This is a genomic window from Sphingomonas sp. CCH10-B3, assembly GCF_001556185.1.
Lineage (GTDB): Bacteria > Pseudomonadota > Alphaproteobacteria > Sphingomonadales > Sphingomonadaceae > Sphingomonas > Sphingomonas aquatica.
This window is the reverse complement of sequence record NZ_LSIJ01000003.1, coordinates 1-113,738: the sequence shown is the minus strand read 5'-3', so window position 1 is coordinate 113,738 and position 113,738 is coordinate 1. Positions and strand designations below refer to the sequence as shown.

At 65.5% G+C, this 113,738-nt stretch carries 107 protein-coding genes, 1 tRNA gene, 1 pseudogene and 1 riboswitch (1 of these 110 running past the window's edge); of the genes and pseudogenes, 65 read left to right on the top strand and 44 right to left on the bottom strand.

What is annotated here, in order from left to right; translation table 11 throughout:
• The 15 genes from AX672_RS18800 to AX672_RS01480 all read left to right on the top strand — a co-directional run.
• Positions 1–19 carry the 3' portion of a hypothetical protein gene (locus AX672_RS18800; protein WP_202189205.1) on the top strand. The gene continues 164 nt to the left of window position 1, outside the view, so the window shows 19 of its 183 coding nt (coding positions 165–183); its start codon lies beyond the left edge, outside the window; the stop codon is at positions 17–19.
• A 78-nt stretch (positions 20–97) separates the two neighbouring features.
• Complete coding sequence (gene rfbA / locus AX672_RS01545) at positions 98–979, top strand: glucose-1-phosphate thymidylyltransferase RfbA (RefSeq protein ID WP_066647173.1); 882 nt, start codon at positions 98–100, stop codon at positions 977–979.
• Positions 976–1,545, top strand: a complete 570-nt coding sequence (gene rfbC, locus AX672_RS01540; protein WP_066647171.1) for a dTDP-4-dehydrorhamnose 3,5-epimerase — start codon at positions 976–978, stop codon at positions 1,543–1,545. The genes rfbA and rfbC overlap by 4 nt, the downstream gene beginning before the upstream one ends.
• Positions 1,545–2,603, top strand: a complete 1,059-nt coding sequence (rfbB, locus tag AX672_RS01535; RefSeq protein WP_066647169.1) for a dTDP-glucose 4,6-dehydratase — start codon at positions 1,545–1,547, stop codon at positions 2,601–2,603. The genes rfbC and rfbB overlap by 1 nt, the downstream gene beginning before the upstream one ends.
• A complete protein-coding gene (gene rfbD, locus AX672_RS01530; protein WP_066647167.1) occupies positions 2,603–3,487 on the top strand; it encodes a dTDP-4-dehydrorhamnose reductase in 885 nt (294 codons plus the stop codon). Before rfbB ends, rfbD begins: the two co-directional genes overlap by 1 nt.
• A 336-nt stretch (positions 3,488–3,823) precedes the next feature.
• Positions 3,824–5,164 carry a sugar transferase gene (locus AX672_RS01525; RefSeq protein WP_066647164.1) on the top strand — a complete coding sequence of 447 codons (1,341 nt, stop codon included), beginning with the start codon at positions 3,824–3,826 and terminating at the stop codon, positions 5,162–5,164.
• 79 nt (positions 5,165–5,243) lie between these two features.
• Positions 5,244–5,693, top strand: coding sequence for an acyltransferase (locus AX672_RS19160; protein WP_066647161.1), 450 nt, complete (start codon positions 5,244–5,246; stop codon positions 5,691–5,693).
• On the top strand, positions 5,690–6,109 hold the full coding sequence (locus tag AX672_RS01515) for a sugar 3,4-ketoisomerase (protein ID WP_066647159.1): 420 nt from the start codon (positions 5,690–5,692) through the stop codon (positions 6,107–6,109). Before AX672_RS19160 ends, AX672_RS01515 begins: the two co-directional genes overlap by 4 nt.
• Positions 6,106–7,218 (top strand): DegT/DnrJ/EryC1/StrS family aminotransferase, encoded by a 1,113-nt coding sequence (locus tag AX672_RS01510; protein ID WP_066647156.1) that lies wholly within the window; start codon positions 6,106–6,108, stop codon positions 7,216–7,218. The genes AX672_RS01515 and AX672_RS01510 overlap by 4 nt, the downstream gene beginning before the upstream one ends.
• A 3-nt stretch (positions 7,219–7,221) precedes the next feature.
• Positions 7,222–8,457, top strand: coding sequence for a hypothetical protein (locus AX672_RS01505; protein WP_066647152.1), 1,236 nt, complete (start codon positions 7,222–7,224; stop codon positions 8,455–8,457).
• 9 nt (positions 8,458–8,466) lie between these two features.
• The gene (locus tag AX672_RS01500) at positions 8,467–9,180 is read left to right on the top strand and encodes a WecB/TagA/CpsF family glycosyltransferase (protein WP_066647148.1); all 714 of its coding nucleotides are present in this window, start codon (positions 8,467–8,469) and stop codon (positions 9,178–9,180) included.
• Entirely contained in the window at positions 9,177–10,166 is a 990-nt protein-coding gene (locus AX672_RS01495) for a glycosyltransferase family 2 protein (RefSeq protein WP_066647147.1), read from the top strand. Before AX672_RS01500 ends, AX672_RS01495 begins: the two co-directional genes overlap by 4 nt.
• Positions 10,163–11,149 carry a class I SAM-dependent methyltransferase gene (locus AX672_RS01490; protein ID WP_066647141.1) on the top strand — a complete coding sequence of 329 codons (987 nt, stop codon included), beginning with the start codon at positions 10,163–10,165 and terminating at the stop codon, positions 11,147–11,149. Before AX672_RS01495 ends, AX672_RS01490 begins: the two co-directional genes overlap by 4 nt.
• On the top strand, positions 11,146–11,895 hold the full coding sequence (locus tag AX672_RS01485) for a hypothetical protein (protein ID WP_066647136.1): 750 nt from the start codon (positions 11,146–11,148) through the stop codon (positions 11,893–11,895). Before AX672_RS01490 ends, AX672_RS01485 begins: the two co-directional genes overlap by 4 nt.
• The gene (locus tag AX672_RS01480) at positions 11,892–12,920 is read left to right on the top strand and encodes a hypothetical protein (RefSeq protein WP_066647134.1); all 1,029 of its coding nucleotides are present in this window, start codon (positions 11,892–11,894) and stop codon (positions 12,918–12,920) included. The genes AX672_RS01485 and AX672_RS01480 overlap by 4 nt, the downstream gene beginning before the upstream one ends.
• Here the strand turns inward: AX672_RS01480 and AX672_RS01475 are convergent.
• A complete protein-coding gene (locus AX672_RS01475) occupies positions 12,917–14,368 on the bottom strand; it encodes a hypothetical protein (protein ID WP_066647132.1) in 1,452 nt (483 codons plus the stop codon). The two genes, AX672_RS01480 and AX672_RS01475, sit on opposite strands and share 4 nt — an antisense overlap.
• 106 nt (positions 14,369–14,474) lie before the next feature.
• Here AX672_RS01475 and AX672_RS01470 point away from each other — a divergent pair, with 106 nt between their 5' ends.
• The 5 genes from AX672_RS01470 to AX672_RS01450 all read left to right on the top strand — a co-directional run bounded on the left by AX672_RS01470 (position 14,475) and on the right by AX672_RS01450 (position 22,256).
• A complete protein-coding gene (locus tag AX672_RS01470; RefSeq protein ID WP_082730316.1) occupies positions 14,475–15,860 on the top strand; it encodes an O-antigen ligase family protein in 1,386 nt (461 codons plus the stop codon).
• Positions 15,861–15,962: 102 nt separating this feature from the next.
• Positions 15,963–16,760: a polysaccharide biosynthesis/export family protein gene (locus AX672_RS01465; protein WP_231731113.1), complete on the top strand. Its 798-nt coding sequence runs from the start codon at positions 15,963–15,965 to the stop codon at positions 16,758–16,760.
• Between the two features lie 49 nt (positions 16,761–16,809).
• Positions 16,810–19,005 (top strand): GumC family protein, encoded by a 2,196-nt coding sequence (locus tag AX672_RS01460; protein WP_066647128.1) that lies wholly within the window; start codon positions 16,810–16,812, stop codon positions 19,003–19,005.
• Positions 19,002–20,174: a hypothetical protein gene (locus tag AX672_RS01455; protein ID WP_066647125.1), complete on the top strand. Its 1,173-nt coding sequence runs from the start codon at positions 19,002–19,004 to the stop codon at positions 20,172–20,174. Before AX672_RS01460 ends, AX672_RS01455 begins: the two co-directional genes overlap by 4 nt.
• A 78-nt stretch (positions 20,175–20,252) precedes the next feature.
• Complete coding sequence (locus AX672_RS01450) at positions 20,253–22,256, top strand: acyltransferase family protein (protein ID WP_066647122.1); 2,004 nt, start codon at positions 20,253–20,255, stop codon at positions 22,254–22,256.
• Between the two features lie 273 nt (positions 22,257–22,529).
• On the opposite strand, the gene AX672_RS01445 is transcribed toward AX672_RS01450, so the two are convergent.
• On the bottom strand, positions 22,530–22,787 hold the full coding sequence (locus AX672_RS01445) for a hypothetical protein (RefSeq protein ID WP_202189204.1): 258 nt from the start codon (positions 22,785–22,787) through the stop codon (positions 22,530–22,532).
• 186 nt (positions 22,788–22,973) lie between these two features.
• On the bottom strand, positions 22,974–23,753 hold the full coding sequence (locus AX672_RS01440) for a metallophosphoesterase family protein (protein ID WP_066647120.1): 780 nt from the start codon (positions 23,751–23,753) through the stop codon (positions 22,974–22,976).
• Between the two features lie 91 nt (positions 23,754–23,844).
• On the opposite strand from AX672_RS01440, the gene AX672_RS01435 reads away from it, so the two are divergent.
• Entirely contained in the window at positions 23,845–24,834 is a 990-nt protein-coding gene (locus AX672_RS01435; RefSeq protein ID WP_066647117.1) for a hypothetical protein, read from the top strand.
• On the opposite strand, the gene AX672_RS01430 is transcribed toward AX672_RS01435, so the two are convergent.
• Genes AX672_RS01430 through wecB form a run of 3 tightly spaced genes read right to left on the bottom strand, consistent with a single transcriptional unit; the run spans position 24,819 to position 28,241 of the window.
• Entirely contained in the window at positions 24,819–25,787 is a 969-nt protein-coding gene (locus AX672_RS01430; protein ID WP_066647116.1) for an NAD-dependent epimerase/dehydratase family protein, read from the bottom strand. The genes AX672_RS01435 and AX672_RS01430 overlap by 16 nt on opposite strands.
• Before the next feature lie 35 nt (positions 25,788–25,822).
• Complete coding sequence (wecC, locus tag AX672_RS01425) at positions 25,823–27,121, bottom strand: UDP-N-acetyl-D-mannosamine dehydrogenase (RefSeq protein WP_066647115.1); 1,299 nt, start codon at positions 27,119–27,121, stop codon at positions 25,823–25,825.
• A complete protein-coding gene (gene wecB, locus AX672_RS01420) occupies positions 27,105–28,241 on the bottom strand; it encodes a non-hydrolyzing UDP-N-acetylglucosamine 2-epimerase (protein ID WP_066647113.1) in 1,137 nt (378 codons plus the stop codon). Before wecB ends, wecC begins: the two co-directional genes overlap by 17 nt.
• A 119-nt stretch (positions 28,242–28,360) precedes the next feature.
• Here wecB and galU point away from each other — a divergent pair, with 119 nt between their 5' ends.
• Both galU and AX672_RS01410 read left to right on the top strand, forming a co-directional pair.
• Positions 28,361–29,239 carry a UTP--glucose-1-phosphate uridylyltransferase GalU gene (gene galU, locus AX672_RS01415; RefSeq protein ID WP_066647111.1) on the top strand — a complete coding sequence of 293 codons (879 nt, stop codon included), beginning with the start codon at positions 28,361–28,363 and terminating at the stop codon, positions 29,237–29,239.
• Positions 29,240–29,343: 104 nt separating this feature from the next.
• Positions 29,344–30,288 (top strand): NAD-dependent epimerase/dehydratase family protein, encoded by a 945-nt coding sequence (locus tag AX672_RS01410; RefSeq protein ID WP_168727280.1) that lies wholly within the window; start codon positions 29,344–29,346, stop codon positions 30,286–30,288.
• Here the strand turns inward: AX672_RS01410 and AX672_RS01405 are convergent.
• The 8 genes and pseudogenes from AX672_RS01405 to AX672_RS01370 form a co-directional block, all read right to left on the bottom strand.
• A complete protein-coding gene (locus AX672_RS01405; protein ID WP_082730314.1) occupies positions 30,215–31,441 on the bottom strand; it encodes a nucleotidyltransferase domain-containing protein in 1,227 nt (408 codons plus the stop codon). The genes AX672_RS01410 and AX672_RS01405 overlap by 74 nt on opposite strands.
• Positions 31,442–31,514: 73 nt before the next feature.
• Positions 31,515–31,877 (bottom strand): DsrE family protein, encoded by a 363-nt coding sequence (locus AX672_RS01400; RefSeq protein ID WP_066647102.1) that lies wholly within the window; start codon positions 31,875–31,877, stop codon positions 31,515–31,517.
• Positions 31,874–32,626: a HesA/MoeB/ThiF family protein gene (locus AX672_RS01395; protein ID WP_066647099.1), complete on the bottom strand. Its 753-nt coding sequence runs from the start codon at positions 32,624–32,626 to the stop codon at positions 31,874–31,876. Before AX672_RS01395 ends, AX672_RS01400 begins: the two co-directional genes overlap by 4 nt.
• 2 nt (positions 32,627–32,628) lie before the next feature.
• Positions 32,629–33,102 carry a dUTP diphosphatase gene (gene dut, locus AX672_RS01390; RefSeq protein WP_066647096.1) on the bottom strand — a complete coding sequence of 158 codons (474 nt, stop codon included), beginning with the start codon at positions 33,100–33,102 and terminating at the stop codon, positions 32,629–32,631.
• A 187-nt stretch (positions 33,103–33,289) separates the two neighbouring features.
• Positions 33,290–34,479, bottom strand: a pseudogene (gene coaBC / locus AX672_RS01385) (bifunctional phosphopantothenoylcysteine decarboxylase/phosphopantothenate--cysteine ligase CoaBC).
• Positions 34,476–35,594 carry a DUF2079 domain-containing protein gene (locus AX672_RS01380; protein WP_066647095.1) on the bottom strand — a complete coding sequence of 373 codons (1,119 nt, stop codon included), beginning with the start codon at positions 35,592–35,594 and terminating at the stop codon, positions 34,476–34,478. Before AX672_RS01380 ends, coaBC begins: the two are co-directional and overlap by 4 nt.
• A 3-nt stretch (positions 35,595–35,597) precedes the next feature.
• A complete protein-coding gene (ubiB, locus tag AX672_RS01375) occupies positions 35,598–37,133 on the bottom strand; it encodes a 2-polyprenylphenol 6-hydroxylase (protein WP_066647093.1) in 1,536 nt (511 codons plus the stop codon).
• 16 nt (positions 37,134–37,149) lie between these two features.
• Positions 37,150–37,881 carry a class I SAM-dependent methyltransferase gene (locus AX672_RS01370; RefSeq protein ID WP_066647090.1) on the bottom strand — a complete coding sequence of 244 codons (732 nt, stop codon included), beginning with the start codon at positions 37,879–37,881 and terminating at the stop codon, positions 37,150–37,152.
• A gap of 89 nt (positions 37,882–37,970) precedes the next feature.
• On the opposite strand from AX672_RS01370, the gene mutM reads away from it, so the two are divergent.
• The 3 genes from mutM to dnaA all read left to right on the top strand — a co-directional run bounded on the left by mutM (position 37,971) and on the right by dnaA (position 41,022).
• Complete coding sequence (gene mutM, locus AX672_RS01365; RefSeq protein WP_066647087.1) at positions 37,971–38,786, top strand: bifunctional DNA-formamidopyrimidine glycosylase/DNA-(apurinic or apyrimidinic site) lyase; 816 nt, start codon at positions 37,971–37,973, stop codon at positions 38,784–38,786.
• 117 nt (positions 38,787–38,903) lie between these two features.
• On the top strand, positions 38,904–39,167 hold the full coding sequence (gene rpsT / locus AX672_RS01360; protein WP_066647083.1) for a 30S ribosomal protein S20: 264 nt from the start codon (positions 38,904–38,906) through the stop codon (positions 39,165–39,167).
• Between the two features lie 439 nt (positions 39,168–39,606).
• Complete coding sequence (gene dnaA / locus AX672_RS01355) at positions 39,607–41,022, top strand: chromosomal replication initiator protein DnaA (protein ID WP_066647246.1); 1,416 nt, start codon at positions 39,607–39,609, stop codon at positions 41,020–41,022.
• A 67-nt stretch (positions 41,023–41,089) separates the two neighbouring features.
• On the opposite strand, the gene AX672_RS01350 is transcribed toward dnaA, so the two are convergent.
• The 4 genes from AX672_RS01350 to secB form a co-directional block, all read right to left on the bottom strand.
• On the bottom strand, positions 41,090–41,740 hold the full coding sequence (locus tag AX672_RS01350) for a DUF4136 domain-containing protein (protein WP_066647080.1): 651 nt from the start codon (positions 41,738–41,740) through the stop codon (positions 41,090–41,092).
• Between the two features lie 108 nt (positions 41,741–41,848).
• On the bottom strand, positions 41,849–42,871 hold the full coding sequence (trpS, locus tag AX672_RS01345) for a tryptophan--tRNA ligase (RefSeq protein WP_066647077.1): 1,023 nt from the start codon (positions 42,869–42,871) through the stop codon (positions 41,849–41,851).
• Between the two features lie 24 nt (positions 42,872–42,895).
• A complete protein-coding gene (gene murJ / locus AX672_RS01340) occupies positions 42,896–44,467 on the bottom strand; it encodes a murein biosynthesis integral membrane protein MurJ (RefSeq protein ID WP_066647075.1) in 1,572 nt (523 codons plus the stop codon).
• A 30-nt stretch (positions 44,468–44,497) separates the two neighbouring features.
• Positions 44,498–45,010 carry a protein-export chaperone SecB gene (secB, locus tag AX672_RS01335; RefSeq protein WP_066647240.1) on the bottom strand — a complete coding sequence of 171 codons (513 nt, stop codon included), beginning with the start codon at positions 45,008–45,010 and terminating at the stop codon, positions 44,498–44,500.
• Between the two features lie 207 nt (positions 45,011–45,217).
• Here secB and AX672_RS01330 point away from each other — a divergent pair, with 207 nt between their 5' ends.
• The 4 genes from AX672_RS01330 (at position 45,218) to AX672_RS01315 (ending at position 49,429) form a co-directional block, all read left to right on the top strand.
• Positions 45,218–45,859 (top strand): Tim44/TimA family putative adaptor protein, encoded by a 642-nt coding sequence (locus AX672_RS01330; RefSeq protein WP_168727279.1) that lies wholly within the window; start codon positions 45,218–45,220, stop codon positions 45,857–45,859.
• Positions 45,860–45,863: 4 nt separating this feature from the next.
• Positions 45,864–47,153 (top strand): murein transglycosylase A, encoded by a 1,290-nt coding sequence (mltA, locus tag AX672_RS01325; protein WP_066647073.1) that lies wholly within the window; start codon positions 45,864–45,866, stop codon positions 47,151–47,153.
• A complete protein-coding gene (locus tag AX672_RS01320) occupies positions 47,128–47,685 on the top strand; it encodes a Smr/MutS family protein (RefSeq protein WP_066647072.1) in 558 nt (185 codons plus the stop codon). The genes mltA and AX672_RS01320 overlap by 26 nt, the downstream gene beginning before the upstream one ends.
• A gap of 67 nt (positions 47,686–47,752) precedes the next feature.
• The gene (locus tag AX672_RS01315) at positions 47,753–49,429 is read left to right on the top strand and encodes a putative bifunctional diguanylate cyclase/phosphodiesterase (protein WP_066647065.1); all 1,677 of its coding nucleotides are present in this window, start codon (positions 47,753–47,755) and stop codon (positions 49,427–49,429) included.
• Here the strand turns inward: AX672_RS01315 and dapE are convergent.
• Entirely contained in the window at positions 49,411–50,562 is a 1,152-nt protein-coding gene (gene dapE, locus AX672_RS01310; protein ID WP_066647062.1) for a succinyl-diaminopimelate desuccinylase, read from the bottom strand. The genes AX672_RS01315 and dapE overlap by 19 nt on opposite strands.
• A gap of 11 nt (positions 50,563–50,573) precedes the next feature.
• On the opposite strand from dapE, the gene AX672_RS01305 reads away from it, so the two are divergent.
• Entirely contained in the window at positions 50,574–51,026 is a 453-nt protein-coding gene (locus AX672_RS01305) for a cupin domain-containing protein (protein WP_066647059.1), read from the top strand.
• Between the two features lie 16 nt (positions 51,027–51,042).
• On the opposite strand, the gene AX672_RS01300 is transcribed toward AX672_RS01305, so the two are convergent.
• Positions 51,043–51,714, bottom strand: a complete 672-nt coding sequence (locus AX672_RS01300; RefSeq protein WP_066647236.1) for a glutathione S-transferase family protein — start codon at positions 51,712–51,714, stop codon at positions 51,043–51,045.
• Positions 51,715–51,817: 103 nt separating this feature from the next.
• Between AX672_RS01300 and AX672_RS01295 the strand changes: the two genes are divergently transcribed.
• Complete coding sequence (locus AX672_RS01295; RefSeq protein ID WP_066647054.1) at positions 51,818–52,441, top strand: peptidylprolyl isomerase; 624 nt, start codon at positions 51,818–51,820, stop codon at positions 52,439–52,441.
• Here AX672_RS01295 and yihA read toward each other — a convergent pair.
• The 6 genes from yihA to AX672_RS01265 form a co-directional block, all read right to left on the bottom strand.
• A complete protein-coding gene (gene yihA / locus AX672_RS01290) occupies positions 52,438–53,097 on the bottom strand; it encodes a ribosome biogenesis GTP-binding protein YihA/YsxC (RefSeq protein ID WP_066647043.1) in 660 nt (219 codons plus the stop codon). The genes AX672_RS01295 and yihA overlap by 4 nt on opposite strands.
• The gene (gene yidC, locus AX672_RS01285) at positions 53,094–54,854 is read right to left on the bottom strand and encodes a membrane protein insertase YidC (RefSeq protein ID WP_066647041.1); all 1,761 of its coding nucleotides are present in this window, start codon (positions 54,852–54,854) and stop codon (positions 53,094–53,096) included. The genes yihA and yidC overlap by 4 nt, the downstream gene beginning before the upstream one ends.
• Before the next feature lie 24 nt (positions 54,855–54,878).
• The gene (gene yidD / locus AX672_RS01280; protein WP_231731112.1) at positions 54,879–55,103 is read right to left on the bottom strand and encodes a membrane protein insertion efficiency factor YidD; all 225 of its coding nucleotides are present in this window, start codon (positions 55,101–55,103) and stop codon (positions 54,879–54,881) included.
• Entirely contained in the window at positions 55,103–55,420 is a 318-nt protein-coding gene (rnpA, locus tag AX672_RS01275) for a ribonuclease P protein component (RefSeq protein ID WP_066647231.1), read from the bottom strand. The genes yidD and rnpA overlap by 1 nt, the downstream gene beginning before the upstream one ends.
• Positions 55,421–55,506: 86 nt before the next feature.
• Positions 55,507–55,641: a 50S ribosomal protein L34 gene (gene rpmH / locus AX672_RS01270; protein WP_066647039.1), complete on the bottom strand. Its 135-nt coding sequence runs from the start codon at positions 55,639–55,641 to the stop codon at positions 55,507–55,509.
• 84 nt (positions 55,642–55,725) lie between these two features.
• Positions 55,726–56,052, bottom strand: a complete 327-nt coding sequence (locus tag AX672_RS01265; protein ID WP_202189203.1) for a hypothetical protein — start codon at positions 56,050–56,052, stop codon at positions 55,726–55,728.
• Between the two features lie 109 nt (positions 56,053–56,161).
• Between AX672_RS01265 and AX672_RS01260 the strand changes: the two genes are divergently transcribed.
• The 3 genes from AX672_RS01260 (at position 56,162) to AX672_RS01250 (ending at position 58,232) form a co-directional block, all read left to right on the top strand.
• Positions 56,162–57,670: a YifB family Mg chelatase-like AAA ATPase gene (locus AX672_RS01260; protein WP_066647038.1), complete on the top strand. Its 1,509-nt coding sequence runs from the start codon at positions 56,162–56,164 to the stop codon at positions 57,668–57,670.
• Positions 57,671–57,682: 12 nt separating this feature from the next.
• Positions 57,683–58,102, top strand: coding sequence for a DUF805 domain-containing protein (locus tag AX672_RS01255; protein WP_066647030.1), 420 nt, complete (start codon positions 57,683–57,685; stop codon positions 58,100–58,102).
• A 45-nt stretch (positions 58,103–58,147) separates the two neighbouring features.
• Positions 58,148–58,232, top strand: a tRNA-Leu gene (locus tag AX672_RS01250).
• 52 nt (positions 58,233–58,284) lie between these two features.
• Here AX672_RS01250 and cobU read toward each other — a convergent pair.
• Positions 58,285–58,788 (bottom strand): bifunctional adenosylcobinamide kinase/adenosylcobinamide-phosphate guanylyltransferase, encoded by a 504-nt coding sequence (cobU, locus tag AX672_RS01245; protein WP_066647029.1) that lies wholly within the window; start codon positions 58,786–58,788, stop codon positions 58,285–58,287.
• A 27-nt stretch (positions 58,789–58,815) separates the two neighbouring features.
• Positions 58,816–59,022: riboswitch (cobalamin riboswitch) on the top strand.
• 100 nt (positions 59,023–59,122) lie between these two features.
• On the opposite strand from cobU, the gene AX672_RS01240 reads away from it, so the two are divergent.
• The 15 genes from AX672_RS01240 (at position 59,123) to AX672_RS01170 (ending at position 72,470) form a co-directional block, all read left to right on the top strand.
• Complete coding sequence (locus AX672_RS01240) at positions 59,123–61,051, top strand: TonB-dependent receptor plug domain-containing protein (RefSeq protein ID WP_066647028.1); 1,929 nt, start codon at positions 59,123–59,125, stop codon at positions 61,049–61,051.
• A 41-nt stretch (positions 61,052–61,092) separates the two neighbouring features.
• The gene (locus tag AX672_RS01235; protein ID WP_231731111.1) at positions 61,093–62,001 is read left to right on the top strand and encodes an aminotransferase class I/II-fold pyridoxal phosphate-dependent enzyme; all 909 of its coding nucleotides are present in this window, start codon (positions 61,093–61,095) and stop codon (positions 61,999–62,001) included.
• Positions 61,998–62,609, top strand: a complete 612-nt coding sequence (gene cobO, locus AX672_RS01230) for a cob(I)yrinic acid a,c-diamide adenosyltransferase (RefSeq protein WP_066647022.1) — start codon at positions 61,998–62,000, stop codon at positions 62,607–62,609. The genes AX672_RS01235 and cobO overlap by 4 nt, the downstream gene beginning before the upstream one ends.
• Positions 62,606–63,433 (top strand): ABC transporter substrate-binding protein, encoded by an 828-nt coding sequence (locus AX672_RS01225; RefSeq protein ID WP_066647021.1) that lies wholly within the window; start codon positions 62,606–62,608, stop codon positions 63,431–63,433. The genes cobO and AX672_RS01225 overlap by 4 nt, the downstream gene beginning before the upstream one ends.
• Positions 63,430–64,392, top strand: coding sequence for a FecCD family ABC transporter permease (locus AX672_RS01220; protein WP_066647020.1), 963 nt, complete (start codon positions 63,430–63,432; stop codon positions 64,390–64,392). Before AX672_RS01225 ends, AX672_RS01220 begins: the two co-directional genes overlap by 4 nt.
• Positions 64,389–65,165, top strand: a complete 777-nt coding sequence (locus tag AX672_RS01215) for an ABC transporter ATP-binding protein (RefSeq protein WP_066647223.1) — start codon at positions 64,389–64,391, stop codon at positions 65,163–65,165. Before AX672_RS01220 ends, AX672_RS01215 begins: the two co-directional genes overlap by 4 nt.
• Entirely contained in the window at positions 65,162–66,070 is a 909-nt protein-coding gene (gene cbiB, locus AX672_RS01210) for an adenosylcobinamide-phosphate synthase CbiB (protein ID WP_066647019.1), read from the top strand. The genes AX672_RS01215 and cbiB overlap by 4 nt, the downstream gene beginning before the upstream one ends.
• Entirely contained in the window at positions 66,058–67,515 is a 1,458-nt protein-coding gene (locus AX672_RS01205; RefSeq protein WP_066647010.1) for a cobyric acid synthase, read from the top strand. Before cbiB ends, AX672_RS01205 begins: the two co-directional genes overlap by 13 nt.
• A complete protein-coding gene (gene cobT, locus AX672_RS01200; RefSeq protein WP_066647008.1) occupies positions 67,512–68,525 on the top strand; it encodes a nicotinate-nucleotide--dimethylbenzimidazole phosphoribosyltransferase in 1,014 nt (337 codons plus the stop codon). The genes AX672_RS01205 and cobT overlap by 4 nt, the downstream gene beginning before the upstream one ends.
• Positions 68,515–69,291, top strand: a complete 777-nt coding sequence (cobS, locus tag AX672_RS01195) for an adenosylcobinamide-GDP ribazoletransferase (protein WP_231731110.1) — start codon at positions 68,515–68,517, stop codon at positions 69,289–69,291. The genes cobT and cobS overlap by 11 nt, the downstream gene beginning before the upstream one ends.
• A 14-nt stretch (positions 69,292–69,305) precedes the next feature.
• Positions 69,306–69,827, top strand: coding sequence for a histidine phosphatase family protein (locus AX672_RS01190; protein WP_066646999.1), 522 nt, complete (start codon positions 69,306–69,308; stop codon positions 69,825–69,827).
• A gap of 240 nt (positions 69,828–70,067) precedes the next feature.
• Positions 70,068–70,802, top strand: coding sequence for a cupin domain-containing protein (locus tag AX672_RS01185; protein ID WP_066646996.1), 735 nt, complete (start codon positions 70,068–70,070; stop codon positions 70,800–70,802).
• Positions 70,803–70,920: 118 nt separating this feature from the next.
• Positions 70,921–71,478, top strand: a complete 558-nt coding sequence (locus AX672_RS18980; protein ID WP_066646986.1) for a TetR/AcrR family transcriptional regulator — start codon at positions 70,921–70,923, stop codon at positions 71,476–71,478.
• Positions 71,479–71,512: 34 nt separating this feature from the next.
• A complete protein-coding gene (locus AX672_RS01175) occupies positions 71,513–71,902 on the top strand; it encodes a DUF488 domain-containing protein (protein ID WP_231731109.1) in 390 nt (129 codons plus the stop codon).
• Positions 71,892–72,470: a uracil-DNA glycosylase family protein gene (locus AX672_RS01170; RefSeq protein WP_066646983.1), complete on the top strand. Its 579-nt coding sequence runs from the start codon at positions 71,892–71,894 to the stop codon at positions 72,468–72,470. Before AX672_RS01175 ends, AX672_RS01170 begins: the two co-directional genes overlap by 11 nt.
• On the opposite strand, the gene AX672_RS01165 is transcribed toward AX672_RS01170, so the two are convergent.
• The 5 genes from AX672_RS01165 to AX672_RS01145 all read right to left on the bottom strand — a co-directional run bounded on the left by AX672_RS01165 (position 72,467) and on the right by AX672_RS01145 (position 77,809).
• Positions 72,467–73,858, bottom strand: coding sequence for a HAMP domain-containing sensor histidine kinase (locus tag AX672_RS01165; protein WP_331711153.1), 1,392 nt, complete (start codon positions 73,856–73,858; stop codon positions 72,467–72,469). The genes AX672_RS01170 and AX672_RS01165 overlap by 4 nt on opposite strands.
• Positions 73,833–74,552 carry a response regulator gene (locus tag AX672_RS01160; protein ID WP_066647212.1) on the bottom strand — a complete coding sequence of 240 codons (720 nt, stop codon included), beginning with the start codon at positions 74,550–74,552 and terminating at the stop codon, positions 73,833–73,835. Before AX672_RS01160 ends, AX672_RS01165 begins: the two co-directional genes overlap by 26 nt.
• A 110-nt stretch (positions 74,553–74,662) precedes the next feature.
• Complete coding sequence (locus tag AX672_RS01155; RefSeq protein WP_066646976.1) at positions 74,663–75,388, bottom strand: EF-hand domain-containing protein; 726 nt, start codon at positions 75,386–75,388, stop codon at positions 74,663–74,665.
• Positions 75,389–75,509: 121 nt separating this feature from the next.
• Positions 75,510–76,286 (bottom strand): thioesterase family protein, encoded by a 777-nt coding sequence (locus AX672_RS01150; protein WP_066646973.1) that lies wholly within the window; start codon positions 76,284–76,286, stop codon positions 75,510–75,512.
• Positions 76,283–77,809, bottom strand: coding sequence for a class I adenylate-forming enzyme family protein (locus tag AX672_RS01145; protein ID WP_066646970.1), 1,527 nt, complete (start codon positions 77,807–77,809; stop codon positions 76,283–76,285). The genes AX672_RS01150 and AX672_RS01145 overlap by 4 nt, the downstream gene beginning before the upstream one ends.
• Before the next feature lie 86 nt (positions 77,810–77,895).
• On the opposite strand from AX672_RS01145, the gene AX672_RS01140 reads away from it, so the two are divergent.
• Together AX672_RS01140 and AX672_RS01135 are read left to right on the top strand one after the other, a co-directional pair.
• Positions 77,896–78,510, top strand: a complete 615-nt coding sequence (locus tag AX672_RS01140; protein ID WP_066646968.1) for a glutathione S-transferase family protein — start codon at positions 77,896–77,898, stop codon at positions 78,508–78,510.
• Entirely contained in the window at positions 78,507–79,298 is a 792-nt protein-coding gene (locus AX672_RS01135) for an SDR family NAD(P)-dependent oxidoreductase (RefSeq protein ID WP_066646965.1), read from the top strand. The genes AX672_RS01140 and AX672_RS01135 overlap by 4 nt, the downstream gene beginning before the upstream one ends.
• Positions 79,299–79,448: 150 nt before the next feature.
• Here AX672_RS01135 and AX672_RS01130 read toward each other — a convergent pair whose 3' ends face one another.
• Complete coding sequence (locus AX672_RS01130; RefSeq protein ID WP_066646963.1) at positions 79,449–80,675, bottom strand: MFS transporter; 1,227 nt, start codon at positions 80,673–80,675, stop codon at positions 79,449–79,451.
• A gap of 243 nt (positions 80,676–80,918) precedes the next feature.
• Here AX672_RS01130 and AX672_RS01125 point away from each other — a divergent pair, with 243 nt between their 5' ends.
• The 4 genes from AX672_RS01125 to AX672_RS01110 all read left to right on the top strand — a co-directional run bounded on the left by AX672_RS01125 (position 80,919) and on the right by AX672_RS01110 (position 88,016).
• Positions 80,919–82,136 carry an acyl-CoA dehydrogenase family protein gene (locus AX672_RS01125; protein ID WP_066646960.1) on the top strand — a complete coding sequence of 406 codons (1,218 nt, stop codon included), beginning with the start codon at positions 80,919–80,921 and terminating at the stop codon, positions 82,134–82,136.
• Positions 82,137–82,260: 124 nt separating this feature from the next.
• Complete coding sequence (locus tag AX672_RS01120) at positions 82,261–83,325, top strand: acyl-CoA dehydrogenase family protein (RefSeq protein ID WP_066646959.1); 1,065 nt, start codon at positions 82,261–82,263, stop codon at positions 83,323–83,325.
• Between the two features lie 218 nt (positions 83,326–83,543).
• The gene (locus AX672_RS01115; protein WP_066646956.1) at positions 83,544–86,627 is read left to right on the top strand and encodes a TonB-dependent receptor domain-containing protein; all 3,084 of its coding nucleotides are present in this window, start codon (positions 83,544–83,546) and stop codon (positions 86,625–86,627) included.
• A gap of 84 nt (positions 86,628–86,711) precedes the next feature.
• Positions 86,712–88,016, top strand: a complete 1,305-nt coding sequence (locus AX672_RS01110; RefSeq protein ID WP_066646953.1) for a spinster family MFS transporter — start codon at positions 86,712–86,714, stop codon at positions 88,014–88,016.
• On the opposite strand, the gene AX672_RS01105 is transcribed toward AX672_RS01110, so the two are convergent.
• Positions 88,006–89,250, bottom strand: a complete 1,245-nt coding sequence (locus AX672_RS01105) for a TetR/AcrR family transcriptional regulator (RefSeq protein ID WP_066646951.1) — start codon at positions 89,248–89,250, stop codon at positions 88,006–88,008. The two genes, AX672_RS01110 and AX672_RS01105, sit on opposite strands and share 11 nt — an antisense overlap.
• A gap of 167 nt (positions 89,251–89,417) precedes the next feature.
• On the opposite strand from AX672_RS01105, the gene AX672_RS01100 reads away from it, so the two are divergent.
• The 5 genes from AX672_RS01100 to AX672_RS01080 all read left to right on the top strand — a co-directional run bounded on the left by AX672_RS01100 (position 89,418) and on the right by AX672_RS01080 (position 94,776).
• Complete coding sequence (locus tag AX672_RS01100) at positions 89,418–90,695, top strand: acyl-CoA dehydrogenase family protein (RefSeq protein ID WP_066646950.1); 1,278 nt, start codon at positions 89,418–89,420, stop codon at positions 90,693–90,695.
• 124 nt (positions 90,696–90,819) lie between these two features.
• Positions 90,820–91,905: a Zn-dependent alcohol dehydrogenase gene (locus AX672_RS01095; protein ID WP_066646946.1), complete on the top strand. Its 1,086-nt coding sequence runs from the start codon at positions 90,820–90,822 to the stop codon at positions 91,903–91,905.
• Positions 91,902–92,975: a phosphotransferase family protein gene (locus AX672_RS01090; RefSeq protein ID WP_082730309.1), complete on the top strand. Its 1,074-nt coding sequence runs from the start codon at positions 91,902–91,904 to the stop codon at positions 92,973–92,975. Before AX672_RS01095 ends, AX672_RS01090 begins: the two co-directional genes overlap by 4 nt.
• A 119-nt stretch (positions 92,976–93,094) precedes the next feature.
• Entirely contained in the window at positions 93,095–93,859 is a 765-nt protein-coding gene (locus AX672_RS01085; RefSeq protein WP_066646942.1) for an SDR family oxidoreductase, read from the top strand.
• A 113-nt stretch (positions 93,860–93,972) separates the two neighbouring features.
• Positions 93,973–94,776 (top strand): SDR family NAD(P)-dependent oxidoreductase, encoded by an 804-nt coding sequence (locus tag AX672_RS01080; protein ID WP_066646936.1) that lies wholly within the window; start codon positions 93,973–93,975, stop codon positions 94,774–94,776.
• Positions 94,777–94,788: 12 nt separating this feature from the next.
• On the opposite strand, the gene AX672_RS01075 is transcribed toward AX672_RS01080, so the two are convergent.
• Positions 94,789–95,796 carry a hypothetical protein gene (locus AX672_RS01075; RefSeq protein WP_066646934.1) on the bottom strand — a complete coding sequence of 336 codons (1,008 nt, stop codon included), beginning with the start codon at positions 95,794–95,796 and terminating at the stop codon, positions 94,789–94,791.
• A 218-nt stretch (positions 95,797–96,014) separates the two neighbouring features.
• Between AX672_RS01075 and AX672_RS01070 the strand changes: the two genes are divergently transcribed.
• On the top strand, positions 96,015–97,106 hold the full coding sequence (locus AX672_RS01070) for an energy transducer TonB (RefSeq protein WP_066646931.1): 1,092 nt from the start codon (positions 96,015–96,017) through the stop codon (positions 97,104–97,106).
• A gap of 157 nt (positions 97,107–97,263) precedes the next feature.
• Here the strand turns inward: AX672_RS01070 and AX672_RS01065 are convergent, their stop codons facing one another.
• The 8 genes from AX672_RS01065 to AX672_RS01030 all read right to left on the bottom strand — a co-directional run bounded on the left by AX672_RS01065 (position 97,264) and on the right by AX672_RS01030 (position 107,559).
• Positions 97,264–98,814 carry a hypothetical protein gene (locus AX672_RS01065; protein ID WP_168727278.1) on the bottom strand — a complete coding sequence of 517 codons (1,551 nt, stop codon included), beginning with the start codon at positions 98,812–98,814 and terminating at the stop codon, positions 97,264–97,266.
• Between the two features lie 135 nt (positions 98,815–98,949).
• Positions 98,950–99,828: an acyl-CoA thioesterase gene (locus AX672_RS01060; protein WP_066646922.1), complete on the bottom strand. Its 879-nt coding sequence runs from the start codon at positions 99,826–99,828 to the stop codon at positions 98,950–98,952.
• A 155-nt stretch (positions 99,829–99,983) separates the two neighbouring features.
• The gene (locus AX672_RS01055; protein ID WP_066646918.1) at positions 99,984–101,111 is read right to left on the bottom strand and encodes an acyl-CoA dehydrogenase family protein; all 1,128 of its coding nucleotides are present in this window, start codon (positions 101,109–101,111) and stop codon (positions 99,984–99,986) included.
• A 163-nt stretch (positions 101,112–101,274) separates the two neighbouring features.
• The gene (locus AX672_RS01050; protein ID WP_066646915.1) at positions 101,275–102,456 is read right to left on the bottom strand and encodes an acyl-CoA dehydrogenase family protein; all 1,182 of its coding nucleotides are present in this window, start codon (positions 102,454–102,456) and stop codon (positions 101,275–101,277) included.
• A 5-nt stretch (positions 102,457–102,461) separates the two neighbouring features.
• Positions 102,462–103,775, bottom strand: a complete 1,314-nt coding sequence (locus tag AX672_RS01045; protein ID WP_066646912.1) for an amidase family protein — start codon at positions 103,773–103,775, stop codon at positions 102,462–102,464.
• Entirely contained in the window at positions 103,772–104,209 is a 438-nt protein-coding gene (locus tag AX672_RS01040) for a VOC family protein (RefSeq protein WP_066646909.1), read from the bottom strand. The genes AX672_RS01045 and AX672_RS01040 overlap by 4 nt, the downstream gene beginning before the upstream one ends.
• Positions 104,206–106,236, bottom strand: coding sequence for a 3-hydroxyacyl-CoA dehydrogenase NAD-binding domain-containing protein (locus tag AX672_RS01035; RefSeq protein WP_066646906.1), 2,031 nt, complete (start codon positions 106,234–106,236; stop codon positions 104,206–104,208). Before AX672_RS01035 ends, AX672_RS01040 begins: the two co-directional genes overlap by 4 nt.
• A 105-nt stretch (positions 106,237–106,341) precedes the next feature.
• Positions 106,342–107,559, bottom strand: coding sequence for a serine hydrolase domain-containing protein (locus AX672_RS01030; RefSeq protein WP_082730307.1), 1,218 nt, complete (start codon positions 107,557–107,559; stop codon positions 106,342–106,344).
• Between the two features lie 122 nt (positions 107,560–107,681).
• Between AX672_RS01030 and AX672_RS01025 the strand changes: the two genes are divergently transcribed.
• Positions 107,682–109,448 (top strand): class I adenylate-forming enzyme family protein, encoded by a 1,767-nt coding sequence (locus AX672_RS01025; RefSeq protein WP_082730306.1) that lies wholly within the window; start codon positions 107,682–107,684, stop codon positions 109,446–109,448.
• Between the two features lie 143 nt (positions 109,449–109,591).
• Positions 109,592–110,989 (top strand): M20/M25/M40 family metallo-hydrolase, encoded by a 1,398-nt coding sequence (locus tag AX672_RS01020; protein ID WP_066646904.1) that lies wholly within the window; start codon positions 109,592–109,594, stop codon positions 110,987–110,989.
• Positions 110,990–111,109: 120 nt separating this feature from the next.
• Here AX672_RS01020 and AX672_RS01015 read toward each other — a convergent pair whose 3' ends face one another.
• Entirely contained in the window at positions 111,110–112,597 is a 1,488-nt protein-coding gene (locus tag AX672_RS01015) for an FGGY family carbohydrate kinase (RefSeq protein ID WP_066646902.1), read from the bottom strand.
• A 104-nt stretch (positions 112,598–112,701) separates the two neighbouring features.
• Here AX672_RS01015 and AX672_RS01010 point away from each other — a divergent pair.
• A partial coding sequence (locus AX672_RS01010) for an AI-2E family transporter (protein ID WP_082730317.1) occupies positions 112,702–113,738 on the top strand: 1,037 nt, incomplete at its 3' end.

Below are 113,738 nucleotides of genomic sequence, written 5' to 3'. Positions count from 1 at the left end.
TATCAAACTTATCAGATAGATAATATATATTGCGGTGCACTAGCATTTGATGGGTCGATTTGCTAGAGGACCCGCGAATTATGGGGAGATAGAGTTGATGAGGGGCATCGTCCTCGCCGGGGGCAGCGGCACGCGCCTCTATCCAGCTACCTTTGCGATCTCGAAACAAATTCTGCCGGTTTATGATAAACCGATGATCTATTATCCCTTGTCGGTGCTGATGCTGGCGAATATTCGGGATATCTTGATCATTTCTACGCCACGCGATCTGCCGATCTTCGAATTGCTGCTCGGTGACGGCTCGGCGTTTGGTATCAACCTCAGCTACGCGGTGCAGCCGCAGCCCAACGGGCTTGCCGAGGCGTTCATCATCGGCGAGAAATTCGTCGACGGCGACGCATCGGCGCTCATTCTGGGCGACAACATCTATTTCGGTGACCAGATCGGCGCCAAGTGTCAGGCGGCGGCGCAGGTCGCCGAAAACGGCGGCGCTAATGTCTTCGCCTATCATGTCGACGATCCCGAACGCTATGGCGTGGTGACGTTCGATCCAGCGACCGGGCAGGCGACATCGATTGCCGAAAAGCCCAAGAACCCGCAGTCGAACTGGGCAATCACCGGCCTGTATTTCTACGACAGCGATGTTTGCGAGATCGCCAAGTCGATCAAGCCGTCGGCGCGTGGCGAGCTCGAGATCACCGATGTCAACCAGCGCTATCTCGACCAGGGGCAGTTGCACATCACGCGGCTCGGGCGCGGCTATGCGTGGCTCGACACCGGCACGCACGACAGCCTGCATGACGCCGGCTCGTTCGTGCGCACGCTTGAGCACCGCACCGGCGTGAAGGTCGCATGCCTCGAAGAAGTCGCCTATGAACTCGGCTGGCTCGATGCCGATGCTGTGCTGGCGCGTGCGGCGGCGCTCGGCAAGACGCATTATGCCGATTACCTGCGTCGGCGCGTCGGGCAGTCCTCATGACGACTTTTTCGCGGCTGGCGCTCGCGGAGGTGATCGAAATCACCCCGCCGCGTTATGGCGATGCCCGCGGATCGTTCAGCGAAGTGTTCAAGCGGCCGCTGTTCGAGGCGAACGGCGTCGCCGGTGACTGGCTGCAGGAGAATCAGAGCCATTCGGCGAACGCCGGGACGATTCGCGGCCTGCATTTTCAGGCTCCGCCGGCGGCGCAGGCCAAGCTGGTGCGCGTCCTGCGCGGCGTCGTGTTCGATGTGGTTGTCGATATCCGGTTGGGGTCGCCGACCTATGGCCAATGGGTCGGCTGCGAATTGTCATCGGAAAAGGGCAACCAGCTGTTCATCCCGGCAGGTTTTGCCCATGCGTTCCAGACGCTGGTCGACGATGTCGATGTCGCCTACCGCGTCGATGCGCTCTACGCTCCCCAATGCGAAGGCGCGATCCGCTGGGACGATCCCGATATCGGTATCGCATGGCGACCGATCGCAGGCGATCCGATCCTGTCGGCAAAGGATGCCGTCGCGCCGTATCTGAGCACGTTCCAATCCCCCTTTCGGTATGAAGGCCAGTGATGCAGACAATTTTCGTAACCGGCGGTGCAGGTTTCATCGGCTCGGCCGTGGTGCGGCATCTGGTGCGCCAGGGCCGGCGCGTGATCAATTTCGACAAGCTGACCTACGCCGGCAACCCTGCGTCGCTGAAGACGATCGAGAATCTCGGCAATTACCGCTTCGTGCAAGGCGACATCATCGACGCCGAGCATGTGTTGCGCGTGCTGCGTGAAGAGCGCGTCGATGGCATCATGCACTTGGCCGCCGAGAGCCATGTCGACCGTTCGATCGACGGCCCCGGCGCGTTTGTGGAAACCAATGTCGTCGGCACTTTCCGTATGTTGCAGGCGGCGCTCGACTACTGGCGCGGGCTGGAAGGCGAGGCGAAAGCCGCCTTCCGCTTCCACCATATCTCGACCGACGAAGTGTTCGGCGACCTGCCGTTCGACAGTGGCGTCTTCACCGAAGAAACGCCCTACGATCCGTCGTCGCCCTATTCGGCGTCGAAGGCCGCGTCTGACCATTTCGTGCGCGCGTGGCGGCACACTTATGGCCTGCCGGTGGTGCTGTCGAATTGTTCGAACAATTACGGGCCTTATCATTTCCCCGAAAAGCTGATCCCGCTCGTCATTCTCAACGCGCTCGAGGGCAAACCGCTGCCGGTCTATGGCAAGGGGGAGAATATCCGCGACTGGCTGTACGTCGACGATCATGCCCGCGCACTCGAGCTGGTGCTGACCAAGGGCGTGCCGGGCGAGAGCTATAATGTCGGCGGGCGCGAGGAACGGACCAACCTGCAGGTGGTCGAGGCGATCTGCGATGCGCTCGACGCACGCGTGCCGCTCGCCGATGGCAAGGCGCGGCGCGAGCTGATTACCTTCGTGACCGACCGCCCGGGCCATGATCGCCGCTACGCGATCGACCCCAGCAAGATCGAGCGCGAGCTTGGCTGGAAGGCGCAGCACAGCTTCACCTCGGGCCTCGGCGCGACGATCGACTGGTATCTCGACAACGAATGGTGGTGGGGGCCAATCCGATCGGGCAAGTATCAGGGCGAACGGCTGGGCGCCTCGGTCTGATGCATATATTGGTCACCGGGCGGCAGGGTCAGGTAGCGCAAAGCATCGGCGAACGCATCGCCGGGCATCGCCTGACCTTCGTCGGTCGGCCCGAATTCGATCTCGCTGCCCCGGACTCGATCGAGCGCGTCGTCGCCGAAGTCGCGCCTGACGTCGTGCTAAGCGTGGCAGCCTATACCGCCGTTGATCGTGCCGAGGACGAGCCCGATGCCGCGATGGCGATCAACGGGACTGCGCCGGGCGTGCTGGCCCGCGCCGCGAAACGCGCCGGTGCGGCGATGGTCCATCTGTCGACCGACTATGTGTTCGACGGTGCGCTCGACCGTCCTTATGTCGAAACCGATGCGGTCGGGCCAACCGGCGCCTATGGACGGTCGAAGCTTGCGGGCGAACAGGCGATCGCCGGGTCGGGGGCCGATTGCGCGATTGTTCGCACGGCATGGGTTTACAGCCCGTTCGGCCAGAATTTCGTCAAGACCATGTTGCGGCTCGGCGCCGATCGCGACGAGCTCCGCGTCGTCGCCGATCAGATCGGTTGCCCGACCTCGGCGCTCGACATCGCCGATGCGTTGGGTGCGATGCTTGATTGGCGCGCGGCCCACCCCGACCAATCTTGGGGCGGCCTCTATCACCTCGCCGGCAGCGGCGAGGCGTCGTGGGCTGAGCTGGCGCGCGCGAGCTTTGCGGCAAGCGCCGAACTGGGCGGCCCGACAGCGCGAGTCGTTGACATCGCGACCGAGGATTGGCCCACCAAAGCGAATCGGCCGAAAAACTCGCGGCTCAATTGCTTCAAGTTCGAAGAGAAATTCGGCTACCGCGCGCCAATTTGGCAAGGGTCGGTAAAAGGCGTAGTGTCAAGACTGGTTAATTCCCAAGCGGCCTGAGGCCGTTTCGGGCGCCGTGGGGTGGATCGGTCATAAGGTGCGTCGGACGGGGACAGTGGGCGCGCATTCGCGCTTGCAGATTGTCAGCGTCGATGCAAAAGAGCAGGCGGAATGCTGCACAGCAGCATGGTTGCCTGCGGGGGACGTGGGGAGAAGGTAGCGGCAAGCGGCAGGGCGATGCAGCCAGTCGATCGAAGCAAATGACGGTCGAAACTTACGCCATAAATCACAGTGCTCGGGCGAGGCGGTGCTCGCCGGTTTGAACAAGCTTTCGCGAATTAGGCCAAGTTGTTGGCGCAATCGTCGGTCCGAAACGATCGGATGTGGAGATTAACCATGCTGGTAAAATCAATCGCGACCCCCGAGGATAGCGAGACGCCCGCAAAGGAATCGATCGGGTTCGGGGCGCATTTCGATCGCAACCGCGTGCAGCTGTCGATCGGTATCCTGTTCGCGCTGCTGATTCCGACCGGCGTCCGCTACATCCTGACCGGCCTTGAACCGCTGACGGTTGCGACCGAGCAGAACAGCTTTCTCGGGTCGTTCGCGGCGCTGATCCTCGGTTATCTGGTGCAGCGTCGTCTGGCGGCGTTTCCGGGCATCTCGTCGGTTGGGCACGTCATTCCGTCGTTCGCAGCATCTTTTGCCATGATCGTGCTGTGGTTCTTCTGTCTGCGGCTCGATTACAGCCGCTTGCCGTTCGCGATCAATTTCATCGCGACCGCAGCGACGTTCACCGTCATCACCGCGCTTGCACACAGGTCGCGGCTGTATCGCTTTGCGGTGATCCCCGGGGGCGAGGCCGGCATGATTATGTCGCTGCCGAACGTCGAGTGGATCAAGCTCGAACAGCCGATGACGCCGTCGACAAAATGGGACGGACTGGTCGCCGATCTGCGCAGCGACCTCGATGACGGCTGGAACCGCATGATCGCCGACAGCGCGATGTGCGGCGTGCCGGTCTATGATGTGAAGCAGGCGGTCGAGCAATTGTCCGGCCGCAGCGAAATCGAGCATCTTTCGGAAAACACGCTTGGCTCGCTCAACCCGAACCGGACTTATTTCAAGATCAAGCGCGTGATCGATTGGGTCGGCGCGGTTGCCGCCGTGATCGTGCTGGCGCCGCTGTTTCTGGTGGTTGCCATCGCGATCAAGCTCGACAGCGAGGGGCCGGTCTTCTTCCGTCAGCGCCGGGTCGGTTTCCGTGGCCGTGTGTTCCGCGTGTTCAAGTTCCGCACGATGATCCACCAGCCCGAGCAGAGCCAGTGCCCGGAGGGCAAGGTCGACATGGCCGCCCGCCAGCAGGCGATCACGCAGGTGAAGGATAAGCGCATCACCCGGGTCGGCGGCTTCCTGCGCCGCACGCGCATCGACGAGCTGCCGCAGGTGCTCAACATTCTGGCTGGCGAAATGAGCTGGATCGGCCCGCGCCCCGAAGCCTGGCAGCTGGCGCTGTGGTATGAAGCCGAACTCGCTTTCTATCATTATCGCCACATCGTCCTGCCCGGCATCACTGGTTGGGCGCAGGTGCGGCAGGGGCACGTCGCCGACGTCAACGAAGTCCGCGACAAGCTCTATTACGACTTTTTCTACGTGAAGAATTTCTCCTTCTGGCTCGACGTGCTCATCGTGCTGCTCACGGCCCGGATCGTCGTCACGGGCAAGGGCGCGAAGTGACACTGCTGCCTAGCGGGGCTCCGGCTTTGCCGCTATGCGCTCGTCGCACGTCGTAATCAGGTCCCGGAGAAACGTGTCAGTGGCGTATGTTGATGAGACGGCGATTGTCCGGTCCGAAGCGATTGGATCGGGCACGCGAATCTGGCAGTTTGTCATCGTCCTGCCCGGTGCGAAGATCGGCGCCGACTGTAATATTTGCTCGCACTGTTTCATCGAGAATGACGTTGTGGTCGGGGACCGTGTGACGATCAAATCGGGTGTCCAATTATGGGACGGTCTGGAAGTGGGCGATGATGTGTTCATCGGCCCCAATGCGACGTTCACCAATGATCGGCATCCGCGCTCGGGCAATCGCACCTTTGATCTGCAGCGGACCGTGCTGGAGCCCGGCTGCAGCATCGGCGCGGGCGCCGTTATTCTGGCCGGCGTGCGGATCGGCGCTGGCGCGCTGGTCGGTGCAGGCGCGGTCGTGACGCGAGACGTCGCCCCCGGCGTGACGGTGGTCGGCAACCCCGCGAGGCCGACGTGACGCCGCTGCTCGACCGCTGCAAGATCGTGGATCTGCCCCGGATTACCGATCCGCGCGGCAACCTGACCTTCATCGAAAGCGGCGGCCATGTGCCGTTCGACATCCGTCGTGTCTATTATCTGTACGATGTGCCGGGCGGGGCCGAACGCGGCGGCCATGCGCACAAGGAGCTCAACCAGCTCATCATTGCGATGTCGGGCAGCTTCGACGTGATCCTGAACGACGCCACCGAAACGCGCCAGTTCCATCTCAACCGGTCGTACCAAGGGCTGTTGATCTGCCCAATGATCTGGCGTGAACTCAACAACTTCTCGTCAGGGTCGGTGTGTATGGTGCTGGCGTCGCATCACTATACCGAAGACGATTACTATCGCGACTATGACGATTATGTCGCCGACAGGGGCAAGCAGCAATGAATGTGCCGTTTCTCGATCTTGCCGCAGCGACGGCCGAACTCCACGACGAAATCCACGCTGCGGTCGCGCGGGTCGTGGACTCGGGCTATTATATCGGCGGCCCTGAAGTCGAAGCGTTCGAAGCAGCCTATGCGCAATATTGCGGCGCGCGGCACTGCATTGGTGTTGCCAACGGCCTGGATGCGCTGAAGCTGATCCTGCTCGCGCATGGCATCGGCCCCGGTGACGAAGTGATCGTGCCCTCGAACACCTTTATCGCCACCAATCTCGCCGTCAGCCAGGTCGGTGCAGTGCCGGTGCCGGTCGAGCCGATTGTGTCGAGTTACAATATCGACCCCGCGCTGATCGAAGCACAGATCACCGATCGCACGCGCGCGCTGATGCCGGTCCACCTTTATGGCCGCCCGGCCGATCTCGATCCGATCTACGCCATCGCGGCACGCCACGGACTCGCGGTGATCGAAGACGCCGCACAGGCGCACGGCGCGCGCTATCACGGGCGCCGGATCGGCGCGCAGGGCACGGCGGCGTGGAGCTTCTATCCGGGCAAGAACCTCGGTGCACTTGGCGATGGCGGCGCGGTGACGACCGACGACGATGCGTTGGCGCAGCGGCTGCGGATGCTGCGCAACTATGGGTCGAACCGCAAATATGTTCACGAGATCGTCGGCTATAACAGTCGGCTCGACCCGATTCAGGCGGCCGTTCTCGCTGTGAAGCTTGGCCATCTCGACGCGTGGAATGCGCGGCGCAGCGAATTGGCCGATTTTTACCTCAATGCGCTGGCCGGGTCCGAATTGGTGCTGCCGCATGGCGAAACGGGCATCGAAAGCGCGTGGCACCTGTTCGTCGTGCGTCATCCGCAGCGCGACCGGATGATGCAAGCGCTGGCCGAGCGCGGCGTGCATTGCCTGATCCATTATCCGATCCCGCCGCACGAGCAGGGAGCCTATGCGGGCACGCCAATGGCCGAAATGCCGCTGCCTATCGCCAGCGAGATGGCGCGCGACGTGTTCAGCCTGCCGTTCGGTCCGCATGTCTCGCGCGCGCAGGCCGACTATGTCGTTGCGACCATAAGCGACGTGCTGCGGGTCGCGGAAGCCGCCTGACCAATGGCGTCGATCGGTCATCAGCGCGAGATCGCCCGGATCGATCCGATGCCGGCGGCGATGGCTATCCCGGTCGGCGTGCCGCAGCGGGCGAAACTGCTCGGCCCTACTCTCGTTGCCTTGCTGATCTGCAGCGCATCGATTTCGCGCTTTCCGGGCATCGATGATTATGCGTTCGTCAAGGTTGGCATCACGATTGCCGAGTTCGGCGTGCTGTTCGCGATGTACCAGTTGCGCGACCGCAGCGTCGCGATCGGCCGCTGGTTCGCGTTCGGGGTGGCCTTTGTCATCCTGCGGTTCTTCTACGGATGGCTGATCGCCAATCTGCAATATGGCGTCGGGATCGGCGAATCCTTCCAGGAGGGACGCTTCGGGATCATGATCATGATCGCGCCGATCGGTTACGCCTTTTATCGACGGGCCGACATACGGATGCTCAATCGTATGATCCTGGCCTATCTGGCAGCGGTCATACTCTGCGACATGGTCGTGTACCTGCTATTCGTCACCAGCGGCCAGTTGCTGCTCGCACAGCGCAGCGGCGACCGTTACGTGCTGTCGGTACTGGCACCGTTGACGTTCATCTGGATCAAGATGGTCATCAACAACCGCAACGGCAAAGCGCCTGATTTTTCCGATGCCGGTGCTTTTCTGCTGATTTTGCTACACATCTTCCTGTTTACGACGAGCCGGATCGAAGCGATTTTCTCGAGCGCAGTGCTGTCGCAATGGCTGTACATCCGCTATCCGACGTTGCGGGCGGTCATCATCGGCGGCGCGATCGCCAGCCTTGTCGGGCTTTTGTATTTCCAGAACCTTCGCGGCGGCGAGGTGGCAGGCCGCGATTATTATCTGGCTTTTTATTACATCCGTGCAGCCTTTCCGTTTGGCGCGGGGCTGATTTCACAGTCGATCCAGAATTCGCAGCTATCGACCGATTCGACATTCCTCGTGTCTGACTATGGGCTGCTCGTGCTGGTCTATCACTATGGACTTGTCGGGCTGATCATGGCGCTGGGTTTGCTGAGTTTTTGGGCCAGTTTCTTGGTCAAAACGGTCGCAATTCCAGGGAATTTCTTTTTTGCTGCTGCGGTTCTGTTTTATCTGGGGATCGTGCCTATTCTTGATTACGGCAGCATGAACGGTGGGCTGGTGCTCGGCGCGATGGCTGCTGTCGCAGGTGTGGTGGGCACCGCGCGAGCCGTAGCACCAGTGTCCGCCGCCGTCGTTCGCAACTAGGGGGTCGCGATGCGCCTGAATTTCCTCGGCCTCGACGGCTGCCTCGCGCTGCGCTCGGGGTATCTTGTCACTGTCAATATGCAGCATCTGTACGAATGTCGGCGAGTGCCCGAGCTACGCGACTGCATCTTTGCCTCGCGGCATGCGCATCTGTGTGTTGACGGCCATGGCGCGCACAAGCTGCTCGCGTCGCGTGCCGAGGGTCCGGTCGAGCTGGTGGCGGGCAATCGCATGCTCGATGCCTGGCTCGCGGCGGGGGCAGGCAAGCGGCTGCTCGTGATCGGATCGGATGCCGAGACGATGGCGATCATTCGTCGCAAATTTCCGGCACTGGAAATCGTGCAGGATGATCGCCGCATCCCGCCGCTCGATATTGCCGGGGGCGCCGCGGTTGCTGCGACGCTGGTCGAGGCACATGGCCGTCAGTGGGACGGTATCGCGATCGCGTTGGGCGTGCCGAAACAGGAATTTCTGGCCCGCGGGCTGGCCGAACTGATCAGCGATGCGCCGATCTTCTGCATCGGTGGCAGTTTCGAAATGATCGCCGACCGGCTGCCGCGCTCGCCGCAATGGCTGCAGCGGCTGGGGCTTGAAGGCGTCTGGCGGCTGGCGCTGGAGCCCAACGGCAAGCGCGTCGAGCGGCTGGTGCTGAGCTACGCCAATTTCTTTGACCTGCTGCTGCGCCCGTCGCGGCTGGAAGCGCTGTTGGGGACCGGGCGATGACCGTACCAGTAACCTCGGCCACCCCACTCGTCAGCATCGTCGTCGTGACGTATCGCCACGCCGATTATGTCGACGAGACGCTCGCGAGCTGCGTGCTGCAGGCGCAGGATTATCCTAACCTCGAAATCATCGTCGCCGATGACGGCTCGCCCGATGATACACAAGACCGCATCCGGGGCTGGCAGGCACGATATCCGGCATTGATCAAGCCGGTGCTCGCGCCCGAAAACCGGGGTCTGGCGGCGAATTTCACTGCTGCCAAGAATGCCGCAACCGGCGAGTATATCGCCTGGCTCGGCGGTGACGATGTCATGCTGGCGGGCAAGATTGCCGCGCAAGTGCCGGTACTGAACGCTCATCCCGAAGCGTCGGGATGCTTCCACGATGCCGAAGTGTTCGAATGGCCATCGGGCAAGGTGCTGGGCGCCTTTTCAACCCTTTATGGGGGTAAGGCTTTTTCGGTCGATGCCGTCGATGCCGTGAAGATGCTCGATCCGCGCTATCAGATGCTGCCATCGACGCTCTTGGTGCGGCGCGCGGCGATGCCGGAGGCGTTCGATGCGCGGCTGCGCTTCCACAACGACTATCTGTTCGACTTCGAAACGATCGCGCGCGGTGGTCCCTATGTGCGGATGGCGGGCAGCTATGTTCGCTATCGCAAGCATGAAGGCAGCATCGGGCGGAGTGAAACCACCCAGCGGCTGATGCTCGAGGAAAATCTGATGGTGATGGCGATCCTGCTGGCGCGCTATCCCAGATATGCCAAGGCGATCCGGCGGCGTGAACTTTATTATCTGACGGTCGAGGCCCTGAAGGCACGGCAGCGGGGCGACCGGGCACGGTCGGCCGAACTGCGGCAACTCGTCGCCGCCAAGGGCGCCCGGCTTCGCGCGACCGGCATGGCGATGCTTGCGGCGCCGCTTGCGACGCTTGCCGATCCCAAGAATCGCGCGCTGGCGCTCAAAGTCAGGTCGATGTTCGGATGATGCCGCCCTGTCCGATCTGCGGCGCGCCCGGCGCCGTTCTCGAAGCCCAAGTCGAGGATTATTTCTTCGGCTCGCCCGGCGCCTGGGACTATGCCGCCTGCACCAATCCGACTTGCGGGACAGCCTATCCGGTGCCGCGTCCCGACGACGCGACGCTGAGCGCAGCCTATGGGCATTATTATACCCATGACGATCAGGGCGGGTCGGGCGGTTCCGCTGTGAGGCGGCTCAGTGCGCTCGCGCTTGGCTTGCGAGCGCCGCGGCGAACGGCGGCACCAGGGCTGCCGCTGCTCGGCTGGGTAGCTGAGACGGCGGGATGGGAAGATGGCTTGTTGTCTGCAAAGCCCAATGGAACCGCGGTCGATATCGGTGCAGGCGATGGCGCGCGGCTTGATCTGCTGCGTGAGCGCGGCTGGGGGCAGGCGATCGGTGTCGAGCTCGACCCGGTCGCGGTGGCGCGCGGGCAAGCCGCGGGGCGAAATTTGGTGGAAGGGCCCGCCGAAGTGCTGCCGCTCGCCGACAATTCGGCTGATGCCGCGATCATGCACCATGTTATCGAGCATGTCGGCGATCCGCGCCGTGCGCTTGCGGAGGCTGGGCGCGTGCTTCGCGCAGGCGGCGAGCTGGTGATCCTGACACCGAACATTGCGAGTGCGATGCGTGTCAAATGGGGCAAGCATTGGCGTGGCTTCGAGGCGCCACGCCACCTCCAGATCTTCACCGTCGCTGCCCTAGCCGATCTGGTCCACGCGGCAGGCTTCGACATTGTCGTCGCGCGCAGTTCGGCGCGCAGTGCAGCGTGGATGGACATGGTCAGCGCGGGCGCGGCGGGTCGGCCGCTGCCGCCGCAATCGCTGGTCGCCAAGCTGATGCGGACCGAGGCCGCCTTCCGACGCCAGCAGCGCGAGATTGCACGCGGTAACGAGATTGGCGACGAGATCATCCTGATTGGCCGCAAGCGAGCGGGCGGCGCCGCGCAATGACCGTCACCGTGCAGGGCAACCAGCTGGTACTGGTGACCTATTATCTGAAGAGTTACGCCGAAGTCGACGCGCTGGTGGCGCAATTCGAAGCGGCGATCGGGCTTCGCTACGCGCATGTTCTGATCGTCGACAATGGAGGGGCGATCGCCGATGCGTCGCCCGTCGAAGGGCGGATGCGCTGCGTGCGCGGTTCCAACCGTTTTTATGAGTTTTCAGGCTGGCTCGAAGGTCTGGAAGCGCTCGGCCCGCAGGGGGGCGGCATCGTGACGCTGCTCAACGACAGCTTCGGCCGCAACTGGAACATCACGCGGGCATCGGCGCCGATTCTGGCGGCCATGATCGCCGATGCGAAGGCGGGACGCATCGCGGGCTTTCTCGACAATTTCTTCCCGTTCTCGCGACCTTATTTCTCGCGCCGCCCGAACAGCCGACTGGTGCTGCTCCCACCGGACCAGCTTGGCGTGTTCGCCCAGTCGCTCGCGGCCGCAATCGCGTTGTGTGAGCGGCGCATTGCCGGTGGCGAGCCGCTGTTCGATGCCGAGACGCAAGCCCGGCTCGACCGGTGGAAGAATTCGCAGCCCGGCCGCTGGAGCGAAGCCGCGCTGGTAACCCGCGACAAGCGCATTTTCGTCGAGCACCATCTGTTCGATGCAGTGCCTGCCGAGCTTCTGTCGATGCGTCCGCGGCATGTCATCGGCAGCCTGGCCTATGCGGTTGCGAAGCGGTTCTACAAGGAAGCGCGATGAAGGCGCTATTCTGGCTGATCCTGTCGGGCGGCCTGTGGTTGGTGCTGGTGCAGCTTGCAGGCAGACTGGGGCTGCCGCCGCAGTTCATCTCGCTGGCACGCAGCGGCTATATCGGCACCTTTTCGATCTTCATGCTGCTCGAATTGCGCCGCGGCGAGATTTCGACCGGCGGGCAGTTTCGGCCCAAGGCGCTTTACCTCTATCTGACGCCGCTTTTGTCGCTGGTCGTGCTCGCGCTCTATTCGCCCGATCTGAAGCTGACGCCGTATCTGGTTGCGTTGATGATCGTTTTTTATGCGTGCCAGCTGATGATGTTGGTGGTTCGCAGCGAACGCGGCCAGATTCGCTCGGCGATCTGGGATTTGCTCGGGCCAGTGCTTCTGCTGCTGCTGGCGCTTCATCCGATCGGTCTGGTAGTGGCGGGGATCGGCGTTGCCGGTTTCACGGTGCTGCTGCTGCGCCGCCCTGCCGAGCCGGGTGACGCGCGTGTAGAAATCGACACCGTTGTCCTGCAATTGCCGTCGATCTGTATTGCGCCGGTGGTGCTGATTGCGCTGCGCGACGTCTTCGATGCGCGCGAGTTGGTCGATCGCGCGCACGTGGAAACCTTCGGCCTGATCGTTAACGGCGTGGGCGCGGCGCTGTGGACGGCAACGGTGATGCGGCAGTCGAAAGCATTGCGCCAATGGTCGCTGGTACTGTGGGGCGCGAGCGCGATCGGCGCCGTGCTGGTCGCAATCCTTGGCGTCGGCCTGATCGGCTCGGCGCTGGCGATCATCGTCGCCGAGGGTTTTCGCGGCGCGCTGTGGCTCGGCGTGACGCATCTGTTGTCGCGGATGCAGCGGTGGCAGGGCTTTACCTTCAATCTGATCGCGACCGCCTTGCCGCTGGTTGCGCTGTGGGTTGGGACTGAATTCATGCCGCAGCGCCTGCTGCTGCTGCTTTACGCTGCGTTCGTATTGCCGGTGCCGCTCTATGCCTGGTTCAACCGCAAGGCGACGGTGAACAATCTGGCGCCCGCCTAAGCGCGCGGCGTTCCCCCCAGCGGCAGGCGGCGGACGACACCATTCCGATCCTTCAGGTGCAGCACCGCGCCGCCATCGACGATTTCGATCGCATAGTCGCCCGGCTGCAGCATCTGCGCCGGATCGCCGATGCGGCCGCCGCTCAGGATCGTGCCGCCGTCCAGCCCGAATGCCGCCATCGGTCGACCGCCGCTCGACAGCGTCAGAAAATCCGCCCCGCGCCGCGACTCGATCATCGCATCGGCTGAGCGCGTGCCCGCCAGCCAGCGCGTGCGCACGCTGTGGACGCCGGGGATGCCATTGGCCGCGCCGCCGATGACCGTGAAGGCAGCCGCGCTTTCCGGCGCCATCGTGACGATCGAATCGTCGAGCAGGATCGATCCCGGCCCGGTCCCGTGATTGCTGACCGCGATGTGCAGACGGCCTTTGGGAGGTGGACCCGGCGTCGAATAATCGCGGATCGACCCCGCGCTGTCGTCCATCAGCAGATAATCGGTCTTGTTGTCGGGCCCGATAACGCGCGGGCCGATCACCGAAAGATCGCGGCAGCGGCGAAAATGAAAGGGCCGTCCGCGGCCTTCGCTGCCGCAGCCGATGAATTGCAGCGAATAAACGGCGGGCGTGCCATTCCGGTCGCCTTCGACGAAGAAGTTGGTGATCCCGCTTTCCTGCGCCGCGCAATTGATCAAACTCGAATAGCCGAGCTGGCTCAGATGAAATCCGAACCGCGTTGCACCCTCTGCCCAGCAGTTGCGAAAGCTGGTCGATGTGCCCGAATCGCCGGGCTTTTCGGCGAAGGTTTCGAAGCCGATCCCGCATTTGATCGCGTGGATGTTTTCGAACACCGCCCAAATCGGCAGGCCCGCCGACAAACCCACCGCGCCGCCGATCAGCCGCAGCCGCGTTGCGCGGGCGCCACCGCCATAGGTGCGCAGGCATGATTTGCCCGATCGGGTGGCATCAATCGTCAAATTGGTTGCCCAGCCGCCGCCATAGGTGTTGCGTGTGATGCCGTCGCGATCGAGCATCGCATCGAGCATGAAGTCGCCCGGCTGACCGGGGCCGGCCGCGCGCAGGATGGTGCCGTTGGTGCTTTCGCCTTCGAACACCGTGTCGCGGATGCCAACGCGGTCGATGTAGTAAGTGCCGTTGGGCACGAACACCGTGCCGCCGATCGCCGCACCCGGCATCGCATCGCCGTTGGCAGCAGCCACCGCGCGTTGGAAACAGGCGGTCAGATCGTCGCGCGCCCGCCCGGCGCGGATCGCGCGGTGCAGGTTGGCCGGGATGAAATCGAGCACCGATACGCGGCCGCTGGCGGGGCCCGCGCCGGGATCGCGCGGCGTGATCACGCTGGCGTTGCCTTTGATCGAGGCACTGCCGAGTGCCAGCGGTGCGCCCAGGATCGTGGCAATGGTGCGCCTGCGCCCGATATCGAAAATGCTCATGGCCCTGTGCCGGTCCCTATTCACAATCGTCGCCACCTCGGTAAAGCGAAACGCAATGCCGATGCTGCGGACCGCGGCGCTATAGGAGGTTCTGGACAGCGTGGCGATGGACAGGAGCAGGGGACGCGGTCGCCGCTGGACGGATTGGCTGCCATTCGGTTTGATTGTGATGCTGTTGCTGGCGGCGGCAATCGGGGGTGGTGCTGCCTTTGCGGACGCGCCGCTGGTGGTGATCGTGCGAGTGGCCGCCTTGATCGTGATTGCCGTGGCGCTGGTGCTGATGCCGGGCGCGCTGTGGCGTCGTCCGACGGTGCCGATACTGTTGTTCGCTGCGCTTGCGGCGCTGATCGCGCTGCAACTGATGCCCCTGCCGCCCGCGATCTGGACCGGTCTGCCGGGACGCAGCCTGATTGCTGCAGTGGCGACGCAGGTCGGTTTCGCGCAGCCATGGCGGCCGCTGACACTTACCCCCATGGCGACCTGGAACAGCCTGATCGCCTGTATGGTGCCGCTTGCTGCCGCGATCGCGACAGTTTGGCTGGGCCCGCGTCGGCAATTGCCGCTGCTGGTGGCGCTGATCGCGCTTGGTCTGGGCAGCGCGATGCTCGGCATGTTGCAGTTCGTCGATGCGTCGGGCGGCCGCTTTTATTTGTACCAGCCGGCAGATCCGGGCTCGGCGGTCGGGCTATTTTCGAACCGCAACCACCAGGCCGCCGTACTGGTCTGCCTGCTGCCGCTGTTCGCCGCGCTGGCCGCCGAGCTGGAGGCGTGGCGCGCAGACCTGGGCTGGCTGGCGTCGATTGGCGCGACGATTCTCGGATTGGCGGTGGTGCCGCTGCTGCTGGTAACCGGATCGCGGTCTGGACTGTTGCTGCTGCCCCTCGGCGGGGTGCTTGCCGTGGCCGTCGGCTGGCCGGTGCTGCGGCGACGGCTCCGCGTGCGCGCGGCGCAGATGGTGGTCGCAGCAGGCGCCGTCATCGGCGCGGCGCTGACCGCCTGGTTCGTCCATCTCAACCGGGCGCAGTCGCTTGCGCGGCTGTTCGCGACCGATGTCCAGGCCGAACAGCGTGTCGAGCTGGTCGCGCCGCTTTGGCAGATGGCAATGTCCTATTTCCCGTTCGGCAGCGGCTTTGGCTCTTTCGCGGCCGTCTATCGGATCATTGAGCCCGATTCGCAGCTCAACCGGACGTGGCTCAATCACGCCCATAATGACGCGCTCGAGTTGTTGAGCGACGGCGGCCTTGTCGCGGTGCTGCTGGCGGGCGCGGCGCTGATCTGGTGGGGAATGCGTGCCGTTGCGCTGTGGCGCCAGCCGGCAACGGCCGAAGGCGTGACGCTGGGGCGGGCAGGGACCGCGGTGTCGCTGATCATCCTGCTTGCGAGCCTTAGCGACTATCCATTGCGGACCCCGTTGGTGGCGCTGATTTTCGCGATTGTCACCTGCTGGATCGCTGTGCCATCATCTCGCCAGAGCGTGCCGCGCCAGGAATAAAATTGAGGGTTTGCCTGTTGCGGCGAATCCCCTAAGGACGTGCGTCAGCCCGTTGCTCGACGACGCTTGCAATGAACCAAAGGCGATTGGCGTTCAAAAATTATGGCTTTTGCAAAGACTTACACGCGGCTGCGCGCGACCTTTGGTGACGGGCCCGGACTCGGCGAGATGACTGCAAAGTCGCTTGCCACGCTGGTGTTCGCAGCCGCATTGCTTTTGGCGATGGCGCTGTTGAGCGGCTGCGGCGGCCCGACGACCTTCGGTGCCGACCCGGGCGTGAAGGTCGCACGATCGGCGGTGCTCCCCGAACCGACGGTTCAGGACCTGTCGTCGGCCCAGCGGCCCTATCTGATCGGGCCTTTCGACAAGCTGCAAATTTCGGTGTTCGGCATTCAGGACCTCAATCTGAAGATCCAGACCGATGCCAGCGGCCGCATTTCCTTCCCGCTTGCCGGCGAAATCGAGGCGGCAGGCAAGACGCCGATCGAATTGGCGCGGATTATCGAAGGCAAGCTGCGTGACCGTTATGTGCGCGATCCGCAGGTAACCGTGAACCTGGAAGAAACGATCAGCCAGCAATTCGCCATCGAAGGCGAAGTGCGCGAGCCCGGCCTTTATCCGCTGGTGGGCCGGATGACGCTGTTGCGCGCGGTGGCGACGGCCAAGGGCACGGGAGAATTCGCCAAGCTGAGCGATGTGGTGATCTTTCGCACGGTCGGCGGCCAGCGCTACGCCGGTATCTATGATCTCAATTCGGTCCGTCGGGGCAATTATGCCGATCCCGACATCTTTCCCGGCGACGTGATCGTCGTGGGCGATTCAAAGTCGCGGCGCATCTTCAAGGATGTCCTGCAAGCTGCTCCGGCACTTTTGACGCCGATCATTGTCCTGCTGCGGTAAACAACGGATAGGTTTTTCGATTATGCTGCAACGGGTTCCAGACGGGTCAATGTCGCTGGCGACGATCCCGCCGACGATCGTCGCGCGCCCCGGCGCCGAAGTGGTGACGCTGCCGGTGCTGGTGCGCTGGTGGTTGATCATTCGTCGCCGCAAGTTCGTCATTCTGCCGATCTTGCTGGGGGCGCTGGCGCTCGGCGCGATCGTCACGCTGACGATGGAGCCAAAATATGATGCAACTGCTCGCATCGAAATCTCCAAGTCCAAGCAGAATGTGGCGGAGGTCGATAACCGCCCGCAGCAATCCGATCGACTGACCGACCTTACCTATTACCAGACGCAATATGCGTTGCTGCGTGCCCGCAGCATTGCCGAGCGGGTCGCGCGTTCGCAGAACCTGGCCGAGGATCCGGCCTTTGTGGCGGCATTCAAGATCGGCGGGGCCAACGCGACCAACGCCCCGACCCCGGTCGATCGTGCGGCGCGCTTCGATCAGGTCGTCAGCAGCTTGCTCGGCGGAATCACGATTGCGCCGGTGCGCGATTCAAGCCTGGTCGATGTCCGTTTCCGCTCGCCCAATCCGGCGCTGTCGGCGCGCATCGCCAATGCCTGGGTCGGTCAATATACGCAGGCAGCGCTTGATCGCCAGTTTGCGACGGCCGCCGATTCGCGCACCTTCCTCGAAACCCGGCTCGACCAGTTGCGCCGCAAGCTCGAACAGTCCGAGCGTGACCTCGTCAATTACACGACGCAGGCCAATATCGTGACGCTCAGTTCCACGATCGATGCACAAGGCCGAACCTCTTCGGTGCGCACGCTGATCGCCGAAAGGCTTGAAGCAGCCACCCGCGCCCTGTCTGAGGCAACCGCCTATCGCGTTGAAATGCAGAGCAAGACGATCGGCGGTGGCGCCGATGTCGGCAGCACGCAGAACAGCCCGGTGATCGCGGCGCTCCGCCAGCGCCGCGCCGAGGTCGCCGCCGATTATGCCAAGATGCTCGCGCAGTTCGAACCCGGCTATCCGCCCGCCAAGGCACTGGCGCAGCAGCTCAAGTCGCTCGATGCCGATATTGCGGCCGAACGCGCGCGCGGGTCGCAGGGTACGTCGCGCGACTATGCGCAGGCGGTTGCCCGCGAAGCCGAACTGCGCGGAATCGTCAACAGCTTGCAGGCGGAAGTGAACAACCAGCGCCGCAGCAACATCCAGGCGAACATCTACCAGCGCGAAGTCGATACCAACCGCGAACTCTATGACGCGTTGCTCCAGCGCTACAAGCAGATCGGCGTCGCCGGCGTCGGCACCAACAATGTCGCGGTGATCGACGAAGCTCGCACGCCGCGGGCGCCTTCCAGCCCCAATCTCGCGCTCAACATTCTGGTCGCTGTCTTCCTCGGCGCCATTGTGGCAGGCGTGGTTACCTTTGCGCTTGAACAAGTCGACGAAGGGGTGGCCGAGCCGTCGGATCTGATCAACCTGCTCGATATCCCGATGCTGGGGGCCATCCCGCTCTTGCGCGACGAAGATCCGCTGGGGTCGATGGACGACAACAAGTCGATCATGTCGGAGGCCTATTTCGCGGTTGTTACCAGCCTGCGCTTCTCGACCGATCACGGCGTGCCGCGATCGCTGATGGTCACCTCGACCCGCGCGCGCGAAGGCAAGACGACGTCTTCGCTGGGGCTGGCACGCATGGTCGGGCGGACCGGCAAGCGCGTGGCGCTGGTCGACGTCGATATGCGCTCGCCATCGCTGCACGGTGTGTTCGATTTGCCGAACAAGATCGGGACGAGCAATTTCCTGTCGGGTCAGGCCGGCGTGAAGGATATGATCCGCCCGACCCATTGGGAGAATGTTTCGCTGATTTCGAGCGGCCCGCAGCCGCCGAATGCGGCCGAACTGCTCAGCAACGGCCGCATCAAGACGATGATCGACGAGCTGCTCGAGCTTTATGACCATGTTATCCTCGACATGCCGCCGGTGCTCGGCCTTGCCGACGCGCCACTGCTGTCGAGCTCGGTCGAAGCGGTGGTGTTCGTGGTCAGCGCGGGCGGGCCTTCGGGGCGCAAGATCCGCGCGGCGGTCGATCGCTTGCGGCAGGCGCATGCCAATGTCGTCGGCACCATGTTCACAATGTACCGCAGCGAATCGGCGTCTTACGGCTATGGCTATGACTTCGAATATGGTCAGGGGAAGCTGACCGGGCGCGATCAGCCCGCGATCGATAGCCCCGGGCTGAGCGGACGGTGACGCTGCCGGTCGCGCTGTCGCTGCGCATCGTCGGGCTGATTGCGACGGTGCTGCTGGTGGTGCCGACCATTTTGGTCTCGACGAGCTACGCCGTTACCGCGACCGTCCCGCAGACCGCCGTCGCGATCTGGCCCGCCAATGGCGAAGCATTGTCGCGCGCTGCCCAGGCCAAGCTGCTCGAGGATGAGATCGACGGCGTGCGCGAGATGGCGACGCGTGCGCTGGTCTACGAACCGGTGACGCCGCAGGCGATCCGCACCATTTCGCTGGTCGGTGAAATCGAAGGGTCGCCGCCGGCGCGCATGGCCGCGTTGATCGACTTGTCCGAGCGTTTCTCGCGCCGTGACCTGCTGACCAATTTGCGGCTGATCGAGCGGCGCGTAGCCCAGGGCGATGTGCGCGGCGCGCTCGTCTATTACGATCGCGCGCTGCGGACCGATGGTGCATCCGAAAAGCTGCTGTTCCCGACGCTCGTGAGTGCTGCAAACGAGCCGCCGATCGCTGCCGCATTGTCGGACCTGCTGGTCAAGTATCCGTCATGGCAGACGGGCTTCCTGCAATATGCATTCGCGTCGTCAAAGGCGGACAAGGCACTGGTGCCCATCGCCATCCGCTTGTCGCGCCAGCCGCAGGGGCTGCGCGAGGATCTGAAGCGTTACTATATCCAGCGCCTTGCCGACGTCGGTAAGTGGCCCGAAGCTTTCACGCTTTATCGCGCGTGGTCACCGTCCCCTGCAGCCGTCGGCGCGTCGCTCGCGGCGGTAGGGGCCTATCCGCCGCTCGACTGGAAACTCGCGTCGCGCTTTGAGGCTTCGGCAACGCCGACGGCGCAGGGCGGGTTCACCATCGATGCGCGCTCGGGCCAAGCGCGCGTTGCCGAGCGGATCTTGAACCTTTCGCCGGGCAATTATGCCTTCGCGATCAACAGCCAGTTCGACAATGCCGAACGGGCAATCCCGGTGACGGTTTCGCTTGGTTGCCAGGGGAGCGACGCCGCACCTTTGCTGAAGCGGCCAGTGGGTGCGGGCGAGGCACCGCAATCGCCCTTCACGGTCCCGGCGAACGGCTGCACTGCGCAGAGTCTGGCATTCGATTTGGGCGAGGGTGACGTCGGCACCGATGTGCCGATGCGCTTGACGGTGACGCGCCTCGCCATCACCAAGAACTGATCGCAAGGGGGACGATCGGCAGCCGGTCATCATGATGAGCGGATTGGCCTTTCGTCGCAGGCGGACAACCGGGGGCTTATGAAATATCGCAAGGACATTGATGGCCTGCGCGCGCTTGCCGTGCTGCCCGTGCTGTTCTTTCACGCGCACTTGCCGGGATTTTCCGGCGGCTATGTCGGTGTGGACGTTTTCTTCGTCATTTCGGGCTATCTGATTACATCGATCCTCGTGCGCGAAGTCGATGAGCGCGCCTTTTCGCTGGTCCGCTTCTACGAGCGCCGCATCCGCCGCATTTTCCCCGCGCTGTTCGCGATGATTGCGGTCTGCTTCGTTGCCGCAACGATTCTGATGATGCCGCGCGATCTCAGCGATTTCGCGAAGAGCGCGATCGCGGCAACGCTGTCGGCGTCGAACATGTTGTTCTGGTGGCAATCGGGCTATTTCGACGGTGCTGCGGCAGCCAAACCCTTGCTCCACACCTGGTCGCTGGCGGTCGAAGAGCAATTCTATATCCTGTTCCCGCCGCTGTTGTGGGCAATCGCGCGCTGGCGGCGCGACCGGCTGAACAGCGTGCTGATTGCCCTTGCGCTGCTGTCCTTCGCATCGGCTGTATTCTGTTCCTACTACTTCCCCACCACCGGCTTTTATTGGGCGCCGATGCGCGCATGGGAGTTGATGATCGGCGGGCTGATCGCGACGGGCGCTGTGCCGCCGCTAAGATCCCGGCGCGCTGCCGATATCCTGTCCGTGCTCGGGCCGGTAATGATTGCGATTTCGGTCGTTTTCTACACCGACCAGACGCCATTTCCGGGCATTACTGCGCTGCTGCCGACGCTGGGGGCCGGGCTGTCGATCTACGCCAACATGACCGAGCGCGCGATCGGCGGGCGCGTGCTGGCGGCCGCGCCGCTGGTCGGCGTTGGGCTTATCTCTTATTCGCTTTACCTCTGGCATTGGCCTGCGCTGGTCTTCTTCGAATATTACACGATCGACAAATTGACGCAGGCACAGGCGCTTGCGGCGCTCTTGATCGCTTTTGTGCTGGCCTATCTGTCATGGCGTTTCATCGAGCAGCCGTTCCGCAGCAAGACCCTGCTTGCGCGGCCAGCGACGCTGTTCGGCGGCGCGGGAGTGATCGTTTCGGCAGCCGTTGCCGCCAGCGCCGTCCTGATCGTTTCGCACGGCTTGCCGCAGCGCCTGTCGCCGGTGGTTCAGCGCAGTCTGCTGGCCGAGAATTCGCATGGTTCGGGGATGGTCGATTGCTCCGGGCGGATTGATCGCGAGCTATCGGCTGCGGCGCCTTGCTTCATCGGTGACCGGGCGCGTCCGACGGGGATGTTGTGGGGTGATTCGCACGGCGACGCATTGACGGGCGCCGTCCGGCAGATCGCTGCCGATTCGGGGGCCGGTTTCTATTACGCCGTCGATGCCAGCTGCCCGCCGCTGCTCGGTATCGGCACCGATCGCAAATGCATCGCGATGAACGATCGCAAATTTGCGTTTCTGAAAAGCCATCCCGAAATTACCCGGGTCATCGTCGCGGCGCGCTGGAGCGTTTACACAAAGGGCCGGGCAGTGGATTTCGGTCCGGCGGAGAGCAATGAGCAGCTGCCGTCGCTGATGACGCGCGAGGGGCAATGGCTCCCGCGCTTCAGCCCGGAAGCCGAGCAGGCTCTTGCGGCGGCGATTACCCGGACGATCACGGCGCTGAAGGCGACCGGCAAGCAGATCGTGATCGTCTATCCGATCCCGGAGACGGGCTATAACATCCCGACCACGCTCGCGCGGATCATTGCCAAGGGCGGCGATCCGGCAAGCTTCACCCGGCCTGTCGGCTATTATGACCAACGCCACCGGGCCGTGATAAGTGTGCTCGATGCGCTACCCTATGGCGGGAATCTGCACCGGGTGCTGCCGCGAGAACTGTTCTGCCCCGATGGCAAGTGCATCGTTTATGCCGACGGGGTGCCACTCTATTATGACGACGACCATCTGAGCCTGGAGGGTGCCCGACGGCTAGCGCCGGCGATCGAGCGAGCGTTCGGCGAGAGCTCCGCGACTGTGAAGGTCGGCGATCGGTAGCGGTGGAGGCGCTGTCCCATTGGCAATCGACTGCCTTCGCGCCGTACATTTCGTTACAAATCGAATCGTGTGACCGTGCTCCGATCGGCACTGACGGCCTGATCGTTTCGACACGACAGGGGTTGAGTCGACATGGCGGGGGACGTTCGTGCTCCGGCCAACGCGAGTGATGTGGCGCCTCGCATCGTCACCGCTTGTGCTGCCGAACCCAATCCGCAACGCACAAAAAAAATGGCGGCCGAAGCCGCCATTTTCTCTAGTTCTGAACCGATATCAGCGGCTGGTAGCCGTGTTGCTGCCGGTCGTGCCAGCAACGATACCACCAATCGCACCGCCAACGGCGATCACGACAATCGCGATAACGCCGGTCTGGCCGATCTTGCTCTTCTTGCTGACGGTCGACGCAACGCGAAGCGACTTGGCTGCCGGCGCGAGCGACAGGCTCGACGCAGGATTGCTTGCAGCTGCCAGAGCAGGCGAAACTGCCATCGAGGCAGCAGCCACGGTGAGAAGGATTTTTGCGACGCTCATTGGTAGCTCCCTTTTTAAGCCGCGGACCCTTTGCCACGAGAAAATGATATTTGCAACTGCTTTCAAAACGCGGACGCAGCGCAAAAGTTCATGTGCTGCAAGAGCGAAACAGTCACCTCGCCCTCGCTGACGGCGCCTTAGCCAACGGATTGCAAAAAAGCATTAAAAAAATTCGCCTGCGACAATTTAGCATTGTGACAATTCTGTTGCATCTGCGAGCAGTGGCCACCAGCGATCGCCTTCGAAGCCGAGAGCCGTCAGCTTCCCAGTAACATAGGCGCCCGTATCTATCCCGATCCGGTTGGGCCGCACCTCGACCTCCGAAGTGATCGTGTGACCATGGACGACGATCTTTTCATGACGTGCCGACGAGCCGAGAAACGGCTCGCGGATCCAGCGGAGATCGGCAGGCTTTTGGTCCGCCAGCGTACGGTCCGGCCGGATCCCGGCATGGACGAAGACGTAATCGCCGATCTCGACCATGTCATGGAACTGCATCAGGAACTGCCGATGCGCAGGCGGAACGATATCGAGCACGACCGCCATCAATGCTTCGTAATCCAGCCGGTCATAATCGGCGACAGACAGGCCATAGCTGAGAATCGTCTCGCGCCCGCCGATCCGGCAGAAAAATTTGAGCGCGGCCAGGTCGCCGCCCAGCACTTTCAGAAACACCTCTTCATGGTTCCCCATCAGGAACCGCGTCTGCGGCGCCACTCGCGCTATCGTCATGGCGCGGTCGATGACGCCCGCCGAATCGGGACCACGATCAATCAGGTCACCAAGGAAGATCAAGCGGGGCTCGAGCGGGGGACGCTCGGCATCGTCGGCATCGATTCGCTCGAGCAGGGCATCGAGCAGGTCCAGCCGCCCATGAATGTCGCCGATCACATACAGCCGCATGGCGTCGGGGATCGACGCTGCGCGCGCTTCCGGACGAATCACCTTACGCAGCTTTTTGAACATGCTTCAGACTTGGACCACACAAACGGAAGCGTTCGCCGCTACTAGCTTGAAACGCGAATGACCAGAGCGGGCACCGTCTGTAAAGGGCGGCATGGTCGCCCGAATCGCCATCGCCCTGCTGCTTGTTGTTGAAAGCGTGCCCGTTGCCCGCGCGGCGCTGCCTGAGACCAACGGCTTCATGCTGTTGCGCGGTGCCGACCTTCGCCTAGCCGCGATCGGGGAGCGGCTGGCGATTGCCAATGTGGCGCTCTGTCCCGATCGCCAGCCGCGGCTCGGCATCGTGTTGCACGCGCTGGAGCAATATCGCCCGGCGGTCCGCGCGGCGGCGCGCCAGGCCTTTGGCTTCGGCACGCCGATCGCGATCGAAGCCGTGGTGCCCGGCAGCGCCGCCGATCAGGCAGGCATTGTCGCCGACGATGGCCTGATCGCGATCGGCGACGCTTCGCTGCCACAGGCCTTTGTGCCGGACAGCGCGCCCGCCAGCACGCTCGCGCGCGATGCGATCGATCAACGTCTGGCAAGCCTGCCGCCTGAGCGCGAGGTCCGGCTGCAGCTCTTGCGGGCGGGCGCGCGTCGTGATGTGGCGGTCATGCCGCAACCGGGGTGCCGGGTGCGTTTCGAAGTCCATGATCTCGACGAGGCCGCCGCTGGCGACGCGACGGTGCAGATCGGCGCGCCTTATCTCGATCGGTTTGACGATGCATCGCTGGCTGTGATTGTCGCGCATGAACTGTCGCATGTCATCCTGCGCCACCGCGCGCGGCTGGAGGCGGCGGGCGTGCACTACGGGGCATTTTCCGAGCTCGGCAAAAGCGGTCGCCTGCACCGCCAGGCTGAATCGGAAGCCGATCGGTTGAGCGTCTATCTGCTTTATAACGCGGGCTATGATCCGGCAGGGGCAGGGCGATTCTGGCGCGGACCGGGCAAGGCGATTGATGGTGGCATTTTTCGCAACCGAGCCTATCCCGCACGCCGGGAGCGCGCGGCCGCCCTTGACGCGGAAGCCGCCAATATTCCGGCGGGTGCCAAAGCCCCCTTCATTCCGCCGCTGGTTGCGCTTGCCGATCAACCGATGCGGTAATAGCCGCGGAACCAGTCGGCGAACCGGACCAATCCCTCGCCGATCGACACCTTCGGCGCATAGCCCGTCAGCGCGTGCAGCCGCGTGACATCGGCAAAGGTCGCGGTAACGTCGCCGGGGGGCTTGGGCTTCATGACCATCGTCGCCTTGACGCCGAGCGCGGCCTCCAGCGATTGCACCATCGTCAGCACGGTTTCGGGGCGGCAGTTGCCGATGTTGAGCACGCGGTGGGCATGGCGTGCGGGCGGGTTATCGAGCGCGCCGAGAATGCCGGCAACGATGTCGTCGATGTAGGTGAAATCGCGCGCCAGCTTGCCTTCGCCGAAAATTTCGATCGGCTCGCCCGCGAGCATTTTCTGCGTGAAGAAGAAATAGGCCATGTCGGGGCGACCCCAAGGGCCATAGACAGTGAAGAAGCGCAGTCCGGTCTGCGGAAAGCCGAACATCGTGTAGCTCTGGCTCATCAGCTCGCAGGCGCGCTTCGTGGCTGCATAGAGCGACACCGGCGTCTCGGCCGGATCGTCCTCACGAAAGCCCTGCCCGTCGAGCGGGCGATCGCCATAGACCGAGCTCGACGACGCATAGACGAGGTGTGCGACATCGGCCGCGCGACAGGCTTCGAGCACCGCCAGATGGCCGGCGAGGTTCGACCGTTCATAAGCGAGCGGGTTCTGGAGGCTGTAGCGGACCCCCGCCTGGGCGGCGAGGTGGATGACGCGATCGATACCCCGCGATGCGACGATCCCGGCGACCGCGCCCGCGTCGGCGATATCGATCGCCTCAAACGCGAAGCCGGTGCGGGCAGAGAGCGTCGCGAGGCGATCGCGCTTGAGCCGGACGTCGTAATAATCGTTGAGATTGTCGATCCCGATCACTGTTTCGCCGCGATCGAGCAGCGCATGGCTGACGGCATGGCCGATGAATCCTGCAGCGCCGGTGACGAGAATTGGCATGAAGCTGTCCTGACCGATTCGGCGATTGGCGGCAATCAGCCGGCAAGCCGCAGATCGACAGGCATTGCGGTCGGCGCGGGCTGATCGGGCCAGATGCCGCGCGTATCGTACACGGCCTTTTTCGCCCGTTCGTCGAGCGGCACCGATTTGAAGACTTCGTGATCGACCAGAACGATCATCACCGGGCAGCGCTCGATCGCATCGTCGAGGTCGATCAGCGTCGCACCGGTGCCATCGAACGCGCGCGGCAGTTCGCGTGCATAGGGCTCGACGATGCGGACGCGCTCGCCATAGCGATCGGCAAGTGCCGCCGCGACCTTCAGCGCCGGGCTTTCGCGGAAATCGTCGATATTGGCCTTGAAGGCGAGGCCGAGACAGGCAACCGGCCGGCCCGGGTGCTGATCGATCAGCGCGATCGCGCGGTTGATCGTGTGCGCGACCTTGCCATCGTTGACTTCGCGCGCGGTGCGGATCAGCGGCGTCTGGGCGGGCGCGGCACTGACGAGGAACCACGGGTCGACCGCGATGCAATGCCCGCCGACGCCGGGACCGGGCGACAGGATGTTGACGCGCGGGTGGCGGTTGGCGAGGCGGATAACCTCCCAGACATCGACGCCCATCTGGTCGGCGACCAGGCTCAACTCGTTCGCAAAGGCGATGTTGACGTCGCGGAAGGCGTTCTCGGTCAGCTTGGTCATTTCCGCCGCGCGTGCAGTCGTCGTGACGCAGGCGCCGCGAACAAAACGACGATAGAAGGCGAGCGCCTTGCGCGCGCAGCGCGGGGTAATGCCGCCAATGACGCGGTCATTGTCGATCAGCTCGACGAGAATGCGCCCGGGCAGCACGCGTTCGGGGCAATAGGCGATCGAAACATCGGCTAGTTCAGTGCTCTTGCCCGGCATCCTCAGATCGGGCCGCAGCTGGGCGAGCAGGTCGCGCACCTGTTCGGTGGTGCCGACCGGCGAAGTTGATTCGAGCACGACAATGTCGCCTGCCTTCAGCACCGCGGCGACGGTGGTTGCGGCCTTCAGCACATAGCCGATGTCGGGCTGGTGATCGGCCTTGAACGGGGTCGGCACGGCGATGACGAACACGTCAGCGGGTTCGATCAGGGTCGAGGCGCGCAGATGCCCGCGGGCGACCACGCCCGACACGAGCCCGTCGAGATCGACTTCCTCGATGTGAACCTTGCCCGAATTGACCGTCTCGACGACATGGTCGGACACGTCGATGCCGAGCACTTCGACCCCGGTGCGCGCGATCACCGCAGCAGTCGGCAGGCCGATATAGCCCAAGCCGATGACGGCTACCTTTAGGTCAGAGCCCGAAACCATGCGCAACGATCCCCGCAATCCGTGCCGATGCGTGGCCGTCGCCAAACGGGTTGTGCGCGCGCGCCATCGCTTGATAGGCGGCGTTATCGTCGGCGAGAGTGAAGATTTCGGAAACGATGCGGTCTTCGTCGGTGCCGATCAGGCGGGCAGTACCGGCGACGACGCCTTCGGGGCGTTCGGTGGTCTCGCGCATCACCAGCACCGGCTTGCCGAGCGCGGGTGCTTCCTCCTGCACCCCGCCCGAATCGGTAAGCACGATGTGGCTCATCCCCAGCGCGCGGATGAAGTGCGGATAGTCGAGCGGATCGATCCGCGCGATGTTGGCGCGGTCGCCCAGAATGCGGTCCATCACCGACACGACATTGGGATTGGGATGGACCGGGAAGATGACCGCGAGATCATCGCGGTTGGCGATGCGGGCAATGGCGCGCGCGATGTTTTCCATGCCCCCGCCGAAATTCTCGCGGCGGTGCGTGGTCACAAGGACGATGCGTTTGTCGGCAAACCGCGCGGCGAGCGCGTCGAGCCCCGCGGCAAGTGCCGGATCGGCCTCGATCCGCGCTTGCGTGGCGAGCAGCGCGTCGATCACGGTGTTGCCGGTGATGTGGACGGTGTCGGCGGCAATGTTTTCGCGCAGCAACGCATCGGCGGCGGTCTGGGTCGGCGCAAAATGCTGGTCGGTGATCGGCGCGACGATCCGGCGATTCACTTCTTCCGGGAAGGGTTGATAGATGTCGCCCGATCGCAAGCCCGCTTCGACATGGCTGACGGGCACCTTGCGATAATAGGCGGCAAGCGCACCGACCATTGCGGTCGCGGTATCGCCCTGAACAATGACGCGGTCGGGGCGCTCATTGTCCATCACATCGCCGAGGCTGGTCAGCAGACGCGCGGTCAGCCGGTCGAGCGACTGGCCCGGCTCCATCAGGTCGAGATCGATGTCGGGCACAATCCCGGCGATTCTGAGCACCTGATCGAGCAGCCCGCGATGCTGTGCGGTCACGCAAGTTCGCACCTGAAGGCCGGATTGTCGCGCAAGCGCTTGAACAACAGGAAATAGCTTGATCGCTTCAGGACGGGTCCCGAAGATGACAAGGACTTTGGCAGGGGCGGTCGGCATGCGCCTCTCCTAATGCGCCATCTTTAAAGCCGCGCTAACACTGGCGCTCTCATAATCCCGCCGCAATTGCCGAACATGGGCAGCGATTGATCAAGGATGGTTCCGATGGAGTTCGCTGCATGACGTTCAAGCCGCTGCGCAAGGCCGTATTCCCGGTGGGCGGCCTCGGCACGCGCTTCCTTCCTGCAACCAAGGCACTCCCCAAGGAAATGCTGCCGATCGTCGATCGCCCGCTGATCCAATATGCCGTCGACGAGGCGATCGAGGCGGGGATCGAGCAGATGATCTTCGTCACCGGGCGCGGCAAATCGGCGATCGAGGACCATTTCGACATCGCCTATGAGCTCGAAACGACGTTGCGAGACCGCGGCAAGTCGCTCGACATTCTGCACCAGACCCGCCTTGCGCCCGGCGCCGTCGCCTATGTGCGTCAGCAGGAGCCGATGGGGCTGGGGCATGCAGTATGGTGCGCGCGTGACATCGTCGGCGACGAGCCGTTCGCGATCTTTCTGGCCGACGAATTGATGATCGGTCAGCCCGGCTGCATGACGGCGATGGTCGAGGCCTATAATCGCACCGGCGGCAACATCGTGTGCGGGTATGAAGTGCCGCCGTCGGAAACCGTCAAATATGGAATCATCTCGCCCGGGGTGGAGGACGGTGCGCTGGTCGAAGTGCTCGGGCTCGTCGAAAAGCCGCCGCTCGGAACGGCGCCGTCCAATCTGATGATTCCCGGCCGCTACATTCTGCAGCCTGAAGTCATGCGTATCCTCGAGACGCAAGGGAAGGGCGCAGGCGGCGAAATCCAGCTGACCGACGCGATGGCGCAGTTGATCGGTCGTCAGCCGTTCCACGCCTTCCGCTTCGGCGGACGCCGCTTCGATTGCGGCGACAAGGCTGGCTACATCCAGGCCAATCTCGCGCTCGCGCTCGATCATCCCGAAATCGGCCCGCGGGTGCGTGATTTCGCGGTCGATCTGCTCGGCGGCGGCGCGTAACGCGCGGGTAAGAAAGCTTAAGCAATTCGGCGTAACGCCGCTGCCATGGCAGCAAGGCGGTGGGCGTCAGCGTCGGCAGGCAAGGGCTCGCGGAGCGTCAAGCGGTGACGCGGTCGCCGATGAAGGTCATCTATGAGCCGCCGCTGCGCACCGTGCTGGTGAGTGGCGGCGCAGGTTATGTCGGCGAGACGCTCTGCCGCATGCTTGCGAGTGACGGCGCGCTGCGGGTCATCAGTGTCGATCACTATGGCGACGGCGCCGTCCCGCGCGAAACCGGCAATTTCCGCGCGATCGATCTGAACGCGGTCGACGGCGCATCACTGGCAGCGCTGTTCGCCGAGGAGCAGGTCGATTCGGTCATCGCGCTGACCGCGCCCGACGGCGACGATCTGGCCGAAGTCGCGCATGGCTGCTGGGCACAACTGGCCGATGACGAGCGGGCGCGGTGCCGCTTCGTCAGCGTGACCCCGCGCGATGCAGCCGCACCGCGCCTGATCGCTGGGTTGCCGACCATCCGCGCCATTGTTGCCGACCTCTATGGCCCCGGCCAGCCTGAAGACGCCCTGATTCCGGCGAGCATCATCGGCGCGCTGGCTGGTGCGCCGATTTGGGTCTGCAACGGCGGGCTCGCCGTTCACGACTGGCTGCATGTCGATGATCTGGCGATGGCATTGTTGACGGTGCTGGTCCGCGGCCAGACCGGCACGACCTATCAGATCAGCGCGCGCGAGACGCCGTCGGCGCTGGCCACAGCGGCGATGATCTGCGACCTGATCGATCGGCTCGCGCCAAGGCCCGATGGGCGCAAGCACCGCTCGCTGATCCGTTTCCGGACGCAGGCGATGGCCACACAGGCGCCGCCGCTCGACCCCGCGCGGATCGAGCGTGAGCTGGGCTGGCATGCCCAGATTGGCTTGCGTGACGGGTTGATCGACGCCATCGACTGGTATCGGGGTCGACGTGCCGACGAGGCGCTCAATCCTGCTGGAAGCGCGATGCCGCTTGGCGATGGCGTGCCCGGTCGCGCGAGATTCGGTTCGGCAGCATAATGATCAGCCGGGCCAGTCGTCGCAGGCTGTAGCCGAGCGCAAAGCCCGGCGCCCCGCGCGCGCGCTCGACCGGGCGATCCCAAAGCGTTTTCGCAATGCCCCGGCGCACGCGCCATGAATCGGCAGCGGCGAGGTTCGCAGCGATCAGCGCAAGGTTGGCGACCGAATAATAAGTCAGGTCGCTGCCCCCGACCGGTCCGGCAATGCAACGCCGATTGACGGCATGTGCAAACCGCATCGACCAGCGGCCGCGCCATTGCCGGACGAGCGCCTCATCGACCGCGAGACCGAAGAGCGTATGGCACAGCCACACTGCCGACGCCGCATAGCCGCCTGCCCCGAGCCGATCGGCCTCATCGAGCATGGCGGCAACCGTGCTTTCCGGCTGACGGCGCAGATAGCCGTTCACATCGGCGATCCATTTCAGCCGCGACCAGCCGTGGCTCTGGCCATGGCAGGCGAGATAGGCAAGCTGCAGCCGGTCGTTCAGCGTCCGCAACTGACCGTTGCCGACCGGCACCTGGCGGGGACCAGCAAAGGGATCTGCCCCCGCCAGCAACGCCGGCGAATCGACCAGCCGCCAGTGCAATTCGACCGCAAGCCCGGTCGGGCCGATGAAGATCGCTTCTTTGGCAAAAGCGACGAAGTTCAACAGTTGTGCATCGTCGAGCCCGACGGGCTCGTGCATCGCGTAACCTGCACCGCGCAACAGCGAGCAAGCCTGCGCCACGCGGTCGGGCGGGATCAGCAGGTCGATGTCCCAGCAATGTTTGATCGCGACATCGCCATAAGCCAGCACGCCGATCGGTGCGCCCTTGATCGTCAGGCATGGCACGCCATGCGCGTCGAACAATTGCTGCAGCCGCAATGCCTCGCGCGTCAGCGATAGCGTGCGGAGCGCGCCGCTACGTGCCTGCGCTGCCAGTCCGCTGCCGGCGAGGTGTGCCGGGTCGACATGGCTTCGGGCAAGCGCATCATGAACCAGCCCGGCAATACGGTGCCGCTCGGCGAGTGCAGCAACGCGCGGCCAGCGAATGGGGGCGGCAAGCGCTTCCTCGACGGCATGCGCGCGCTGCGGATCGTCCGGCGCGCGGCACGCAGCCACCACCAGCCGCAGCTCATTGTCATGCTCCACCGACGGTCGATGCGACACTCAACGCCCCTTTTGGCAGGGTTCAGGCGAACGGCTCGGGCGCGATGCCGCCGCGACGCTACCGGGCCGAAGATTAGATGACCACCAGATTTTGCGGCGCCGAGGCGGCGAGAATGCCGACCAGTCCGCCTGTGCTGGCACCGGCAATCAGATCATCGGCGGTCATGCCGGTCATTGCGAGCCCGGTCTGGCAGGCGATCAGGGCCACTCCGCTTTCGATCGCCATGCGCAGCATTGCCCGCCGGTCGGGCAGGCCGGCCGCCGCAAGCGCGGCGCTGTCATCATCGCTGCGTAGGGTATCGGCGAGCAGCGCGACCGCGCGTTCGTGCGCATAAACCTGTACGTCCTGGCCGAGCGCGGCCTGCGCCAGCGCGAGGCTGAGCGCGGCGCGGGCGCGGGTTGCGTCCTCGGCGACCAGCATGATCGTCAGGCTCATCGCGCGCAGCCCGGACAGCCGGGGTCTTTCGGCAGGGCGAGCGTACGAAAGCGGAAGTCGAGCGCATCGACGATCAGCAGGCGCCCGGCGCTGTCCGCCCCGAACGGCACGATCGCCCGCATCGCTTCGAGCGCGGCAAGGCTCCCCAGCACGCCGGTCATCGCGCCCAACACGCCGTCTTCGGCGCAACTGCCCGCCTCGCGATCGGGCGCGGCACCGACGAAACAGCGATAGCAGGGCTTGTCGGCTTCCCAGCCGCGATAGACGCCGAGCTGCCCCTCGAACTGTCCGACGGCGGCGGAGACGAGCGGGACGCGGAGCCGGTGGGCGGCATCGGCGACCGCAAGGCGTGTCGCGAAATTGTCGCAGCCGTCGATCACGACATCCGCCGTGCCGATCAATGCTGCGGCATTGGTTTGGGTGAGCCGCTCGGTCACCGGCGCGACCGTGACATCGGGGTTGAGGGCCGCTATCGCTGCCGCCGCTGCTTCGGCTTTCGGGCGACCGACATCGGCGGTGCCGAACAAGGTCTGGCGCTGCAAATTGCTGAGGTCGACCCGGTCATCATCGATCACGGTCAGCCGCCCGACACCGGCCGCCGCCAGATACTGGATCGCGGGCGATCCGATGCCACCGGCGCCGATCAGCACGACATGCGCCGCCAGCAGCCGCGCTTGCCCCGCGCCGCCGATTTCCTTCAGGATCAAGTGGCGGGCGTAGCGATCGAGCTGGGCGTCGCTCAGCGCCACGATCAGACGCCCGTCGAGCCGAAGCCGCCGAGGCCGCGCTCGGTGGTTGCGCTAAAGGCCTCGACGACCGCGAACTCGGGCCGGGCGATCGGCAGGAACACGAGCTGCGCGATGCGGTCGCCGGGATTGATCGTCAGCGGCTCGCTGCCCGGCGGGTTGCGCAGCCACGCGCTGATGAAAATCTGGTCGGCATAATCGGCATCGATCGTGCCGACCGCTTGCCCCAGCACCAGCCCTTTCTTGTGCCCCAGCCCCGATCGCGCGAGCAGGAAAGCGACCAGATGCGGATCGTTCATCAGAACGGCAATGCCCGACGGAATCAGCACGGCGGGCGCCTGCGGTTCGAGCACCAGCGGCGCATCCAGACAGGCATGCAAGTCGATCCCCGCCGACATCGCCGTCTGATAGCGCGGCAGGCCCCAGTCATGGAGGCGGGGGTCGAGAACCCGGAGTTCAATACGCGGCGTAAGTGTCATGGCAGCGCCCAAAGATTGCGCGCGTCCGGTAGCTGGCATCGGGGCGCGCTGGCAAGCCACGTTAAGTCCGCGATCATGCATCCACAGATCCGCTAGACGATCAGCACCGGCAGACCGATGCGCCGACGCTGAGGGACGTACTGGCGCTGCGGATCGCCATCGGCTGGCGGGGGTGGCAGCTGCCGCGCTACTGGCCCGCCGCAGCCTGACCGATTGCTTCGGCGATGCGCGCGGCGATGCGTGCGGCGACGACGTCCTTGGGCTGCGAGTCCCAGCTTTCGACGCCTTGCGCGGTGATCAGATGCACGGCGTTTGCGTCGCCACCCATCACGTCGCCTGACACGTCATTGGCGATGATCCAGTCGGCGCCCTTGCGCACGCGCTTGGCAGTCGCATGCTCGACCACGCGCTCGGTCTCCGCAGCAAAGCCGATCAGCAGCGCCGGACGCTTCGGGCTGCGCGCCAGGCCTGCAAGAATGTCCGGATTTTCGACCAGTTGCAGCGTGGGCGCGCGCGCGCCCTTCTTGATCTTCTGCGGCGAGGCGGCGACGCGCCAATCGGCAACGGCAGCGACCATCACTGCAGCATCGGCGGGCAGCGCGGCATCGACGGCCGCCGCCATTTCGAGCGCGGTCTCGACGTCGATGCGATCGACTCCGCCTGGCGTGGCAAGCGTGACCGGCCCGGCGATCAGCGTCACGCGCGCGTCCAGCTCGGCCAGCGCGGCGGCGATCGCAAAGCCCTGCTTCCCCGACGACCGGTTGGCGAGATAGCGCACCGGATCGATCGGCTCGTGCGTCGGGCCGGCGGTGACGATGATGTGCTTGGCCGAAAGGCTCATGCCACGCCGAGTGCGGACCGGATCGCAGCCAAAATCGCGTCGGGTTCGGGCAGGCGGCCGGGGCCGAATTCGCCACAGGCCATCGGGCCTTCGTCGGGTGGCAGCACGGTGATGCCATCGCCCCGCAGTGTCGCGACGTTGCGCTGGGTTGCCGGGTGCAGCCACATCCGCACATTCATGGCCGGCGCCGCCAGCACCGGTTTGTCGGTTGCCAGCAGCAGCGTGGTCGCCAGATCGCTCGCGATGCCGTTGGCCATCTTGGCGAGCAGATCGGCCGTCGCCGGGACAACGACGACCAGATCGGCTTCGCGGCTCAGCTGGATGTGGCCCATCTCGGCCTCGTCCTTCAGGTCCCACAGGCTGGTGTGGACGGGCTGCTCGCTCAGCGCGGCGAGCGTCATCGGGGTGATAAACTGCGCGCCGGCATCGGTCAGCACGCACCGCACGCCGATGTCGGCCTTGCGCAGCAGCCGGATCAGTTCGCAGACCTTGTAGGCGGCAATCCCGCCACCGACGATCAGCAGGACTTTCTTCATCGAACCTCCCGCGTCACGACCACGCGGCGATGTCGCCGCGCCTGTACGATCAGGTCCTTCACGCCATCAGGCACAAAGGCGAGGCCGACAAGGAAAGCGGGCGCGATCATCAGCCCCCAATAGAAGGTGTCGACCCGCCCGAACAGGCTCAGCAACACGCCGTAGGCGGCAAAGGTGGCGATCGCGCGACGCGCGAGGCTGCCCGGCCAGGCGCTCCAGCCGAACAGCGCAAGGCCGACGAGCAGCGCCGAAGCCCAGGCTGGGGCAATCGCCAGCGCGGTCGAAATGCTCATTGTCTTTACGAAGAAGCCAAAGCCGAGCAGCCCGGCCCAGCCCGGCGAGGCGGGATCGCTGCTCTGCACGACGCGCGCTACGGCCCAGGCATGCGCCGCGATCACCGGCACCATCACGGCAAGCGCCGCCGCCCAGCTCGCAGCTTCGCGCCGCCGCCGCTCGACCAGGGCGAGCACCGCCATCGTCATCACATAGAGCGCGGCGGTCTCGCGGATCAGCATTGCCATCAGCGCGAAACCGACCGCGTGCGCCCAGCGATCGTCGCGGCGCAGCGCCAGCGATAGCGCGATCAGCAGCCCGGCCCAGACTTCGTGGAAATTGACGAGCTCCACCTGAACAAAGGCGGCCATCCCGCCAATCAGCAGCACCAGCGCAATCGCGAGCGGTGGCGCGCGGGCGAAGGCGGGCCGAAGCCGGATCGTCCAGGCAATGAGCACGGCAGCGGCAAGCGCATAGAGCAGGGCAATCGACGCCATCAGCGGAATCGACGCCTGAATGACGGCGAGCGTCGGCAAGCGGAAGGTGACGAACGGCCGCAGCGGATAATCGCCACGGCGGAGCGCGGTTGCGGTGACCGTGTAATAATCGCCGCGATTGCGCACACCCGCGACAATCGATTCGTACAGGATCACATCGGCCTTGTCGTCGGCGCGCCTGGCCGGATCGGTGCTGACCGGCGGCGGGCCGGGCGTCATCAGTGCAGTCAGGCACGCCAGCAAGAGCAGCGCGAGCAGCCCTAGGCCGATCCGCGCTTGCGCGGGCCGTAGCGCGCCGAAACGCGTCGGCTCGTTCAGCCAGAGGGGCGCGGCGGGCCCGGGCATCGCCTAATGCAGCACCAGCCAGGTGGCGCCGATGCTGACCGCCGCCGTCACCAGCGCGACCGCGACATAGCTCCAGAAGCTGGTCGTCCGGGGCGGCGGAAGCGGCCTGAGCGGCGGGGCAGGGGGTGCCCCGCCGGGTGGCGGGAAATGGCGCTCGATGTTGCGGACGAGTTCGGGCAGCCGCGCAACCGTGCGCAGGTCGGTGATCAGCCGGTCGGCGACATAGGCTTCGGGACCGAGTTCAGTGCGGATCCATTCGCGCACGAAGGGGGCGGCCGTTTCCCACATGTTGATGTCGGGATCGAGCGCCGTCGCCACGCCTTCGACCATCACCATCGTTTTCTGTAGCAGCAGCAGATGCGGCTGCGTCTGCATGTCGAAATCGCGGGTGATGTTGAACAGCCCGTCGAGCATGTTGCCGACCGACATTTCCTTGACGGGCATTCCGCGCATCGGCTCGCCGACCGCACGCAGTGCCGTTGCGAACTCGCCGATATTGTGGTGCGGCGGCACATAGCCCGCTTCGAAATGGATCTCGGCGACGCGGCGGTAATTGCCGGTGATCAGACCGTAGAGGATCTCGGCAAGCCAGACGCGCGCACGCCGGTCGATCCGGCCCATGATACCGAAATCGATCGCGGCGAGCTTGCCGCCGGGCAGCGCGAACAGATTGCCCTGGTGCAGGTCGGCGTGGAAAAATCCTTCGGCGATCGCCTGGCGCAGGAAAGCATGCACCAGAATATGGGCAAGGCGCGCCGGGTCATGCCCGGCGGCGATCAGCGCGGGACGGTTCGAGAGCTTGACGCCGTCGATCCATTCAAGCGTCATCACGCGGCCGGTCGTGCGCTGCCAGTCGATCTTGGGGACGATGAAATCGGGCTCCGCCGTCATGGCCTCTGCCAGTTCGGATGCCGAGGCCGCTTCGCGCCGCAAGTCGAGCTCGCGCGCGGTCCAGCGCTTGAAGGTCTCGATCACCAGCCGGGGGCGCAGTCGCGTCAGCTCGCCGCCCATCGTCTCAAGCCGGGCGGCGGCCCATTCATAGGTATCGATCGCGCGCGCGAATTCTTCCTCGACGCCGGGGCGCAGCACCTTGACGGCGACGGTCCGGCCGTCGGTGGTGACCGCACGGTGAACCTGCGCGATCGAGGCAGCGCCGACGGGCACCGGATCGATCGAGGCGAACAACTCGTCCAGCGGCCGATTGAAGGCCGCGCGCATCGATGATTCGACGACCGCGAAGGGCATTGGCGGCACCGCATCCTGCAGGCGTGCAAGGTCGCGGGCAGCAGCATCGCCGATGATGTCGGGGCGAGTAGCGAGCGTCTGCCCGAACTTGATCGCGGGCGGGCCGATCGCCTGCAGCGCGTCGGCATAGGCCGGCGTCGCCGGCACGCGGGCGCCGAAACGCGCAACCCGGCACAGCCGCCGCACGGCAGGCGGCGTGTTGGGATCGCGTTCGATGCCGCGCAGCGCGCCATGGCGTGCGAGGGTGCGGCCCCATTTGAGGAGCCGCCAGAGATGCGTTGCGGTGGCGGTCATCGACGAGGGGGCGCGCTCAAATCTTCCACCCGCTGTGGATCGCGACCAGCCCGCCGAGCATCGGCTCGACTCGCGTCTGCGCAAAGCCCGCCGTCCGGATCATCGCTTCGAAGGTCGGCATGTCGGGGAAGCGGCGGATCGATTCGATCAGATAGCGATAGCTGTCTTCGTCGCGCGCGACGATCTTGCCGATCTGCGGGACCAGATGATGCGAATAGGCATCATAGATGTCGGAGAAGCCGGGCCACAGCGTCGTCGAGAATTCGAGGCAATAGAAGCGACCGCCGCGCTTCAGCACCCGGTGCGCCTCGCGCAGCGCCGCCGGGATGTCGGTCACGTTCCGGATGCCAAAGGCGATCGTATAGGCATCGAAAAAGCGATCGGGGAAAGCGAGCGATTCGGCATTGGCTTCGGTCCACACCAGCCCGTCGATGCCGCGCTTGGCCGCGCGATCGATGCCGACCGCCAGCATGTCGGGATTGATGTCGGCCACCGTCACTGCAGCACCGCCCGCGGCAAGCCGGAAGGCGATGTCGCCGGTGCCGCCGGCCATGTCGAGAATCGATTCGCCACCGCGCGGCTTCACCCGCCGGACGAAGCGATCCTTCCAGATGCGGTGCATGCCGCCCGACATGGCATCGTTCATGATGTCATAGGACCGGGCGACGCTGGTGAAGACTTGCCCGACGCGCTCGGTCTTTTCGTCGGCGGCAATCTCTTGATAGCCGAAGGATACGGTCTCGCTCATCGCGCCGCTCTAGCCCGCAGGTGATGGCGGGGCAAACGCAACCTGCCGATGTTTGCATCGGCGCGGCGCGTCGCCTAGGCGCGGAGCGAATGCCCGAGTTGCCCGAAGTCGAGACGACCGTTCGCGGATTGCGCCCCGTGCTGCTGGGCGAAACACTGGCCAGCGTCATCACGCGCCGGGCGGATTTGCGGCGCCCCTTTCCGCCCGACCTCGCCCAGCGATTGACCGGCGCGCGGGTGGAGGCACTCGATCGCCGCGCCAAATATGGCCTGATCGCGACTGACCGGGGCGACACGATGATTTTTCACCTCGGCATGTCGGGCCGGTGGCGTGTCGATCCGTCGGCCGACTTGCTGCACGATCATCTGTCGATCGTAACCGGGGCCGGGCGGCGGCTTGCGCTCAACGACCCCCGCCGGTTCGGCTCGGTCGATCTGGTTCGCACCGATGCCGTCGCTGACTTTCCGGCTTTTGCGGCGCTCGGGCCGGAGCCGCTGGGGGCGGCATTCGACACTGATTATCTTGCGCGCGCGATCGAAGGCCGGATTGCGCCGATCAAGGCGCTGCTGCTGGATCAACGCGTCGTGGCCGGGCTCGGCAACATCTATGTCTGCGAAGCGCTGCATCTGTCGGGCATCGCGCCGTCGCGCGCGGGCGGGCGAATCGCGCGGGCACGGCTCGCGGGGTTGATCGACGCGATCCGCGCCGTGCTGACGGCCGCGATCGAAGCTGGCGGATCGAGCCTGCGCGACTATGCGCGACCCGATGGCGAGCTTGGCTATTTTTCGAAACAATGGCGCGTCTATGGTCGCGAAGGCGCGCCGTGCCCGCAGTGCGGCGCTGAAGTGCAACGGCGCCCGGAAGGGGGACGATCCACCTTTTGGTGCGCGCGCTGCCAGCGCTGACGCGCGGAGACAGGCGGGCGTTGACGAAGCGGCGAAGGGCCGCTATGTGCCGCGCCTTCCGGGCGAGCCGTGGGTGGTTCGCACGTCCCTGTTTCATCAAAAGGTTCGAGGCACTTCATGGCGAATACGCCGCAAGCGAAAAAGCGAATCCGGCGCAACAACCGCCGCGCGGAGATCAATACCAACCGCGTCAGCCGGATCCGGACCTTTGTGAAGAAGGCCGAAGCCGCGCTTGAGTCGGGCGACAAGGAAGCCGCCAAGGTCGCGCTCGCCGCGATGCAGCCTGAGCTGATGCGCGGCGTCGCCAAGGGCGTACTCCACAAGAACACCGCCTCGCGCAAGTTCGCACGGCTGACCAAGCGCTTCGCCGCGCTGGCCTGAGCCACCTGTACCGCTGGGGCAGATTGGCCCGCCGGACTTGGGTTCGGCGGGCTTTATTGCGTCTGCGAATGGCCGGATTGTCGGCGGCCAGGCCGGACCGCGCCTCCATGGTTAAGCGAGCATACCCGATATCTTAAAATGCAGGATTTACCGCGATTCGCCTTCATTGCAGTTTAGTGACTATTATATTACTGTTCGCGATCAACAATTTACGCACAAACGACGCGTTTCTGCGGCCCAAGTCGAGTCAATGCCATTTATTTCAAATTCTTGACATAAGGTGCTTGATCGACTCGCGCGGGTCTTCATAATCGGAACTCGCCGGCGCAAACTTCCTGCTCCGGCCTCTGGGATAGCTTCAGCGACTGACGGACGCGATTCCGGATTGGGGGAAGTATTGTCGTTTGAAATCGTGCCGCCGGAAGCAGTTGTTCCGGCGATGGGAGAAGTGCGCGTGACGAGTGCGAGGGCAGCAGGAACATCGACGATCAGCGAGGTTGGACGCGCGTGGGCACGGATTCGCAATGGTTTGCGCGATTCGGCTGGCGGGCGGCTGTTCGACCAGTGGCTGAAGCCGATGACGCTGATCGAGACCGACGAGGCGGACACCGTCCGGCTCGCGCTGCCGTCTGCCTTCATGACCAATTGGGTCCGCAACAATTACGGCGAGCGGCTGGGGCATGAGTTCCGCGCGCTCGTGCCGGGCGTGCAGCATGTCGTCATCGAAACGGTCAGCGCCGCGACGGCATTGCCCAGTGCCAAGGCAGCGGTCGTGCCGATCGACCCCGCGCGCGTGGCCCCGAACGCGCCGACAGCAGCGCCGCTCGCCGCCCGGCCCGCGTTCGATCTGCGTTTCACATTCGACCGATTCGTCGTCGATGCCTCGAACCGGGTTGCCGCCAACGCCGCGCGCGCGCTTGCCGAGCCCGGCACGCCGCGCTTCACGCCGCTGTTCCTCCACGGCGCGACCGGCATGGGCAAGACGCACCTGATGCACGCGATCGGCGCTGCCTATCTGGCGGCGGTGCCTGGCGCGACCGTGATCATGATGTCGGCTGAGCGCTTCATGTTCGAATTCGTGCAGGCGATGCGTGCGCGCGACACCTTCAGCTTCAAGGCACGGCTGCGCTCGGTCGATCTGCTGATGATCGATGACCTGCACTTCATTGCAGGCAAGGACGCGACGCAGGAGGAATTCTTCTACACGATCAATGAAGTGATGGCGGCGGGGAAGCGCATCGTCGTCACTGCCGACCGGGCGCCGCAAAATCTCGACGGTGTCGAGGCACGGATCGTCTCGCGGTTCGCGAGCGGCTTTGTTGCTGACATCAAGCCCGCCGATCTGGCGCTGCGCCGTGCCATCCTCGACCGCAAGCTCGTCGATCTGCCCGATGTAGTGGTGCCGGACGATGTGCTCGACCTGCTGGCCGCGCGGCTCAGCAACAACATCCGCGAGCTTGAAGGCGCGCTCAACCGGCTGGTCGCCTATGCACAGCTGACCGATGTCGCGATCGACATGGATTTTACGCACGCGACGCTCGGCGAGCTGCTGCGCGGGGTGCAGAAGCGCGTGACGATCGACGAGATCCAGCGCGCGGTCTCGACCTATTTCGACCTGAAGCCGATCGAGCTGATTTCGGCCCGGCGCGCGCGGGTCGTCGCGCGTCCACGCCAGATCGCCATGTATCTGGCCAAACGGCTGACCACCCGGTCGCTGCCCGAAATCGGGCGCAAGTTCGGCGGGCGCGACCATTCGACGGTGATCCACGCGGTGCGCCGGATCGAAGAGCTGCGCGATTCGGATGGCGATGTCGATACTGCCGTCCGCCGCCTGCTGCGCGACCTGGAAGGCTGAGCGCAGCGCAGATGAAAACGCCCGGCCGCGATGGCGACCGGGCGCTTTGCATCGGGTGATCGCGCGATCAGCTCTTCTTCTTTTCCGGCGCGATCGTGATGTTGACCGTCTGGCCCGAATTGCCGGGGAAGCCAGTGAACATCGCTTCGATCAGATTGGGCACCAGCTTCGGCAGATCATCATCGCGCGACTGCGCGCGGGCAGTGCCTTCAAACAGGCGCTGGCCGTTGTCGGTGCGCTCGATCTTGAGATCGAGCTCGCTCGTATAAACGGTGTAGCTGCGCACGTCGGGAAAGCCGCCGAAGCCACCGAAGCCGCCGTAAAGAAACGGATCGTTGAAGCCGAAGATATAGCCACGGCGACCGTAGAAGCCGCCATAGCCAAAGCCGTTATAGCCGAACCCGCCATAGCCGAAGCCGGGCGAGCTCACGACCCGTTCGCGACCGCGATCGACCGAATAAGCCATGCGGACGACGAGGTCGGCGCGAGCAGGGTCGGTGGCCGGCTGATAGCCCTGGCGCACCAGTTCCGAAGCCACGATCCGCGCATATTGGCCGAATTCGATCCCGCCCTGCAGGCGCGGATCGGCCGCCTGGACGACAAATGTCTGTCCGGCGGGGGCGGGCAGCGCCTGGAACCGGGACACGCGAGCATTAAAGTTCTCGGCGCAGGCCGACAGGCTGGCAACGGCAGCAGCGAGCAGGAGAAACTTTTTCATGTAAACACCTTTCGAACGCGGTGACTTGAAAGCCGCCAACGGCTTGTCGGCACCGTGCCACGTCTTGACTGAATAGTGGTTGAACGAGCGCGCGTTAAGGGGGGCGCGTCAAATTTGCAGCCCGATCGCTCGCTGTACGGCGGCGAGCGTTGGCGCACCCAGCGCAGTGGCGCGTGCGGCACCGGCGATCAGGGCGTCGCCAACGGCCGCGCGGTCGTCGAGCAAGTGAGTCAGCCGCGTCCGAATCGGTTGCAGGGCCGCGACGGCCAGATCGGCAAGCGCCGGCTTGAACGCGCCGAAACCTTTGCCGCCGAACTCGGCCATCACATCATCGATCGATCGGGCGGCAAGCGCGGCATAGATGGTCACCAAATTGCGCGCCTCGGCCCGGTCGGCAAGCTCGGCAAAGGTTGCGGGCAGCGGCTCGGGGTCGGTCTTGGCCTTCTTGAATTTCTGCACGATCAGATCGTCGTCGTCGGTCAGATTGATCCGCGACATATCGGACGGATCGGACTTGGACATTTTTGCAGCGCCATCGCGCAGGCTCATGATGCGCGGCGCGGCCTTGCTGACCAGCGGTTCGGGCAGCGGGAACAGATCGACCGCGAAATCGGTATTGAACTTTGTGGCGATATCGCGCGCGAGTTCGAGATGCTGCTTCTGGTCCTCGCCGACCGGAACATGCGTGGCCTTGTAAAGCAGCACATCGGCCGCCTGGAGGACCGGATAGCCGAAATAGCCGACGCTCTGGCTGGAGCCGTCCTTGCCGGCCCCATCCTTGTTAGCTTTGTCCTTCCACTGCGTCATCCGGTTGAGCCAGCCCATCCGGGCAGTGCCGTTCAGGATCCAGGCAAGCTCGCTATGCGCCGGCACGCGCGCCTGGTTGAACAGAATCGACTTGGCCGGATCGATGCCGCAGGCGAGCAAGGTCGCAGCCATTTCGATCGTGTTGGTCGCAAGTTCGCTCGGTACGACCGGCTGAGTCAGCGCGTGCAGATCGGCAAGGAAGAACAGGCAGTCGCCGCCGCTGGCCGCGACCTGATCCTGCATCGCCACCCATTGCTTGATCGCCCCCAGATAATTGCCGAGGTGGAGATTGCCGGTGGGCTGAATGCCGGAGACGACGCGCATGTTGGATCCCTTGGGTTGCTCGGATCAGTCAGTGGCCCGGCGCCGACGAAACATGGCGCGCAGGTCGGAGGGGAGATAGGCCCGCAAGACCAGACAGGCGAGCCCATAGACAAGCCCGCCGGTGCTGACGAGCACGATCATCGCTGCCCAGCGCGTAAGCCCGGGGCCAGTCGTGTACGGCGCGAAGCGGTCGTTCAGGAACCACATCACCGCGCCCATCGTCAGCGCTGCGCCGAACAGGCGCAGCGTACGCCGCCGCAGCCGGGCGTCGGGGATGAAGTGCCCGCGCCGCCGCAGTGCCCAATAGAGCAACACGACATTGGCGGTGCTCGACAACGCCGTCGCAAGCGGCGGGCCCATGTGCCGCAGCGGCAGGATCAGCGCGAAGTTGAACAGGATGTTGAGCGCAATCGAGATCGTCGCAAAGCGCACCGGCGTCGCCGTGTCCTGTCGCGCATAAAAGCCCGGCGTCAGCACCTTGACCAGGATGTAGGAGGGCAGGCCGACCGAAAAGGCCGCCAGCGCCTGCGCGGTGAACAGCGTGTCGGCGCTGGTGAACTTGCCGTGCTGGAACAGCGCCGCCGCGATCGGCACGCCGCAGACAATCAGCGCAACGGTCGCGGGCAGGGTGAAGAACAGCGCGAGTTCGAGCCCGCGATTCTGCGTCTCCATGGCGCCTGCATTGTCACCGCTGCCGAGCTGGCGCGAGATCGTCGGCAGCAGCACAGTGCCGAGGCCAATGCCGATCAAACCGAGCGGAAGCTGATTCAGCCGGTCGGCATAATATATGTAGCTTACCGATCCTTCGGGCAGCAGACTGGCAGCAAGCGCGGTCGAAATGACAAGGTTGATCTGCGCCGCGCCCGCGCCCGCCGCGGCCGGGCCGATCAGCGCGAGCAACCGCTTTACCTCGGGTGTCAGCCGCGGCAATCGGAGCCACAGCATCACGCCGTTGCGCGCGCACGCCCACACCAGCCAGCCAAGCTGCAGCGCGCCCGATACCGTCACCGCAATCGCCTGATTGCGTGCGGTCAGCATCGGGTCGGCGGCGTGGAAGAACAGCAGCGCGACGATCAGCGTCAGGTTGAGCAGGATCGGTGCCGCCGCATTGACCCAGAATTTCTGCAGCGAATTGAGGATGCCGCCGAGCAGCGACACGATCGAGATCAGCAGCAGATAGGGCAGGGTGATCCGCGACAGCAGCACGGCATAGTCGAACTGGCCCGGCGTCACGTCGGCGAAACCGCCCGACAGCGCATAGGTAACCGGCCAGGCGAAAATTTCGACCACCACCAGCATGATCAGCAATATGGGCAGCAGCACCGACAGCGCGTCTTCGGCGAAGGAGAGACCGGCTTTCAGCCCGCCGCCTTCCTCGGCCACGCGCTGGTTGAACATCGGGATGAACGCGGCGCTGAACGCCCCCTCGGCAAACAGCGCCCGGAACATGTTGGGCAGACGGAACGCGACCAGAAACGCGTCCGAGGCAAAGCTTGCGCCAACGAAACGCGCGAACAGCGAATCGCGGACAAGCCCCAGAATACGGCTGGCGAGCGTCAGCCCGCCGACCGATCCCAAGGCGCGCGCCAGATTCATTGCCGCGCTCCCGCCCCGATCAATTCATGATCAGGCGTGGCCGACGTCGGGCGCCTGCGCCGCTTCGATCTGACCCTGAATCTGCTGGAAATAAAGCGCGTTGAAATCGATCGGCTCGAGCATCAGCGGCGGGAAGCCGCCGTCGCGCACGGCATCGGCCAGAATCCGACGGGCGAAGGGGAACAGGATGCGCGGCGCTTCGCCGAGCAGGAAGGGCTGCACCTGATCACCCGGAATATTGTGGAGTGCAAACAGGCCCGCATAGGCCAGTTCGACCACGAAGGCGATCTGATCACCGGCTTCCGATCGCGCGTCGATCTTCAGCACCACTTCATGCACATCATCGCCGACCTGGGTCGCGCCGATGTTGAACTGGATGTCGATGCGCGGCGCGGTCTGGCTCTGGTAAATGGCCGGTGACGACGGATTTTCGAACGACAAATCCTTCACATATTGCGAAATGATGCCGATGCTCGGCAGCGTGTCGGCACCGTTGCCGCCATTGCCATTGTCGGTTGCTGCTGCATCGTTCTGATCGTCCATGAAATTCGCCTTCATTGCCTTGCTGCATGCCCTGTGCCCGGTGCGCAGGGTCGATTGGCCGACCGCCTAGCAGGCGCTTTGCCGCGGCACAATCGCGCGGCGCGCGTGGCGCGATCGCGACCGGATCGAAAGGCCGTACCAAGCGTATTTGAAACCACGCCTTGATGTGCCTATGTTAAGACTGTTCCCTGTATCGTTGGAGGCATGGTGCCCTACGTCGTTCTGCTCGCAATGATTGCCGGTTTTCTGGCACTGCAACTCTACCGTGTGCTCGGCAAGCGCACGGGGCATGAGGAGCCGTTGCCCAAACCGGCCGAGGAGCGTGCGCCGCTTGGCGCGCCGCGTGCCGTCGATATCCAGCCCGAGCCGCGTGAAACGCCGCTGCGGACAATTCAGGGCGGGGCCGAGCAGGGCCTGCGCGCGATCATCGCGGCTGACCCGGGTTTCGACGTTGTCCGCTTCATCGACGGTGCCAAGCAGGCCTATCGGATGGTGCTTGAGGCGTTCTGGAAGGGTGATGAGGAAACGCTCGCTTGGCTGTGTGAAGATGATGTTCGCCACAGCTTCGGCGAAGCGATCGCCGCGCGGCGCGAGCAGGGGCATGTCCTCGACAACCGGCTCGTTGCCATCGAGCGCGCGATCATCAGCGATGCCCGGCTCGAAGGGAAGCGCGCGCTGATCACGGTGCGCATCGACGCCGATATTGCGGCGACGACGCGCGATGCCGAGGGCAATCTGATCGCCGGATCGATGACCGATGCCGTCGCTGTCCATGAAGCCTGGACCTTCGCGCGGACGATCCGCAACAGCGACCCGAACTGGAAGCTCGCCGACACCGACGAGGCCTGAGCCAGTGGCACGCTGGGGGTGGCGGGCGAGCGTAGCCGCGCTGGCACTGGGCCTTGCGGGCTGTTCGGGAACGGTCGTGCCGCCCGCGCGCAACCGGCCGGCTCCCGTCCAGCCATCGCCACGTCCTGCGCCCAAGGTCATCACGCCCGCGCCTGCAGCAACGCCGACGCCGACCCCGACCGGGGCCGCATCGACCGCCACGGCGTTTAGCGCCGGTTGGGTGGCCGGTCCCGCCGTCGCGAGCCTGCCCATTACGTCAGCGCAGGCCGCGCGCGCGCTGATCGCCTTCCGTCTGTCATGCCCGGCGCTCGTGCGTCGCACCGATGCCAGCGGGCTAACGCGCGGAGCCGACTGGCAGCCTGCCTGTGATGCCGCCAATGGCGTCAGCGCGGATCAGGCACGCGACTTTTTCGCCCGCTGGTTCGAGGCGGTGCAAATCGGCGACGGTCGTGCCTTTGCCACCGGCTATTATGAGCCCGAGATCAAGGGGGCGCGGACTCGCCAGCCTGGATATGAAACGCCGATCTACGCGCGCCCGACCGATCTGATCGACGTTGATCTCGGCCTGTTTTCGGACGCGCTGAAGGGCAGGCGCGTGCGCGGGCGCGTACAGGGAAGCGCGCTGGTCCCCTATGATGATCGCACCGCGATCGAGCAGGGCAGTCTGAACGGTCGCGCACCGGTGATCGCCTGGGCCGCCGATCCGATCGAGCTGTTCTTCCTGCAGATTCAGGGTTCCGGCCGTCTGCGCCTGCCCGATGGCGGGATCATGCGGATCGGCTATGACAGCCAGAACGGCCGCGACTATACCGGCATCGGCGCACTGCTGCGCGATCGCGGCTTGCTGGGGCCGGGGCAGGCATCGATGCAGGGCATTGTTGGCTGGCTGCGCGACCATCCGCAGGAAGGCGTCGCGGTGATGCGCGAAAACAAGAGCTATGTCTTCTTTCGCGAATTGAAAGGTCCGCCGCAGGGTGCCCTGGGATATGCGGTCACCGGGCGGGTGACCGCGGCCGTCGATCCGAAATTCGTGCCGCTGGGCGCTCCGGTGTTCCTCTCGCTCGACCGGGCCGAGGCGACCGGGCTGTGGGTCGCGCAGGATACCGGCGGCGCCATCAAGGGCGCCAACCGCTTCGATACCTTTTGGGGCGCGGGCGACGAGGCGAAGACAATTGCAGGCGGGATGTCGGGGCGCGGTACGGCCTTGCTGCTGCTGCCGGTCGGGACGTTGGCGCGGCTCGGCTCTAGCGGAAGCGACGGGGGCAGCAATGGCGGGGCGACGCCTCAGCGCTGAAGAGCAAGCGCTGTGGCGGCGCGTGATGGCGACCGTGCGGCCGATCCACCAACCCCAGCCTGAGGCGCAGGCGGTGCCGACCGCGCCTGTCGCGGCACCCGTGCCCGCGAAATTGCCTGTGCCGTCCGCCACCGTACCCCGGTCGGCACCCGCCAAGCGCAAGGCTGTCCCCGGCGTCACGCTTGACGCGAGCTGGGACCGCAAGCTGGCGACCGGGGCGGTCGCGCCGGATTCGAGCATCGACCTGCACGGCCATACGCTCGAGACTGCCTATCATCTGCTCGACTCCACGCTTGATGCCGCAATCCGGCGCGGCGACCGGGTTCTGCTGCTCGTCACTGGCCGTCCGCCGCGCCCCGAGAGCGAGCGACCGCATGCACGCGGGCGCATCCGCGCGGCAGTCGGCGACTGGCTCGCGGCCTCGCGTCACGCCGATCGCATTGCCGCGGTGCGCGGTGCGCACCCCCGGCACGGTGGCGCGGGTGCGCTCTACATCGTCCTGCGACGGGACCGCGCCGCGCCAAAATATTAACCTTTCGCTGGCAAGCTACAGTCCTTGTCCGGACGCATGCGTCCATTGTCAGGGGATTGCAGACGCGATGAAGGGAGCCTCGCTGAAAAGCCGCGCCGTCGCGTTTGCATTTGCGGCGGGGCTGGTTGCGTTCGTGCTTGCGCTCGCGGCGACCTATGATGGGCAGCTCGATCGCGCGAGCTTTGGCCGGGCACTCATTCCCGCCGTCGTGTGCGCGACCATGTGCTGGGCATCGGCGCGGCGGGCCGTGGCTGGCACTGCCGCCGCCATCGATCGGGCGATCGTGCGGCTGGCGCAGGCCGGCCAAGGCGACCTAACCAGCCCGATTCCTTCGGAAATCGGCGAGTCGGTGCCGCAATTGTCGAATGCCATGTCGGTGCTGTTCGCGCAGATCGCGGCCAATCTCGACAGCGTGCATCGGCTGGCGATGTTCGATCCGGTGACCGGACTTGCCAATCGCACCAACTTCCGGCGCAGCTGCGAACGGATGCTGATCGACATGCCGCCGGGCAATATCGGCGCGCTGCTCTTCATCGATCTCGATCGCTTCAAGATCGTCAACGATACCATGGGCCATGCGATGGGCGATATGCTGCTCGGCATGGTCGCCAACCGGCTGCGCGCGGTCGCTGATCGCGTGGTGGTCGAGCTTGGCGTTGCGCCACCCCTGATCGGCCGACTGGCGGGCGATGAATTCACCATCTTCTTTGAGGACCTGCCCGATCGCCTTGAGGCAGGTCGCGTCGCATCCGGCATTTTGTTCGCGATCGCCGAGCCGTTCGAGCTGGCGGGCACCGATGTCGAAATCGGCGCGTCGATCGGCATTGCGCTGCGGCCCGATCACGGCACCACGCTCACTGAGCTGATGCGTGCGGCCGATGCAGCAATGTATCATGCCAAGGCGCGCGGGCGCGGACGGGCCGAGCATTTCTCCGAAACGCTCGCCGCTGAAATCGCCGATCGCTCGCAACTCGAAAGCGATTTGCGCGATGCCGTGGGGCGCAACCAGTTCACGCTGGTCTATCAGCCGCAGGTCGCGTGCAGCGACGGGCGCATCGTCGCTGCCGAAGCGCTGCTGCGCTGGCGACATCCGCGGTTCGGCTTGAAGCTGCCTGGCAGCTTCATCCAGCGAGCCGAGGAAACCGGGCTGATCGTCGAGATCGGCGAATGGGTGATCGAAACCGTGGCCGACACCATTGCACGGTGGAGCCGCATGGGGATCGAGCAACGCCTCGCGGTCAACATCAGCCCGCGCCAGCTAGACCATGCCCAGTTCTTCCGGCGGCTGCGCGATGCGATGCGCGTGGCCAATGCGCCGGCGCGGTTGCTTGAACTCGAAATCACCGAAACGATGGCGATGCATTGCAGCGAGGACGTGATCGAAGCGATTGCCGCGCTGCGTGCCGACGGTGCCTCGATTGCGATCGACGACTTCGGCACCGGCTATTCGAACCTTGCACGGCTGCGCGACCTGCCCGTCGACCGGGTCAAGCTCGACCGCAGCCTGATCGAATTCGTGGCCGACCGGGCGCAGGCGCGTACCATCGCTCAGGCGGTGATCGGGCTGATCCACGGGCTTGGCTGCGAAGCAGTGGCGGAGGGGATCGAAACCCCCGCGCAGGCCGAAGTGCTGCGAATCATCGGCTGCGACATCATCCAGGGCTATGCCGTTGCCGAGCCGATGCCAGAGGATGACTTCATCGCCTGGGCGCGCGACTTGCCGCGTCAGGCAGCTGCCGGCTGAAGGCCTGCCTTCAAGATATCCGCGTAAATATCTGAAAGAGCCACGAGATCGGCGAGTGCAACGGCTTCGTCGAGCTTGTGCATCGTCGCGTTGACCAGCCCGAATTCGACCACGGGGCACAGTTTCGACAGGAAGCGCGCGTCGGAGGTGCCGCCAGTTGTCGACAGCTCGGGCGCATGGCCTGTGTGCCGTTCGATGGCGTCGGCGACCAGCGCCGAAAACGCGCCGGGTGGCGTCAGGAAGGCTTCGCCCGAAATCTTCGCCGTCAGCACGGCGTCGGGTGCGTGCCGCCGGGCGATTTCCTCGATCCGCGCGGCCAGTCCGGCGCCGCTGTGCCGGTCGTTGAAGCGGATCGACAGCCGCGCACTCGCCTTGGCCGGGATGACATTGGTCGCGGGATTGCCGACCGTCAGATCGGTCAACTCGATGTTCGACGGCTGGAACCAGTCGGTGCCGGTGTCGAGCGTGATCGCGTCGATTTCCGCCAGCATCGCGATCAGCTTCGGGATCGGATTATCGGCAAGATGGGGGTAGGCGACATGGCCCTGCTTGCCAGGCACATCGATCCAGATGTTGACCGATCCGCGGCGCCCGATCTTGATCATGTCACCCAGCCGCGCGACCGAGGTCGGCTCGCCGACGAGGCACAGGTCGGGGGCGAGGCCGCGCGCGGCCATGCGATCGATTAGCGCGCGGGTGCCAAAGATCGCGGGACCCTCCTCGTCGCCGGTGATGATCAGGCTGACGGTGCCGGCATCGGCTGGCACGCGCGCTGCAGCCGCGACAAAGGCAGTAATCGCGCCCTTCATGTCGACCGCGCCGCGCCCGTGGAGCAGCTCGCCGCGCACCACCGGCTCGAACGGATCGCTCGCCCAGCCAGTGCCCGGCGGGACCACATCCAGGTGGCCGGCAAAGGCAAAATGCCGCCCGCCGCTGCCGCGCACCGCGAGCAGATTCTCGACCGGGCCGTCGGGCGCTTCGCCCGCCATAAAGCGCTCGACCGCAAAGCCCATTGGCATCAGCGCGGCTTCGAGCACATCGAACACGGCACCCCGCGCCGGGGTGATGCTCTCGCAAGCAATCAGGGCCTTGGTGAGGTCGACCGCATCGGGCAAATTGAGGACTTCATGCATAGGAGGCGGTCTTGCCCAAGCTCGATCTCGACACAATCCCCCACCTCAACACCACCGGCTATCCGCCGCCCTTCGATGCGGCTGTTCAGGGGCGCTGGTATCGGCGTTTGGGACCCGTCGGCGGGCTGACCGCAATGGGGGTGAGCCAGGTGACGCTCAAACCCGGCGCCTGGTCGTCGCAGCGCCACTGGCACGACGATGAGGATGAGTTCGTGGTGATCCTGTCGGGTGAAGCGGTGCTCGTCGAGGATGGCGGCGAGACGCTGTTGCGCGCGGGCGACTGCGCGGCGTTTCCGATGGGCAATACCGATGGTCACCATTTGCAGAACCGGTCGGACGCCGACTGCATCTTCATCGCGGTCGGTGCGGGGAACCAGCAGGGGAAGGGCGGCTATTCCGACATCGACATGCTGTTCGATGACAGCACCTTCACACGGAAAGACGGGACGCCTTACACCACTTGACGGCGCAATCGAGCGATCATGCCTTTGCGGGCGGCTTCTCAAACTGCTCAATCACCCATTCTTCTTCCTGCGCCGACGCGATCCAGTCCTGCATGAAGGGGTGCTGGATCACCGCGTCGATATAGGGCGGGGCGAAGCGCGCGATCGGTAGCGAATAGGTGATGATGCGCGTGCAGACCGGCGCGTACATGATGTCGACCGCGCCGAAATCGCCGAACAGGAACTGCCCCTCGCCGCCGAAGCGCGCGCGGGCCTGTGCCCAGAGTTCCATGATCCGCTGCAGATCGGCGAGCACATCGTCGTCGGGCTGTTGCGGCGGAAAGGCCTGGCGAATGTTCATGCTGTGCTTGCGGCGGAGCGCGGCAAAGCCCGAGTGCATTTCGGCCGCCATTGAATAGGCCATCGCGCGCGCGGCGCGGTCCTTGGGCCAGAATTTCTCGCCGCCGGTCAGCTCGTCGAGATAGGCGATGATCGCGACCGAATCCCATACCACCGTATCGCCGTCCCACAGGATCGGCACTTTGCCGCTCGACGGCGCGAACTCATCGCCTTCGCGGCGCTTGTCCCAATCGGCGTCGTAGAGCGGCACGACCACTTCCTCGAACGGCAGTCCCGACAGCTTGCACGCGAGCCAGCCGCGCAGCGACCAGGATGAATAGGCCTTGTTGCCGATGATGAGCTTGAGCATGTTGTCGGGATAGCGGCGGGCTCGCGCGGCGGCAACCGGCGAGCGGTGCGCCGCAATCGTATCTTGGAGAAGTCTGGTCGTGTCGACGCCTCTCTTTTTGGCCATGTTGCTCGCCGTTTGGCTGCTGCCGGGTGCAGCATTGGCGAAGGGCAGTGCGGGGCTGGTCCGTGTCCGGATCGAAACCACCATCGGGTCGATCACGGTCGCGCTCGACACGCGGCGCGCACCGGCGACGACGGCGAATTTCCTTGCCTATGTCGATGATGGCCGGTTCGACGGCACCACCTTTTATCGGTCAGCACGCAAAAAGACCGATCCGCGCTTCGGCTTCGTGCAGGGCGGGATCAAGACCGACGCGCGCCGCATCCTGCCGCCATTCCCGCTCGAGACGACCGACAAGACCGGCATCAAGCATCTCGACGGCACCATTTCGATGGCGCGGCACGACGACCCGAAATCGGCGGGCGGCAATTACTTCATCTGCGTGGGGCCGATCCCGTCGCTCGATGCCAGCAAGACCTCGAAGGGCTATGCCGCCTTCGGCCATGTCGTGGCGGGGATGGATGTCGTCCGCAAGATCCTCGCCGCGCCGACCACGGGTGGCAATGAAGTGACGCGCGGGCAGATGCTCGCCAATCCGATCAAGGTGATCCGGATGGTGCGGCTCGACGGGCGCCCCAAGCCCACTGCGCGGCCGCGCCAGTGGCTGGAAAAAATCCCGCGCTAGCGCGTCGCTTCGACCACCGCGGCGCGGAGTTCGGCGATGCCGAAGCCCTTTTCGCTCGATGTGCTCAGCACTTGCGGATGCGCGGCGGGGTGCTTGCGAGCTTCGGCGGCGGTCGCTTCGGTCACGGCGGCGAGTTCGGTCGGTTTGATCTTGTCGGCCTTGGTCAGCACGAGGCGATAGCTGACCGCTGCCTTGTCGAGCATGTCCAGAATCTCGTGGTCGACGTCCTTCAACCCGTGGCGTGCATCGACCAGCACCAGAGTGCGCTTCAGCACCTGGCGGCCGCGCAGGAAATCATTGATCAGGAAGCGCCATTTCTTGACGACGTCCTTGGGCGCCTTGGCGAAGCCATAGCCGGGCATGTCGACCAGCCGGAACGCGAGCGGCGCGCCGACATCGAAGAAGTTGAGTTCCTGCGTGCGCCCCGGCGTGTTCGACGTGCGCGCAAGGCCATTGCGGCCGGTGAGCGCGTTGAGCAGCGACGACTTGCCGACGTTCGACCGCCCGGCAAAGGCGATTTCGGGCACCACCGGGTCGGGCAGATGCTCGAGCCCCGGCGCCGATTTCAGGAACGCGATCGGCCCGGCGAACAGCTTGCGGGCCGCCTCGATTGCCTCGGCGTCGAAAATGCCGTCGTCGGTGTTGTCGTCGCTCATTTGATCGGCGCCAGCATCTCCGGGTGGCGGGCATAGAGCATCCGCTGCTGGAGGATGGTCAGCACGTTCGAGGTGATCCAGTAGAGCTGCAACCCGACCGCAAACGGTGCCATCACGAACATCAGCATCCATGGCATGATCGCGAATACCTGCTTCTGCGCCTCGTCCATCGGCGCCGGGTTGAGCTTGAACTGGAAGTACATCGACACGCCCAGCAGCACCGGAATCACCCCGATCGCGAGGAAGGCGGGCACCGTAAAGGGCAGCAGCCCGAACAGGTTCAGGATCGTCGCCGGATCGGGCACCGACAGGTCGCGGATCCACAGCACGAACGGCTGGTGGCGCATTTCGATCGTCAGCAGCAGCACTTTATAAAGCGCATACATGATCGGGATCTGCAGTAGCACCGGCAGGCAGCCCGCGAGCGGATTGGCGCCCTCCGCCTTGTAAAGCGCCATGATTTCCTTTTGCTGGCGTTCGCGGTCGTCCTTGTAGCGTTCCTGCAACGCCTTCATCTTCGGCTGGATCGCCTTCATCTTCGCCATCGACGCGAACTGGCGCTGGGCGATCGGGAACAGCAGGCCGCGCACGGTGATCGTCAGCGCGATGATCGCGAAGCCGAAATTGCCGATCAGCTGCGACAGGAACGACAGATAATAGAAGATCGGCTTTTCGATGACGCGGAACCAGCCCCAGTCGATCGCCTTGTCGAAATTGGCGATGCCTGCCCCATCCTTCACATTGTCCTGATAGCCGTCGATCACCGTCACTTCCTTGGCGCCTGCAAAGAAGCGCGCGGTCTGGGTCACGACCTTGCCCGGTGCGACGGTAACCGGCGCACTGGTATAGTCGGCATTGAAGACGTCGCCCGGCGCGCCGCGGAACCCCGCGCGCACCTGCGTCCTCTGGTCGGGGATCAGCGCGGTCAGCCAATAAATATCGCCAAAACCCAGCCAGCCGCCGCGATGGTCGAAGTAATTGTCGCCCGCCTTCGCCGAGGTGCCCGACATCTTTGCCCAGATCGTCGGATCATTGCCCTGCAGATTCTGATAGGTGATGTCGTAATTCGCGCCCGGGCCGAACACGCCGACCGGACCGACATGGTTGGCCCAATTGTCGATCTCGCTGGGCACCCCGGTACGCGAGATCACCGAGCGCGACTGCACCGTCAGCGGTGCCGGGCCGGGATTGCCGACCGACTGCGCGATCGTGAACATATAGTTCGCATCGACCGAAATCTTGAGCTGGAAGCGCACGCCCTGCGGATTGACCCAGCTCAGCGTCACCGGACGCTGCGGGGTCAGCTGCGGCGCGTCGGCAGTCCACAGCGTGTCCTTGTCGGGCACAGCGCCGGCAGCGCCGGTCCAGCCGAAGCGTGCGAAATAACTCTGAGCCGCCCCCGAAGGCGACAGCAGCCGCACGGGGGGCGATTTCTTGTCGACCGTTTCGCGGTGACGCAGCAGCACCAGATCGTCGAGACGCGCGCCTTGCAGGTTGATCGATCCCTTCACCGATGGGGTTGAGATCGCGACACGCGGCGTTTCGCGCAGCACGACAGCGCGATCGCGCAGCGCCTGCTTGCCGCCTTCGACCGCCGCGGGCGTGGCACTGTTGGCGGGCTTCGCCGGGGTGTTCTCGATCTTCGTCACCGGCGGGCGGGCCGGGGGCAACAGCCGGGACGCGACCAGCGGCCAGCCAAGCAGGATCAACGCCGCGATGATCGCGAAGATAATCAGATTGCGGTTGTCGTCACTCACTTGGGATTCCCCGATCGATCAAAGTCACGGCACCGGATCATGCCCGTGCCCGCCCCATGGATGGCAGCGCGCGATCCGTCGGACGGCAAGCCACCCACCCTTGGCGGCGCCATAGCGGCGAAGCGCCTCGATTGCATAGGCCGAACAGGAGGGGGTGAAGCGACAGCTTGGCGGCAGCACCACCGATGGCCCCAATTGCCACGCCCGCGCGAGCGCGATCAGCACCCCTGACGCCAGCCGGTCGAGCATCATCGCGCCAGCTTGGCGAGCGCGCGGCGCAGGTCGGCGCGCAGCTGCTGAAAATCGCGGGTGACGCCGTCGCTGCGGCCGATCAGCACATGGTCATGGCCGGCAAGGCCAGCCTCGGGCAGCAACTCGCGAGCCAGCGCCCTCAGGCGGCGCTTCAGCCGGTTGCGCACCACCGCGCCGCCGATTTTCTTGGTAACGGTATAGCCGATGCGCATTGCCGGATCATTGTCGGCACGGTCACGCGCGAGCAGGACAAAGCCCGGCATGGGCGCGCGCTTGCCACTATTCGCCGCCAGAAAATCCGCGCGGCGCGCCATTGTGCGTATGTCGGCAGTGCCGACGGCCATTAGTCTGTCGGCATCGCCGAAGGCCATCCGTCTGTCGGCAGCGCCGACGGGCGGGGTCAGGCCGACAGCTTCTTGCGGCCGCGCGCGCGACGGGCGCGGAGCACGTTGCGACCGCCCGCCGTCGCCATCCGCGCGCGGAAGCCGTGGCGACGGGCACGCACCAGATTGCTCGGTTGGAAGGTCCGCTTCATCACTCATTCCCTGATCGACAGAAAAAGGCCGCCCGAAACAGGCGGCCATGCAAGCGGCTCCGTTAGCCAAGTGTGCGCTGATTGTCAATTCGCTGCACTGCTCGCTTCGTGACCGACTTTAAGCGCCTTGTCGCGCGCGCGCCGACGCCTGGCACTCCCGCGGCGCAGACCGAGATCGGCATAATGGCCGATCCGCGGCCAGCGACGTTTGGCGCGCACGAACACCCGTTTTGCCCGGTCCGAATTGCGCAGCATCAGCGCGAGCCCCGCCGCAAACACCGGAATGCCGCCGGGACCGGGAATGATGCCGACGGCAGGCGACACGATGACGAGCGTAAGCCCGACGCCGGTCAGCAGCGTCCGCAAGGCAGGATTGCGGCGGGGAAGGGCGGTACGCGTCACTCGGTGCATATGGGGCTCGTGTATTAGGACTACAAGACAGGTGCTGGCAGCGACTTCCCCCATTCTGGAAAGCCGTTATGAACAGGCGATTAGCCGGCGTGCGGGGGGCTTCAGGGGCATGGTCGCGATCGTATCGACAGTGGCGTATCTCGGGCTCGAGGCGCGTGCGGTCGACGTGCAGGTGCAACTCGCTCCCGGTGTGCCGGCGTTCAACGTGGTCGGCCTGGCCGACAAGGCCGTCGCCGAAAGCCGCGAGCGAGTGCGGGCGTCGATCGCGGCGCTCGGCCTCGCGCTGCCGCCCAAGCGGATCACCGTCAATCTCTCGCCCGCCGACTTGCCCAAGGAAGGGTCGCATTATGACCTGCCGATCGCGGTCGGGCTGCTTGCGGCGATGGGCGTGGTCGATGCCGAGACGCTCGCGGACTATGTGATCGTTGGCGAGCTCGGGCTCGACGCCCGGATCGCGCCGTCGCCGGGGGTGCTGCTGGCGGCGCTGCATGCATCGGAACATGGCAAGGGGCTGGTATGTCCCGCCGCGCAAGGATCCGAAGCGGCGTGGGCAGGGGCGATCGGAGTCATCGCCGCCCCGGACCTGCTAAGCCTGCTCAATCACTTCAAGGGCCATGGCCTGCTCGCGACGCCCGCGCCGGGCGAAGCCGACCCGCCGGGCCACGGCCCCGATCTGAAGCAGGTGAAGGGCCAGGAAACCGCCAAGCGCGCTCTCGAAATCGCGGCGGCGGGCGGGCATAATCTGCTGATGGTGGGGCCGCCGGGCTCGGGCAAGTCGCTGCTCGCCTCGTGCCTTCCGGGCATTTTGCCGCCGCTCGATTCGGCCGAGGCGCTGGAGGTGTCGATGGTCGCCAGCGTCGCGGGCACGCTCCAGAACGGGCGACTGACGCGGACCCGGCCGTTCCGCAGCCCCCATCATTCAGCGTCGATGGCAGCGCTCACCGGCGGCGGGCTGAAGGTCAAGCCGGGCGAAGTCAGCCTCGCGCATCTCGGCGTGCTGTTCCTTGACGAGCTGCCCGAATTCCAGCGCGCGGTGCTCGATTCGCTCCGCCAGCCGCTCGAGACCGGCACCGTCAGCGTCGCGCGCGCCAACGCGCATGTGACCTTTCCGGCGCGTGTCCAGCTGGTCGCGGCGATGAACCCGTGCCGCTGCGGGCATCTCGGCGACGCAGCGCTGGCGTGCTCGCGTGCTCCGCGCTGTGCCGCGGATTATCAGGCGAAAGTGTCGGGGCCGCTGCTCGACCGCATCGATCTGCATGTCGAGGTCGCGGCGGTGAGCGCCGCCGACCTCATCCTGCCGCCGCCAGCCGAAGGATCGGCCGAAGTTGCGGCGCGCGTCGCGGTGGCGCGGGCAATCCAGCGCGACCGCTATGACGGTCATGCCGCGCGGACCAATGCCGAGGCCGACGGGCCGCTGCTCGACGATCACGCGACGCCCGACGAACCGGGCCGCAAGCTGCTCGCCCAAGCGGCGGAAGCAATGCGGCTGTCGGCGCGCGGCTATACCCGAATTTTACGCGTCGCGCGCACGATCGCGGATTTGGCGGGCAGTGACGCGGTCGGTCGCATTCATATCGCCGAGGCATTGAGTTACCGGCGGCAGGCGCCGCGCAACTGAAGGGGGAAATCGATGGAATGGATGATCTTGCCGCTCAAGCGCTACGCCGATTTTCAAGGCCGGTCGCGGCGATTGGAATATTGGATGTTCACGCTGGGGGGTACCATACTCGCCCTGTTGCTCGTGGTTCCATTCTTCGTCTTTACCGATTTCGGCGGAAACCGGGGCGGCGATCCTGGCGCAGGGTCAATCATCTTTCTTGCGGTCCTGTCTGCCTTCTATCTCTCCATTATCATTCCCTCGCTTGCCGTTCAGGTGCGGCGCTTTCATGATCAGGACAAGAGCGGCTGGTTCATCCTGCTCGGCTTCATTCCCTACATCGGGGGTTTGATCTTGCTCGTGTTCATGTGCCTCGAAGGCACACACGGCCCCAACCGCTTCGGCCCCGATCCGAAGCGGCCCGATGAAGACCTCGACACCGTGTTCCGCTGACCCTTGTGTCCGGGCGGGCGCCGGGTTAAGCGCGCGGTCGGACGTGCGGGCGTGGTGAAACTGGTAGACGCGCCGGACTCAAAATCCGGTTCCGCAAGGAGTGTCGGTTCGAGCCCGACCGCCCGCACCATTTCCTGACCGGTCCTCGGCAACCTCAACGGCAGCTTGCTTGGCCACCGACGCTATTTCAGGTCGATGCTCAGGCCGGCGACGACCAGTTTCACGCGCGTTGCGGCTTCGGCGACGGCTTGATTGAGCCGACCGGCTTCGTCCCGAAAGGCGCGGCCGAGCGGCGTTTCCGGAACGATGCCCATGCCGACTTCATTCGACACCAGGATCATGGGGACGGGCGGATCGCGGACGAGGGCAACCAGCTCATCGCGCGCCGATGCCACGTCATGCTCGCCCAGCATCAGATTCGACAGCCACAGCGTCAGGCAATCGACCAGCAGCGTGCCCGCGGTCGTGCGGCGGATCGCGGCGGCAAGGTCGATCGGCGCCTCGATCGTGAGCCAGCGCGGGCCGCGATCGCCCCGGTGCCGCGCAATGCGATCGGCCATTTCATCATCGAAGGCCTGGGCGGTGGCGATATAGGTAAGCGGATCGGCGCCGCGCTCGGCTTCCGCCTGCGCGAGCCTGCTTTTGCCCGAGCGGGCGCCGCCGATGAAAAGGAGGGAACCGTGCATCGGCTTGCCCTAACTCACCTCTGCGCCTAATGCGACCGGGCGACAGGTTCCCAGCAATGGGATCAAAAGGGAACCCGGAAGCCTGATCGAGCGATCAGGTAGCCCGGGGCTGCCCCCGCAACTGTGACCAGTGAGGTTCGTCCCTCGCGTGCCACTGAGCTGTTTGGAGCTTGGGAAGGCCGGACGATCCGATGATCTGGGAGCCAGGAGACCTGCCCGTCGCAGTCTGTCCTTCGCGCGGACGGGGTGTGCCGGGCGATCGGGGATTTTCCTCGCGTGACGACATTGTCGGGGTGCGCTGCTGCGTGCCCGCTGTTGAAACGCGAGGAGGATCATGAATCGTCTTACATTGCTGAGTTTGTCGCCGCTCTTCGCTGCGACTGCGCCCGCCTGGGCGCAAACCGCGACGCCTGCGCAATCGGTTGCGGGCCTTCAGGATGCCACGACGCGCGAATCGGTGGTGGTGACGGCCAACCGGACCGCCCAGCCGCTCGACCGGATCGGCCAGTCAGTAACCGTGATCGATCGCGAGGAGATCCGGCGTCGCCAGTCGAGCGTCGTGGCCGACCTGCTCCGCCAGACGCCGGGCGTGACGATCAGCCGCAACGGCGGCGTCGGCACCAATACATCGGTCAATATCCGGGGCGCCGAAACCGACCAGACGGTCGCGCTGATCGACGGGATCAAGCTCAACGATCCGTCCTCCCCCGGCGGCGGGTTCAACTTCGGGCCACTGCTGATCGGCAACATCGACCGCGTAGAAGTCGTGCGCGGGGCGCAATCGGTGCTGTGGGGCAGCCAAGCGATCGGCGGGGTGGTCAATCTGATTACGCGCCAGCCGACCGCTACCCTCAAGCTCAACGGTCGGGCCGAGGGTGGTTCCTTTGCAACCGGTCAGGCTTTTGCCAATGCTTCGGGGAAAGCGGGGCCGCTCGCGCTCAGCGTCGGGGGCGGATGGTTTGAGTCAGAAGGCATTTCGGCGGCGGCAAGCGGGCGCGAAGCCGATGGCTATCGCAACTATGCCGCCAACGGCAGCGCAACGCTGACCCTGACGCGCGACGTGTCGGTCGATCTGCGCGGCTTCTACGCCGACAGCCGGACTGACATCGATGGCTTTGTCGGCTCGGCGCTGGGCGATACGCCCGAATACAGCCTGACCCGTCAGGCGCTTGGCTATGCTGGCCTCAACGTGACGCTGTTCGACGGCAAGTTCCGCAACCGTCTTGGCTATGCGCTGACCGATACCCGGCGACGCAACGAAAATCCCGCGCTGGCCAGCCCGGAGACCTTTCGCGGCGTCGGCCGCAATGCGCGGATCGAGTATCAGGGTGTGGTCGACGTTGGACCGATGAGCGCGACGTTTGGCGTCGAGCATGAAGTCAGTCGCTTCACTTCGTCGAGCAACGGTGGCGCCGCCGTCCGGGGCCGGACGCAGATCGACAGCATCTATGGGCAAATCCTGCTGACGCCGATGACCGGCCTGACGCTGACCGGTGGCGTTCGTTATGACGACCATAACCTGTTCGGCGGGGTGACGACGGCATCGGCGAGCGGCGTGTGGTCACCGAACGCAGGTGCAACGACGCTGCGCGCGAGCTATTCCGAAGGCTTCAAGGCGCCGACGCTGTTTCAACTGCAAAGCGAATTCGGCAACGCCTTGCTGCGTCCCGAACGATCGCGCGGATTGGATGTCGGCATTACCCAGCGCTTGCTGGCCGGCGCGATCACCGCGGAGGCAACATGGTTTCGCAGGGATTCGCGCGACCTGATTGTTTTTGTGTCGTGTCCGCGGCCGCTGACCGGCATCTGTGTGGGGCGACCGAGTGGCACTTACGACAATATCACGCGCGCCACTGCCGAAGGCCTCGAAGCTGGGCTGACGCTGCGGCCGAGTGCCGCGCTGCGGGTCACCGCGAGCTACACTTATCTGCGGGCGATCAACGAGACGCCCGGCGCGAGCTTCGGCGCGCGGCTGGCGCGGCGGCCGTCGCAAAGCCTCACGCTGTTGGCGGACTATCGCTGGAAGTTCGGGCTCGAGACCGGCGCGACGGTCACGCAGATCGGGTCCAGCTTCGACAATGCGAGCAACACGCGTCGGCTTGCGGGCTACACTCTGGTCGATTTGCGGGCGAGCATCCCGCTGAACCGGCAGATTGCGCTTTATGGACGCATCGAGAATCTGTTCGATGAACGTTACGAGACGATCTTCCAATATGCGCAGCCGGGTCGCGCCGCTTATGGCGGGGTGCGTGTGGGCTTTTGATCGATCTGGCACCCTTTTGTGAACACGGCGGGCGGCTGGCGGTGGCTCGTGCGCGGTTCGGTGATGGCGACTGGATCGACTTGTCGACCGGCATCGCGCCCTGGCCCTATCCTGCACCTGCCTCGGCGCTGGATCGTCTTCCCGAACCCGGCGCGCTCGCGGCGCTGGAGGCTGCCGCGCGCGCAGCCTTCGGCGTCCCGACAGCGCGTGAGGTTGTTGCTGTGCCCGGCACCGATATGGCGCTGCGCTTGCTGGGAATGCTGCTGCCCGCGCGGTCGCCGGCCCGGCTCGTTCCCGGCTATGCCGGCCACCGCTTCGCCTGGCCCGATGCGGTGGCGTGGACGTGCGGCGGGGAGCACGACCTGCTCATCCTGGCCAATCCCAACAACCCGGACGGACGCTGTTTTGACCGTGGCGAATTGCTTGATCTCGCCAGCCGGATGACGCTGGTCGTCGACGAAGCCTATGCCGATATCGATCCGCAGCGGTCAGTCGCCGATGTCGCGCTCGACCAACTGGTGGTGCTGCGCTCGTTCGGGAAGTTCTTCGGATTGCCGGGGTTGCGGCTGGGGTTCGTCATCGCGGCCCCGCGCATCGCAGGGCACCTGCGCGCACTGCTCGGCGATTGGCCGATTTCGGCCCCGGCATTGGCGACCGGTCGTCTGGCCTATGCCGACGATGCGTGGGGCGCGGCGCAGCGCAGGCGCCTTGCCGATATGGGCGAGAAGCTCGATAGCGTAATGGTTGCTGCGGCTGTCGCAGTGGTTGGAAGCACGCCGTTTTTTCGCTTGATCGAGGTGGCAGACGCGCATGACTTGTTCCGCCGCCTTGCCAGCCAGCGCATTCTTGCCCGACCTTTCGCCGAGACCCCGAGCCGACTGCGCATCGGCTTGCCTGCCGACGATGCCCAGCTCGCGCGTTTGGCTGACGTTATGAAGGACCACCCATGACCGAGTCTGAAGAAGCCTTTGCCCGCCACAATGCGCGAATGAAGCGAGTCGCTGCGGCACGAGCCCGGATGCAGGAACGGCGCACGCTCGAGCGTGGGCTGCTGATCGTCCACACCGGCAACGGCAAGGGCAAGTCGACCGCCGCATTCGGCATGGCGATGCGCAGCCTCGGCTGGGGCATGAAGGTTGCGATCGTCCAATATGTGAAGGGCAAGTGGGAGACGGGCGAGCGCAATTTCTTCGAGGCCAATCCAGAGCTTCTGACCTATGAGGTGATGGGCGAGGGGTTCACCTGGGACACGCAGGATCGCGCGCTCGACATCCGCGCGGCGCGGGCCGCGTGGGAGCGATCCAAGGCGCTGATCCTTGATCCGGCCTATGAGCTGGTCATCCTCGACGAGCTCAACATCGTGCTGCGCGACGATACGCTGCCGTTCGACGAAGTGCTCGCATTCCTGAAAGAACGGCCGCTGACCAAGCATATCTGCATCACCGGGCGTGGCGCGCGCCCCGCGCTGACCGATATTGCCGATCTGGTGACCGAGTTCGCCGAAGTGAAGCATCCGTACAAGGCCGGATTCAAGGCGCAGCGCGGGATCGAGTTTTGAGGCGTCTGGTCGCCTCTCTGCTGGCGCTTGCCGCGACCACGAGCTGCGCACCGGCGGCGGCGCCCGACAGCCCGTCGGCCCTGCGCGTTGCGTCGATCAATCCCTGTGTCGATGCCATGCTGCGGCACCTTGCCGATCCGCAACAGATTGCGGCGATTAGCCACTATTCGCAGGACCCGGACGCAACCTCGGTGCCGCTCGGCTGGGCGCGACGCTTTCGCGCCACTTCTGGCACCGCCGAAGAGATTGTCGCGCTGCGTCCCACGGTCGTCCTGAGCGGCGCGCATGTCCAGCCTGCAACCGTGGCCGCGCTGCGGCGGGTGGGCATCAAGCTGGTCGAATATCCCGTTCCGGCGACGGTGGCGGAGAGCATCGCGCAGATCCGCGACATCGGCCGTCGGCTGGGCCATCCGGCGCGCGGCGACGCGCTGGCGCGGGCCGTGGAAATCGCCGCGACCCCGACCGCGGCTGAGCCGGTCGCCGCGTTGATCTGGCAAACCGGTGGCCTGACGCCAGGAACGGGCACGTTGCCGGACGACCTGCTTTCGCGCGCAGGCTTTGCCAATGCGAGTGCGGGTTACGGCCTGAAGCGCTGGGACGTGCTGGGGCTGGAACCGCTGGTCGCCCGGCCGCCCCGCATCCTGTTCTCGCCAGCCGCAGCCGAGCTCGGCACGGACCGGCTGACCCAACACCCGGCGATCCGGCGGCTGGGTACACATATTCGCATTTCACCCTATCCCGAGCGGCTGATGCACTGCGGCGGGCCGACCATTATCGAGGCGATGGCGCGGCTGAAGGATGTCCGGCGGGGGCTCGCGCTATGACGCGCCTGTCGATCTGGCTGGCACTGGGGTGCCTTGCCGCCGCGCTGCTGTCGGTTGCTGCAGGCAAGATATGGGTGCCGCTGGATGCCTGGGGCGGCGGCGATCCGCGGGCGATCATCATTGCCGAACTCCGCCTGCCGCGGACGGTGCTGGCGCTGGGGGTAGGTGCAGCGCTTGGCCTGACCGGCGCGGTGATGCAGGGCTATCTGCGCAATCCGCTCGCCGACCCGGGGCTGTTTGGCGTATCGTCGGGCGCAGCGCTGGGTGCGGTGCTCTCGCTCTATTTCGGCTATGCGGCGCAGGCGTGGCTGTTGCCGGGCTTTACGCTCGCGGGGGCCGCCGGCACGATGGCGGCGCTGGCATTGATCGCCGGGCGTTCCGGGAGTCTCATCCTGTTCACGCTCGCCGGGCTGATCCTGACGTCGATCGCCGGATCGGCGACCGCCTTGGCGATCAGCCTGGCCCCGACTCCTTTCGTCAGCGCGCAGATCGTAACCTGGCTGATGGGCGCGCTGACGGACCGCAGCTGGGATGATGTTCGCGTGGCGTTGCCGCTGATCGGGCTGGGCGTCGCGGTGCTGACGACAACGGCGCGGTCGCTCGATGCCCTGACACTCGGCGAGACGGCGGCGCGATCCTTGGGCGTCGATCCCCGCCGGTTGCAGCTGACGGTGATCCTGGGCACCGCGCTGACGGTTGGCGCGTCGGTGGCGGCAGCCGGGGTGATCGGCTTCGTCGGGCTGATCGTGCCGCATCTGGTGCGCCCGCTGGCTGGCGGCAAGCCGTCGGCGGTATTGCTGCCGTCGGCGCTCGGCGGTGCGCTGCTGCTGACGCTTGCCGACAGCCTGGTGCGGCTGGCGCCGACAGTCAGCGAACTGCGGCTCGGCATTGCGATGTCGATGCTCGGCGGGCCATTCTTCCTGTGGTTGCTCGTGTCGATGCGGCGACGGCTGGCATGAGCGAAGTCCTGCACACGCGCGCGCTGACGCTGCGGCTGGGCGGGCGCACCGTGCTCGACCGGGTGACGGCAGCGTGTCGGCCGGGGCGCGTGACCGCATTGCTCGGCCCGAACGGCGCCGGCAAGAGCAGCCTGCTTGCCTGTCTGGCCGGGCTCCGGACCGCGGATGCCGGAGCGGCCATGCTCGGCGATCGCGCCATTCTGGAGATCGAACGACGCGATCGCGCGCGGCGGATCGGCTTTCTGCCGCAGGCGAGCGACGTTCACTGGAACGTCGATGTGCAAAGCCTTGTTGCGCTCGGCCGCCTGCCTCACCGCGGACGCTGGGGAGAGACAGCCGCCGACCGCGCGGCGGTGGCGCAGGCCATGGCGGCAACCGAGGTCGCGCACCTCGCAGCGCGCGGCGTCGAGCAGCTCTCCGGCGGTGAGCGCGGCCGGGTGCTCATCGCGCGCGTTTTGGCGGGCGAGCCCGATTGGCTGCTCGCCGACGAGCCGCTCGCCAGTCTCGATCCCGCGCATCAGCTCGACGTGCTCGATCTCCTGCGCGCAGCGGCGTCGCGTGGCGCGGGCGTGATCGTGGTCCTACATGATCTTCACCTCGCGCACCGCGTCGCCGACGACGCCGTGCTGCTGAGCGAGGGCCGCGTGGTGGCGAGCGGCGCGGCCGAGGCCGTGCTGACGCCGGCGCTGCTCGGCGAGACTTATGGTGTCGCGGTGGAGACCGGCACGACTGCCTCGGGTCGCCGCTACATCCTGCCAGTTGCGCGGGCATGAATGGCGGCGCGCTGCTTCTTGCCGTGCTCGTGGTCGAGGCAGCGATCGGCTGGCCCCGGCGCTGGTGGCATCCGGTAATGGCCGCGGGCGCGGCCATAGCGGCGGGCGAGCGCTGGCTGAATTTCGGCGGATCGCTGCGGCGTCGAGCGCTGGGGCTCGCGCTGGTGGCTGTGCTCGCCACGCTGGCCGCCGCGACTGGCTGGGCGATTCAGGCTGTGGTCGGTCATGGCTGGGGGTGGGCGCTGGTGGTGCTGATCGCCACCACCGGGCTCGCGCAACGCAGCCTGCACGATCATGTTGCCGAAGTGCTCGAGCCACTCAGCCGCCACGATCTCGCCGCTGCCCGTCAGGCGGTTGCGATGATCGTCGGGCGCGACGTCGAGGCGCTGGATGCGCGCGGCGTCGCGACGGCAGCAGTCGAGAGTCTGGCCGAAAGCTTCGGCGACGGCGTCGTCGCGCCCGCTTTCTGGCTGCTGGTGGGCGGGTTGCCGGGGCTGTTCGTCTTCAAACTGGTAAGCACGGCCGATTCGATGATCGGGCATCGCACCGATCGGCTGGCAGCGTTCGGCTGGGCAGCGGCGCGCGCGGATGACGTGATGAATTGGGTCCCGGCGCGGCTGGCCGGGGTGCTGGTCTGCGCCGTCGGGGGCGGCTGGCGCGTGATGGTGCGCGACGCGCGCGCCCACGCCTCGCCGAATGCCGGCTGGCCCGAGGCGGCGATGGCGGGGGCGCTCGGGGTGCGGCTCGGCGGGCCGGTCAGCTATGATGGCGAGCCTTCGTTCAGGCCCGCGATGGGGGACGGCGCCGCGCCGACCGCTGCCGACCTCGCCCGGGGACTGGCGATTTACCGTCACGCCTGCCTGTTGCTCTGGCTGATTGCAGGAGGGTTCGCATGGCTGCTGTGATGCTGCAGGGAACCGGCTCCGACGTCGGCAAGTCGGTGCTGGTCGCGGGACTTTGCCGCCTGTTCGTCAATCGCGGCCTCAGCGTGCGCCCCTTCAAGCCGCAGAACATGTCGAACAATGCCGCCGCGACTGCCGATGGCGGCGAGATCGGCCGCGCCCAGGCACTTCAGGCGATTGCCGCGCGAGTTGCGCCATCGACCGACATGAACCCCGTGCTGCTGAAGCCGCAGTCGGATCGCACCGCGCAAGTGGTGCTGAACGGCCGCGTCCATATGACGCTGCGTGCAGGAGAATATCAGCTTCGCCGCGCCGAGCTGCTGGACGCTGTGCTCGCAAGCTATGCGCGGCTGAAGGCAGCGTGCGACCTTGTCGTCGTGGAAGGCGCGGGCAGTCCCGCCGAGATCAATCTGCGCGCCGGGGACATCGCCAATATGGGCTTTGCCCGCGCCGCCGGCGTGCCGGTGGTGCTGGTCGGCGACATCGACCGCGGCGGCGTGATCGCGGCGCTGGTGGGCACGCAGGCCGTGATCGACGGCGCCGATGCCGCGATGATCCGCGGGTTCCTGATCAACAAGTTTCGCGGCGACCCAAGGCTGTTCGACGATGGATACCAAGCGATCGCCGCGCGGACGGGGTGGCCCGGCCTGGGAGTCGTGCCGTGGCTGGCGGACGCCGCACTGCTGCCAGCCGAAGACGCCGTGGCGCTGGAGCGGGCAAGGGCGGGAAAGGCGTGTGCGGTGATTGCCGTGCCGATGCTGTCGCGGATTGCCAATTTCGACGATTTCGACGCGCTTGCGCAGGAACCGGACGTCGCGCTTCACATGGTGCCGCCCGGTCAGCCGCTGCCCGTCGCCGATCTGGTGATCCTGCCCGGCACCAAGGCGACGATCGCCGATCTCGCGTTTCTGCGCGCGCAGGGTTGGGACATCGATCTGCAAGCGCATGTTCGCCGGGGCGGGCGGGTTCTGGGAATATGCGGCGGATATCAGATGCTGGGAACACAAATCGCCGATCCGGACGGTGTCGAGGGACCGCCGGGTGTGGTCGCGGGCCTGGGCCTGCTCCCCGTCACGACGGTCATCGGTCGCGACAAGCGCGTGCGGCCGGTCGAAGGCCAGCTTGCAGCGGCGCCCGTCCGCTTCGCCGGTTATGAAATCCACGCGGGCGTGACCGAGGCGATGCCGGGCACGGCCCCGCTGCTCCGTTTCGACGACGGTCAGGACGACGGTGCGGTTGCCGCCGATGGCCGGATCGCCGGCGCCTATGTCCATGGGCTGTTTGATCGCGCCGAGATGCGTGCGCACTGGTTGGCGCTGCTCGGTTTGGCGTCGGATGGGCTCGACCGGCATGACGCCATCGACGCGGCGCTCGACCGGATCGCTGCGCAGATGGAGGCAGTGGTCGATGTCGACGCGCTCCTCGCCATTGCCCGGGAGGCCGCATGATCGACGAAGCCCAAGTCCGCGCGCATCTCGATGCGCTTGCCAAGCCGCAAGGAAGCCTGGGGCGGCTGGAGGATCTGGCGGTGCGGCTGGCGCTGACGCAGCAGCGGCTTGATCCCGCCACCCGGCCACGCCGAATTGTGCTGTTCGCTGGTGACCATGGCGTCGTCGCCGATGGCGTGTCGGCATGGCCCGCTGCCGTCACCGGCATGATGGTGGGCACGATCCTGACGGGCCGCGCAACCTCGAGCGCGCTGGCAGCGGCGCAGGACTGCCCGTTGCGGCTGGTCGATGTCGCGGTCGCGAGCGTTCCCCCGGCCGATCCGCCGCCCATTTATCGCGCGGCGCGGATTGCCAACGGAACCGCGAGCCTTGCCCGTGGAGATGCGATGACCGTCGAGCAGTTCGACGCTGCATGGGCCGTCGGGGAGCAGGAAGCAACGGACGCGCTGGGCGATGGCGTGCGCCTCTTGCTGGCCGGGGAAATGGGCATCGGCAACACCACGCCCGCCGCGTGCCTGACCGCGCTGCTCGTCGGAATCGATCCGGAAGCAGCGGTGGGGCGCGGCGCGGGGGCCGATGACGCTGCGATGATCGCCAAGCGCCGGATCGTGCGCGAGGCCGTGGCACGCGCGCGCCACATCACCGACCCGCGCACCGCCATCGCTGCGGTCGGCGGACTGGAGATCGCAGCAATGGCGGGCTTCTACGCAAGCGGCGCAGCGGGACGCGCGACGCTGCTGATCGATGGCTATGTGGCGACCGCAGCCGCGCTGGTCGCCGAGCGGCTCGCCCCCGGCACTCGCGACAGAATGGTGGCCGCGCACCGCTCCGCCGAGCCGGGGCATGGTGCGGCGCTCGCGGCGCTGGGGCTCGATCCGTTGCTCGACTGGGGCATGCGGCTGGGGGAGGGGACGGGCGCGCTGGTGGCGTTGCCGCTGCTCGATTCAGCCGCGGCGCTGCTTCGCGATGTGGCGACGCTGGCCGAGATCGGAGCGGGCAGTGCAGCGTGACGCGCCGTGGTGGGCGCCGCCGCTGCTGGCGGTTCAGTTCCTCACCCGGTTGCCCGTGCCCGCGCTCGACCGGTTGTCGGGCGAGCAGGCGCGCGACGGCTTGGCGCGTGCGACGGGGTGGCTGCCGCTAATCGGCGGGCTGATCGGCCTTGTCACCGCTGCCGTCTTTGGCGTCGCCGGGGCGGTCTGGCCGCCGCTTGTTGCTGCGCTGATTGCACTCGCGGTCGAGGCATGGCTGACGGGCGGCTTTCACGAAGACGCCGTGGCCGATTTCTGCGACGCTTTCGGTGGCGGGCGCACGGCGGAGGATGTGCGCCGGATCATGAAGGACAGCCGGATCGGTAGCTATGGCGCGCTCGGTCTTCTGCTGGCGCTCGGACTGCGCGTCGCGACGATGGCAACGCTGCCGACGGCGTTGGTCTGGCCCGCGATCATCGGCGCGGCGGCGTTCGGCAGGCTCTGGGCGGTTGCGGTAATGGCGATCGTCCCGCCGGCCCCGACGGGCGAAGGCCTTGCCAAGGACATCGGCCGCCCTCCGCGCGGCACCCTTGGCATCGCGGTGCTGACCGCCTTGCCCGGTGTCGCCTGGGTTACGCTCGTCGCGCCGCTGCGGGTGGCAGCAGCGCTGGCGGCAGCGGTGCTCTTCCTGATCTGGTTCGCGGCACTGCTGCGACGACGCATCGGCGGGAGCACTGGCGATTGCCTGGGATTTGCGGCCTATGCCGGTCAGCTCGCGTTGCTGCTTGCCTGCGCCGCCGCGTGGTGAGTCGGCGCTGTCTGATGCGCCATCCGCCGGTGGCGCTTGGCTGGGCGGGGCGCTGCTATGGCCGCTCGGACATGGGCTGGAGCCGGGAGGGCGCGGCGATGGCGCGCCGGCTCGTACCCGCACTTGCAGCCGAAGGGTTCGACCGCGTCATTCATTCGGGGCTGCACCGCACGCGGCGGCTTGCCGAAGCTGTCGCGCGCGCTTCCGGAGCATCGCTGTCGGCTGACCCGCGCTGGGCCGAGCGCGACTTTGGTGATTGGGAGGGGCGTCGCTGGGACGCGATCTGGCGCGAGACCGGCGATGCGATGGACGGAATGATCACCGATCCCGAACGCTTTCGCCCGGGCGGCGGCGAGACCACGGCCGAACTCGCCGCGCGCGCCTGGGCTGCGTGGCAGGATTTACCGAGCGATGGCAGCATTCTGGTGGTAGCGCATGGCGGGCCGATCGCGGTCGTTCGCATGCGCTTGGCCGGGCGTGATTATTCAGCGCTCGCGGGTTTCATCCCGCCGCCGGGTGAAATCGTAGAGCTTTAACGCCGTCGGCAGTGTTCGACGAAGCCGCTCGGGGATTCCAGAGCAGCGCACCTGCTTACCAATTCAAGCAATTTCACCGTCGCCGATCAGGAACCCGACGGCGTCGTCGGCGGCCCGACACGCCTGCACCTCGAACGCGGCACTCGATTGACGATTTGGTCTTGAAACATATCGATCGTTATGTATATATAACATAGCGAACGCAATGTTGCGGTCGCGATTGCTCAAGGGACTTGCATCATGACCAAGACATTGAAGCTCGCTGGGACCGCCATCGGCTCGATCATCTTCGTTGCCACCAGCCTCGCGTTCGGCGTGGCGGCGGCACCAGCCTCGGCAGGGGAGCAGCGTGCCACCACATTGCTCGACGTCCGCTTCGCGCCGCGTGCGGTGGCGAAGGTCGAAGGCGGCGATTTTCACTTCCTGCCGGGGCAGCCTGCGCCGATCCATACCCATCTGGCACCCGCAATCGGCATCGTCGTCAAGGGCACGATCCTCTATCAGGTCGAGGGTCAACCGCTGCAGACGCTGAAGGCCGGCGACGCATTTTACGAACCGGTCGGGCCCCGCATCCTCCGCTTCGACAATGGGTCGGAGACCGAAGAAGCGGTGTTTATCGATACCAATTGGCAGCGTGCGGACGATCCGTTCATCCACTTCGACAAGGCGCCGACGGCCAAAATCGACCGGCGCACGATGACGACGGCACTGGCCGGCGGCGCGACAGTGGCACGGGTTGCGGTGAAGCGGGTCGACCTGCGTCCGGGCAGCGCAGCGACCGCGCCGGTGCGCGCGATCACGAGCTATGGCTATGTTGCCGATGGGGCGATCGATCTGCGGGTCGCCAATCTGCCGATGCAGCGCGTTGAAGCCGGCCAAAGCTTCGTACTGCCCAAGGGGGCGATCCGAGTTTCCTATTCGGCTGCCAAGGGCGCGCCTGCATCAGTGGTGACGTTCGAAGGTCACGCTCGCTGAGACGGGGTGGTGCGGCGCCTGCGGTTGCGGACCGCCGGCGCCGCACAAACATTGCTTGTTGGATTATGATCGCTATGTTTTTAACGCACGCTAGTCAGTGTGCTGTTGGGAAAGTTCGATGGCAAGGCCGCGCGGCGTATCAACGGGGAAGGAACGGCTGGTGGAGGCGGCCGGTCGCAGCTTCCGCCTCGGCGGCTTCGGCGGGACCGGCATCGACACGGTGGCGCGCGAAGCGGGTCTGACCTCGGGCGCCTTTTACGCCCATTTCGGGTCGAAGGCGAAGGCATTCCGTTCGGCGCTGGTCGACGGGCTGGATTTCCTCGACAAGGGGCTTGCCCATGTTCAGGCCGAACATGGCGCGAACTGGCACCGGGCGTTCGTCGATTTCTACCTTGGCGAGCGGCTCGCGGTCGATCTGTCTCAGGCGTGTGCACTGCCGACCTTCAGCGCCGATGCCGCGCGCGCCGATGCGGCGACGCGCACTGCCTATCAGGAACGACTGGCGCCAATCGTCGAGCGGCTCGCCACCGGCTTCGGCGGCGAAGATGGCATGCAGCGCGGCTGGGCGTTGCTCTCGATCCTTGTGGGGGCAGCGGCGATGGCGCGCGCGGTCGAGGACGAAACCATGCGTGCGGCGATTGTGTCGGCAGCGCGAGAGGTTGCGTACCGCGTATGAAAATGGCTCGCCGATTTGGGTCAGGCGCGGCGGCGTGCTAGCAACCGCTATCGTGCCTGAGTTGCGGATCAAGCGTGTCTATCTGCCTGCCGATCCGGCGGACGGCACGCGCGTGCTTGTCGATCGGTTGTGGCCGCGCGGACTGACGCGTGAGGCGGCGGCGGTCGATCATTGGCTTAAAGAGGTTGCGCCGAGCAACGAGCTGCGGCGCTGGTTCCACCACCAAGTCGCGCATTGGGTGGAGTTCGTGGAGCGTTATCACGCCGAACTGGCCGAACCGACAGGGCGCGCCGCGCTCGATGCGCTGATCGCGCTGGTGCGCGCGGGGCCGGTGACTTTGCTTTATGGCGCCAAAGACGAAAGCCACAATCAGGCGCAGGTGCTGCGGACGATGATCGCGGCCGAGGTCGGGCTTGACGGCTGACGTTGCGCGATTGCGCGGCGAGATTGCGGCCTGCCGCGTGTGCGAGGCGCATCTCCCGCTCGGGCCGCGCCCGGTTGCGCAGTTCGGCGCGGGCGCCCGGCTGCGGATCACCAGCCAGGCGCCCGGCACCAAGGTCCATGCGTCGGGCATTCCCTGGACCGATGCCAGCGGCGACCGGTTGCGCGAGTGGCTCGCGATCGACGCCGCGACTTTCTACGACCCCGATCAGGTCGCGATCGTGCCGATGGGCTTTTGCTATCCCGGCGCAGTCCCCGGTGGCGGCGACGCACCGCCGCGCCCGGAATGCGCGCCACTGTGGCATGATCGCGTTGCGGCGCTGATGCCCGCGGTGAGCCTGACGCTGTTGATCGGCATCCATGCGCAGAAGCGCTACCTGCCGGGCTTTACCGGCATGACCGAAGCGGTGCGGCGCGCCGACGGGCATTTGCCGTGGTTCCCGCTGCCGCATCCGAGCTGGCGTGTCGTCGGCTGGATGCGGCGCAATCCGTGGTTCGAGGCGGAAACGCTGCCGCTGCTGCGCGCGCGAGTGCGGGCCGCGTTGAATTAGCCGCGCGGCAGGCGGATCGTGGCTTCGAGCCCACCTTCGGGCCGGTTGGCAAGCGCGATGTCGCCGCCCGCCTCGCGCACGATTGCGCGAGCAAGCGCGAGGCCGAGCCCGACGCCGCCGGTCTCGCGGCTGCGCGAAGTCTCGAGCCGGTTGAACGCATCGAACACCGCGTCGATTTGGTCGGCGGGAATGCCGGGACCGCCATCGGCGATGCAGATTGCGACGTCATTGGGCCGCGCCGCGATCCGGACATCCGCCGACCCGCCATATTTGATCGCATTCTCGATCAGGTTGCGAACCGCGCGCCGCATCAGCACCGGCCGCAGGCGCAGCGTCACACGGTCGGCGGGGGCCATCGTGATCGTCGCGCCGAGCGCTTCGAAATCATCGACCACCGCTTCGACGAGCGCGACGAGATCGACTTCGGTCACCGGCTCGCTCGGCCGCCCCAGCCGCGCGAGCGACAGGATATCGTCGAGCGTGCGGCTCATTTCGTCGATGGTCTCGGCCATCCGTGCGCGGTCGTGATCGTCCTCGACTGACTCGATCCGCACGCGCAGCGCCGCCAGCGGGGTGCGCAGATCATGGCCGATCGCGCCGAGCATCTGGTCCTTTTCGTCGAGCATCGCGGACACGCGGGTGCGCAACTGGTTAAACGCGGCGATTACCGCGCGCACGTCATGCGGGCCGGCTTCGTCGAGCGGGGTTGGGGCATCGCCGGGGCGGTACTGGCGTGCGGTCTGTGCCAGCGTCTGCAACGGGCGTGCGATCCGTCGTGCCGCCCACAGCATCGGCAGCAGCACGACGACATAAAGAATGACGGTCTGCGCCACGAGCGAGAAGATCAGCACGCGCTCACCGCTCTGCCACGGTGCGCGCAGCACCAGCCAGCCGCCGCCGTTCGGTCGCTCGACCGCGATCATCAGCTCAGCGCCGAAGCGCCGGTAGCGCAGTGCCTGGCGTCGGCCGAAGGTCTGGAGAAGCGGGTCGCGTCGGTCGATCGGGCGCACGGCAGAATCGATGCGCCCGGGCTTGAGGCCAAGATCGATCAGTTCGCTGCGCAGCGCGCTTTCGATATCCGCCAGCCGCGTCTTGTCGTTGGTTAGCGGATCGGCAGGCACGATCTGGACGCGCCCGCGCCCATCGGCGGGCTGGCGGAACCGTCCGGCGGCGATGCGGTCCTCGACATCGGCGATCCGCGCCGCCGCTGGGCCGACGACGGCCTGCAACCGCGCCTGGCGCCGTGCCTGAAAGATCAACGCGAAATTGATCGCCTGGGCAACGAACAGTGCGATGGCGACCAGCATCGCCAGCTGGCCGGGCAGGCTGCGCGGCCACAGCCGCCCGATCATCACTGGCCGGTCACAGCCGCTGGACTTCGGCCGCAAGCGTATAGCCGCCACCCCAGACCGTCTTGATGATGTCGGGCAGTTTCGGATCGGCTTCGATCTTGCGGCGCAGGCGGCTGACCTGATTGTCGATTGCACGATCGAAGGCGGCGGCTTCGCGGCCCTGCGTCAGATCGAGCAGCTGGTCGCGGGTCAGTACCTGGCGCGGGCGCTGCACCAGCGCGAGCAACAGGTTATACTCGCCCGTCGACAGCGCGACCGACACACCGTCGCGGTCGATCAGCGCGCGCTCGCCGGTCTTGAGCACCCAGCCGGCAAAGCCATAGGCATTGGCCTCGGGCGGATGCAGCCGTGCGCCGCCGTTCGCGGCGCGCCGCAGCACAACCTTGACGCGGGTTGCCAGTTCGCGTGGCGAAAAGGGCTTCACGACATAATCGTCGGCGCCCATTTCCAGCCCCACGATCCGGTCGGTTTCCTCGCTACGCGCGGTGAGCAGGATGACGGGAATGTCGCTCGTCGCGCGGACGTGTCGTGTGAGGCTGAGCCCATCCTCGCCCGGCATCATGATGTCGAGAATGGCAAGGTCGATCGCATAGGCCGCCAGCCGCGTCCGTGCGGAGTCGGCATCGGCCGCCTGCGTCACGCGAAAGCCCTGGCGCGAGAGGAATTGCGCAAGGGGTTCGCGGATCGATCGTTCGTCATCGACAAGCAGCAAATGGGGCTGATCGGTCATGTTGGCGAGGCTTGGCATCCGGATGGGCGATTGGAAAGGGGCGCCGGGCGGACAGGGAGGGGAGTTGCCCGCCCGGCAACCGGGGAGGCATCCCCGGCATCTCGTGAGTGTTATTGCGGCTGAAGTTCAGCTTCGCTCTGACGGGGGCCGCGTCCGCCGAAGCGGCGACCGGCACCACCCAGCCGATCGCGTACGGCTTGCATCTCGCTTGCGTCGAGCACGCCGTCGCCATTGGCATCAATCCGGCTGAACGGTGCGTCATATTGCGCGCGCGTCACCTTGCCACCGTTGTTCGCCGCCACGCGAGCGAGGCGACCGCCGCCCTGCGGTGCAGCCTTGATTTCGGCTTCGTCGAGCACGCCGTCACGATTGGCGTCGAGCCGTTCGAAGGGGGCACCGAATTCGGCGCGGCTCAGCTTGCCGTCGGCATTGGTATCGAGCAGCGCAAGCATCCCGCCGCCGCCAAAGCCACCGGCGCCGCGTCCACCCGCGCCAGGAGCGCCCGACGGGGGCACCGCCGGACCCGTTGCCTTGTCGCCACCGGGGCCAGCCGGACCCATGCCGGGGCGCTGCGGATAATCGGCGCGCATTTTCGCGCGCGCGGCCTTGCGCTCCTCGGCGGTCAGCTTGCCGTCCCTGTTGGCGTCCATCGCGTCGAAGCGCTTGGCGGCGTCGGCGAGGAATTCGGCGCGCGTGACGACGCCGTCGCCGTCAGTGTCGCCGTACCGCATCGGGCGCGGCTGCTGCGCGGGCTGGTCCGGGGCGGCGGTCTGCGCGCAGGCCGCGCCGGTGACGGCAGCGCCAAGCAAGGCAACCGCCATGATCCGATGTTTCATCGTTGATCCTCCTGCCGGGCGAGCCCGGTCATTCCCTGTCGCGTTGCGGTGTCGCGGCCAGATGTCGCGTGCATTTGTCAGATGCGCGCCAAATTGTCGCAACTTGTCGCAAGCGATCCGTTCAGGCGAAGATCGCGACGCTCTGCATCCCTTCGGCGATGAGCTGGCCATCGGCATTCCAGAGCGCCATCGTCTGGCTTGAACAGCCGTTGCGCGCATAGTCGGACTGGGCGCGCAGCAACCACCAACCGTCGGTGGTCGCGGGCGTGGGCGTCAGCAGGTTGATGATCCACGTGAGCGAGCTGATCGGCCCCATCTGCTGCCCAAACAGGCGGATCGCGGCGGGCGGCATGCCGTCGGCGATCGCCATCACATGCACCATCGGATCGAGCCCGTCGTGGACCTTCATCCGGCCCCAGCGCAGCAGTTCGGCGGGGCCGAGGTCGGGGGCCTTCATGTCGAAGAACTCGAAATTCTGCGCGAAGAAGCCTTCCGGCCCGCTCCACAATTTGGTGCCGGGCGCAGGCGGGCGGTGGTCGACCGGTGCGCGCTGATCGAAATCGACGACCGATGTCTGGTCGGCCATAAACACGAAGGTCGCGCGGAGGCCGAGACCTGCGTCGGACACGACATCGGCCTGGATGAAGGCGGCGGTGCGCCCGCGCCGGAGCTTGGTCGCCGTCACGCGGACCGGCCCCGCGAGCGGGCCGATGAACGAAACCTGCGCCGACCGCAGCGGCGGCAGGTCGGGCTCGCACGCTTGTGCCGCGTGCAGCGCGAGTGCTGCCGACAGCCCGCCATAGCTGGTACGCCCCTGCATCCAGTCGGCGGGGATGGCGCCGGCAAAGCCACCGTCGATCGGCGTCATCGCGGCAAGGATTTCGGCGAGCGTCGTCATACTTTGACTTTCCATTGATCGCGCAGTTCGCGCTTGAGCACCTTGCCGATCGCGCTGCGCGGCAGCTCATCGACCGCGACCAGATCGGCGAGGCGCTGGGTCTTGCCGAGCTTGGCGTTGGTCTCGCCAAGGATTGCGGCGGCATCGGCGTCGTCCCCGGCGGGCACGAAAAAGCCAACCGGCGTTTCGCCCCAGGCTTCGCTCGGCACGCCGACCACCGCGCAGTCGGCAACGTGCGGATGGGTACGAAGCACGGCTTCGAGGTCGCTGGGATAGATGTTGAATCCGCCCGAGATGATCAGGTCCTTCTTGCGGTCCATCAGGATCAGGAAGCCGTCCTCGTCAAAACGGCCGACATCGCCGTGGCGGATGAAGCGGTTGCCCTCTGCGTCGTACCATTCCGCCGAGGCGGTCGCGTCCGGGCGGCCGTGATAGCCGTTCATCATCGCAGGCGACCGCCCGACGACTTCGCCCATTTCGCCGCGCGGCACTTCCTTGCCGTCATCGTCGATCAGGCGGATATCGTGCCCCTCGGCAGGCTGGCCGACGCTGTGGAGCTTGGTCGGATTGGCGGTGCAGTTGAGGATCGTCGTGCCGCCGCCCTCGGTCATGCCGTAATATTCGACCAGCAGCCCCGGCCAGCGCGCGACGACATCGGCCTTGAGCGCGGCGGAGAAGGGCGCCGATGTGCAGGTCTTGAGGCGGAAGCTCGACAGGTCGAAGGCGTCGAAATCGGGGATCGCCATGATCCGCTGATATTGCACCGGCACCAGCATCGCATGCGTCGCGCGATTGGCTTCGGCCATTTCGAGGAAGCGCCGCGCGTCGAACTTGGCCATGATGACCGCGGTGCCGCCCCAGCCGATCGTCGGCAGGAACACGACCAGCGTGGTGTTGGAATAGAGCGGCGTTGCCACCATCGTCACTGCGTCGCCGAAACCGGCATTGGCATTGCGGTGGATATGCGCCCAGCGCATCGCGTGGCTCTGGACGATACCCTTGGGCGTGCCGGTGGTGCCCGAGGAATAGATGATGTTGAAGGGATCGCCCGCGGCGATGTCGACGGCGGCTGGGCGAGTGCCTTCGGGCGCGTGCCAGGCGTCGAAGTCGGCGCTGCCGAGCTCGATCATTCGCGCGGCGATCGGTTGGCCGGTCAGCGCGGCCCGTGCGCCTGCATCGACGAAGACATGTGCGGCGCCGCAATCATTGATCATCGCCGCAAGCTGCTCGGGCGTCGATCCGGGCGCGAGCGGCGTCGCCGCGCCGCCCGCGCGCAGCGTTGCGAGGAACACCGTCGCGCAAGCCACCGACGGTGCGCCGACGATCGCGACTGCCTGGCCATGCGCCAGCCTGTCGCGTTGCAGCGCTGCGGCGATCCGGTCCATTGCCGCATCGAGCGCGGCATAGCTCAGCGCGCCGTCTTCCCCGACGATTGCCGTCTTGTCGCCGCGCTCGACGCCGTGCGCGCGGATGATGTCCGGCAGCGTGGCAAAGTCGCTGGCAAGCTGGGTCGCGGCGTCCATATCCCCTCCGATCGTGCGAAGCGCTAGGCGAGCCGCCGACAAAATGCCATACGCGATCTTCGAAAACGCGAAGGGGCCTAACGTTCATGCTGTTCTATGACGCCGTCAACCCGGCACCGAATCCGCGGCGGGTGCGGATTTTCATGGCCGAGAAAGGTCTGAAAATTCCGGCCAAGGTGCTGTCGATTCCGGCCGGCGAGCACAAGGGCGAGGATTTTCTGGCGGTCAATCCACTCGGCCAGATTCCGGCGCTCGAACTCGACGACGGCGGGGTGATTACCGAAAGCGTGTCGATCTGCCGCTTCCTTGAAGCACTCAATCCCGATCCGCCGATGTTCGGCACGGGGCCGAAAGGGATCGCCGATGTCGACATGTGGCTGCGCCGCGTCGAGATGCGGTTGCTGATCCCGGTCGGGATGGTGTGGCTGCATACCCATCCCTTCACCGCGCGGGTGGTGAAGCCGCAATTTCCCGAATTTGGCGAGACGCAGCGCAAGCGCGCAGTGGCGGTGATGCAAGAATTCGACACCGCGCTCGCCGACCGGCAGTGGCTGGCGGGCAAAAATTTCTCGATGGCCGACATCGTGCTGCTGACGACGATCGACTTCGCGATCTGGATCGGCCTGCCGATACCCGATGAACTAACTGCGCTGAAAGCCTGGCACACGCGCGCGACGATGCGGCCGAGTGCGGCGGCATGAGCTGGGAGGGGCGCGTTGCCGTCATTACTGGCGGGGGTACGGGAATCGGGGCGGCAACCGTGCGCATGCTCGCCGCGCGCGGCGTCCACTGCGTCATCAACTACGCCTCGAGCCGCGACGATGCCGAAGCGCTTGCCGCCGAAGTCGGGGGCGGGGCGATTCCCGTGCAGGCCGACATCACCGACGATGCCCAGTGCCGTGCGCTCGCGGCGGCGGCGACCGATGCCTTCGGGCGGATCGATTTCCTCGTCAACAATTCGGGGCGCACGAAGTTTGCAGCGCATGAGGATCTCGACGCGCTGTCGGGCGAGGATTTCGTCGACATTTACCAGCTCAACGTCATCGCCGCGTTCCAGATGGTGCGCGCCTGCGCGCCCGCGCTGAAAGCCGGGGACGCGAGCGCTGTCGTCAACATTGCCTCGGTCGCGGGGGTGTTCGGCATGGGGTCGTCGGTCGCCTATGCCGCGTCGAAAGGCGCGCTGATCACGATGACCAAGAGCCTCGCCCGGGTGCTTGCGCCTTCGATCCGCGTCAACGCGGTTGCGCCCGGCTATGTCGGCACCGGCTGGTTCGAAAAGCGGCTCGGCGCCGAGGGGTTCGCCAAGCTGAACGCGCGCATCGCCGCCAGCGTGCCGATGGCGCTCGCGACGATGGCGCCCGATGTGGCGGCGCCCGTCGTCAGCCTGCTCGACCCGGCGATGCGCAGCGTCACCGGTGAGGTCATGCTGGTCGACGCCGGCGGGCATCTCGACGTGGCGCTCAGTCGGCGCCCGGGGCGGGAGGGTTAGGAAGTTTCGATTCGAAGGAATCAACTCTGATCCGGTCGTGCTGGGCTCGTCGAAGCACCGTCTTTCTTCTCTGATCGGCTGGCGACAGAAGAACGGCCCTTCGACAAGCTCAGGGCAAACGGGGAGGGGATGGCGGGGGCCAAAACCGAACTAACTCCCCGGCACCGGTGCTTCCTTCGGCGGCACCCGCCCCAGCACTTTCCACACGACGATCGCGAGCGCTACCGCCGCGAGCGCCGCCGCGAGCAGGAACGCCGCGCCCGGTTGCCCCCGCGCGACTCCTGCCGCCAGCGCCTGTGTCAGCATCAGCGGCGCGATCACCGCCGCCACGCTGTTCATGCTGCCGATCCCGCCCTGTAGCGCCCCTTGGTGCGACGCATCGGCGAGGCGCGAGAGCAGTGCGTTCATCGCCGGAAAGACGAGGAACGACAGCGCGCTTGCCAGGAACACGACATAGGACTGCCACCCGGCGGTCAGGAAAACATAGGCGAGATAGGCCCCGCCACCGCTCGCCAGCCCGACCACCACTGCGCGCCGCTCGCCGATACGCGCGATGATCCGCCCAGTCAGGAAGAATTGCACCGCCGCCATCACCGCGCCGACGAAGGTCAGCGACCAGCCGATCGCAGTCGCGTCCCAGCCCCAGCGCGCGGCGCACCAGAAGGACCATGTCGCCGGATAGACGAAGCTCGCAAGCTGCCACACGAACCACGCGATCAGCAGCGGCGCGGCTTCACCGCTTTTGAACAGCGGCTTGAACGCGCCGATCACATTGGCGCTGCGCCAGTCGAACGGTCGGCGCAGTTCGGGCTTGAGCGATTCGGGGAACAGGAAGATCATCGCAATCGCGTTCACCAGCGCGAGCAGCGCGGCGGCGATGAATGGCGCACGCGGCCCCAATCCCGCGATCAGTCCGCCAATCGCCGGGCCGACGATGAAGCCGATCCCGAACGCCGCGCCCAGCCAGCCGAACACCGTCGATCGCTTCTCGGGCGTGCTGACATCGGCGAGCGCGGCGCTGGCGGGGCCATAGATCGCTCCCGCCACGCCCGCGATCGCGCGACCGACGAACAGCCACGCCAGCGTCGGCGCCCAGGCCATCAGCGCATAATCGGCGGCAAAGGCGAGCATCGAGGCGATCAGCACCGGTCGCCGCCCGAACCGGTCGCCGAGATTGCCGAGCAGCGGCGAGGCGAAAAACTGCGTCAGCGCATAAATGCCGAGCAGATAGCCCGAAATCCGCGTCGCTTCGTCGAGATCGGTATGACCGAGCCGGGTGATCAGTTCCGGCAGGATCGGCAGCACGATGCCGAAGCCGATCGTATCGATGATCACTGCCGCCAACACGATGACGACGGTGCGCCGGTCATACCCCATCGCTGCCCCCTGCTTCCGCGCCCTTGATGCCCGCGAAAAGTGTCAAAAGTCACGACCATCCATAGGGGGTGCCCACCAATTAACCGAAGAGCCGCACCAGTCATGGAACAAAGATAGAACCTATCACGGCATTTCCGACATTACCAGCCCACCCCGGACCATTGGCCCCCTTTGCAAACCGACATTTTCTGTGCGATGCCCCTCCATACCCGATATTCAGATTCGATTTTTGGGAGTGGATGAATGGCAACGGCACCCGAACTCGACGCACCGAACGCGCTCGATGAATTCCGCGCCGAGGCGCGCGCCTGGCTGGCGGAAAATTTCCCGGCGTCGCTCAAGGGCAAGGACAATGCGATGTCGGCGCTCGAAGGTCCGCACGACCCGACCGACGACGAGCGCGCCTGGACCAAGGCGATGGGCGAGAAGGGTTGGGGCGTCCCGAGCTGGCCCAAGGCCTATGGCGGCGGCGGTCTCGACCGGCATCAGGTGCGCGTGCTGCAGGAGGAAATGGGCCGGATCGGCGCGTGGAACCCGATCGGCGGCATGGGCGTGATGATGTTCGGCCCGACGCTGCTCGAATATGGCAGCGAGGAGCAGAAGCTCGAACACATTCCCGCGATCGCCAAGAATGAAGTGCGCTGGTGCCAGGGCTATTCGGAGCCGGGCGCCGGGTCCGACCTCGCCTCGCTGCAGACGTTCGCCGAGGACATGGGCGACCATTATCTCGTCAACGGCCAGAAGACCTGGACGAGCGGCGGCCAATGGGCCGACAAATGCTTTGCCCTCGTCCGGACCGACAAGAGCCAGAAGCACGGCGGCATCAGCTTCCTGCTGATCGACATGACCTCGCCGGGTGTCGAGGTGAAGCCCATTCGCATGATCAGCGGCCAGTCGCCCTTCTGCGAAACCTTCTTCACCAATGTGAAGGTGCCCAAGGGCAATCTGGTCGGCCGCGAAGGGCAGGGCTGGGAAATCGGCACGCGCCTGCTCCAGCACGAGCGCAATTCGCTGTCGGGCGGCGGCGGTGGCGCCTCGCGCCTGTTCGCAGGCAAGCCACTGAGCCAGCTTGCCAAGGAATATCGCGGCGCGAACGATGACGGCAAGGTCGCTGACAGCGATCTGCGGATGCGCATCGTCAAGCATGAGATGGACCAGCGCGCGTTCATGCTCACGCTGCGCCGCGCGGCGATGGAAGCGAAGTCCAATCAAGGGCCGTCGGCGGCGACCAGCATCATGAAGAACGTCGGCGCGCGCCTGACGCAGGACCGCGCCGAGCTGTCGGTCGAGATCATGGGCATGGCCGGGCTGGGCTGGGAAGGCGAAGGCTTCACCGAAACCGAACTCGCGCAGACCCGCACCTGGCTGTGGGGCAAGGCGGTGTCGATCTATGGCGGCTCGACCGAAATCCAGAACAATGTGATCGCCAAGCGCATCCTCGGGATGCTCGATCACCAATGACAACAACCCCTTGGCCCACTCCCTATCGCGGAGAGGGTCGGGTGAGGGGGGCGGATCGAGGCGGAGTCCTGCGTGGCTCCCCCTCTCCCCGACCCTCTCCCCAAGGGGAGAGGGAGAGACTGACATGGCTGCACTGAACGAAGAACAGACGATGCTGCGCGACATGGTGCGCGAATGGGCCGACAATGAATCGCCCGTGTCCGCGTTCCGCCAGATGCGCAATGCCGCCCCCGCCGAGGGCTATGACACTGGCGCCTGGGCGAAGATGGCCGAAATGGGTCTCGCCGGCATCGTTATCCCCGAAGAATTTGGCGGCACCGCATTTGGTTATCTGTCGCTCGGACTGGTACTCGAGCAGCTCGGGCGCAATCTGGCAGCATCGCCGCTCGCGGCGACCTCGGCGGCTGCAAGCGCGATCGTGATGGGCGGATCGGCCGAGGACAAGGCCAAATGGCTGCCGAGGATCGCCGCCGGCGAGATCGTCGCCGCGCTCGCGATCGACGAAGGTCCCAACCATGATCCGGCCAAGGTCACGACCAGCGTCACCGACGGCAAGCTCACCGGCACCAAGGCGTTCGTGGCGGAAGGCGACAGCGCCGCGCTGTTCGTGGTGTCGGCAACCGATGGCCTGTATCTCGTCGATGCAGCCCTCGGCGGCGTGACGCGCTCGACGCGCAAGATGGCCGATGCCCGCAGCCATGCCGAAGTCCGCTTCGACAGCGCGCCCGCGACCAAGCTTGACGTTGGTACGCAAGCGATCATCGACCGCGCGACGGCGGCGACTTGCGCCGAAATGCTCGGGCTGGCGGTGCAGGCGTTCGAGACGACCAATGATTACCTCAAGACCCGCGTCCAGTTCGGGCAGGTACTGTCGACCTTCCAGGCGCTGCAGCACCGCATGGCCAAGATGTTCACCGAGCTCGAACTGATGCGATCGGTGGTCGAAGGCGCGCTTGAGGCAATCGACAGCGGCCGCTCGGACGTTGATCAGGCCGTGAGCCTTGCCAAGGCGGTCGCGAGCGAAACGTCGCGCCTCGTCAGCCGCGAAATGATCCAGTTGCACGGCGGCATCGGCATGACTGACGAATATGACGCCGGCTTCTACATCAAGCGCGCGGCCGTGCTGGAGACGATGTGGGGCAGTGCCTCCTACCACCGCGAACGCTTCGCGCGCCTCAACGGCTATTGAGCGGTTCGGTCCCGGCGTCGCGCTGCGTCGTCGGGACAGCCTTTAAAATATGCGGATTGGTGGCCCGTCGGCGCTGCCGGATTATGACTTTTGCGCAACAGCCGCGCAAAAGGTGGCATAGCGCAACGCTTCTTTCGCTTGACGACGCCCGCGTGGCTATGTCTATTCGAGTTTACGGTACGGGATGCTGAAGAATTCCGACCTTCTGGGAGAGAGAGATGCCGAAAATCACCCTGCTCGCTGCCTGTGCTGCGCCCGTCCTTGCGCTCGCGCTCGCGATGCCCGCCAGTGCGCAGACCGCACCGGCGACCCCGCCTGCCGCTCAGGATGACGACAATCAGGCGATCCCCGAAGTCGTTGTCACCGGCTCGCTGATCCGCGGCACCCCCGAGGACGCTTCGCTGCCGGTCGATGTGATTTCGGGCGAGGAACTGGCGCGCCAGGGTAGCCCGACGGCACTCGATCTGCTCAAGAACCTGCCGACCTCGAACGGTGTCATCGGTGACGCGAACCAGTTCGACGCGCGCGCGCAGGGATCGGAAGGCGTCGCCTCGGTCAACCTGCGCGGGCTTGGGCCGCAGCGCACGCTGGTGTTGCTGAACGGCAAGCGCGTGGTATTCGCGGGGACCGGCGTTCCGGTCGTCGACATCAACCTGCTGCCGCAAAGCGCGGTCGGCCGGGTGGAAATCCTGAAGGACGGTGCCGCCGCGACTTATGGTTCGGATGCGATCGCGGGCGTGGTCAATTTCATCACGCGATCGGAGCAGAAGGGCTTTCAAGCCTCGGGCGACTACCGTTACATCCGCGGATCGGACGGCGACTACACCGGTGCACTCAGCTTTGGCCATCATCAGGATGGCTTCCAGGTGTTCGCATCGATCGGTTACCAGCACCGTTCCGAACTGCGCACCACCGACCGCGCCTTTACGGTCCAGCCCTATCCCAACAACCCGCAGGGCGGCTATTCGGGCGGCGGTAACCCGGGCAACTTTGGTTTCGGTGGAACGACCAACTTCGTGCGCGACCTCGGTTGCGAGGCGCTCGGCGGTTTTCGCAGCTTGCCGGGGTCGACCACCGATCGCTGCTTCACCAATTTCGGCCAGTTCGACAACCTTGTCGAACCCGAAGATCGCATTCAGGCCTATCTGGAATCCAAGATCGACCTGACTGATCGACTCACCTTCCGCGTGACGGCGCTTTACGGCACGTCGTCGACCCGGATCACGACCTCGCCGAGCTATCTGCCGACGCTGCCGCCTTCGGGCTATGCCGCATCGCCGCTCACGACGATCCCGGCGGGCGGGATCACGACGCTGGCGCAGGCAGGCGGGGCGGGCATTTTTGCTGTGCCGACCTACGCCCCGGCGCTGCGCGATTACTGCGCGACCTATGGGGCTGCATCGGGCTGCGTGGTCAACGCGGCAGGCGCGCCGCTCGCGCCCGCACTTGCATTCCCGGTCCTGTTCCGGCCGTTCGTGCTGGGTGGCAACCCGCTGTTCACCCAGCCCGGCAATGATCGCAACTCGGCGTTCAGCCAGCGCCAATCGGAATCGATCCGCTTCACGGCTGAAACGTCGCTGAAAATCACCGACGCGCTGACACTCGACACCGGGTTCACTTATTCGGCTTATCGCCGTGGCATCGAGGGCACTGACACCTTCGGCGACTTGCTCCAGAACGCGCTAGCCGGTTTCGGCGGGCCGAATTGCGCTTTTGCCTCGCCGCAGTCGCGCGCCGGCCTGACGCAGGCGCAGTTGGCCGCGATCGCCGGCACCAATGGCTGCACCTATTTCAACCCCTTCTCGACCGCCGTTGCGCGCAATCCCGTGACTGGGCAGACCAACCCCAATTTCGCCGGCACGCGTAATCCCGCCGGGGCAAACCTGACCCCGGGCGCCGGCATCATCAACGATCTGGCGACGATCGACAATTTCTTCCGGACGACACGCAGCGACACCGACACCCAGCTGATCGTTGCCGACATGGTGCTGAGCGGCCGGACGGGCATCCGTCTGCCGGGCGGCGAGGTGTCGTTCGCCTTCGGTGGCCAGTATCGCGCTGATCGCTATGCGATCCGCTACAACGCCGATGCCAATCTGGCCGTCAATCCATGCCCGGGGTCGGCGTTGACGCCGGATGCGATCTGCGCGCAGCAGACCGGCGCGCTTGGCTTCCTTGGTACCAACCGCAACCGGATCATCACCGGAAACGTCTATGCGATCTTCGGCGAGCTTCAGGCGCCGGTCACCGATACACTGAATCTGGGCTTTTCGGCGCGTTTCGAAGATTACGGCGGCCGGACCGGGTCGACCTTCAATCCGCAAGGCCGCGTGCGGTGGCAGGCCCTGAGCTGGCTGGCGTTCCGCGGCGGCGCCGGCACCACGTTCCGCGGCCCGGCGCCGCAGAATCTGGACGGTCAGGTGACGTCGCTTCAGGTCATCGGTACGTCGTTCCGGGCCATCGACATTCTGGGCAACAATGACCTGCGCCCCGAGACGACGACCACCTACAGCGGCGGCGTGATCGTGAATTTCGGCGGCTTCAATGCCAGCGTCGATTATTGGCGTTACGAACTCGCCGGGCCGATCGAAGCCGAGCCGGTGCAGGGGATTGTCTCGGCATTGTTCGGCGCCACGGGCAATGCCAATTGCGGTAATCCGGCGTTTGCCCAGTTGCAGGCGCGCTTTACCTTTACGGCGGTGGGTTGCGGCATCGGCAACGTGCAGCGGCTGCGCACCAACCTCGTCAACAGTGCGAATGTGACGACGCAGGGCATCGATTTCCAGGCGCAGTATAAGTTTGACTTGGGCCAGGCCAAAGTGGTGTTCGGCGGCACCGGCACCTATGTCATGGACTACAATATCCGTGATTTTACCGTTGCCGGGGTGGTGGTTCAGCCTGCCTTCAACGCGGTCGGCCTGCTCAACTTCCAGACCAGTGCCTATCCGTTGCCGGCGCTGAAGGGCAATTTGTTCCTTCAGGGCGATCTGGGCATCCACCAGGCCCGGTTCCAAGTGAACTACATCGACGGCTACCGCGATCAGCGTACCGCGGCTGTCTTCGGCCCCAATACCGGGGCGTTGGCCGGCGCTTCGGTGACCAGCGGGCAGAACATCGGTGCGTTCACGACGCTTGATTTCACCTATCGCGTAAACCTGAAGACCAACACGACGATCTCGCTGTCGGCGCTGAACATCCTTGACCAGCAGCCACCGTTTGCGCGGCTTGATTTCAACTATGATCCGTTCACGGCGTCGCCGCTCGGCTTCAATGCGAAGTTCGGCATCACCCAGCGGTTCTGACCAGTGGTGCCGCTAATCTGATCGACCCGCCGTCCGGCATTCCCGGACGGCGGTTTTTTTTGTCGCGTACTCCGGAGTTTCTGCATGGCCACCACCGCCGTAGATCCGCAAAGCATCGCCGATGAGCGCGCGCTTCGGCTGCGCGGATGGACGCTGGCGCTGCTGACGCTCGTCTATTTCTTCAGCTTCATGGATCGATATATTTTGTCGATCCTGCTCGAGGCGATCAAGGCCGACCTTCAGCTCAACGACACGCAGCTCGGGCTGCTGTCCGGCCTAGCCTTTGCGGTTTTCTATGCGACGCTTGGTATTCCGGTGGCGTGGCTGGCCGACCGGACGAGCCGCCGTGACATCATCGCCGTGGCGTTGACCTTGTGGAGCGCGATGACCGCGCTGTGCGGGACGGCCGCCAATTTCACCCAATTGCTGATCTACCGGATCGGGGTCGGCGTGGGGGAAGCGGAATCGAGCCCGCCGTCGCATTCGATCATCGCCGATCTCTATCCGCCCGAAAAGCGCGCGGGGGCAATGGGCATTTATTCGACCGGCGTGGTGCTCGGCGGCGGCTTTGGCGCGATCATCGGCGGGCTGATCGCCGAGGCTTATGGCTGGCGTTGGGCGATGGCAGCGGTTGGCCTGCCGGGGATTCTGCTGGCGGTTTTCGTCCGGCTGGTGATGGTCGAGCCGCGGCGCGGCCTGTCGGACCCTGGCGGCGTTCCGCAGAACCCGGCTCCGCTGCCGTCGCTCAGCGACGGTCTGAAGAGTCTTGCAGCCAGTGCCCCGGCGATCCACCTGATCATGGCGGTGACGATCACGTCACTGGTCGGCTATGCAACCGCCAATTTCGGACCATCCTATCTCCAGCGCTCGTTCGGCATGACGCTGACCCAAGTGTCGCTCTACTATGCGCCGGCGGTCGCGCTGATCGGGGCATTCGGCGGGATCGTCGGCGGGCGGATCGCCGATTCGCTTGGACGGCGCCATGGGTTGCACGTCCAGGCATGGTTCGTCGCCGCACTCAAATTTGCTGCCTTGCCGTTCACCGCGCTGTTCTACCTGTCCTCTGATGTCACCACGGCCTTTGCGTCAGTGATGCTTTCGTATCTGCTCGCATCGAGCTATCTCGGGCCGAGTTTCGCGCTGATCCAGGGCCTTGCGCCGACGCGGATGCGTGCGGTTTGGGCAGCAATTACGCTGCTGGTCATCAATCTGATCGGGCTGGGAGCGGGGCCGAGCATTACCGGGATCCTGAGCGACCTCTACAAGCCGAGCTTCGGCGCCGAATCGCTGCGCTATGCCATGCTGAGCGCGAGCCTGCTGACGCCCTGGGCGATCTTTCACTATTGGCGGGCGGGCGTGTTGCTCAAGCGGCAGGCCGCTAAAGGCTGAGCACCCGGTCGTCGAACAAGCCGAACGCGAGCGTCGAGGCATAGAACGCGATTGCGCGCTCGCGCGGCATGGTGCTGGCCCATTTGCGCATGTCGAAAGCGGCATTCTGCAGCGCCATCAGCGCCTGCGCGGCGATCAGCGGGTCGATCGCGCGAATCGACCCCTGCGCAATGCCGTCGCTGATCATGCCGGCATAGCGCCGCGCGATCCGGTTTGACCGCGCGACGAGTGCGCTGCGCACGCCCGGTGCCACGCCCGACAGCGCGGTGGTGCGCATCAGCGGACCGCGATCTGAAAACTGGAAATCGAGCAAGGTCGCGATCGCGCTCGACAGTTTGTGCCAATCGTCGCCGGGTTCGTCGTCCGCCAGCTGCTGCGCCTTGGTAATGGTCGCAAGGCTGCGCTTGTAACAGGCGATCACCAGATCGTCCTTCGCATCGAGATGGTGGTAGAAGCTGCCCTTGGTGACGTTTAGCATCGACGCGATTTTCTGGACCGACGCGCCGCGATAGCCGAGCTCGTTGATCAGCCGGGTCGCGGCGAGCAGAAAGGCCTCACGCCCGGGTTCGGCTTCGGCCGGGGCAAGATTGAGCAGTGCCGGCGTCCAGCCCGCACCATCGGCGGCAATGCCTTGCGCGAACACCGCCATCAGCCGGCTTTCGACGCGCGCATATTGATCGGCATCGTAACGCCCGAGCCAGACCGGCAGCCAGAAGGTATTTTCCAGCAGCACATGCGCCCGCGCGCCGTATAGATCGGTATGCGCGCGGGTCGCGCCAACGCCCCATAGGCTGCGGGTCTTGCGGAACACGTCGCGCCAGCCGCTCATCAAGCGGCCAAGCACGGGCTCTTCCATCGCGCGCAGATCGGACAGCACCGCAAAGGGCGTGGCCTCGCCGCGCTGAATGCGCGCCAGCCGGTCCATGTTGAGCGAAAGATAGCGGGCGACGCGCGCGCGCGGCGTCGATTCGCGAAGCGCCACGTCGAGCTTCGCCTGCAATTGTTCGAGCGTATAATCGAAACAGGCGGCGGCAAGGTCTTCCTTGCGCTTGAAATAATAGGTCACGCTGGTGGTGTTGAGGCCCACGCGGCGCGCGACATCGGCGAAGGTCATGCCCTTCGCGCTCTGCTCGTTGATCGCCTGCGCGGCGGCAGCAAGGATGGCGTCGCGCTTCGCCCGGAAGCGCTTGGTGCTTCCGTCGGCGGTCGAGTCGATGGCCCCCAAAGCCTCCATAGCCGCCAAGCTTAACAGCATCTTTTCGAAGGAACAGTCCCTTTTACCGCTGCGGCGCAGCGCTGCATTCGTATGCCGAATCTGTTCCGAAAGCCCGCAGCAGATGCTTTACCGAATGTGCGGTACGGTTTAAGCCACCCTCAACACGCTATTTGAGAGGATGCGTCATGGACTTCACGCTGAGCGAACGCGAAACCTATTTCCGCGACCGGGTGAAGGATTTCATCGACCGCGAAATCCGCCCGCGCAACCATATTTACCACGAGCAGGAAAGCACCGGCGAACGCTGGAAAGTGATTCCGGTGATCGAGGAGATGAAGGAAAAGGCCAAGGCGGCGGGGCTGTGGAATTTCTTCATGCCGCCGCATTCGGGGCAGGCGCATGTCGATGACAGTTTCGAGTTCGAAGGCACGCAGCTCACCAACCTCGAATACGCCTTGTGTGCCGAGGAAATGGGCAAGCTCGGCTGGGCGTCCGAATGCTTCAACTGCTCGGCACCCGACACCGGCAATATGGAAGTGCTCCACCGCTATGGCACGCGCGCGCAGAAGGACCAGTGGCTGAAGCCGCTGATGCACGGCGAAATTCGCTCGGCGTTTCTGATGACCGAGCCTGCAGTCGCATCGTCTGATGCGACCAACATCGAAACCGCAATGGTGCGCGACGGCGACCATTATGTGATTAACGGCACCAAATGGTGGTCGTCGGGCGCGGGCGATCCGCGTTGCAAGATCGCGATTGTGATGGGCAAGACCAATCCCGAAGGATCGCGCCACAGCCAGCAGAGCCAGATCCTCGTCCCGCTCGACACGCCGGGTGTGAGGATCAAGCGGATGCTGAGCGTCTATGGCTATGATCACGCGCCGCATGGCCATGCCGAAATCGAGCTGAAGGACGTCCGCGTGCCGGTCGAGAATGTCCTGCTCGGCGAGGGGCGGGGGTTCGAGATTGCGCAGGGGCGGCTCGGGCCGGGCCGCATCCACCACTGCATGCGCACGATCGGCGTCGCCGAAGTCGCGATCGAAGCGATGGCCAAGCGGCTGCTCACCCGCGTCGCGTTCGGCAAGCGCATCGCCGATCACTCGATCTGGGAACAGCGCATCGCCAAGGCGCGGATCGACATCGAAATGACGCGGCTGCTCTGCCTCAAGGCCGCCGACATGATGGACAAGGCCGGCAACAAGAGCGCGCAGCTCGAGATCGCGATGATCAAGGTCGCGGCGCCGACGATGGCGCTGTCGATCCTCGACGATGCGATCCAGGCGCATGGCGGCGGCGGCGTGTCGGATGATTTCCACTTGGCGCATGCCTGGGCGGCGATGAGGACGCTGCGCTTCGCCGACGGGCCGGATGAAGTGCACAACCGGGCAATCGCGCGCAACGAGTTCGGGAAATATGCGGACTTGCCCGAGGCGGTTGCCGCGAAGGAAATGGTGCGGCGTTGATCATCTCCCCCTCCCGCGTGCGGGAGGGGGCGGGGGGTGGGCGTGCGCTCCCCATTAAAGGCGCTGCTTGCGGCTGGCCGGGTGCCCACCCCCGGCCCCTCCCGCAAGCAGGAGGGGAGTTTAAGTGAAAGCAGCCGTCCTTTACGAACCCAAATCGGACCTCGTGATCGAGGATATCCGCGTCGATAAGCCCGGCCCGCGCGAAGTGCTGATCCGCACGGTCGCCTGCGGCGTATGCCGGTCGGACCTGCATTTCGTCGATGGCAGTTTCCCGCATCCGATGCCGACCGTCCCCGGCCATGAAGCTGCCGGGATCGTCGAAGCAGTCGGCAGCGACGTCGCGCGGCTGCGGCCGGGTGATCATGTCATCACCTTCTTCACCGTCTTCTGCGGCAGTTGCGAGATGTGCGTCACCGGGCGCCCGTCGCTGTGCATCGATCCGTCGACCAAGCGGGCGAAGGGCGCCGACCCGCGCATCAGCCTGAACGACGGCACGCCGCTCGCGCCGTTCCTGAACCTGTCGGCGTTTGCCGAAATGATGCTGGTGCATGAAAATGCCTGCGTCGCGATTTCGAAGGACATGCCGCTCGACCGCGCGGCGCTGCTCGGCTGCGCGGTGATCACCGGCGCGGGGTCGATCTTTAACGACAGCCGCCTGCGCGCGGGCGAGACGGTGGCGGTGATCGGCTGCGGCGGCATCGGGCTTGCCGCGATCAACGCCGCCAAGATCGCGGGGGCAGGGGCGATCATCGCGATCGATCCGGTGGCCGACAAGCGCGCGCTCGCGACCCGGCTCGGCGCGACGCATGGCTTCGCGCCCGATGAGCCCGATCTGGCGAAGAAGATCGCGGGCCTGACCGGCGGTGGCGTCGATTATGCGATCGAAGCGGTCGGACGGCCCGAAACCGCCGAGCTTGCCTGGACGATCCTGAAGCGCGGCGGCACCGCGACGATCCTCGGCATGATCGCGCCGGGCAAGGCGGTCAGCCTGCCGGGGCCGAGCTTCCTCACCGGCAAGAAGCTGCAGGGGTCGCTACTGGGCTCGACGCGTTTCCCGATCGACATGCCGCGGCTGGTGCAGATGTATCTCGACGGCAAGCTCGATCTCGACACGATGGTCGCCGAGCGGATCAGCCTCGATGGCGTCAATGGCGCGCTCCAAGCGCTGCGGACGGGGGACACGGTGCGCTCCGTGATCGAATTCGCATGACCGCGGCGGAGACGGCGGACGTCACGATGGTCGGCACCCTGCCGGTGCCCGCCGACGATCCGATCGACGCCGCGCGGGTCGCCGCATGGATGGAAGCCAACGTGCCCGGAGCGCGGGGGCCGGTCACGCTGTCGAAGTTCAAGGGCGGCCAGTCGAACCCGACCTACAGGGTCGAAAGCCCGGGCGGCACTTTTGTCCTGCGCCGTCAGCCGTTCGGCAAGCTGCTGCCGAGCGCGCATGCCGTCGACCGCGAATATCGGCTGATCGCTGGGCTGCACCCGACCGGCTTCCCGGTGCCGCGCCCTTACGGGCTGTGCGAAGACGCCGAAGTGATCGGCTCGAAATTCTACCTGATGGAGCTGGTGAGCGGGCGCAACCTGTGGGACGGCGCGCTCCCCAGCATGACGCCGCCGCAGCGCACCGCGATCTATAACGCGATGTGCGACACGATGGCGCAGCTCCACAACACCGATCACGAAGCGGCGGGCCTCGGTGATTACGGCAAGCCCGGCAATTATTTCGAGCGTCAGGTCGCGCGCTGGACCAAGCAATATCGCGCGTCAGAAACCGAGCACATGCCCGATGTCGAGGCACTGATCGAATGGCTCCCCGCCACCCTGCCGCAGCAGGACCGGGTGTCGATCGTCCACGGCGATTACCGCATCGACAACATGATCTTCCACGCCGACGAGGCGCGGGTGATCGCGGTGCTCGACTGGGAGCTGTCGACGCTCGGCGATCCGCTCGCCGATTTCAGCTATTTCCTGATGAACTGGGTCACCCAGCCCGAGGGGCGTTCGGGCGTGATGGGGCTGGCCGGTGCAGAAACGGGCATCCCGACGATCGAGGACATGGTCGCCCGCTATTGCGCGGCGACCGGACGCGACGGGGTGCCGCAGCTCGACTGGTATTTCGCCTATAATCTGTTCCGGCTCACGGGCATCGTCCAGGGCATCAAGAAGCGCATCGTCGACGGCACCGCGAGCAGCGCGCAAGCGGCCAAGACCGCCGAGCGCGTCGGGCCGCTGGCGGCGGCGGCGTGGAGTTTTGCGAAGCGGGCGGGGGCTTGACCGATTCCCCTCCCGCTTGCGGGAGGGGTTTGGGGTGGGCGCACCGCCCGCCCAACATAAGGTGCTAGCGGTAGTCAGGCCCACCCCCGGCCCCTCCCGCTAGCGGGAGGGGAGATCAGATGTCGCAATTCGACCTGCACGGCAAAACCGCCATCATCACCGGCTCTTCGCGCGGGATCGGCAAGGCGAGTGCGTGGGAGCTTGCCGAACATGGCGCCAAGGTCGTCATCTCCAGCCGCAAGCAGGAAGCGTGCGAAGAAGTCGCGGCCGAGATCAACGCCAAATATGGCGACGGCACCGCAATCGCGGTTGCGGCCAATATCTCCGACAAGGCGGGGCTCCAGCATCTGGTCGAAGCGACGTGCGCGCGCTTCGGGCAGATCGACATTCTCGTCTGCAATGCGGCGTCGAACCCCTATTATGGCCCGCAGGAAGGGATTGCTGACGAGCAGTTTCGCAAGATCCTCGACAACAACATCGTCTCCAACCACTGGCTGATCGCGATGGTCGCGCCCGAGATGCGCGCGCGGCGGTCGGGGAGCATCATCATCATCTCGTCGATCGGCGGCTTGCGCGGATCGACGGTGATCGGCGCTTATTGCATCAGCAAGGCCGCCGACATGCAGCTTGCGCGCAATCTGGCCCATGAATTCGGCCCCGACAATGTCCGCGTGAACTGCATCGCGCCCGGTCTGATCAAGACCGATTTCGCCCGCGCGCTCTGGGAAGACCCGGCACGGATCGAGGCAGCCAACAAGAGCGTCCCGCTGCGCCGCATCGGCGAGCCGCATGAGATTGCCGGGGCCGTCGTGTTCCTGGGGAGCGACGCCAGCACCTTCATGACCGGGCAGACGATCGTGCTCGACGGCGGGGTAACGATCTAACGTTCAGTGCCAATACCCGCTCGTGCTGAGCTCGTCGAAGCACCGTCCTTCTCTGGGCGCGGGGTAAAGAAGAACAGCCCTTCGACAAGCTCAGGGCGAACGGAGATTTTGAAATGGCAACTCGTTTCACTGGCAAATCGATCATCGTCACTGGCGCCGCTTCCGGCATCGGCCGCGCCGCCGCCACCTTGTTCGCGGCCGAAGGCGGCAAGGTCATCTGCGCCGACTGGAGCGATGCCGCCGAGCAAACCGCACAGGCGATCCGCGACGCGGGCGGCAACGCGACCGCTATCAAGATCGACGCGGGCAACGAGGACGACGTGATCCGCACCGTCGCGCTCGCGGTCGAACAATTCGGCGGGCTCGACATCATGTTTGCCAATGCCGGGATTTCGGGCGGGATGGCGAACATCTTCGACACCGATGTGGCGCTGATTACCGAAGTGCTGCGCGTCAACCTGATCGGGCCCTATCTCGCCGTAAAGCATGCCGCGCCCGAAATCGCGAGGCGCGGTGGCGGGGCGATCGTGCTGACGGCGAGCGTTGCCGGCATCCGTTCGGGCGCGGGGTCGCCGGCCTATTCCGCATCGAAGGCAGGGGTCATCAACCTCGCGATGACGTCGGCCCAGCAGCTCTCGGGGTCGAACATCCGGGTCAACGCGATCTGCCCCGGCCTCACCGAAACCGGCATGACCAAGCCGACCTTCGATTATGCGCGCGAGGCGGGGAAGATGGAGAAAGTCGGCCGCCTCAATCCGCTGCGCCGCGCCGCCCAGCCCGAGGAACTGGCTAAGGTCGCGCTGTTCCTGGCGTCCGACGACGCAAGCTATGTCAACGGTCAAGCGCTTGCCGTCGACGGCGGGCTGTCGTCGAGCCACCCGGTAACGCGCCAGGAATATGGCAAGACCGCCGTCTAGCCGCGATCGGCGTTACTGCATCTTGGCATAGTCGACCGACCAAGCGATCGGATCGTCGGTGCCGTCGTCCTGATATTTGATGGGACCTTCGGGCGATGGTGCCTGGAGTCGGACGGCGATCGCGCCGAGATGATGGTCCGAATTGCCGAAATAGAAGCGGAAGCCGCGGAGTGCGATCTTGTCGTTCGGGCTTGGCAATATGCCGCCATCGGCCCGGCGCGACATGCCGGAAACGCTGCCCATCCCGCGCACCGCCGAGCGCGGCGCCCAAATGATCTGCACCCGCACCTTAAAGGTCCGCAAGCGCTTGCCGTCGAAGTTCACGAACTCCTGTGCGGCCATGCCCGCGGTCAAGGTCGAGGCGAGCGGGCCACCCACGATCGGAATACCCGAAAGGCCGAATGACGCGGCAACAACCTGCTCCATCCCCCGAAAATCCGGACCCTGATCGTCCACCAGAGCGACGCGCAGCATGCCTTCGGTCAGCTGGACGGCGATCATCCGGATATTGGCGTCGGTGCCGGGGCGGCGCTCAAATGCGAATCCGGCGAGCAACGGCACATGGTCGGCCGGGCCGGGCGGCAGGGCGACCTGAAAATCGCCACCACCGTCGGTCTTCACTTCGGTCAATTGCCTGAAATAGCCTGCACGCAGCCAGCTGGCCGAACCGGTGAAGGAATCGCCGGGCTGCTTGTCGGCAAGCCGGAACACCGCGTCTGGCGCGGCATTTTCAATGCCGATGGCGCGCAGCTTGTGGTCGGTGCCGGGATAGCGCAGCTCGAACGCGGACAGTGCGCCGATCGTCAGTGGCCCATTGGCTGGCCGTCCGCGTGCTTCGGCGCGTGCTCCGCGCGGTACTGCGACGGTCTGCAACGATGCCGACGCGCCAGCAAGCGATTGGCGCGCGAGCTTTGCGGTTGCCTCGCTGGGCGGCGCTGGCGTGCGTTGCGCGACGCCGGGCAGGGCATGCAGCAAGCAAAGGCCAGTGGCGGCACGGAAGATGGCGCGTTCAAAACCCATGATCTTCTCCCCCAGAAGACTGCGGCGCCCTCAACTATACGCCAATGAGCCGGGCAGCGAAAGGTCGTGCTCGGCGATGCGTGCGCCGGGAGGCGCGAAATCGCCGCCGCATTCGCCCCCAGCGGCGGGCAAAAAGCGGAAAACGACTTGCGGCTGTCATGTTCGCGCGGCACAAAGCCTATATGAAAATATCTGCAATCATAAAAGGTTGTTGCGTAATGATCGCGGGCTGGGACGCGGCATCGGCACAGGTTATGGTGTCGCCTGCGCCATCCAACCAGCAGAAACTGATCGTCTGGCGCGCGGGCGCGGTGCGGTGCGCCGGCACGGTCGAACAGCCGATCGCGCTGCCCGAGCCGACGGGTCAGCTGGGCTGGGGCGGCAGCGGCAGCGCCGCGATCCTGCCTGTGACATTGAGCTTCGCGATTGACGCGAGCGGGCGGCCGCATGCCATCAAGCGCAGCACCGCTTATCGAGCCTATAGCGATGAAATCGAACCGACGCTGGCGTCGGCGCAGTTCGCCGCGGGCACAGCGCGGACCGACTGCACGCTGACCTATGCACCGGATGCCATGCCGATCGAAACGGCGCCGATCGACGCGCTGATTGCCTATTCGGTGTTTCCGAGCGCCGGCCGTCTGCCCAAGTCTGCCTATGACCGCATCCGCGCGGTCGCCTCGGCCGGGTCGACCTGCGACCAGCCACCCGCGGTGCGGCGCCGGACTTTCCCCGATTTCAAGGCGATTCCGCAGGCGCCGGGAACGCGCAGCTGGAGCATGATCGGCTTCGACATCAATGGCGCGGGCCGCCCGACCAACGTCAAGCTGTTCCGCTCAACGGGCAATGCCGCGCTCGATCGGGCATCGGTACGCGCCGTTGCCGATTCGCGGTTCGAGCCGGTTGCGCGGCGTGGCTGCCTCTATCCCTATTGGCGCAGCGGCCCGACGCTGGCTGCGCCGCCGATCCCCGATACGGCGTCGGCGGAGGCGCCGACTTGTCCGGTGGGTAGCCAGTGGAAGACCAAGCCCATACTCCGCTTTCCTGAATCCTATCGTCGGTTGGGTATCGAGGGCTGGGCGTCCGTCGCCTATGACGTCGCACCCTGGGGGCAGACCGGCAACATCCGCGTGCTCGCGAGCGAGCCGTCCGATGCTTTCGGCGCCGCGGCGATTGGCATCGTCCGGGCCGCGACCAAGGTGCCGTCGGCGCAGGGCTATACCAATTGCGTGACGCGCGTGCGTTTTGTCCTCGACCCCGAGCCGGCGGCTCCGGTGGCAGAAGCCGAGGGCGCGGTGCCGGCGCCGTTCTAGCGCGGGTGCACCGCAGCTTGGATTGTCATTCTCGCGAACCCGGGAACCCGTTCGTGGTGGTCGTTCAGCTCCTCAAGGAGTCGAGCGACTATGGGTCCCCGCCTTCGCGGGGATGACGCATTGGTTGGGCAAGCTCGATCCTGAGACTCGCCGCTGCCTAGTTGCCCGGTGCGGGGCGCGGAATGACCGGGCTCAGATCGGCGACCAGCTTGTCCGCGCGGAAGGTCAGGCTTTCGGGGAAACCGGGCGTGCCGATCTTGCCGAAGCGCACGCCCATCAAGTCGATCGTCTGGCGGACCGGGATCAGCGCGACCCCGTCGAAGCCCCGTTCGCGCGCGATCAGCCCGGCCTGCAGCAGCAGCGCCTCGCCCGAGGGCAAGCCCGACACCGACGCCATCGTGATGGTCGACATGATGTCGAACGGCGCAGGATCCTTCTTGCTCGGGGATAGCAGGAACTTGGGCTTCTTGCCCGTTGTCCAGGTCACGCGACCGGCCTTGGCGAATTCCTCGGCGCTGGCACTTGCCAGAGCAAGGCCGTACAGCGATTTGACATAATCCTCGGTCGACAGCGACGTTGCGAACTCGACCAGCTTGCGCTCGTGCCATGCTGCAGCCGTCTCGCCAAGATTGCCGGTCAGCTCCGATGCCGGGGCACCGGCCTGCAGCTGCTGCATGGCGGCGAAGACAAGGCCGCGATTGGCGAGCAGCCACGGACCATGTGCGCGGAACGTCGCGCGCGCCTCGCTGCCCTTGCCCTGCTTCAGATCGACGATCAGCGATTGCAGCGTCAGCGTTTCCGACGCGCTCGCGATGATTGAGGCACGCGCCGCTGCCTCGCCGGTGGATTGCAGCGCGGTGATGCCGCTTTCGGCCTTTTCGCGGAACTGCTTCGACGCGTCGAGATCGCCGGCAAGCGCCAGCAGCGCTGCCTGGGTCGCTTCAAAATCGACCGGTACGAATTTGCGGAGCGATGCCTTGGCAAGATCGATATAGTCGGCGTTGGCAGACGCTGCCTCGCGATAAGCACCGGCTTCGGTCATCGCCATCGTCGCGCTGACGACGTTGATCGGCATGATGCGGGCGATTTGCGTCAGCGCATCGCGCTTGGCGGCGCTAACTTCGGTGGTCAGCGTCAGCAGTGCCCGCGCGCGCTGGGCGAGCGCCACGTCATAGGCGCCGAGTTGCACGGCTTCGACGGCCTTGGCCTCGGCTTCGGCGAAACGCTTGGCGCGGACGAGCACCGTGCTTTCGAGCAGCATCGCCCGCGGCAGCAGGGTCCGGCGGAAGCCGATGTCGGTCTTGTACGCGCCCGCCGCTTCCTCGGCCGTGCGGATCGTCGCCAGCGCCTGGTCGAGATCATTGTCTTCCAGAAGATGGATGGTCTTGGCGATCACCAGCTCGACCCGGCGCTCGCCATTCTGCTCCTGGGCAAGCGCGGTGGTGCAGGCGGTGACGCCGTCCTTCCCCTTGGCGCGCTTCGAGTCGTCGTCCTTGGTGGTGCCGAGTTCGGAAACACCCAGCGTCCCCATTACTGCCAGGGCACGGAACAGTCGCAGCCCGCCGCTGACATGGCCGGTGCGGCCGTCACACAGGACAAAGGGGGAAACGGGCTTGGGCGCGGTCGTCGCCGTCGATTGCGCGAAGGCGGGCGTCGTCAGGGCGGTCGCCACGGCAAACGCGGCGACACCGTGAAGTAAAAATTTCATGCTTCCCCCCGGAAGGTGCGTCTTGTCAGAGCTTTCCTAGGCAAGACTGCCCAAGCTGAAAAGGCGGGAGGCTGCGGAAATTTTGCCGGAGCGCACCAAAACTCTCCGCTGGCGCACTCTAGGTGGCTGGTCACCTCATTCGCGCAGGCGGATCAGGCCTTCCTGTGTGCAACTCGCAACCAACCGTCCATCGCGCGCATAGATCCGGCCGCGGTTGAAGCCGCGGGCATGGCCGCTCCACGGACTGTCGCAGACATAGAGCAGCCAGTCGTCGGCGCGGAACGGCTCGTGCAGCCAGACGGCGTGGTCGAGGCTTGCCGTCTGGAGCTTGTGCGTCATCCAGTTGACGCCGTGCGGCAGCGTCGCCGTGCCGAGCAGCGACATGTCGGAGGCATAGACCAGGATCGCGCGGTGCAGCGCCGGATCATCGGCGACGGGGGCGACGACGCGGAACCAGCTTGCCTGACGCGGCTCCTGCTTTTCGGGCTTGAACCAGCTGCGCGGATTGACCGGGCGGCTTTCGATCATCCGCGGGCGCGTGAAATTGGCGCGGAAACGCTCGGGCATCTGGTCGGCGGTTTCGAGCCGGATCTGCAGGTCGCTCTTCAGCGCCTCCGGCGGCGGCACGTCGGGCATCGGCTCCTGATGCGACAGCCCTTCCTCGGGCCGCTGGAGCGAGCAGGTGAGGGTAAGGATCGGCACGCCCTTCTGCGTCGCGATCACGCGGCGGGTAGCGAAGCTCTTGCCGTCGAAATCGCGCACCACGCGGTAGATGATCGGATGCTCCTCGGCGCCGGGGCGCATGAAATAGGCGTGGAGCGAATGCGCCGCCTTGTCGTCGTCGGTCGATCGCTGCGCGGCTTGCAGCGCCTGCGCCAGTACTTGCCCGCCGAACACGCGCCCGAACCCGTCATCACCGCGCCCGCCGCGATAAAGATCGGTGTCGAGCTCCTCGACGTCGAGCAGGGCAACCAGCTTGGCGGCGAGTTCGGCGGGGGTAGGGTGGTCGGTCATTTGGGTCATTGTGCATCCTAATTCCTCCCCCAGCTTGTATTGGGGAGGGGGACCGCGCCCGCAGGGCGTGGTGGTGGGGGCGAGGCGACACTCCACAGCCCCTCCACCATGCTGCGCATGGTCCCCCTCCCCGAGCAAGCTCGGGGAGGATTTACTTAGTACCCAGCCGCCCGCGCAAGCTGGTCGGCGTGGTAGTTGGCGTCGCCGAACATCTCGGCGAGCACGCGGCCGCGCTTCATGTAGAAGCCGATGTCGTACTCGTCGGTCATGCCGATGCCGCCGTGCATTTGGACGCCTTCCTGCACGGCGAGCGTGGTGGCGAGCGACGTCATCGCCTTGGCGACCGACACGGCCTGCTCGGCACCGGCATCGCCCGCATCGAGCATCTGCTGCGCCTTGAGCACCGCCGCGCGCGCGACTTCCATCTCGCTGTAGAGATGCGCGGCGCGGTGCTGGAGCGCCTGGAAGCTGCCGATGCGGACACCGAACTGCTTGCGCTCCTTCAGATAGTTGACGGTCATGTCCATCGCGCCGCCGCCGACGCCGAGCAGCTCCGCCGCCGCCCCCGCGCGGCCCGCGCGCAGCAGGCGGCCGAGCGGATCGGCGCCGCCGTCGACTTCGCCGATCACGGCGTCGGCATCGACCTCGACGCCATCGAAGGTCAGGCGCGCGGCGATGCTCGAATCGGCGAGCCGCTCGGCGTCGGCGGAAAGCCCCGCTGCGCCCTTCTCGACCGCGAACAGCGTGATGCCGTCCTTGTCGTGCGCCGAGCCGGCGGTGCGCGCGGCAACGATCAGCACGTCGGCGACATGGCCGTGGGTGACGAACTGCTTGGTGCCGCTGAGCTTGAAGCCGTTCCCTGCGCGTTCGGCCTTCATCGCGATGCCGGTGCCGTGCTTGGCGCGCTCATCGATCGCGAGCGCGGCGACGGTGTCACCGCTGAGGATGCCGGGGAACAGCCGCGCGGCGTGCGCGCTGCCCTTGAGCGCCTCGACCGCCGCGACGGCCGTGGCGAGGAACGGCGAGGGCGACAGGTTGCGCCCGATCTCCTCGAGCACCACGCCCGCCTCGACATGGCCGAGGCCGAGCCCGCCATCGTCTTCGCCGATCAGGATGCCGGTGAAGCCCATTTCCGCGAACTGCTTCCACAGATCGCGGCTGAAGCCATCGGGGTTCTTGCTGTCACGCAAGCCCCGCAAGTGGCTGACCGGGGCGGCATCGGCGATGAAGCTTTTCGCCGTGTCGTGCAGCATCGTCTGTTCTTCGGTGAGGTAGAGAGGCATATTTTCCGGCTCCTGGGCCCTCTCCCGCGAGCGGGAGAGGGTTGGGTGAGGGTCTTCTTTTTGATGCGGCGGGGCCGGAAGAAGACCCTCACCGCTGCGACTAGGCAGCAAGCTGCCAAGTCTCGCGCCTCTCCCGCACGCGGGAGAGGGCTACAATCGAGGGCTAAACCGATGGCAATTCCAGAATCCGCTTCGCCACGATGTTGAGCTGGACTTCGCTCGTCCCGCCCTCGATCGAATTGGCCTTGGTGCGCAGCCAGGCGCGGGCGCCGCTGCCGCCGTTCGAGCGCGCGCTTTCCCATTCGAGCGCGTCGGAGCCGCCCGCTGCCATCATCAGCTCATGACGCGACTTGTTCAGCTCGGTGCCGTAATATTTCATCATCGAGGGCTGGGCGGGGTGGGCCTTGCCCGCTTTCAGTTCGTCGATGAAGCGTTCGGACATCATTCCAAACGCCTTGGCGCGCACTTCGAACATCGCGATCGCCGCGCGCAGTAGCGGATCGGCGAGGCGGCCCTCATGGTCGAGGCCGACCGTCGCAATCGCGCCTTCGATCAGCGGATTGCCGCCGGTCGAGCCGAGCCCCATGCCCGAAATCATCTCGCGCTCATGGCCGAGCAGATATTTGGCAACGTCCCAACCCTTATTCTCTTCGTGCACCCGGTTCTTCTTGGGCACCTTCACATTGTCGAAGAAGGTTTCGCAGAAGGGCGAATAGCCGCTGATCAGCAGGATCGGCTTGGTCGAGACACCCGGCGTGGTCATGTCGAACAGCACGAAGCTGATGCCGTTGTGCTTGTCGGCCTTGTTGGTGCGGACGAGGCAGAAGATCCAGTCGGCCTTGTCGGCGTAGCTGGTCCAGACCTTCTGGCCGTTGATGACATAATGGTCGCCCGCATCCTCGGCGCTGGTCGCGAGGCTGGCGAGGTCGGACCCGGCATTAGGTTCCGAATAGCCTTGGCACCAGCGGATTTCGCCGCGCGCGATCCTGGGCAGGTGTTCGAGCTTTTGCTCCTCGGTCCCGTACTTCAGCAGCGCCGGCCCGAGCATCGAAATGCCGAAGCTGTTGAGCGGGTTGCGGCACTTCATGGCCGCCATTTCCTCGCGCAGGATCTTGGTTTCGGCAGGCGAAAGCCCGCCGCCGCCATATTGCGTCGGCCAGTCGGGCACGGTCCAGCCGCGCGATGCCATCGCGTCCATCCATTCCTTCTGCCCCGGCTGGTACACGGCGTTGCGGCCGCCCCAATTGGCGTCCTTCTCGCTGCGCACCGGCTCGCGCATTTCGGGCGGGCAATTGGCTTCGAGCCAGGCGCGCGTTTCGGCGCGGAAAGTTTCCAGGTCGCTCATCGCATTCAGCTCCTCATCAAATTATGCGCCGCGCGGGCCACGGCAATCGCCGTCCAGTCGCGGTTGTAATCGGCGATCACCTGCACACCGATCGGCAGGCCATCGGGGTCGGTGCCAATGCGCACGCTGGTCGCGGGCAGCATCGGGAAAGTGGCAAGGCCCGGAAACGCCAGTTGCACGCCGGCCGGCGTCATCGCGCCGTCGATCAGCAATTGCCGCTCGGCCAGCGGCGTGTCGTCATGCGGATAGGCGGTCGTGCCCCAGATCGGCGCGATCACGGCGTCATAGCTGTCGAATAGCCGCCCCCAGTCGCGACGGCATTTCGCCTGCGCGTCGATAAGCGTGTACCATTCGGGCAGCGTCATTGCCGCGCCACCTTCGGGCGGGGCGCCGCGCGCCATCGCGGTCAGCAGCATGCGAACGTAGTTCATATACTGCATCGCCAGATCGGGCAGCAGATCGCTGGCGTGATCGACCGTCGCGCCTGCCGCCGCAAAGGCCGCGCCGGTCGCCTCGATCGCCGCCTTGATCGATTCCTGCACCGCCGCCATCGGATGCGACGTCAGCAGCAGGATGCGCCAGTCGCCGGGCCCGCGCGGGGCAGGGCGGGCGAGCGCGTCGCCGCCCATCACCTCGAACAACGCTTCGAGATCATCGGCATCGCGCGCGAGCGGGCCGATGACGTTGAGCGCGACGCCGCAAGCTTCGGTGCGCGGGAAATTATGGCCGAAACTCAACAGCGCGTTGTAGGTCGGCTTGTGCCCCCAGACGCCGCAAAAGGCGGCAGGCAGGCGGATCGACCCGCCGATGTCCGAGCCGATCTCGATCGGCACATAGCCTGCCGCCAGCGCGGCCGCCGCGCCGCCCGAAGATCCGCCGGGGACGCGATCGAGATTGACCGGATTGCGGGTGCGGCCATAAACCGGGTTGTTGGTCTGCAAGTCCGCAAGCGCCACCGGCACATTGGTCTTACCCAGGATCACGGCGCCTGCCGCCTTCAGCCGCTTGACCGCGACCGCATCCTCGCTCGCGACGAAATCGGCATGTTCGGCAAAGCCCCAGCAGCTCGGCAGCCCGGCGACGTCGAAGCTTTCCTTCACCGTCATCGGCACGCCAAGCAACGCGCCCGCGCCGTCGCCCGCCGCCACCCGCGCATCGACCGCGCGTGCTTGCTCGCGAGCCCGGTCAAAATCGCGGACGACGACGGCGTTGATCTCGCCATCGCCCGCTTCGATCCGGGCAATCGCCGCCTCGCATTCGGCGAGCGCGCTGGTCTCGCCCGCGCGGATGGCGGCGGCCGTGGCGAGCGCGGTCTTCATGCCGATGGTGTCTCGTTCCGGACGAACTGCACCAGCTCGACTTCATGCCCTTCCGGATCGGCGACGAAGGCAATCTTCATCGGGCCGAGCGCGAACGGCTTGCGCCGCGATGTCGCGCCGTGATCGAGCAAGCGCGCATAGGCCGCGTCGACGTCCTTGGTGAGGAAGCCGACCGGCCCATGCGCGGTGCCGAGCGCAAGGTCGCGCCCATCCTTCCAGCGATAGAGCACCAGCGTGAACCGATCCCCCGGCATCGTCAGCATCGCTTCCTCGACTTCGGGCAGATCGACTCGCGGCCCCGCTTCGACCATGCCGAAAGCGCCGGTGTAGAAGGCGATTGCCGCCTCCATATCGGCGACGATCAGCTTGAAGAAGTTGAGCCGGAAGCCGAGCTCGGCCGGGACTTCCGCGATCGCCGGGGCAGCGGTACTCACTTGAACCGGCTCCCCGTCTCGGCGTTGGTCTTCAGCAGTTCGGCGACCTTGAAGCCGTGCTTTTCGAGCCCCGCGACGATCGTCTTGGCGCCGACGGTATCGCCCCAGAACATCGGGCCGCCGCGATAGACCGGCCAGCCATAGCCATAGATCCACACGACATCGATGTCCGACGCGCGCTGCGCCATCTTCTCTTCGAGGATCAGCGCGCCTTCGTTGACCATCGTGTAGAGCGTGCGTTCGATGATTTCCTCGTCGCTGATCTCGCGCTTGGGCAGGTTTGAGCGGCTGCGGAAATCCTCGATGATCTCGGCGACGCGCGGGGAGGGCGTCGGGTTGCGCTTCTCGTCATAGTCGTAGAAGCCCGCGCCCTTTTTCTGGCCCCAGCGATCCTCGGCGCACAGCGCATCGCGGATGCTTTCGATGCGACTCGGGTCGCGGTGCCAGCCGATGTCGACGCCGGCGAGATCGCTCATCTGGAACGGCCCCATCGGCATGCCGAATTCGACATGGACGCGGTCGATCTGCTCGGGCGTCGCGCCCTCCATCAGCAGCTTGTTGGCCTCGACCTGACGCGGCATCAGCATGCGGTTGCCGATGAAGCCGTGGCACACGCCCGCCACCACCGCGACTTTCTTGATCGTCTTGGCGAGCGCCATCACCGTTGCCAGCACGTCGTCGGCGGTCTTGGCGCCGCGCACGACTTCCAAAAGCTTCATGACGTTGGCAGGCGAGAAGAAGTGCATGCCGAGCACGTCCTGCGGGCGGCTGGTCGAGGCGGCGATCTCGTCGATGTTGAGATACGACGTGTTCGACGCGAGGATCGCGCCGGGCTTCACGATCGCGTCGAGCTTGCCGAACAGTTCCTTCTTGACGTCCATATTCTCATAGACCGCTTCGATCACAAGATCGCAGTCGGCGAGATCGTCGAGGCTGAGCGTGGGGGTCAGTGCGCCCATCGCGGCGTCGACCTGTTCGGGCTTGAGGCGCCCCTTGGCGGCCGAGGCTTCGTAATTCTTGCGGATCACGCCGGTGCCGCGATCGAGCGCTTCCTGCTGCATCTCGACGATCGTCACCGGGATGCCGACCGACAGGAAGTTCATCGAAATGCCGCCGCCCATCGTGCCCGCGCCGATCACGCCGACCTTCTTGATTTGGCGCAGCGCGATGTTGGGATCGATGCCGTCGATCTTGGCGGCCTGGCGCTCGGCGAAGAACAGGTGGCGCTGGGCGGCGCTCTGCGTGCCCAGCATCAGCTTCATGAATTCCTGCCGCTCGAACTTGATGCCTTCCTCGAAGGTCGAGCCGTCGGTGGCCTTTTCGACGCAGGCGATGTTGGCGGCAGGCGCATCGAAGCCGCGGAAGCGCTTGGCATTGGCGGCCTTAAACGCGGCAACGGCTTCGGGATCGGGCGTCGCGGTCTTTTCGCTCGCGCGCGGCAGCGGGCGCACATCGGCGACTTCGCGGGCAAAGGCGATCGCGTCTTCGGCGAGCGTGCCGTCGCCGGCGATCCGGTCGATCAGGCCTGCGTCGAGCGCGACCTTCGCCGGAATCGGATCGCCGATCGCGGTCATCTGCAGCGCGAGCTTGACGCCTGCGACGCGCGGGATGCGCTGGGTGCCGCCGGCACCGGGGAGCAGGCCGAGCTTGACTTCGGGCGTGCCGATCACCGCCTTCGGATCGGCGATCCGGTAATGGCAGGCGAGCGTCACTTCGCAGCCGCCGCCGAGCGCGGTGCCGTGGAAGGCCGCGATCACCGGCTTGTCGGCGGCTTCGATCATGTCGAGCAGGGTGGGGAGGCCCGGCTCCTGCATCGGCTTGCCGAATTCGGTGATGTCGGCACCCGCGAAAAAGGTCTTGCCGTCGCAGCGGATGACGATCGCCTTGATGCTGGGGTCGCCGAGCCCTTCCTTGACCCCCACATCGAGGCCCTGCCGCACGGCGGCGCCGAGCGCGTTGACCGGCGGGCTGTTGGAGATGACGACGAGCACGTCGCCGTGCCGTTCGGTGGTGATGGGCGAAGTCATATCATTCTCTCCATTATTCCCCCGCGAAAGCGGGGGGCCAGGGCCGCCTGCGCGGCGCTTCGTGGTTCTGGGCTCCTGCTTTCGCAGGAGCACCGGCGGATGCTGTTACGTCAGCGCGGAATAGATCAGTGTCTTCAATTCGCGGCGGATCGGGTAGCTGTTCGACGGGCGCAGCTGGGTCATGAACACCATGTGGATGCGCTCGACCGGGTCGATGAAGAAGGCGGTCGAGAACATGCCGCCCCAATAATATTCGCCCACCGAGCCCGGCATCATCGATTTCGCGACATCCATGTTGACCGCAAAGCCGAGGCCGAAACCGGTGCCGGCATTCTGCGTCTCGCTGAACAGCGATTTCGACAACGACGCCAGGTCCTTGCCGCCGGGCAGGTGGTTGAGCGTCATCAGTTGAAGCGTCTTGCGCGACACGATCCGCACACCGTCGAGTATCCCGCCATTCAGGCACATCGCGCAGAAACGGTGATAGTCGAGCGCGGTCGACACGAGCCCGCCGCCACCCGACAGGAAGCGCGGCTGGCGGCTCCACGCGCTTTTCTCGCCGCGATCGAACATTTTCTTACCGCCCGGGACCCAGTCATAGCAGTCGGTCAGCCGGTGGACCTTGTCCTCGGGCACCGCGAAGAACGTGTCGTGCATGCCGAGCGGTTCGAAAATGCGCGTGCGGAAGAAGTCGTCGAGCTTCATGCCGCTGACGCGCTGGATGATCGCGCCGAGCACGTCGGTCGCGACCGAATAATTCCATGCCTCGCCGGGCGAGAATTCGAGCGGGATCTTGCCGAGCGCGCCGACGAATTCGTCGAGATCGAAATTGCCGTGCCAATTCTCGAGCCTGCCCTCGCGGTAGGCGGCATCGACGTTCGAGCGGTTCTGGAAACCATAGGTCAGCCCGCTGGTGTGGCGCAGCAGGTCGAGCATCCGCATCGGCTCGGTCGTCGGCTTGGTCATGAACGGCACGCCGCCGCCGCCGCCGTTATAGACGCCGATCCCCTTGAACTCGGGCAGGACGTGGTGGACCGGCGTGTCGACCGCGACCTTGCCTTCCTCGACCAGCATCATGAACGCGATCGAGGTGATCGGCTTGGTCATGCTCGCGATTCGAAACAGGCTGGTCTGGTCGATCGGCGCACCGCCCTCTCGCGCGGCGCCGTGGTGCGAGAAATGCACGATCTCGCCGTCGCGCGCGATCAGCAGTTGCGCATTCGGCAGCAGCCCCGGTGCGACGTAGCGCTCGTTCAACAGCGCATCGATCCGCGCCAGCCGCCGGGTGTCGAAGCCATGCGCTTCAGGGTCCGCCAATGCCATAAGCCTCTCCATACCCCTGGTTCGAACCTTCGCACTCCTATTGCCTTGAGCGCGGTCCGAATCAACACTAACCTTGGCTTAAATGGCGGATAAGCCAAACCCGAAATTCAAGTGCTGGAGAGATGCCCGTGGCGACCACCCTTAGCGAACCCCTGATCGCGCTCGACCCTGCGTGGCCCAAGATGGGCCTGAAGGAGATCGAGGCGGCGCTGACTGCGCCGGGATCGCGCTTCGAGATGGAGACCATCGATATTCGCGGCGTGCCGACACGCGTGTGGAAACATGCTCCCGCCAATCTCGCGCAGATCGTGATGCTATCGCGGGCGCACGGCGCGCGCGAATTCACGATCCATGAGGATGAGCGCGTCACTTACGAAGCGCATTACCGCGCAGTCGCAGCACTCGCGGGCAAGCTGGTCGAGATGGGGGTCCAGAAGGGCGACCGCGTCGCCCTGTGCATGCGCAACCTGCCCGAATGGCCGGTCGTGTTTTTCGCGGGCGTGTCGATCGGCGCGATCGTGGTGCCGCTCAATGCCTGGTGGACCGGCGCCGAGCTCGAATATGGACTGAAGGACTCAGGCAGCCGCATCCTGTTCATCGACGGCGAGCGCCACGCGCGGCTGGCCGAGCATTATGACGCGCTGCCCGATCTCGAGTGCATCTATGTCAGCCGCTCCGTCACTCCGCTCGACGGCAAGGCGAGCGCGTTCGAGGCGCTGATCGGGACGCCGCACGACTGGGCCGCGCTCCCCGAAGCCGGCCTGCCGCCGGTCGAGATCGTCCCCGAGGACGATGCGACGATCTTCTACACCAGCGGCACGACGGGGAATCCCAAGGGCGCGCTCGGCACGCATCGCAACCTCATCACCAACATCTTTTCGAGCGGTTATTCGGGCGCGCGGACGCTGCTGCGGCGCGGCGACGAAATCCCCGCGCCGACACCCAAGACGATGCTCACCTGCATCCCGCTGTTCCATGTGACCGCGTGCAGCGCCGGGATGATGGGCGCGGTCGCGAGCGGATCGACGCTGATCTTCATGCGCAAATGGGATGCCGTCCGCGCCATGGAAATCATCGAGCGCGAGAAGGTCCATGCGACCGGCGGCGTGCCGACGATCGCCTGGCAGCTGCTCGAACATCCCGACCGGGCAAAGTACGATCTCTCGTCGCTCGAAGCGATCGCCTATGGCGGCGCGCCCTCGGCGCCCGAGCTGGTCAAGCGGATTTACACCGAATTCGGCGCGCTGCCCGGCAATGGCTGGGGAATGACCGAGACGATGGCGACCGTCACCGGCCATAGCGCGGAGGATTATCTCAACCGCCCGACCAGCGCCGGCCCGCCGGTCGCGGTCGCTGACCTGAAGATCATGGACGAAGACGGCGTCAACGAACTCCCCATCGGCGAGGTCGGCGAGCTCTGGGCGCGCGGGCCGATGATCGTGAAGGGTTATTGGAACAAGCCCGAAGCGACGGCGGCGACCTTCGTCGACGGCTGGGTGCGCACCGGCGACCTCGCCCGGCTCGACGAGGAAGGCTTCCTCTACATCGTCGACCGCGCCAAGGACATGATCATCCGCGGCGGCGAAAACATCTATTCGAGCGAAGTCGAAAACGTCCTCTACGCGCATCCTGCGGTCACCGACTGCGCGCTGATCGGCCTGCCGCACCGCACGCTGGGCGAGGAACCGGCAGCGGTGGTGCACCTCGCACCCGGCACGAGCGCGACCGAGGCGGAGTTGCAGGCGTGGGTGCGGCAGCATCTGGCGGCATTCAAGATGCCGGTGGCGATCCGGTTTGTGGAGGAAACGCTTCCGAGGAATGCGAACGGGAAGATTTTGAAGAAGGATTTGAAGGTGTTGTTCGAAGATCGGGTGGGGGTGGCGGCGTAACGGGAGGCGATCGGCGCAGGCTGCGATTAGCGCATGCCATGACGAGCCGCCGCAGCCGTTTCATTTTGCCATGCAACATGCAGTCACGTTGGCATATGTGCCGCGACGACCTCTATGGTCATGGGCACAGATAAGGGGTTGAAATGAAGGTTCTTCTCGTCGCAGCGACACTCTTATTTTCGGCGTCGATGGCCAACGCAGCCCCGCGGCCTGACCAGCAGCAGTTCCGTGAACTTTACAAAGAGCTTGTCGAGACTAATACCACCCATAGTAATGGTGATTGCACGCTGGCTGCCACACGGATGGCGGCGCGCCTGAAGTCGGCGGGTTTTACCGATGCCGATCTCAACGTCTTCTTTCCCGAAAACCTGCCGCTTGATGGCGGGCTGATCGCGACCTTTGCCGGTAGCGACCCGAAACTGGGTGCCGTCATGCTCCTTGCCCATCTCGACGTGGTCGAGGCAAAGCGCGAAGACTGGACGCGGGATCCGTTCACGCTGATCGAGGAAGACGGCTGGTTCTATGCCCGTGGTGCCGCCGACGACAAGGCGCAGGCGGCAATCTGGACCGACACGATGGCGCGATTGAAGGTTGCCGGTGCGAAGCCGAAGCGCACGATCAAGCTGCTGCTCAGTTGCGGCGAAGAATCGGGCGCGCGCATCAACAACGTTCGCTGGCTGATCGAAAAACACCCCGACTGGATCAAGGCGAGTTTCGCCCTGAACGAGGGTGGCGGTGGCTCGCTGAAGGCCGATGGCACGCCGCTTGCCTTGATCTTTCAGGCGGGCGAGAAGGTAAGCCAGAATTTCAAGGTCGAAGCGATCAACCCCGGCGGTCATAGTTCGGTGCCGCGCCCGGATAACGCCATCTATGCGCTTTCGACAGCCATGAATCGTATCGCGGCTTATGAGTTCCCAATTCGCATGAGCGAAATCACTCGCGCGAGTTTCACGGCGCTCGGTAAGATGACCCCGGGACCGATGGGCGAAGCGATGCTCAAGCTTGTCGCCAACCCGACTGACAAGGCGGCGGATGCGATCGTTTCGAAAGACCCGCGCTTTCATTCACTGCTGCGTACCACCTGTGTCGCGACACAGATCGAAGGTGGTCATGCCATCAACGCGCTGCCCCAGCGCGCCTTTGCCAATATCAACTGCCGCATGTTCCCGACCGACACCCCCAGCGATGTGGGCGCGCAGTTGAAAGCGGCGATTGGCGACGCCCCGGTGACGATCGTCGCCGTGCCGCCGGTCAATCCGGTCAACGCACCGCCGCCGCTGGCGGGCGAAGTCTATGACAAGGCAGCAACGCTGGCGAAGCAGCATTTCCCCGGCGTGCCGATCGTACCGTCGATGAGCACGGGCGCTACCGATGCGCGCTTCCTTATCGCCGCCGGCGTGCCGACCTATGGCGTGCCGGGTTTGCTAAGCGACGGTTCGAACAACGCCCATGGCCTGAACGAACGCATTTCGGTTAAATGGCTGATGACCGGGCGGGATTATCTGTTCGACCTCGTCAAAGCCTATGCAGGTGCGAAGTAAAGATCGTCATCCCTCAAGCGTGGAGGGGCTCCGGTCGGGTCCGGGCTATAACAAGCCGAAGCTCCTGCAATTTGAACGGATTTCGCGCCGTCGAGACCCGCGTCTGAACCGCTCGCCCGCTCAGCCCCCGGCTAGCGCCACCACGCTCTCCACCGCCCGCTGCCACCCCGCCAGCCGTGCCTCGCGCACATCCACCGCCATCTCCGGCTCGAACCGCTCGACCGTCCCCCGCATCGCGCTTGCCGCCTCCAGCCCGCCGAACAGCCCGCTGCCGACCCCCGCGAGCATCGCCGCGCCGAGCGCCGTCGTTTCGGCAAAGGCGGGGCGTTCGACGGGGATGGCGAGGATGTCGGCCATGTCCTGCGCCATCCAGTCGTTGGCGACCATGCCGCCGTCGATCCGCAGGCTCGCCCAGTCGACACCGTCGGCCGCAAAGGCGGTCTTCAGGTCGTTCGCCTGATGCGCCATCGCCTCCAGCGCCGCGCGGACGATGTGCGCGCGGGTGTTGGTGAAGCTGAGCCCCGAAATCGCGCCGCGTGCCTCGGGCTGCCACCACGGCGCGCCGAGGCCGGAGAGGGCAGGGACGAGGTACACGCCGCCATTGTCGGCGACGCTGCGCGCGAGCGCCTCGGTCTCGGCCGCGGTGCCGATTATGCCGATCGAATCGCGCAGCCATTTGATCAGGCTGCCGGCGACAAACACCGATCCTTCGAGCGCATAGGCGCGCTTGCCGCCCAATTGCCACGCGACCGTCGACAGCAGCCGGTGGTGCGACACCGGCGGGATCGCGCCTGCCTGCGTCAGGATGAAAGCGCCGGTACCGAAGGTCGCCTTGGTCTCGCCGGGCGCGAGGCACGCCTGACCGATCGTCGCCGCCTGCTGGTCGCCGGCCATGCCGCAAATCGGGATGGCGGCGCCGAACAGCGTGGTCTCGCCGAAACGTCCGGCGCAATCGACGATCTCGGGCAGCGCTGCGCGTGGGGCACCGAACAGGTCGATCAGGCCATCGTCCCAGCCGCCGCTGCCGATCGCCATCAGCGCGGTGCGGCTCGCGTTGGTCGCGTCGGTGATGTGCAGGCCGCCCCGGCTTTCATTGGCGGTCAATTTCCAGACGAGCCAGCTTTCGACCGTTCCGACCGCCAGCCGGTCGCCCGCTTCGGCAAGCTGCGGCCAGTGGCGCAGCGCCCAGCCGATCTTCGAGCCCGAGAAATAGGGATCGAGCAGCAGCCCGGTCTTGGCCTGCACGGCGGCTTCATGCCCCGCTTCCTTCAGCGCCTGGCAATCGGCGGCGGTGCGGCGGTCCTGCCACACGATCGCGGGCGCGAGCGGCTCGCCGGTGGTCTTGTCCCAGAACACGACCGTCTCGCGCTGGTTGGTGATGCCGATCGCGGCGACTCGCTCGGCCCCGCCGACCTGCTCGATCACATCGCGCGTCACTGCCAGCGTGTGCGCCCAGATTTCGGCAGCGTCATGTTCGACCCAGCCAGGCTGCGGATAATGCTGGGTCAGTTCCAGCGCGTGGGTGGCAAGGCAGGCGCCGTCGGCGGCGAATGCCATGGCGCGCGTCGAAGTGGTGCCTTCGTCGATGACCAGAATGATGTCGCTCATGCACCCAAGCTAGCCGGGATTGCGCAGCGAAGGAATGCAGCTAGTGATGCCGGATCGAGGAGCATCACGTGGACGGGCCGAGCGACGCATCAACGGCGGTGAACATGGACGTGGCGCCAGTACCGGCGCCGTCCGTCGTGCCCCAGCCCGCGCCGGCCGAAAGTGATGAGGTTGCCGATCGCCGCGATCGCCTGCTCGCGGCATTGACGCTGATCGCGGGCGTCGGCCTTGTCATTGCGTTGCCGTTCGCGCTGAAGGCGGGGGCCGAATTCTTCCTGCCAGTGACGGCGGCACTGGTGATTGCCGTCGCGCTGGTACCGATTCTCGAATGGCTAGAACGGCGGCGGATTCCTGCGCCGGTCGCATCGCTGATCTGCGTCGTCGGGTTCCTTGGTGTCGCGAATATCGTGCTCGCGGCGATCATCGTGCCGGCGGTCCAGTTCTTCCGCTTGCTGCCCGAACGCATCGGCCGCATCCAGATGAACCTGAAGCCGCTGCTCGAATTCTACAACAGCATCGAAAAATATGTCGACAAGACCGCGATGCGGCTCGCAGCGGGATCGGCCAAGAATGTCGCTGACGCTGCGCAGGCAACCGCCGTGCCGCCGCGATCACTGGTCGAACTGGTCGCGGTGTCGGCGCCGAGCGTTTTCATCCACATCTTCTTCGGCACGCTGATCGTCTATTTCTTCCTGAGCGGCTGGACCCGGCTGCGGCGCCAGACGATCACGTCGCGCGCCAGCTTCGACGGCGCGCTTGCCACCGCGCGCGTGATCCAGGACGTGGTCGATGACACGTCGTCTTATCTGGGCACGATCACCGTCATCAATCTCGCGCTCGGGCTGGTGATCGCGGTGGCACTCTGGATCATGGGGATGCCCTATCCGCTGATGTGGGGCGGTATCGTCGCGCTGCTCAACTACATTCCCTATTTCGGGCCGATTGCGGCGGCGATGCTGCTGGCGCTCGGCGGATTGATGGTGTTTTCGGATCCCGGGGTCGCGCTCGTTCCGGCGCTGATCATGATCGGTGCGCATCTGCTCGAGGCCAATGTCATCACCCCGCTGGTGGTCGGCCATCGCCTCACGATCAACCCGATCATGATTCTGATTTCGATCAGCTTTTGGGGGTGGGTGTGGGG

Excerpts from the sequence above, each read along its gene's own strand:
- rfbA (WP_066647173.1), top strand. The coding sequence starts at position 98 with ATGAGGGGCATCGTCCTCGCCGGGGGCAGCGGCACGCGCCTCTATCCA.
- rfbC (WP_066647171.1), top strand. The coding sequence starts at position 976 with ATGACGACTTTTTCGCGGCTGGCGCTCGCGGAGGTGATCGAAATCACC.
- rfbB (WP_066647169.1), top strand. The coding sequence starts at position 1,545 with ATGCAGACAATTTTCGTAACCGGCGGTGCAGGTTTCATCGGCTCGGCC.
- rfbD (WP_066647167.1), top strand. The coding sequence starts at position 2,603 with ATGCATATATTGGTCACCGGGCGGCAGGGTCAGGTAGCGCAAAGCATC.
- AX672_RS01525 (WP_066647164.1), top strand. The coding sequence starts at position 3,824 with ATGCTGGTAAAATCAATCGCGACCCCCGAGGATAGCGAGACGCCCGCA.
- AX672_RS01510 (WP_066647156.1), top strand. The coding sequence starts at position 6,106 with ATGAATGTGCCGTTTCTCGATCTTGCCGCAGCGACGGCCGAACTCCAC.
- AX672_RS01505 (WP_066647152.1), top strand. The coding sequence starts at position 7,222 with ATGGCGTCGATCGGTCATCAGCGCGAGATCGCCCGGATCGATCCGATG.
- AX672_RS01500 (WP_066647148.1), top strand. The coding sequence starts at position 8,467 with ATGCGCCTGAATTTCCTCGGCCTCGACGGCTGCCTCGCGCTGCGCTCG.
- AX672_RS01495 (WP_066647147.1), top strand. The coding sequence starts at position 9,177 with ATGACCGTACCAGTAACCTCGGCCACCCCACTCGTCAGCATCGTCGTC.
- AX672_RS01490 (WP_066647141.1), top strand. The coding sequence starts at position 10,163 with ATGATGCCGCCCTGTCCGATCTGCGGCGCGCCCGGCGCCGTTCTCGAA.
- AX672_RS01485 (WP_066647136.1), top strand. The coding sequence starts at position 11,146 with ATGACCGTCACCGTGCAGGGCAACCAGCTGGTACTGGTGACCTATTAT.
- AX672_RS01480 (WP_066647134.1), top strand. The coding sequence starts at position 11,892 with ATGAAGGCGCTATTCTGGCTGATCCTGTCGGGCGGCCTGTGGTTGGTG.
- AX672_RS01475 (WP_066647132.1), bottom strand. The coding sequence starts at position 14,368 with ATGAGCATTTTCGATATCGGGCGCAGGCGCACCATTGCCACGATCCTG.
- AX672_RS01470 (WP_082730316.1), top strand. The coding sequence starts at position 14,475 with ATGGACAGGAGCAGGGGACGCGGTCGCCGCTGGACGGATTGGCTGCCA.
- AX672_RS01465 (WP_231731113.1), top strand. The coding sequence starts at position 15,963 with ATGGCTTTTGCAAAGACTTACACGCGGCTGCGCGCGACCTTTGGTGAC.
- AX672_RS01460 (WP_066647128.1), top strand. The coding sequence starts at position 16,810 with ATGTCGCTGGCGACGATCCCGCCGACGATCGTCGCGCGCCCCGGCGCC.
- AX672_RS01450 (WP_066647122.1), top strand. The coding sequence starts at position 20,253 with ATGAAATATCGCAAGGACATTGATGGCCTGCGCGCGCTTGCCGTGCTG.
- AX672_RS01445 (WP_202189204.1), bottom strand. The coding sequence starts at position 22,787 with ATGAGCGTCGCAAAAATCCTTCTCACCGTGGCTGCTGCCTCGATGGCA.
- AX672_RS01440 (WP_066647120.1), bottom strand. The coding sequence starts at position 23,753 with ATGTTCAAAAAGCTGCGTAAGGTGATTCGTCCGGAAGCGCGCGCAGCG.
- AX672_RS01435 (WP_066647117.1), top strand. The coding sequence starts at position 23,845 with ATGGTCGCCCGAATCGCCATCGCCCTGCTGCTTGTTGTTGAAAGCGTG.
- AX672_RS01430 (WP_066647116.1), bottom strand. The coding sequence starts at position 25,787 with ATGCCAATTCTCGTCACCGGCGCTGCAGGATTCATCGGCCATGCCGTC.
- wecC (WP_066647115.1), bottom strand. The coding sequence starts at position 27,121 with ATGGTTTCGGGCTCTGACCTAAAGGTAGCCGTCATCGGCTTGGGCTAT.
- wecB (WP_066647113.1), bottom strand. The coding sequence starts at position 28,241 with ATGCCGACCGCCCCTGCCAAAGTCCTTGTCATCTTCGGGACCCGTCCT.
- galU (WP_066647111.1), top strand. The coding sequence starts at position 28,361 with ATGACGTTCAAGCCGCTGCGCAAGGCCGTATTCCCGGTGGGCGGCCTC.
- AX672_RS01400 (WP_066647102.1), bottom strand. The coding sequence starts at position 31,877 with ATGAGCCTGACGATCATGCTGGTCGCCGAGGACGCAACCCGCGCCCGC.
- dut (WP_066647096.1), bottom strand. The coding sequence starts at position 33,102 with ATGACACTTACGCCGCGTATTGAACTCCGGGTTCTCGACCCCCGCCTC.
- AX672_RS01380 (WP_066647095.1), bottom strand. The coding sequence starts at position 35,594 with ATGCCCGGGCCCGCCGCGCCCCTCTGGCTGAACGAGCCGACGCGTTTC.
- ubiB (WP_066647093.1), bottom strand. The coding sequence starts at position 37,133 with ATGACCGCCACCGCAACGCATCTCTGGCGGCTCCTCAAATGGGGCCGC.
- AX672_RS01370 (WP_066647090.1), bottom strand. The coding sequence starts at position 37,881 with ATGAGCGAGACCGTATCCTTCGGCTATCAAGAGATTGCCGCCGACGAA.
- mutM (WP_066647087.1), top strand. The coding sequence starts at position 37,971 with ATGCCCGAGTTGCCCGAAGTCGAGACGACCGTTCGCGGATTGCGCCCC.
- rpsT (WP_066647083.1), top strand. The coding sequence starts at position 38,904 with ATGGCGAATACGCCGCAAGCGAAAAAGCGAATCCGGCGCAACAACCGC.
- dnaA (WP_066647246.1), top strand. The coding sequence starts at position 39,607 with ATGGGAGAAGTGCGCGTGACGAGTGCGAGGGCAGCAGGAACATCGACG.
- AX672_RS01350 (WP_066647080.1), bottom strand. The coding sequence starts at position 41,740 with ATGAAAAAGTTTCTCCTGCTCGCTGCTGCCGTTGCCAGCCTGTCGGCC.
- trpS (WP_066647077.1), bottom strand. The coding sequence starts at position 42,871 with ATGCGCGTCGTCTCCGGCATTCAGCCCACCGGCAATCTCCACCTCGGC.
- murJ (WP_066647075.1), bottom strand. The coding sequence starts at position 44,467 with ATGAATCTGGCGCGCGCCTTGGGATCGGTCGGCGGGCTGACGCTCGCC.
- secB (WP_066647240.1), bottom strand. The coding sequence starts at position 45,010 with ATGGACGATCAGAACGATGCAGCAGCAACCGACAATGGCAATGGCGGC.
- AX672_RS01320 (WP_066647072.1), top strand. The coding sequence starts at position 47,128 with ATGGCGGGGCGACGCCTCAGCGCTGAAGAGCAAGCGCTGTGGCGGCGC.
- AX672_RS01315 (WP_066647065.1), top strand. The coding sequence starts at position 47,753 with ATGAAGGGAGCCTCGCTGAAAAGCCGCGCCGTCGCGTTTGCATTTGCG.
- dapE (WP_066647062.1), bottom strand. The coding sequence starts at position 50,562 with ATGCATGAAGTCCTCAATTTGCCCGATGCGGTCGACCTCACCAAGGCC.
- AX672_RS01300 (WP_066647236.1), bottom strand. The coding sequence starts at position 51,714 with ATGCTCAAGCTCATCATCGGCAACAAGGCCTATTCATCCTGGTCGCTG.
- AX672_RS01295 (WP_066647054.1), top strand. The coding sequence starts at position 51,818 with ATGTTGCTCGCCGTTTGGCTGCTGCCGGGTGCAGCATTGGCGAAGGGC.
- yihA (WP_066647043.1), bottom strand. The coding sequence starts at position 53,097 with ATGAGCGACGACAACACCGACGACGGCATTTTCGACGCCGAGGCAATC.
- yidD (WP_231731112.1), bottom strand. The coding sequence starts at position 55,103 with ATGCTCGACCGGCTGGCGTCAGGGGTGCTGATCGCGCTCGCGCGGGCG.
- rnpA (WP_066647231.1), bottom strand. The coding sequence starts at position 55,420 with ATGGCGCGCCGCGCGGATTTTCTGGCGGCGAATAGTGGCAAGCGCGCG.
- rpmH (WP_066647039.1), bottom strand. The coding sequence starts at position 55,641 with ATGAAGCGGACCTTCCAACCGAGCAATCTGGTGCGTGCCCGTCGCCAC.
- AX672_RS01265 (WP_202189203.1), bottom strand. The coding sequence starts at position 56,052 with ATGCACCGAGTGACGCGTACCGCCCTTCCCCGCCGCAATCCTGCCTTG.
- AX672_RS01260 (WP_066647038.1), top strand. The coding sequence starts at position 56,162 with ATGGTCGCGATCGTATCGACAGTGGCGTATCTCGGGCTCGAGGCGCGT.
- AX672_RS01255 (WP_066647030.1), top strand. The coding sequence starts at position 57,683 with ATGGAATGGATGATCTTGCCGCTCAAGCGCTACGCCGATTTTCAAGGC.
- cobU (WP_066647029.1), bottom strand. The coding sequence starts at position 58,788 with ATGCACGGTTCCCTCCTTTTCATCGGCGGCGCCCGCTCGGGCAAAAGC.
- AX672_RS01240 (WP_066647028.1), top strand. The coding sequence starts at position 59,123 with ATGAATCGTCTTACATTGCTGAGTTTGTCGCCGCTCTTCGCTGCGACT.
- cobO (WP_066647022.1), top strand. The coding sequence starts at position 61,998 with ATGACCGAGTCTGAAGAAGCCTTTGCCCGCCACAATGCGCGAATGAAG.
- AX672_RS01220 (WP_066647020.1), top strand. The coding sequence starts at position 63,430 with ATGACGCGCCTGTCGATCTGGCTGGCACTGGGGTGCCTTGCCGCCGCG.
- AX672_RS01215 (WP_066647223.1), top strand. The coding sequence starts at position 64,389 with ATGAGCGAAGTCCTGCACACGCGCGCGCTGACGCTGCGGCTGGGCGGG.
- cbiB (WP_066647019.1), top strand. The coding sequence starts at position 65,162 with ATGAATGGCGGCGCGCTGCTTCTTGCCGTGCTCGTGGTCGAGGCAGCG.
- AX672_RS01205 (WP_066647010.1), top strand. The coding sequence starts at position 66,058 with ATGGCTGCTGTGATGCTGCAGGGAACCGGCTCCGACGTCGGCAAGTCG.
- cobT (WP_066647008.1), top strand. The coding sequence starts at position 67,512 with ATGATCGACGAAGCCCAAGTCCGCGCGCATCTCGATGCGCTTGCCAAG.
- AX672_RS01190 (WP_066646999.1), top strand. The coding sequence starts at position 69,306 with ATGCGCCATCCGCCGGTGGCGCTTGGCTGGGCGGGGCGCTGCTATGGC.
- AX672_RS01185 (WP_066646996.1), top strand. The coding sequence starts at position 70,068 with ATGACCAAGACATTGAAGCTCGCTGGGACCGCCATCGGCTCGATCATC.
- AX672_RS18980 (WP_066646986.1), top strand. The coding sequence starts at position 70,921 with ATGGCAAGGCCGCGCGGCGTATCAACGGGGAAGGAACGGCTGGTGGAG.
- AX672_RS01160 (WP_066647212.1), bottom strand. The coding sequence starts at position 74,552 with ATGACCGATCAGCCCCATTTGCTGCTTGTCGATGACGAACGATCGATC.
- AX672_RS01155 (WP_066646976.1), bottom strand. The coding sequence starts at position 75,388 with ATGAAACATCGGATCATGGCGGTTGCCTTGCTTGGCGCTGCCGTCACC.
- AX672_RS01150 (WP_066646973.1), bottom strand. The coding sequence starts at position 76,286 with ATGACGACGCTCGCCGAAATCCTTGCCGCGATGACGCCGATCGACGGT.
- AX672_RS01145 (WP_066646970.1), bottom strand. The coding sequence starts at position 77,809 with ATGGACGCCGCGACCCAGCTTGCCAGCGACTTTGCCACGCTGCCGGAC.
- AX672_RS01140 (WP_066646968.1), top strand. The coding sequence starts at position 77,896 with ATGCTGTTCTATGACGCCGTCAACCCGGCACCGAATCCGCGGCGGGTG.
- AX672_RS01135 (WP_066646965.1), top strand. The coding sequence starts at position 78,507 with ATGAGCTGGGAGGGGCGCGTTGCCGTCATTACTGGCGGGGGTACGGGA.
- AX672_RS01130 (WP_066646963.1), bottom strand. The coding sequence starts at position 80,675 with ATGGGGTATGACCGGCGCACCGTCGTCATCGTGTTGGCGGCAGTGATC.
- AX672_RS01125 (WP_066646960.1), top strand. The coding sequence starts at position 80,919 with ATGGCAACGGCACCCGAACTCGACGCACCGAACGCGCTCGATGAATTC.
- AX672_RS01120 (WP_066646959.1), top strand. The coding sequence starts at position 82,261 with ATGGCTGCACTGAACGAAGAACAGACGATGCTGCGCGACATGGTGCGC.
- AX672_RS01115 (WP_066646956.1), top strand. The coding sequence starts at position 83,544 with ATGCCGAAAATCACCCTGCTCGCTGCCTGTGCTGCGCCCGTCCTTGCG.
- AX672_RS01110 (WP_066646953.1), top strand. The coding sequence starts at position 86,712 with ATGGCCACCACCGCCGTAGATCCGCAAAGCATCGCCGATGAGCGCGCG.
- AX672_RS01105 (WP_066646951.1), bottom strand. The coding sequence starts at position 89,250 with ATGGAGGCTTTGGGGGCCATCGACTCGACCGCCGACGGAAGCACCAAG.
- AX672_RS01100 (WP_066646950.1), top strand. The coding sequence starts at position 89,418 with ATGGACTTCACGCTGAGCGAACGCGAAACCTATTTCCGCGACCGGGTG.
- AX672_RS01090 (WP_082730309.1), top strand. The coding sequence starts at position 91,902 with ATGACCGCGGCGGAGACGGCGGACGTCACGATGGTCGGCACCCTGCCG.
- AX672_RS01085 (WP_066646942.1), top strand. The coding sequence starts at position 93,095 with ATGTCGCAATTCGACCTGCACGGCAAAACCGCCATCATCACCGGCTCT.
- AX672_RS01080 (WP_066646936.1), top strand. The coding sequence starts at position 93,973 with ATGGCAACTCGTTTCACTGGCAAATCGATCATCGTCACTGGCGCCGCT.
- AX672_RS01075 (WP_066646934.1), bottom strand. The coding sequence starts at position 95,796 with ATGGGTTTTGAACGCGCCATCTTCCGTGCCGCCACTGGCCTTTGCTTG.
- AX672_RS01070 (WP_066646931.1), top strand. The coding sequence starts at position 96,015 with ATGATCGCGGGCTGGGACGCGGCATCGGCACAGGTTATGGTGTCGCCT.
- AX672_RS01065 (WP_168727278.1), bottom strand. The coding sequence starts at position 98,814 with ATGAAATTTTTACTTCACGGTGTCGCCGCGTTTGCCGTGGCGACCGCC.
- AX672_RS01060 (WP_066646922.1), bottom strand. The coding sequence starts at position 99,828 with ATGACCGACCACCCTACCCCCGCCGAACTCGCCGCCAAGCTGGTTGCC.
- AX672_RS01055 (WP_066646918.1), bottom strand. The coding sequence starts at position 101,111 with ATGCCTCTCTACCTCACCGAAGAACAGACGATGCTGCACGACACGGCG.
- AX672_RS01050 (WP_066646915.1), bottom strand. The coding sequence starts at position 102,456 with ATGAGCGACCTGGAAACTTTCCGCGCCGAAACGCGCGCCTGGCTCGAA.
- AX672_RS01045 (WP_066646912.1), bottom strand. The coding sequence starts at position 103,775 with ATGAAGACCGCGCTCGCCACGGCCGCCGCCATCCGCGCGGGCGAGACC.
- AX672_RS01035 (WP_066646906.1), bottom strand. The coding sequence starts at position 106,236 with ATGACTTCGCCCATCACCACCGAACGGCACGGCGACGTGCTCGTCGTC.
- AX672_RS01030 (WP_082730307.1), bottom strand. The coding sequence starts at position 107,559 with ATGGCATTGGCGGACCCTGAAGCGCATGGCTTCGACACCCGGCGGCTG.
- AX672_RS01025 (WP_082730306.1), top strand. The coding sequence starts at position 107,682 with ATGCCCGTGGCGACCACCCTTAGCGAACCCCTGATCGCGCTCGACCCT.
- AX672_RS01020 (WP_066646904.1), top strand. The coding sequence starts at position 109,592 with ATGAAGGTTCTTCTCGTCGCAGCGACACTCTTATTTTCGGCGTCGATG.
- AX672_RS01015 (WP_066646902.1), bottom strand. The coding sequence starts at position 112,597 with ATGAGCGACATCATTCTGGTCATCGACGAAGGCACCACTTCGACGCGC.